Source organism: Ferrovibrio sp. GW821-FHT12F09, assembly GCF_058806775.1.
In genome coordinates this window covers 909,577-1,022,399 of sequence record NZ_JBXAPZ010000002.1, presented here as the reverse complement: position 1 = coordinate 1,022,399, position 112,823 = coordinate 909,577, and the positions used below count along the sequence as shown (strand labels likewise).

The 112,823-nt window shown below is 62.5% G+C and carries 106 protein-coding genes, 2 tRNA genes and 2 pseudogenes (2 of these 110 only partly in view); 80 read left to right on the top strand and 30 right to left on the bottom strand.

The features are described from left to right. A protein-coding gene (locus tag AC1ROB_RS18060) for a CHAT domain-containing protein (protein ID WP_492969728.1) crosses the window boundary here: on the top strand, positions 1-146 show its final stretch. 1,984 nt of this gene lie to the left of the window's left edge; the window shows 146 of its 2,130 coding nt (coding positions 1,985-2,130); its start codon lies beyond the left edge, outside the window; the stop codon is at positions 144-146. A gap of 407 nt (positions 147-553) precedes the next feature. On the opposite strand, the gene AC1ROB_RS18055 is transcribed toward AC1ROB_RS18060, so the two are convergent. Beyond that, a complete protein-coding gene (locus AC1ROB_RS18055; protein WP_492969729.1) occupies positions 554-844 on the bottom strand; it encodes a hypothetical protein in 291 nt (96 codons plus the stop codon). Positions 845-936: 92 nt separating this feature from the next. On the opposite strand from AC1ROB_RS18055, the gene AC1ROB_RS18050 reads away from it, so the two are divergent. The 6 genes and pseudogenes from AC1ROB_RS18050 (at position 937) to AC1ROB_RS18025 (ending at position 6,581) form a co-directional block, all read left to right on the top strand. Beyond that, positions 937-1,680 carry a TnsA endonuclease N-terminal domain-containing protein gene (locus AC1ROB_RS18050; RefSeq protein WP_492969730.1) on the top strand — a complete coding sequence of 248 codons (744 nt, stop codon included), beginning with the start codon at positions 937-939 and terminating at the stop codon, positions 1,678-1,680. Between the two features lie 359 nt (positions 1,681-2,039). Further along, positions 2,040-3,557: a transposase gene (locus tag AC1ROB_RS18045; protein WP_493031534.1), complete on the top strand. Its 1,518-nt coding sequence runs from the start codon at positions 2,040-2,042 to the stop codon at positions 3,555-3,557. Then, positions 3,547-4,446 carry a TniB family NTP-binding protein gene (locus AC1ROB_RS18040; protein WP_492969731.1) on the top strand — a complete coding sequence of 300 codons (900 nt, stop codon included), beginning with the start codon at positions 3,547-3,549 and terminating at the stop codon, positions 4,444-4,446. The genes AC1ROB_RS18045 and AC1ROB_RS18040 overlap by 11 nt, the downstream gene beginning before the upstream one ends. Before the next feature lie 4 nt (positions 4,447-4,450). Then, positions 4,451-4,867: pseudogene (locus AC1ROB_RS18035) on the top strand (TniQ family protein); the annotation flags it as partial. Positions 4,868-5,065: 198 nt separating this feature from the next. Next, on the top strand, positions 5,066-5,539 hold the full coding sequence (locus AC1ROB_RS18030) for a hypothetical protein (protein ID WP_492970772.1): 474 nt from the start codon (positions 5,066-5,068) through the stop codon (positions 5,537-5,539). Further along, complete coding sequence (locus AC1ROB_RS18025; RefSeq protein WP_492969732.1) at positions 5,502-6,581, top strand: TniQ family protein; 1,080 nt, start codon at positions 5,502-5,504, stop codon at positions 6,579-6,581. Before AC1ROB_RS18030 ends, AC1ROB_RS18025 begins: the two co-directional genes overlap by 38 nt. A gap of 17 nt (positions 6,582-6,598) precedes the next feature. On the opposite strand, the gene AC1ROB_RS18020 is transcribed toward AC1ROB_RS18025, so the two are convergent. From AC1ROB_RS18020 to AC1ROB_RS18010, 3 genes are all read right to left on the bottom strand, one after another. Next, positions 6,599-6,766, bottom strand: coding sequence for an ATP-binding protein (locus AC1ROB_RS18020; RefSeq protein ID WP_492969733.1), 168 nt, complete (start codon positions 6,764-6,766; stop codon positions 6,599-6,601). A 61-nt stretch (positions 6,767-6,827) separates the two neighbouring features. Next, positions 6,828-7,592, bottom strand: a complete 765-nt coding sequence (locus AC1ROB_RS18015) for a hypothetical protein (RefSeq protein ID WP_492969734.1) — start codon at positions 7,590-7,592, stop codon at positions 6,828-6,830. A 134-nt stretch (positions 7,593-7,726) separates the two neighbouring features. Then, on the bottom strand, positions 7,727-7,954 hold the full coding sequence (locus AC1ROB_RS18010; protein WP_492969735.1) for a DUF6471 domain-containing protein: 228 nt from the start codon (positions 7,952-7,954) through the stop codon (positions 7,727-7,729). 108 nt (positions 7,955-8,062) lie between these two features. On the opposite strand from AC1ROB_RS18010, the gene AC1ROB_RS18005 reads away from it, so the two are divergent. From AC1ROB_RS18005 to AC1ROB_RS17995, 3 genes are all read left to right on the top strand, one after another. After that, positions 8,063-9,022, top strand: a complete 960-nt coding sequence (locus tag AC1ROB_RS18005) for an IS1595 family transposase (RefSeq protein ID WP_492969736.1) — start codon at positions 8,063-8,065, stop codon at positions 9,020-9,022. 87 nt (positions 9,023-9,109) lie between these two features. Continuing rightward, positions 9,110-9,289: a hypothetical protein gene (locus AC1ROB_RS18000; RefSeq protein WP_492969737.1), complete on the top strand. Its 180-nt coding sequence runs from the start codon at positions 9,110-9,112 to the stop codon at positions 9,287-9,289. A 133-nt stretch (positions 9,290-9,422) separates the two neighbouring features. Then, positions 9,423-9,956 (top strand): Fic family protein, encoded by a 534-nt coding sequence (locus tag AC1ROB_RS17995; protein ID WP_492969738.1) that lies wholly within the window; start codon positions 9,423-9,425, stop codon positions 9,954-9,956. On the opposite strand, the gene AC1ROB_RS17990 is transcribed toward AC1ROB_RS17995, so the two are convergent. From AC1ROB_RS17990 to AC1ROB_RS17980, 3 genes and pseudogenes are all read right to left on the bottom strand, one after another. Beyond that, a complete protein-coding gene (locus AC1ROB_RS17990) occupies positions 9,949-10,389 on the bottom strand; it encodes a hypothetical protein (RefSeq protein ID WP_492969739.1) in 441 nt (146 codons plus the stop codon). The two genes, AC1ROB_RS17995 and AC1ROB_RS17990, sit on opposite strands and share 8 nt — an antisense overlap. A gap of 61 nt (positions 10,390-10,450) precedes the next feature. Beyond that, a pseudogene (locus tag AC1ROB_RS17985) lies at positions 10,451-11,185 on the bottom strand (magnesium chelatase domain-containing protein); the annotation flags it as partial. 140 nt (positions 11,186-11,325) lie between these two features. Next, positions 11,326-12,075: a lipoprotein YafT gene (locus AC1ROB_RS17980; protein ID WP_492969741.1), complete on the bottom strand. Its 750-nt coding sequence runs from the start codon at positions 12,073-12,075 to the stop codon at positions 11,326-11,328. A 365-nt stretch (positions 12,076-12,440) separates the two neighbouring features. On the opposite strand from AC1ROB_RS17980, the gene AC1ROB_RS17975 reads away from it, so the two are divergent. The 3 genes from AC1ROB_RS17975 to AC1ROB_RS17965 all read left to right on the top strand — a co-directional run bounded on the left by AC1ROB_RS17975 (position 12,441) and on the right by AC1ROB_RS17965 (position 14,820). Continuing rightward, entirely contained in the window at positions 12,441-13,007 is a 567-nt protein-coding gene (locus AC1ROB_RS17975; RefSeq protein WP_492969742.1) for a TMEM165/GDT1 family protein, read from the top strand. A 141-nt stretch (positions 13,008-13,148) separates the two neighbouring features. Beyond that, entirely contained in the window at positions 13,149-14,141 is a 993-nt protein-coding gene (locus tag AC1ROB_RS17970) for a Bug family tripartite tricarboxylate transporter substrate binding protein (RefSeq protein WP_492969743.1), read from the top strand. Positions 14,142-14,283: 142 nt separating this feature from the next. Next, positions 14,284-14,820, top strand: coding sequence for a hypothetical protein (locus tag AC1ROB_RS17965; protein ID WP_492969744.1), 537 nt, complete (start codon positions 14,284-14,286; stop codon positions 14,818-14,820). 19 nt (positions 14,821-14,839) lie between these two features. On the opposite strand, the gene AC1ROB_RS17960 is transcribed toward AC1ROB_RS17965, so the two are convergent. Then, positions 14,840-16,798: an LTA synthase family protein gene (locus AC1ROB_RS17960; protein WP_493031525.1), complete on the bottom strand. Its 1,959-nt coding sequence runs from the start codon at positions 16,796-16,798 to the stop codon at positions 14,840-14,842. 188 nt (positions 16,799-16,986) lie between these two features. On the opposite strand from AC1ROB_RS17960, the gene AC1ROB_RS17955 reads away from it, so the two are divergent. The 3 genes from AC1ROB_RS17955 to AC1ROB_RS17945 all read left to right on the top strand — a co-directional run bounded on the left by AC1ROB_RS17955 (position 16,987) and on the right by AC1ROB_RS17945 (position 20,166). After that, positions 16,987-18,159: a phosphoserine transaminase gene (locus AC1ROB_RS17955; protein WP_492969746.1), complete on the top strand. Its 1,173-nt coding sequence runs from the start codon at positions 16,987-16,989 to the stop codon at positions 18,157-18,159. A gap of 73 nt (positions 18,160-18,232) precedes the next feature. After that, positions 18,233-19,807 carry a phosphoglycerate dehydrogenase gene (gene serA, locus AC1ROB_RS17950; protein WP_492969747.1) on the top strand — a complete coding sequence of 525 codons (1,575 nt, stop codon included), beginning with the start codon at positions 18,233-18,235 and terminating at the stop codon, positions 19,805-19,807. A gap of 89 nt (positions 19,808-19,896) precedes the next feature. Next, the gene (locus tag AC1ROB_RS17945; protein WP_492969748.1) at positions 19,897-20,166 is read left to right on the top strand and encodes a hypothetical protein; all 270 of its coding nucleotides are present in this window, start codon (positions 19,897-19,899) and stop codon (positions 20,164-20,166) included. Between the two features lie 6 nt (positions 20,167-20,172). Here AC1ROB_RS17945 and AC1ROB_RS17940 read toward each other — a convergent pair whose 3' ends face one another. Next, positions 20,173-20,874, bottom strand: coding sequence for a YggS family pyridoxal phosphate-dependent enzyme (locus tag AC1ROB_RS17940; RefSeq protein WP_492969749.1), 702 nt, complete (start codon positions 20,872-20,874; stop codon positions 20,173-20,175). A gap of 14 nt (positions 20,875-20,888) precedes the next feature. Between AC1ROB_RS17940 and AC1ROB_RS17935 the strand changes: the two genes are divergently transcribed. Next, positions 20,889-21,494 carry a thiamine phosphate synthase gene (locus AC1ROB_RS17935; RefSeq protein ID WP_492969750.1) on the top strand — a complete coding sequence of 202 codons (606 nt, stop codon included), beginning with the start codon at positions 20,889-20,891 and terminating at the stop codon, positions 21,492-21,494. Positions 21,495-21,565: 71 nt separating this feature from the next. Here AC1ROB_RS17935 and AC1ROB_RS17930 read toward each other — a convergent pair whose 3' ends face one another. Next, entirely contained in the window at positions 21,566-22,336 is a 771-nt protein-coding gene (locus AC1ROB_RS17930) for a TorF family putative porin (protein WP_492969751.1), read from the bottom strand. A 244-nt stretch (positions 22,337-22,580) separates the two neighbouring features. Here AC1ROB_RS17930 and AC1ROB_RS17925 point away from each other — a divergent pair, with 244 nt between their 5' ends. From AC1ROB_RS17925 to AC1ROB_RS17910, 4 genes are all read left to right on the top strand, one after another. Then, positions 22,581-23,366: an enoyl-CoA hydratase/isomerase family protein gene (locus tag AC1ROB_RS17925; protein ID WP_492969752.1), complete on the top strand. Its 786-nt coding sequence runs from the start codon at positions 22,581-22,583 to the stop codon at positions 23,364-23,366. A gap of 99 nt (positions 23,367-23,465) precedes the next feature. After that, positions 23,466-25,115: a 3-(methylthio)propionyl-CoA ligase gene (locus AC1ROB_RS17920; protein WP_492969753.1), complete on the top strand. Its 1,650-nt coding sequence runs from the start codon at positions 23,466-23,468 to the stop codon at positions 25,113-25,115. Between the two features lie 446 nt (positions 25,116-25,561). Beyond that, on the top strand, positions 25,562-26,089 hold the full coding sequence (locus AC1ROB_RS17915) for a DUF3455 domain-containing protein (protein ID WP_492969754.1): 528 nt from the start codon (positions 25,562-25,564) through the stop codon (positions 26,087-26,089). A gap of 80 nt (positions 26,090-26,169) precedes the next feature. Next, a complete protein-coding gene (locus tag AC1ROB_RS17910) occupies positions 26,170-26,757 on the top strand; it encodes a peroxidase-related enzyme (RefSeq protein WP_492969755.1) in 588 nt (195 codons plus the stop codon). Positions 26,758-26,846: 89 nt separating this feature from the next. Here AC1ROB_RS17910 and AC1ROB_RS17905 read toward each other — a convergent pair whose 3' ends face one another. From AC1ROB_RS17905 to AC1ROB_RS17890, 4 genes are all read right to left on the bottom strand, one after another. Next, on the bottom strand, positions 26,847-27,395 hold the full coding sequence (locus AC1ROB_RS17905) for a hypothetical protein (RefSeq protein WP_492969756.1): 549 nt from the start codon (positions 27,393-27,395) through the stop codon (positions 26,847-26,849). After that, the gene (locus tag AC1ROB_RS17900; RefSeq protein WP_492969757.1) at positions 27,392-28,375 is read right to left on the bottom strand and encodes a hypothetical protein; all 984 of its coding nucleotides are present in this window, start codon (positions 28,373-28,375) and stop codon (positions 27,392-27,394) included. The genes AC1ROB_RS17905 and AC1ROB_RS17900 overlap by 4 nt, the downstream gene beginning before the upstream one ends. Before the next feature lie 116 nt (positions 28,376-28,491). Then, positions 28,492-29,115, bottom strand: a complete 624-nt coding sequence (locus AC1ROB_RS17895; protein ID WP_492969758.1) for a class I SAM-dependent methyltransferase — start codon at positions 29,113-29,115, stop codon at positions 28,492-28,494. A gap of 111 nt (positions 29,116-29,226) precedes the next feature. After that, a complete protein-coding gene (locus AC1ROB_RS17890; protein ID WP_492969759.1) occupies positions 29,227-30,144 on the bottom strand; it encodes an MBL fold metallo-hydrolase in 918 nt (305 codons plus the stop codon). Positions 30,145-30,318: 174 nt separating this feature from the next. On the opposite strand from AC1ROB_RS17890, the gene AC1ROB_RS17885 reads away from it, so the two are divergent. From AC1ROB_RS17885 to AC1ROB_RS17850, 8 genes are all read left to right on the top strand, one after another. Beyond that, a complete protein-coding gene (locus AC1ROB_RS17885; protein WP_492969760.1) occupies positions 30,319-31,206 on the top strand; it encodes a branched-chain amino acid ABC transporter permease in 888 nt (295 codons plus the stop codon). A gap of 15 nt (positions 31,207-31,221) precedes the next feature. Continuing rightward, positions 31,222-32,298 (top strand): branched-chain amino acid ABC transporter permease, encoded by a 1,077-nt coding sequence (locus AC1ROB_RS17880; protein WP_492969761.1) that lies wholly within the window; start codon positions 31,222-31,224, stop codon positions 32,296-32,298. Next, a complete protein-coding gene (locus AC1ROB_RS17875; RefSeq protein WP_492969762.1) occupies positions 32,295-33,056 on the top strand; it encodes an ABC transporter ATP-binding protein in 762 nt (253 codons plus the stop codon). The genes AC1ROB_RS17880 and AC1ROB_RS17875 overlap by 4 nt, the downstream gene beginning before the upstream one ends. A gap of 1 nt (position 33,057) precedes the next feature. Continuing rightward, positions 33,058-33,864, top strand: coding sequence for an ABC transporter ATP-binding protein (locus tag AC1ROB_RS17870; RefSeq protein ID WP_492969763.1), 807 nt, complete (start codon positions 33,058-33,060; stop codon positions 33,862-33,864). A gap of 33 nt (positions 33,865-33,897) precedes the next feature. Next, positions 33,898-35,766, top strand: a complete 1,869-nt coding sequence (locus AC1ROB_RS17865; RefSeq protein ID WP_492969764.1) for an AMP-dependent synthetase/ligase — start codon at positions 33,898-33,900, stop codon at positions 35,764-35,766. A 57-nt stretch (positions 35,767-35,823) separates the two neighbouring features. Beyond that, on the top strand, positions 35,824-37,005 hold the full coding sequence (locus tag AC1ROB_RS17860; RefSeq protein WP_492969765.1) for an ABC transporter substrate-binding protein: 1,182 nt from the start codon (positions 35,824-35,826) through the stop codon (positions 37,003-37,005). Positions 37,006-37,205: 200 nt separating this feature from the next. Next, positions 37,206-38,393, top strand: a complete 1,188-nt coding sequence (locus AC1ROB_RS17855) for an ABC transporter substrate-binding protein (protein ID WP_492969766.1) — start codon at positions 37,206-37,208, stop codon at positions 38,391-38,393. Positions 38,394-38,473: 80 nt separating this feature from the next. Next, entirely contained in the window at positions 38,474-39,397 is a 924-nt protein-coding gene (locus AC1ROB_RS17850) for a DMT family transporter (protein WP_492969767.1), read from the top strand. A gap of 50 nt (positions 39,398-39,447) precedes the next feature. Here AC1ROB_RS17850 and AC1ROB_RS17845 read toward each other — a convergent pair. After that, positions 39,448-39,524, bottom strand: a tRNA-Pro gene (locus AC1ROB_RS17845). A 120-nt stretch (positions 39,525-39,644) separates the two neighbouring features. Continuing rightward, complete coding sequence (locus AC1ROB_RS17840) at positions 39,645-40,688, bottom strand: polyprenyl synthetase family protein (protein ID WP_492969768.1); 1,044 nt, start codon at positions 40,686-40,688, stop codon at positions 39,645-39,647. A gap of 86 nt (positions 40,689-40,774) precedes the next feature. Here AC1ROB_RS17840 and AC1ROB_RS17835 point away from each other — a divergent pair, with 86 nt between their 5' ends. The 6 genes from AC1ROB_RS17835 to AC1ROB_RS17810 all read left to right on the top strand — a co-directional run bounded on the left by AC1ROB_RS17835 (position 40,775) and on the right by AC1ROB_RS17810 (position 48,290). Then, a complete protein-coding gene (locus AC1ROB_RS17835) occupies positions 40,775-41,551 on the top strand; it encodes a tRNA1(Val) (adenine(37)-N6)-methyltransferase (RefSeq protein WP_492969769.1) in 777 nt (258 codons plus the stop codon). Positions 41,552-41,652: 101 nt separating this feature from the next. Beyond that, positions 41,653-41,865 carry a hypothetical protein gene (locus AC1ROB_RS17830; protein WP_492969770.1) on the top strand — a complete coding sequence of 71 codons (213 nt, stop codon included), beginning with the start codon at positions 41,653-41,655 and terminating at the stop codon, positions 41,863-41,865. Between the two features lie 122 nt (positions 41,866-41,987). Then, the gene (locus AC1ROB_RS17825; protein ID WP_492969771.1) at positions 41,988-42,878 is read left to right on the top strand and encodes a glycine--tRNA ligase subunit alpha; all 891 of its coding nucleotides are present in this window, start codon (positions 41,988-41,990) and stop codon (positions 42,876-42,878) included. Continuing rightward, on the top strand, positions 42,878-44,950 hold the full coding sequence (gene glyS / locus AC1ROB_RS17820; protein WP_492969772.1) for a glycine--tRNA ligase subunit beta: 2,073 nt from the start codon (positions 42,878-42,880) through the stop codon (positions 44,948-44,950). Before AC1ROB_RS17825 ends, glyS begins: the two co-directional genes overlap by 1 nt. Positions 44,951-44,957: 7 nt before the next feature. Then, a complete protein-coding gene (ppdK, locus tag AC1ROB_RS17815) occupies positions 44,958-47,810 on the top strand; it encodes a pyruvate, phosphate dikinase (RefSeq protein WP_492969773.1) in 2,853 nt (950 codons plus the stop codon). A gap of 99 nt (positions 47,811-47,909) precedes the next feature. Continuing rightward, positions 47,910-48,290: a hypothetical protein gene (locus AC1ROB_RS17810; protein ID WP_492969774.1), complete on the top strand. Its 381-nt coding sequence runs from the start codon at positions 47,910-47,912 to the stop codon at positions 48,288-48,290. A 16-nt stretch (positions 48,291-48,306) separates the two neighbouring features. On the opposite strand, the gene apbC is transcribed toward AC1ROB_RS17810, so the two are convergent. Beyond that, a complete protein-coding gene (gene apbC, locus AC1ROB_RS17805; RefSeq protein WP_492969775.1) occupies positions 48,307-49,500 on the bottom strand; it encodes an iron-sulfur cluster carrier protein ApbC in 1,194 nt (397 codons plus the stop codon). Positions 49,501-49,796: 296 nt separating this feature from the next. On the opposite strand from apbC, the gene hflK reads away from it, so the two are divergent. The 3 genes from hflK to AC1ROB_RS17790 are packed head-to-tail and all read left to right on the top strand — an operon-like array spanning position 49,797 to position 53,401. Continuing rightward, positions 49,797-50,942, top strand: a complete 1,146-nt coding sequence (hflK, locus tag AC1ROB_RS17800) for an FtsH protease activity modulator HflK (RefSeq protein WP_492969776.1) — start codon at positions 49,797-49,799, stop codon at positions 50,940-50,942. 11 nt (positions 50,943-50,953) lie between these two features. Further along, positions 50,954-51,844 carry a protease modulator HflC gene (gene hflC / locus AC1ROB_RS17795; protein WP_492969777.1) on the top strand — a complete coding sequence of 297 codons (891 nt, stop codon included), beginning with the start codon at positions 50,954-50,956 and terminating at the stop codon, positions 51,842-51,844. Between the two features lie 45 nt (positions 51,845-51,889). After that, a complete protein-coding gene (locus AC1ROB_RS17790) occupies positions 51,890-53,401 on the top strand; it encodes a DegQ family serine endoprotease (protein ID WP_492969778.1) in 1,512 nt (503 codons plus the stop codon). 67 nt (positions 53,402-53,468) lie between these two features. Here AC1ROB_RS17790 and AC1ROB_RS17785 read toward each other — a convergent pair whose 3' ends face one another. Then, positions 53,469-54,089, bottom strand: coding sequence for an ATP-dependent Clp protease proteolytic subunit (locus AC1ROB_RS17785; RefSeq protein WP_492969779.1), 621 nt, complete (start codon positions 54,087-54,089; stop codon positions 53,469-53,471). A 180-nt stretch (positions 54,090-54,269) separates the two neighbouring features. Between AC1ROB_RS17785 and AC1ROB_RS17780 the strand changes: the two genes are divergently transcribed. Continuing rightward, a complete protein-coding gene (locus tag AC1ROB_RS17780; protein WP_492969780.1) occupies positions 54,270-55,052 on the top strand; it encodes a 3-hydroxybutyrate dehydrogenase in 783 nt (260 codons plus the stop codon). A 130-nt stretch (positions 55,053-55,182) separates the two neighbouring features. Here AC1ROB_RS17780 and serB read toward each other — a convergent pair whose 3' ends face one another. Continuing rightward, entirely contained in the window at positions 55,183-56,085 is a 903-nt protein-coding gene (gene serB / locus AC1ROB_RS17775; RefSeq protein ID WP_492969781.1) for a phosphoserine phosphatase SerB, read from the bottom strand. A gap of 55 nt (positions 56,086-56,140) precedes the next feature. Here serB and miaA point away from each other — a divergent pair, with 55 nt between their 5' ends. From miaA to ilvC, 4 genes are all read left to right on the top strand, one after another. After that, the gene (miaA, locus tag AC1ROB_RS17770) at positions 56,141-57,136 is read left to right on the top strand and encodes a tRNA (adenosine(37)-N6)-dimethylallyltransferase MiaA (RefSeq protein ID WP_492969782.1); all 996 of its coding nucleotides are present in this window, start codon (positions 56,141-56,143) and stop codon (positions 57,134-57,136) included. Between the two features lie 84 nt (positions 57,137-57,220). After that, complete coding sequence (locus tag AC1ROB_RS17765) at positions 57,221-59,020, top strand: acetolactate synthase 3 large subunit (protein ID WP_492969783.1); 1,800 nt, start codon at positions 57,221-57,223, stop codon at positions 59,018-59,020. A gap of 32 nt (positions 59,021-59,052) precedes the next feature. Continuing rightward, the gene (gene ilvN / locus AC1ROB_RS17760; RefSeq protein ID WP_297688666.1) at positions 59,053-59,568 is read left to right on the top strand and encodes an acetolactate synthase small subunit; all 516 of its coding nucleotides are present in this window, start codon (positions 59,053-59,055) and stop codon (positions 59,566-59,568) included. A gap of 49 nt (positions 59,569-59,617) precedes the next feature. Beyond that, a complete protein-coding gene (ilvC, locus tag AC1ROB_RS17755; protein ID WP_492969784.1) occupies positions 59,618-60,640 on the top strand; it encodes a ketol-acid reductoisomerase in 1,023 nt (340 codons plus the stop codon). Positions 60,641-60,697: 57 nt separating this feature from the next. Here ilvC and AC1ROB_RS17750 read toward each other — a convergent pair whose 3' ends face one another. After that, entirely contained in the window at positions 60,698-61,243 is a 546-nt protein-coding gene (locus AC1ROB_RS17750) for a methylated-DNA--[protein]-cysteine S-methyltransferase (protein ID WP_492969785.1), read from the bottom strand. 329 nt (positions 61,244-61,572) lie between these two features. Between AC1ROB_RS17750 and AC1ROB_RS17745 the strand changes: the two genes are divergently transcribed. The 7 genes from AC1ROB_RS17745 to AC1ROB_RS17715 all read left to right on the top strand — a co-directional run bounded on the left by AC1ROB_RS17745 (position 61,573) and on the right by AC1ROB_RS17715 (position 68,972). Then, the gene (locus tag AC1ROB_RS17745; protein ID WP_492969786.1) at positions 61,573-63,129 is read left to right on the top strand and encodes a 2-isopropylmalate synthase; all 1,557 of its coding nucleotides are present in this window, start codon (positions 61,573-61,575) and stop codon (positions 63,127-63,129) included. Positions 63,130-63,224: 95 nt separating this feature from the next. Then, positions 63,225-64,268, top strand: coding sequence for a rod shape-determining protein (locus AC1ROB_RS17740; RefSeq protein WP_144066920.1), 1,044 nt, complete (start codon positions 63,225-63,227; stop codon positions 64,266-64,268). A gap of 40 nt (positions 64,269-64,308) precedes the next feature. After that, on the top strand, positions 64,309-65,187 hold the full coding sequence (gene mreC, locus AC1ROB_RS17735) for a rod shape-determining protein MreC (RefSeq protein ID WP_492969787.1): 879 nt from the start codon (positions 64,309-64,311) through the stop codon (positions 65,185-65,187). A gap of 9 nt (positions 65,188-65,196) precedes the next feature. Beyond that, positions 65,197-65,718: a rod shape-determining protein MreD gene (mreD, locus tag AC1ROB_RS17730; protein ID WP_492969788.1), complete on the top strand. Its 522-nt coding sequence runs from the start codon at positions 65,197-65,199 to the stop codon at positions 65,716-65,718. A 4-nt stretch (positions 65,719-65,722) separates the two neighbouring features. Beyond that, positions 65,723-67,630 carry a penicillin-binding protein 2 gene (gene mrdA, locus AC1ROB_RS17725; RefSeq protein WP_492969789.1) on the top strand — a complete coding sequence of 636 codons (1,908 nt, stop codon included), beginning with the start codon at positions 65,723-65,725 and terminating at the stop codon, positions 67,628-67,630. Between the two features lies 1 nt (position 67,631). After that, the gene (gene rodA / locus AC1ROB_RS17720) at positions 67,632-68,774 is read left to right on the top strand and encodes a rod shape-determining protein RodA (protein ID WP_492969790.1); all 1,143 of its coding nucleotides are present in this window, start codon (positions 67,632-67,634) and stop codon (positions 68,772-68,774) included. 122 nt (positions 68,775-68,896) lie between these two features. Beyond that, positions 68,897-68,972 (top strand) — tRNA-Lys (locus AC1ROB_RS17715). 91 nt (positions 68,973-69,063) lie between these two features. Here AC1ROB_RS17715 and pgmG read toward each other — a convergent pair. Then, complete coding sequence (gene pgmG, locus AC1ROB_RS17710; RefSeq protein ID WP_492969791.1) at positions 69,064-70,515, bottom strand: phosphoglucomutase/phosphomannomutase PgmG; 1,452 nt, start codon at positions 70,513-70,515, stop codon at positions 69,064-69,066. A 348-nt stretch (positions 70,516-70,863) separates the two neighbouring features. On the opposite strand from pgmG, the gene AC1ROB_RS17705 reads away from it, so the two are divergent. From AC1ROB_RS17705 to AC1ROB_RS17645, 13 genes are all read left to right on the top strand, one after another. After that, positions 70,864-71,544, top strand: coding sequence for a hypothetical protein (locus tag AC1ROB_RS17705; protein ID WP_492969792.1), 681 nt, complete (start codon positions 70,864-70,866; stop codon positions 71,542-71,544). Beyond that, positions 71,477-72,289, top strand: coding sequence for a response regulator transcription factor (locus AC1ROB_RS17700; RefSeq protein WP_492969793.1), 813 nt, complete (start codon positions 71,477-71,479; stop codon positions 72,287-72,289). The genes AC1ROB_RS17705 and AC1ROB_RS17700 overlap by 68 nt, the downstream gene beginning before the upstream one ends. Before the next feature lies 1 nt (position 72,290). Next, complete coding sequence (locus AC1ROB_RS17695) at positions 72,291-73,793, top strand: sensor histidine kinase (protein ID WP_492969794.1); 1,503 nt, start codon at positions 72,291-72,293, stop codon at positions 73,791-73,793. A 118-nt stretch (positions 73,794-73,911) separates the two neighbouring features. Continuing rightward, entirely contained in the window at positions 73,912-75,375 is a 1,464-nt protein-coding gene (locus tag AC1ROB_RS17690) for a mannose-1-phosphate guanylyltransferase/mannose-6-phosphate isomerase (protein WP_492969795.1), read from the top strand. Then, entirely contained in the window at positions 75,362-76,375 is a 1,014-nt protein-coding gene (gene galE, locus AC1ROB_RS17685; RefSeq protein WP_492969796.1) for a UDP-glucose 4-epimerase GalE, read from the top strand. Before AC1ROB_RS17690 ends, galE begins: the two co-directional genes overlap by 14 nt. A gap of 37 nt (positions 76,376-76,412) precedes the next feature. Beyond that, complete coding sequence (locus tag AC1ROB_RS17680; protein ID WP_492969797.1) at positions 76,413-77,702, top strand: outer membrane beta-barrel protein; 1,290 nt, start codon at positions 76,413-76,415, stop codon at positions 77,700-77,702. A gap of 117 nt (positions 77,703-77,819) precedes the next feature. Then, positions 77,820-78,479, top strand: a complete 660-nt coding sequence (locus tag AC1ROB_RS17675) for a polysaccharide biosynthesis/export family protein (RefSeq protein ID WP_492969798.1) — start codon at positions 77,820-77,822, stop codon at positions 78,477-78,479. Next, positions 78,479-80,776 (top strand): GumC family protein, encoded by a 2,298-nt coding sequence (locus AC1ROB_RS17670; protein ID WP_492969799.1) that lies wholly within the window; start codon positions 78,479-78,481, stop codon positions 80,774-80,776. Before AC1ROB_RS17675 ends, AC1ROB_RS17670 begins: the two co-directional genes overlap by 1 nt. 4 nt (positions 80,777-80,780) lie before the next feature. Continuing rightward, positions 80,781-83,240 (top strand): glycosyltransferase, encoded by a 2,460-nt coding sequence (locus tag AC1ROB_RS17665; RefSeq protein WP_492969800.1) that lies wholly within the window; start codon positions 80,781-80,783, stop codon positions 83,238-83,240. A gap of 103 nt (positions 83,241-83,343) precedes the next feature. After that, a complete protein-coding gene (locus AC1ROB_RS17660; protein WP_492969801.1) occupies positions 83,344-84,903 on the top strand; it encodes an undecaprenyl-phosphate glucose phosphotransferase in 1,560 nt (519 codons plus the stop codon). Positions 84,904-84,922: 19 nt separating this feature from the next. Beyond that, the gene (locus AC1ROB_RS17655; RefSeq protein WP_492969802.1) at positions 84,923-86,113 is read left to right on the top strand and encodes a glycosyltransferase; all 1,191 of its coding nucleotides are present in this window, start codon (positions 84,923-84,925) and stop codon (positions 86,111-86,113) included. Further along, on the top strand, positions 86,110-87,480 hold the full coding sequence (locus tag AC1ROB_RS17650) for a hypothetical protein (RefSeq protein ID WP_492969803.1): 1,371 nt from the start codon (positions 86,110-86,112) through the stop codon (positions 87,478-87,480). Before AC1ROB_RS17655 ends, AC1ROB_RS17650 begins: the two co-directional genes overlap by 4 nt. A gap of 2 nt (positions 87,481-87,482) precedes the next feature. Then, entirely contained in the window at positions 87,483-88,730 is a 1,248-nt protein-coding gene (locus AC1ROB_RS17645; RefSeq protein WP_492969804.1) for a glycosyl hydrolase family 28-related protein, read from the top strand. A gap of 22 nt (positions 88,731-88,752) precedes the next feature. Here AC1ROB_RS17645 and AC1ROB_RS17640 read toward each other — a convergent pair whose 3' ends face one another. Genes AC1ROB_RS17640 through AC1ROB_RS17625 form a run of 4 tightly spaced genes read right to left on the bottom strand, consistent with a single transcriptional unit; the run spans position 88,753 to position 93,506 of the window. Then, positions 88,753-90,258: a lipopolysaccharide biosynthesis protein gene (locus tag AC1ROB_RS17640; RefSeq protein ID WP_492969805.1), complete on the bottom strand. Its 1,506-nt coding sequence runs from the start codon at positions 90,256-90,258 to the stop codon at positions 88,753-88,755. Continuing rightward, positions 90,255-91,226, bottom strand: a complete 972-nt coding sequence (gene fcl, locus AC1ROB_RS17635) for a GDP-L-fucose synthase (protein WP_492969806.1) — start codon at positions 91,224-91,226, stop codon at positions 90,255-90,257. The genes AC1ROB_RS17640 and fcl overlap by 4 nt, the downstream gene beginning before the upstream one ends. Further along, a complete protein-coding gene (gmd, locus tag AC1ROB_RS17630; RefSeq protein WP_492969807.1) occupies positions 91,219-92,295 on the bottom strand; it encodes a GDP-mannose 4,6-dehydratase in 1,077 nt (358 codons plus the stop codon). Before gmd ends, fcl begins: the two co-directional genes overlap by 8 nt. 38 nt (positions 92,296-92,333) lie before the next feature. Further along, positions 92,334-93,506 (bottom strand): glycosyltransferase family 4 protein, encoded by a 1,173-nt coding sequence (locus AC1ROB_RS17625; protein WP_492969808.1) that lies wholly within the window; start codon positions 93,504-93,506, stop codon positions 92,334-92,336. Positions 93,507-93,773: 267 nt separating this feature from the next. Here AC1ROB_RS17625 and AC1ROB_RS17620 point away from each other — a divergent pair, with 267 nt between their 5' ends. Beyond that, complete coding sequence (locus tag AC1ROB_RS17620) at positions 93,774-94,982, top strand: glycosyltransferase family protein (protein WP_492969809.1); 1,209 nt, start codon at positions 93,774-93,776, stop codon at positions 94,980-94,982. A gap of 9 nt (positions 94,983-94,991) precedes the next feature. Here AC1ROB_RS17620 and AC1ROB_RS17615 read toward each other — a convergent pair whose 3' ends face one another. Next, entirely contained in the window at positions 94,992-95,771 is a 780-nt protein-coding gene (locus AC1ROB_RS17615) for an FkbM family methyltransferase (protein WP_492969810.1), read from the bottom strand. 221 nt (positions 95,772-95,992) lie between these two features. On the opposite strand from AC1ROB_RS17615, the gene AC1ROB_RS17610 reads away from it, so the two are divergent. The 9 genes from AC1ROB_RS17610 (at position 95,993) to AC1ROB_RS17570 (ending at position 104,524) form a co-directional block, all read left to right on the top strand. Further along, positions 95,993-96,727, top strand: a complete 735-nt coding sequence (locus tag AC1ROB_RS17610) for an IclR family transcriptional regulator (protein WP_492969811.1) — start codon at positions 95,993-95,995, stop codon at positions 96,725-96,727. Beyond that, positions 96,724-98,466 (top strand): hypothetical protein, encoded by a 1,743-nt coding sequence (locus AC1ROB_RS17605; protein WP_492969812.1) that lies wholly within the window; start codon positions 96,724-96,726, stop codon positions 98,464-98,466. The genes AC1ROB_RS17610 and AC1ROB_RS17605 overlap by 4 nt, the downstream gene beginning before the upstream one ends. Further along, a complete protein-coding gene (locus tag AC1ROB_RS17600) occupies positions 98,463-99,206 on the top strand; it encodes a hypothetical protein (protein WP_492969813.1) in 744 nt (247 codons plus the stop codon). The genes AC1ROB_RS17605 and AC1ROB_RS17600 overlap by 4 nt, the downstream gene beginning before the upstream one ends. Positions 99,207-99,215: 9 nt before the next feature. Next, positions 99,216-100,199 (top strand): membrane dipeptidase, encoded by a 984-nt coding sequence (locus AC1ROB_RS17595; RefSeq protein ID WP_492969814.1) that lies wholly within the window; start codon positions 99,216-99,218, stop codon positions 100,197-100,199. Positions 100,200-100,267: 68 nt separating this feature from the next. Continuing rightward, on the top strand, positions 100,268-101,344 hold the full coding sequence (locus tag AC1ROB_RS17590; RefSeq protein WP_492969815.1) for an ABC transporter substrate-binding protein: 1,077 nt from the start codon (positions 100,268-100,270) through the stop codon (positions 101,342-101,344). A 26-nt stretch (positions 101,345-101,370) separates the two neighbouring features. Then, entirely contained in the window at positions 101,371-102,243 is an 873-nt protein-coding gene (locus AC1ROB_RS17585; protein ID WP_492969816.1) for an ABC transporter permease, read from the top strand. Between the two features lie 4 nt (positions 102,244-102,247). After that, entirely contained in the window at positions 102,248-103,021 is a 774-nt protein-coding gene (locus tag AC1ROB_RS17580) for an ABC transporter permease (RefSeq protein WP_492969817.1), read from the top strand. After that, positions 103,018-104,136: an ABC transporter ATP-binding protein gene (locus AC1ROB_RS17575; RefSeq protein WP_492969818.1), complete on the top strand. Its 1,119-nt coding sequence runs from the start codon at positions 103,018-103,020 to the stop codon at positions 104,134-104,136. Before AC1ROB_RS17580 ends, AC1ROB_RS17575 begins: the two co-directional genes overlap by 4 nt. A 4-nt stretch (positions 104,137-104,140) precedes the next feature. Next, complete coding sequence (locus tag AC1ROB_RS17570; RefSeq protein ID WP_492969819.1) at positions 104,141-104,524, top strand: RidA family protein; 384 nt, start codon at positions 104,141-104,143, stop codon at positions 104,522-104,524. A 6-nt stretch (positions 104,525-104,530) separates the two neighbouring features. Here the strand turns inward: AC1ROB_RS17570 and AC1ROB_RS17565 are convergent, their stop codons facing one another. Continuing rightward, entirely contained in the window at positions 104,531-105,205 is a 675-nt protein-coding gene (locus AC1ROB_RS17565) for a GntR family transcriptional regulator (RefSeq protein WP_492969820.1), read from the bottom strand. Positions 105,206-105,406: 201 nt separating this feature from the next. Between AC1ROB_RS17565 and AC1ROB_RS17560 the strand changes: the two genes are divergently transcribed. From AC1ROB_RS17560 to AC1ROB_RS17535, 6 genes are read left to right on the top strand one after another with little or no spacing between them, the layout of a single operon-like run. After that, positions 105,407-106,426 (top strand): TRAP transporter substrate-binding protein, encoded by a 1,020-nt coding sequence (locus tag AC1ROB_RS17560; protein ID WP_492969821.1) that lies wholly within the window; start codon positions 105,407-105,409, stop codon positions 106,424-106,426. A gap of 30 nt (positions 106,427-106,456) precedes the next feature. Next, complete coding sequence (locus AC1ROB_RS17555; RefSeq protein WP_492969822.1) at positions 106,457-106,966, top strand: TRAP transporter small permease; 510 nt, start codon at positions 106,457-106,459, stop codon at positions 106,964-106,966. Between the two features lie 11 nt (positions 106,967-106,977). Next, complete coding sequence (locus AC1ROB_RS17550; RefSeq protein ID WP_492969823.1) at positions 106,978-108,255, top strand: TRAP transporter large permease subunit; 1,278 nt, start codon at positions 106,978-106,980, stop codon at positions 108,253-108,255. A gap of 32 nt (positions 108,256-108,287) precedes the next feature. Continuing rightward, on the top strand, positions 108,288-108,770 hold the full coding sequence (gene aroQ / locus AC1ROB_RS17545; RefSeq protein WP_492969824.1) for a type II 3-dehydroquinate dehydratase: 483 nt from the start codon (positions 108,288-108,290) through the stop codon (positions 108,768-108,770). Between the two features lie 11 nt (positions 108,771-108,781). Continuing rightward, positions 108,782-109,429, top strand: a complete 648-nt coding sequence (locus AC1ROB_RS17540; protein ID WP_492969825.1) for a hypothetical protein — start codon at positions 108,782-108,784, stop codon at positions 109,427-109,429. After that, on the top strand, positions 109,426-110,445 hold the full coding sequence (locus tag AC1ROB_RS17535; protein ID WP_492969826.1) for a Gfo/Idh/MocA family protein: 1,020 nt from the start codon (positions 109,426-109,428) through the stop codon (positions 110,443-110,445). Before AC1ROB_RS17540 ends, AC1ROB_RS17535 begins: the two co-directional genes overlap by 4 nt. 13 nt (positions 110,446-110,458) lie before the next feature. Here AC1ROB_RS17535 and AC1ROB_RS17530 read toward each other — a convergent pair whose 3' ends face one another. The 3 genes from AC1ROB_RS17530 to AC1ROB_RS17520 all read right to left on the bottom strand — a co-directional run bounded on the left by AC1ROB_RS17530 (position 110,459) and on the right by AC1ROB_RS17520 (position 112,513). Beyond that, entirely contained in the window at positions 110,459-110,956 is a 498-nt protein-coding gene (locus AC1ROB_RS17530) for a helix-turn-helix domain-containing protein (protein WP_492969827.1), read from the bottom strand. A 10-nt stretch (positions 110,957-110,966) separates the two neighbouring features. Then, positions 110,967-111,668: a hypothetical protein gene (locus AC1ROB_RS17525; protein ID WP_492969828.1), complete on the bottom strand. Its 702-nt coding sequence runs from the start codon at positions 111,666-111,668 to the stop codon at positions 110,967-110,969. Between the two features lie 83 nt (positions 111,669-111,751). Next, complete coding sequence (locus AC1ROB_RS17520) at positions 111,752-112,513, bottom strand: hypothetical protein (protein ID WP_492969829.1); 762 nt, start codon at positions 112,511-112,513, stop codon at positions 111,752-111,754. Positions 112,514-112,810: 297 nt separating this feature from the next. Between AC1ROB_RS17520 and AC1ROB_RS17515 the strand changes: the two genes are divergently transcribed. Further along, on the top strand, positions 112,811-112,823 hold the 5' portion of the coding sequence (locus tag AC1ROB_RS17515; protein ID WP_492969830.1) for a magnesium and cobalt transport protein CorA. It continues 959 nt past the right edge of the window; the window shows 13 of its 972 coding nt (coding positions 1-13); it begins with the start codon at positions 112,811-112,813; the stop codon falls past the right edge of the window.

Genomic DNA, 112,823 nt, shown 5'->3' with positions numbered 1-112,823 from the left:
TCGAGGCCTTGGCTCGTCCCGAAAGATTGGCGGCAGACTTGCGGGATATCTACGCGGATCAGGACCAAGCGATCGATCAGATCGAGCGGCAACAAGAAGAATTTGCGAACATACTGCACTGGGGTGCTCCAGCATTTTTTACCTAAGAAGCACCGAGCCGGGCAGTCATCGTCCGGCTCTTATATTTGCTTCCACATCGCGGAAGGGTTGCGGGTCTGAGATCTTGTCGTCATTCAGTTATTCCGGAGAGGAACCAGACTTAGGGTCAAATTTTCCGTCTTCAGCAGTACCGCCAACATCGAGCAAAGCTCGCGTACTGTCGGTTCTCGGCTTAGATTAAGAATCTGGCCCAATCGTCGCTCGGATATGCCGGAGTTAGCGGCGAGGGTTCTTCGAGTACTTGTCGAATCAACATAATTGCGCAGCATTTCCATTGATACCTCAAGCTCGTTCGACTGAAGGGCTAATATCGCATTCTTCAAAAGACCTTTGCGAAAGGCACCGTCGCGTCGTGCACGTTCTATTACGGTGGTCCGGTATTGCTTCACCGCTTTCATAGGATTTCCGAAATTGCAGTCAAAACGGGCATTGGAACTTTCCAACCCTCAGAAGAAATCTGACGAAGAATGCTGGTTAAGGCCGATACCGGTACTCCGTGTTCTTTGCAGAAATCGACCATCAGCTCCGCCTCAACACTCATAAACAATTCATACACCTGAGGACATTTGGCGTCAGCGCACGATAAGCGATCAGCGAGATCCTTGGCGGTGATCTTCTGCCGATAAGGCGCATTCACGGTTCCAAGAACCAGTTTATCTGTCCAAGCCTTGTTCCAGATAACCAAACCCTTCTCCTAATATATGATGCACCCCGTGTGACGATGCGAACAGAAGTTTGTAGACTAAGCAAGGTGGACTCGCGGGCATGAGGTGAATAATGACCGACATCATCGGCATTGATGACACCAAACGGCGCATTGGTCGGACGTATAGAAGTGCATCTGGAGTTTTTGCGACCGAGTTCGGCTTCGATCGTGGCGCACCTCAACCCTTACTTCACTACGAAAGTGCGCTTGAGCGTAAAGTGCTGTTGATCCTGGATATTTGGCCGACGCTCCAAGAGCTTGAAACGCAGCCGGTGACGATAAAATACAGGCATAAAGATAGAATTAGATCCTACACACCGGATATACGCGCGCGATTTTCAGCCCATCCTATCCCTTCGTTCGTGCCATCTTTGCACTGCCTTTTCGAAGTTAAGTATCAGGCGGATTTAGACGGAAGAAACATTCAGCAAAAAGAAAAGCACGGCGTTGGCGGAGAGTGGGCAGCGGCGAATGGGATGGGATTTGCAACCATAACCGAAGAGGAAATACCGCAAAATCTTCTGCTGAATGCCCAGAAAATACGACATATCGGTAGAGAGCATTGGATGCGAAAAGAAAATACCCACGTACCCGGTTGTAATGAGGACACTGCCATTACCGCAGCAATAAGGTCGGTGATGTCTGATGTGCGGAAGAATCATGGTTCAACGATTGCAGATATTGTAAAATCATCAGCAATCGAGTCTTGGCTTGTGCGTCGGGCTGTACTCACGTTGCTGTACCGACGTCTTATCGCTGTCGATCTAATGCAGCCGATAAGCGACGAGGCAAGAATACTCGCGGGCCCTATCTAGAATCATTGAGGTTCTGGGTGACTCTAAAGCGACTAACCCCAGGTTCGCGGCTGTACCTCAAGGGCGACACTGTCGAAGTTGTCCGCGCACTCGACACATCGAATATTTTAATTCGACATCTGGGTCGTAAAGAACTTTTGCAGGTCGGGATTGAACAAGTTTCATCTCTACCGCCGAAAAAGGCTTCCGAACGTGGGTCAGGAGTGGCGGATACGACATTCGAGACTGACGAACAGCGGATCGAAGCTGAACGCCTTTACGGTATTCTTGGGCCAATCCTCAACGGAGAGAAAACAACTCTCTTGGACAAGAAGTCCGCTGCGCAGCAACTAGGTGTAAGCCTAACGACTATTTATAGAATGGCGCGGAGGTATTCTGTCACTGGGAGTGTGATATCGCTCTTGTCGCCGACAAGGAAAGGCAAGCGTCGTCGAGTGCGGCTTAGCCCGGAAGTAAACGCAATAATAAATTACCAAATCGAGAATACCTATCTTACGAATCAACAAGTGCCAGTTACAAGGCTTCACCTGGAAATATGGAAATCCTGCCTAAAAGCCGGATTGAAAGCCCCTACATATTTCACCATCAGAAACAGAGTAAGTCGGCTAGACCCGTTCAGTGTTCTTCTAAGACGAAAAGGTGCCCGGGCGGCGCGTCAGGCGTTTAAGGTGATGCCCGGAAAGCACCCTCGCCCCGTCGCCCCGTTGGCGGACGTAGAGATAGATCACACGCTGATGGATGTATTCGCCGTCGATGATGTGGACCGTAAGCCGATCGGGAGGCCTTGGATCACTATCGCGATAGACCTCTATTCGCGTTGTATCGCGGGGTATTACCTATCGTTAGATCCAGTCGGCAGCCTAAGCACAGGCCTGTGCCTTCATGACATGTTCATAGATAAAGCGCGGCGACTAAAGAGTTTGGGAGTTCCGGGTGTGTGGCCGGTAAGGGGGCGCCCAGGTCTTTTGAGGACCGATAGTGCCATGGAGTTCCGCGGTGCGGCCCTTAGATCACTCGCAACGATGTTCGGATTCGAGATTGCATGGCGGCCAGGTGAGAAGCCTGAGTATGGCGGCCACATTGAGAGGATGATGGGCACTATCGCCAACGAAATGCATATTCTCCCGGGCACAACAAGATCGAACTATAGAGAGCTTGGCGAATATGATCCGGCAAAACACGCGGCCTACACCTTGAAGGAATTGGACGCGTACATCGCAGATTTTCTGACCAATGTTTATCACGCGAAGCCGCATTCAATGCTTGATGGTAAGGCGCCTGCACAAGTTGCGTGGGATGGATACTTTGGAAAAGATGGCTGCGGAATGCCCGACGATTTTGAAGACACAGAGGAGTTCAAGATCAACTTCATGCCGTATGAAACGCGGCAAATCGAGACCTATGGAATAAAGCTGAATAAGCTTTCGTATTGGGCGCCCGAGCTTGATCTAATATTCCGACGCGAGCGTCAGTCGAATGAAAGAGTAATAGTCCGACACGATCCGCGAAATATAGAGACGATCTGGGTGCAGGATCGAACTAACAAAAGATACCTAGAGGTCGGCTTGGCCAACAAGCAAATCCGGCCAATGAGCCTCTGGGAATTGAAGGCAATGCAGCGAGAGATGGCTACGGCTGGTAATGAGTTCGACGAACAGGCGTTGTTGCAGGCCCAGGACCGTCTTGAGGAACGGAAGAATACAGCCAAGGCTGCCACTTTAAGTCAGAAAGAGCAAAAGGCAGTCCGCCGCCAGGGGCAACGTAGGCGGACTCATGTTGAGCAGAAGATCAGCGCCGTGAACAACAAGAAGATATCCATCGAGGAATTGCCCCAGGAGGACGTTGTGGCACCTTACTCGATACGTCATGTCAGATAATCTAGGTCATCTTGATGAGCTATGCGCGGGTTGGTTGGATTTGCCCGCCAAGAACAGGATTGAATCCATTTGGCCGAGGATTTGGATCGGCTACCCTGCGGCAGACCGCCTTCATGCTGCGCTTAGCGACTATCTGACGCGGCCAAAGCAAACACGGCCGCCGTGTTTACTGATATGGGGTAAAACAAATAATGGAAAGACGATGATCGTTGACGAGTTTGCTCGCCGCAATCCGCGCAGGGCAAACCCCCAAGAGGAAATTGATGTAATTCCTGTGCTACTGGTCAACGCTCCACTCAAAGGGAGTGAGCGTCGTTTCTGGAATGCTGTGCTGGAGGCCTTAGGAACTCCATTCTTTAGGCCTACCGAGTCAGTAGCATCGCTGGAAGCAAAAGCGTTGCATCTGCTTCTGCTTTGCTCAGTCAGAGTGATTATTATAGACGAAATCCACAACATTCTTACTGGGACAAAAGCTCAGCAGAATGAGTTTCTGACTCTCCTAAAAGAGTTGGGTAATCGACTTAAAATTCCGATCATCACCGTCGGTACGGAGGCTGCGCTGAATGCCATTAGTGCAGAGCCCCAGCTCTATACAAGGTTTCGGGCAATCCAGCTTCGTGAATGGGATTACTCGGACGAGTATCGGCAGATGTTGGCTACATTTGAGCGCATGATACCACTGCGCGAGCCGTCTAACCTGTCGTCCTCACGGATGTCGCGTCTAATATTTGAGCGTGCCGGAGGTTTGTTCGGCGAGGTCTCTGCGTTGTTGTTCGATTGTGCGCGATATGCGACGCGTGAAGGGGTGTCCGCCATTACGGTTGACGTGATTGAACAGGTGGAATTTGTTTCGATCGCCGAGCGCCGCAAGGCGCTCAACCCATATTAGTTCTATGTGGCCAGTTCGATTAAAGCCGCTGGATGGCGAATCGTTTTCATCCTGGGTGGTCCGGACGGCAGCAGCGCAGCAAATCAATCCACAAACCTTAGTATTTAAACTAACGAATAATCCTCAGGCACTTGCCAGAGATTTGGATGTACATCCGAACGAGAAATTATGCGATGAGCTGGAGAAAGGTGCCGGCGTTAAGCGCCAAGACATCGAGGCAACTACTGCGCTTAGCTACGTTGGGGTCCTATTTGAGGGCTTCAAACAAGGTACGGCAGCGCCGTTCATTCTTCACGCGGGTGTATTCCATCGGGACAGGATGAAGGGTGGACAGCAGTATTGCCCGCGGTGCCTAGCGGAAGGAAAGGCATATTTTCGGTTAGCGTGGCGACTGTCTTTCAATGTGGCTTGTCTGAAGCATCGGAACGAACTTGTCGAACGGTGTTTAACGTGCGAGCGACCTGTGGCCCTATTCCGGGTCAAGTCAAAGAATGCGAGTCTAGTAGAGTGTTGGAATTGCGGCGCTGACCTTTCTGCGCAGAGGGTCGAAGCCGCATGCGGCGCCAATCTTGAAATTCAGAGACAAATATTAGACGCGATTTCTGAAGGCGGCGTTCTGATGGGCGCAGACCATCTGCAGTGTTTGCAATACGTTGGAGTGCTGAGGGCGTTGCAAAGCCTGGTGATCGGAAGAAATGGACATAGATTTTCAGAAATCGGCGGTGTTTCAGTTGCGCGTCGCTGGTCTCGTAGAGAGTTCGATAAGTTGGAATTGAATGAACGTGCGATCGTCATGAGGGTGGTGCATCACCTGGTTGAGCAATGGCCGAATCGCCTGATTGAGGCCTGCGAGCGAGCGGGGCTAAAGTCGTCGGCGTTCGGCGAAGTTAAGAGACTACCTTACGCGCTGGCCCGGCCAGTGCGAGAGCACTTGTATGCGCCGACATATCGCTTGTCGCTTAAGGAGTTCTCGGCAGCGCGCACGCTCTTGTATAAGCGCGGCATAAAGCCGACCGCCGTTGAACTAAGTTGCCTGATGGGAATCCATCGAGGGCATGAAGGTCTTAGAAGGTTTATTACGCGCGGGCGCTAAAAAACACGTCTGCTATAATTTGGGCTGCGACTCGTCTGAGGTATTCTGCATGTATCAGAATCCGCGCAGCTTTGGCGACGAAGTACGGTTGGCAAATGCTCATCCGTCTGTACGGGCAGCCGACTTCTTTAGTGGCGGTCCAATAAAAACTCAGCGCTTGATCGGGGAAACCTGCGAGTCTTGGCTCGCTCGACATTCGGTCCGTTGTCGCCTTCCATTTTCCGAAGTGTTCCAAGGCATTTTTGGCTTGGATGCATTGAGAAAGTATGCGCCGCATCGAATGGATCGAGACCTGCCATATTGCGAGCGGGGTCGCGCTGAAAAATTCTTTGACTGGGTGTTAGATGATCGCCAGTTTTCGGCGTGGGCACTGAGAAAGTATGATCAAAGTCTCGGCGAACGCTTCTGTGTCCAATGTTTAGCAAATGACGAAGTGCCCTACTTTCGGGAGCAATGGAAATTTGCATTTCTGGAGGGATGTGGTGAGCACTCATTGCGTTTCGCATACAAATGCGGGCAATGCTCAACTCCACTGAGGGCACTATATTTATTCAATGCCGGCACGACTCCATTTGAGTGCGGCCGAAATCTCGGGGCACGCTGTCCGAGGTGCGGCGTCTCAATGAAGGAAATGGGCGGTACCGAGCTGCTCCCTCATGAGGCAGACATCGCCAGAAAGTTTACGGTGGCATACTGGGATGAAGTAGCAGGACCGGGTGCTGTGACGGGCTTCACCTTGTCCGCATTGCTCAGAGCGGTTCTGGATGACTTTCGACCGCTTGGAGATCACCCAGTTAGCAACGTCCAAGTTGTACTTGGCCTATCCGGGCGCATCCCTTTGCAGCGGTACTGGATCTTTGCGAGCGCCTTGAAGGCTGCGACGGCACATCCCGAGATATTAGCTTCACGAGAGCGCGACCAAGCGGCGGCGGATGAATGGAGCAGGCAATACCTGAAAATCCTAGATCAGACCATAAGTGCCGCTTACGACTCGGGGCTTATTCAAAACACCGGTCTACTTAGGAAGAAAAAACACCATTAGTTCTAAGGTGTTACCAGTTAAGCCATCATTTGCCTTCGCAAACCTTCATTCTCACCGCCGCCGATCAGCGCCGCCATCGACGCAGAATGATGCGGCGATCTGTAGGGCCGTTTGCGGGTGAGCCGGCCATCGGCGATCTGGCCGGCCAGCGAGGCGATCATGCTGACTTCCAGGATCTCCGGCATTAGGTAGCAAACGCACCTGCGTTAAGCCGCCTTCTGCCCGAGGAGACTCGGAATGAAGTGGTTATGTGCTGCGATTGTAATGCTTGTGGTCGTAGGGCTGGTAAACGGGGAGTGTGTTGGTGGACAAAAGAACCCTTCTGAAGAAGCGGTGCGTTTGCCACTGCGCTTTGTCTCCGACGCTAAAAACGTCGCTGTAAACAAGTTTTCCGTAAATCCAGATATATTCTTCTTTTCTAATTATCTTCTGAACATCCCCTATTGTAATCGCCCCTCTATCTACGGTGTGGGTCATCGCTACAGTTTCCTCACCTCCGCCGTAGGTATCTCCAATCTGTGGCAACAACAGATTCTTAAAAAGTGGATAGTCGGGCGGCTCACGCGAGACACTGCAACCAAGTTCTATTTCGATCAAAGTACCGGGCGTTTTTCCGTAATTCTTGAATCTGAAATAGATTGTCGTTTTACCGCTGACCCCACCATTAGGGGTGTTCTCATGCATTTGAGCGGTTTGGATGGCGTTATGAGTGTCAATGGTGAGATTCTTCACAAAGAATCTGGCGCGCTCCGCAGCAACGGTGGCGCTGGCCGTATCAACGGCGGCTTTAACAGCGGTTTCGTTTTGTCTGAGAGTCTTGCGTATATACCAGATACCGATAGCCGCTATGATCGTCTGCAGCATAACGGCCCAGAACATCGCCCGCGCCCACCAAGCCATGTCTTGCTGGGCGGCAAGATCGTCCTTCTCGCGCTGTGTTTTGTCGGCGGAATCGTCCTTAGCGGCCTCGGTTTCCAGCGCTCCAGTGACGCGGCGGATAAAATGCAGCAAGAGGGCCGGCGATATTCGGTCCCAGGTTTCCTCTGGTTCTGTTGTTATATGGGCGGTGCCGGTCTGGCCGCTCTGGCTTTCACTTGCGGATTGAGCGTGTACTACGGCTATCGGTGACAGCCACAGAGATGCAATTAGGTATCCTCTAACCGCAACGTTGTGCAGCCAATCGCGCTTAGACATTGAATAAAGAATGCAGCTGTGAATCCCCCACGGCTGATCTTATTGGCGATGTTCCGCTCTGTCTCCGGGATTCCCATGGCCGAAAGTTTCTCGGCCAATTCCCGATAGCCCAGCCCCCGGCGCTTCAATTCGGCTTTCAGCAGGCCTTTAACCCGTTCCGTCCACTCTGCATCCGGCATATTAACCTCCGTTAATGACAAATATCATCATATCCGATGTATTTACCATTGACAATGGGGTGTATCATCACCATATTCGATGCATAAACATCGAAAACGGTGATGAAAATGACACAGCACTTCCTTCTTTCCAAAGCCGCCCGGACCCTGAGCCTGTCTCAGGTCATGCGCCTGTCGGATGACGAGGCGTACAAGACGTTCAAGGCCATTCGCTGGGCCGAGAACGATGGGGAAGCCATTTGCCCGCGCTGTGGCTGCGTCACGGTCTATGAGTACCAGTCGCGCCGCATCTTCAAGTGCAAGGGCTGTGACGCCCAGTTCTCGGTCACTACGGGCACCATCTTTGCCAGCCGCAAGCTGCCGATCCGTGACTTGCTCGCTGCCATCGCAATCTTTGTGAATGGCGCGAAGGGTGTCTCGGCGTTGCAGATGAGCCGCGACCTGAATGTGCAGTACAAGACCGCTTTCGTGCTGACCCACAAGCTGCGCGAAGCCATGGCTGCGGACGTTAAAAACCGCATGGTCAGCGGCGACGTTGAAATCGACGGCGCTTACTTCGGCGGCTATGTGAAGCCCGAAAACCGCAAAGAAGACCGCAAGGACCGCCGTCTGTCAGAGAACCGCTCGGGCAAGCGCCGCGTTGTGGTTGTCATGCGCGAGCGTGACGGCCGCACGGTGCCTGCCGTGTTTAAGGCCGAGGCTGACGCACTGGACATGATCCAGAGCCGCGTAGAAGCCGGTAGCACCGTCTATGCCGACGAAGCCTCTTGCTGGGATGGTCTGCACGCCCGGTTCAATACCAAGCGGATCAACCACAGCATCGCCTTCCGGGACGAAGACGCCTGCACCAATCAGGCCGAAAGCTACTTCTCCCGCCTGCGCCGCGCGGAAATCGGCACGCACCACTGCATCAGCGGCAAGTACCTAGCCGCGTATGCAGTAGAAATGGCTTGGCGCGAGGATTATCGCCGTGTGGCGAATGGTGGCCTTTATCATCTTGCCGCTAAGGCTGCTCTCGCTCATCCTGTGAGCCGCCAGTGGAAGGGATATTGGCAGCGCAACAAATAAGTGTTTGAAAACGCTTGGCCTACAAGTCATTGAATCTTAACTAAAAAGCCCTATATTACCGAGTGTCGAGTTCAAGGAGGAATCCATATGGATGGTGAACTGAGGGAGCTAATTGAGCGTGCTCGTCACCACACCATGTCACAAGAAGAATTAGAGGCTCAGCGTATCAGTTTCGCTTACGGGAATGCCCCGGGCAGCGATACAAACACTAAGGAAACTGTACGCCAAGCTATCGAAAACTCTCGCATGGTTGAAACGGGCGAATAACCAGCAATAAAAGTTGTGGAAATAGGGGCTCATTTGCCCCTATTTTTTTGTCCGAATGGTACCAACAATCGACGATAAGTCCGATCTCGGACGTTTCATAATCGCCCGTAATTTGGCGAGACAATATGATTTCTTGAATACCGCATTCATAGTTTGGTCGCAAAAAGTTGGCTTTGTAGTTTCGCCTAGATTTGCATGTGAGCTAAATCTGTACGGTGTGCAATTCGTTTCTGATTATCCGGGCGGATACCGCTCTCACATACAGCAAGATGTCCATATTACTAACTCCACCCACCAGCCTCCTGTGTGGCAAGAAGTGGACGGTTATATGGAGAAGTTTTTCGAGCAGTATCCCAAATGCTTTGAGACGTTAAATCCCATTCGCCTTGCTGCTTGGGTGCTGTGGCGCATTAATTGGATTCATCCGTTTATTCAAGGCAACGGGCGAACAGCCCGAGCATTATCTTATTTTGCAATGTGTCAGAAGATTAATATGTGGCTACCCGGCAGCCCCATTATTCCAGAATTAATTAGAGCTACGAGGGCAGAGTACGTACAGCTTCTGCAACAGGCAGACGCCGATATTGACGAGAATCAGGATACAAACCTTGATGCGCTAGAAGAATACCTAGGGCGGCTCCTGAAGCAGCAACTTGGTTCTATCTAGACTTACGGTCTATTTCCCAAATCATGTACTGCCCGGGGCCTTGCTCAGCCCGGACTACGCCCTTCTCCTTCTGGAGCCGCAGGGCCACGCCTACGCGCTTGGTCATCAGCTTTAGGAGCCGCTGGTCTGACTTGTCCAAGGCCCTCTCTATAAGCATCTGGAGGGCTATATCCCGGGTAGTCAGGGGTTCCGCAGCCTGCCTAAGAACGGACAGGACTATGCGGGTCATCTCGCCCCGGTTGGCCCAGTCCTTGGGCGGACGGAACGCCTTGGGCTTTATCGCCTCTACCTGAAAGTCAGGCTGAAACTGGACGATGGTGGCGTCTAGGTTCTCTAGGTCTAGAACCATACGGCGGAGCGCTTCATGCGTCCGCTCTATGTCTCCAGCCAACTCAGCCCGCTTCTTTACCAGTGCATTGATGATGTTTGTCATGCCGGCAGCATAGCCGGGAAGCATCGGATTTCAGACAGAACGGCAGGTGCGTTTGCTACCTAATGCCGAGGATCTCGGATGAGTCCAGCGGCGGCAGGATGCCGGGCAGGCGCTGGGCCAGCATCGACTTGCCCGATCCCGGCGGGCCGATGAACAGCAGGTTGTGCGCGCCGGCGGCGGCGATTTCGAGCGCGCGCTTGGCGCCCTCCTGGCCCTTGATGTCGCGCAGGTCGGGCGTGGCGGCGGTGTCCTCGGCGATGCGCGCCACCGGCGGGCTCAGCACCTGCGCGCCCTTGAAGTGGTTGATCAGCGCCAGCAGCGAGGGCGCCGCCAGCACGCGGGCGGCATCGCCGGCCCAGGCCGCTTCGCCGCCCTGGGCCTGCGGGCAGATCACGCCGCGATCCTCGGCATGGGCGGCCAGCGCCGCCGGCAGGATGCCGGTGACCGGGCCCACGGCACCGTCGAGGCCGAGTTCGCCGAGTGCGACAAAGCCATCGAGCGCATCGCCGGGCAGCACGCCCATGGCGGCAAGCAGGGCCAGGGCGATCGGCAGGTCGTAATGGCTGCCTTCCTTGGGCAGGTCGGCGGGCGCGAGGTTGACGGTGATGCGGCGCGGCGGCAGCGCCAGGCCGATGGCGCCGAGCGCGCCGCGCACGCGCTCGCGGCTTTCGCCCACGGCTTTATCGGCGAGGCCGACGACGGCGAAGGCGGGCAGGCCGTTGGCCAGTTGCACCTGCACATCCACCGGCATCACCTCGATGCCCTGGAAGGCAACGGTGCGGCAGCGGGCGACCATGCGAACTCCCCCGTTTATTCTTTGTTCGCTGTCACTCAAGCATGTCCGGTTGTGGCCGGCAACTGATGTTCGTCCGCTGAGAATATGGGTGTATGCGCCACGCCGGCAGCCGCCGCATAAGGCTGCCGGCGTTGACGGAATCAGCGGCTGTAGCGCTGCACCAGGGTTTCGGTCGCGGCCTTGTAGGCCTTGGTTTTCAGCAGCGCGACCTGCTGCTGGTCGGAGACAGCGCGGCGGCGTTCGGCGCTGCTGGCCTCGTCGACGAAGGGCTCGGGTGTGAAGGTGTCCCACTGGCCGCTGGCAACGTCGATGACGGCGACCATCAGGCGGATGCGCATGAGCTGCGACTGGTCGGGGATCGAACCGCCGATGATCGGCAGCCAGGACACGACTTTGCCGCCCGAGCCTTCGGTGGCCGATTCCAGCACGCCCCAGTAGACGACGATGGTCTGGTAGCCGCCCTTGGCGGCGGCGAGCCGGAAGACCTGCGCGTATTTCGCCGCTTCCGCATTGGCGCTGCCCTGCATCGGCACGCCGGTGAAGGCGGCGACGGTATAATAGCGCTCCAGCGCCGCCACCATATCGTGGTCGGGGAAGGCGGCGCCCGACTGCACCACCATCACGGCAGAGCCCTTGCGCGCGGCGATCGGCTGCTTGGCGGCCAGCGCCTTGCGGATATCGTCATCCGAAATCGGTTTGTCGGTCTCGATACCGAGCACGTCATAGGCGGTCAGTTCACCGCGGTAGAAGGGGTTGGATTGGGCGCGGCGGCCGCCCTCGGCACGGTAGCCGGAATCGGAGATCGAGCGGGTTTCGCAACCGGTCAGAGCTAGCAGCACCAGCGCAAGGGCGAACAGGGCGCTGCGCGGCAGCGTCCGGAGCGTGAACATGGGGTGGTCCTTTCCTGTCAGTGCGTTTATGGGTCGCATCGCGGCGACAGGTGCACTCTAGGGTGGCAGTTATGGCGGAAATGCGGCTGTGACACCTTGCCGCTTGGCAGAGCCCGCCGGTCGCGCTACACATCGGCCACACCCTTTGGGGAGTAGTCGTCCGCCGGTCTTTGCGAAGACCTGAGCGGGGGCAGCGTCAACAGACTAGGCGAGCGGAGACCAGCCCTCTCGCCTTGGCGCTGCCGGACCGGAATCAGCATCTGGTATGGCGAGACCTTAGGCTTGACCTGTCGACACCCGGACCGGGCGGCGACGGGACAGCCTATGGCCTCATCTGTCGCCCGGTCCCCTGTGTGCACGCCCTCATGCTCACCGCCTTCTTCACCACCACCGGCCTCGTCGCCATTGCCGAGATCGGCGACAAGACCCAGCTGCTGTCGCTGCTGCTGGCGGCGCGCTTCCGCCGGCCGCTGCCGATCCTCGCCGGCATTCTTGTCGCCACTGTGGCCAACCATCTGCTGGCCGCCGCGCTCGGCGTCTGGATCCAGGACCAGTTCGATGCTCGCGTGATGCGCTGGATCCTGGCGGCGTCCTTCGCCGCCATGGCAGTGTGGACCCTGATCCCCGACAAGCTGGATGACGCGGATGCGCCAAAGCCTAGCCGCTGGGGCGCTTTTGCGACGACCCTGGTGGCCTTCTTCGTGGCCGAGATCGGCGACAAGACCCAGCTCGCCACCACGGCATTGGCGGCGCGTTACGATGCGGTGCTGCTGGTCACGGTCGGCAGCACGCTGGGCCTGCTGCTGGCCAATGTGCCCGTCGTGCTGCTGGGCGAGCGGCTGATGCGGCGGCTGCCGCTGCGGCCGGTGCGCTTCGTGGCGGCGGCGGCCTTTGCCCTGCTGGCGCTGGCGGTGCTCCTGGCGGCTGACTGAAACATAGGCATGCGGCAGTGCAAAACGGTTGCGGCTCCAACGAAATTGTTGGTCTGAGACCGTTTTGCCGTTAAGACTCCTGGTCCTGAGGAAACGCGCGACAGCCGGAGCAAACCGGCTCGCTTAGAAGGGAGAGACACGATGCGGCGCATTCTGGCCCATACAACGCCGGTTCTGGCAACGGCAGTTCTGGCCGCCCTGACCTTCACCATCCATGGCGCGCAGGCCCAGGCCTGGCCCGACAAACCCATCACCTTGGTCGTGCCCTTCCCGGCCGGTGGCGGCACCGATGCCTTCGCCCGCCCGCTCGCCGCCCATCTGGGCAACAAGCTCGGCAAGCAGGTGATTATAGATAACCGCGGCGGCGCCGGCGGCACGGTCGGTGCCGGCGTGGCGGCGCGCGCGACGCCCGATGGCTATACCTACTTCGTCGGCGGCGCGCATCATGCCATCGCGCCTTCGGTCTATCCGAAGCTGGACTACGACATCGAGAAGGATTTCGTGCCGGTTGCCGTGATCGCGCAGCCGCCGCAGGTGGTGGTGATCAACACGAGCCGCACTTCGGCCACCACGCTGAAGCAGCTGGTTGACGAAGCCAAGGCCAAGCCGGGCAAGCTCTCCTACGGTTCGGCCGGCAATGGCACTTCGCATCATCTGGCCGGCGAGCTGTTCAAGATCCTGACCAAGACCGACATCACCCATGTGCCGTATCGCGGCGCCGGTCCGGCCATGCAGGATCTGGTCGGCGGCCAGGGCATCGAGATGATCTTCGACGGTCTCGGTTCGTCGGCCGGCCAGATCAAGGCCGGTCGCATCAAGGCGCTGGCGGTGGCGGCGGCCCAGCGTTCGCCGGCTTTCCCCGATGTGCCGACGGCGGCTGAAGCCGGCGTGCCCGGCTATGAGGTCTCGACCTGGTATGGCATCTGGGCCCCCAAGGGTACGCCGGCGCCGATCGTCGAACGCATGACCAAGGAAGTGCAGGCCGCGATGGCCACGCCAGAACTCGTGGAAATCTGGAAGAACAACGGCTCGGCCGTGCCGAATATCGCCGGTGCGGCCTTCGCTACTTTCCTCACCGCCGAGATCAAGCGCTGGGGCGAGGTGGCCAAGGCGTCCGGCGCCCGCATCGACTGATCCGATCCTCGCGGATTCCCGCGACCTAACACAACCGGTCGCCCTCGGGCGGCCGGTTTTTTTATGACGGTTCGGTATCGGCCTGTGGCCGGACGGGGGCCGGATTGGTTACACTTCGTCTTCTTCGCAGGTCGCAGCATCCATGACCAAGATCAACGGCAAACGCTACAAGAAAGCAGAGATCGAAACGCTGCTCGATGCGCTCAAGCGCCAGACCCGGCGTGCGCACAAGATTGCCGAGGATGCGATCGCCCGCATCGGCAAGGCCTCTTACGAACCCTATTATGAATATCGCACGGCGCTGATGGAGATCGAGGGCGTCCTGGTGCTGATCGAGGACCGCATGGAGAATGCGGAAGCCGATGCGCTGGCGCAGCTCAAGGACTACCACGGCTCGCTGATCGTCGACCTGCTGCGCATGAAGATCGATGTGGTGCTGCGGGTTTTCCCGGCGCTGGAGAATGCAGAGGTGCTGCCGGTCGGCACCCAGAAGGTGTTCCTGTCCACCATCTGGGAACTGCGCGAGACGGTAGAGCGCATCGACCGCGAAAAGATCCAGGGCATCCTGGATGACGATGCGCGCAAGCGCCTGCTGGTGGCCGAAACCATCCTGCGCGAGGTGTCAGACCGCGCGCCGGCCCTGATGGAACTGGCCGAGAAGGAAGCGAAGACCGCCTGACACCGGTCCGGCCGGGCCGTCAGGGCGCCGACAGTTCGTGATACTGCCGGGCGTAGAACATGCGATGCGCCGTCTGGGTCTGCGCGATCGCCTGCTTGCGCAGCAGTTCGGGCAGGGTGTCCTCGCCCATGCCCTCCAGCTGATAGGGTCCGGTCTTCATCTTGTAGGGCACTAGGCCGCCCTTGGGCGTCAGCACCACGGCGTTGCTGCCGTCGCCCACCGCCACATCGAAATTATGCGCCATGGCGATGCGGCCGCTGCCGTCGCGCGGCGCGCGGCGCAGGTCGATGCCGAAGAACGGGTTGTCGTAGCTCAGTCCCAAGATACCCATCAGCGTCGGGCCGACATCCATGCTGGAGCCCAGCACCGGATTGCGTTCCGGTTTGATGTATTTCGGCGCCAGCACGACCATCGGCACGCGGAAGGCCTGCACCGGAATCTGCGCCGCGCCCCAGACCTTTGGGCCGTGATCGCCCAGCATGACGAAGACGGTATCCTCGAACCATGGCTTCTTGCGCGCCGCATCGATGAACTGGCCCAGCGCCCAGTCGGCATAGGCCGCCGCATGATCGCGCGCATTCGGCGCCGGCTTGAAGGGCACGCGGCCTTCCGGGAACATGAAGGGGCGGTGATTGGTGACGGTGAGCGCCGCGAAGAAGAAGGGGCCCGGCTCAGCGGCCATCTTGTCGATGCGGGTCAATGCTTCCTTGAACATATACTCATCGGCCACGCCCCAGATGGTTTTGAAGCTCTGGTCGGCGATATCGCTCTGTCCCAGCACCTGGTCGAAGCCGATGGTTTTCCAGAAATAGCCCATATTGTCGAAGCTGGTCGGGCCGCCATAAAGGAACGCGGTGCGATAGCCGAATTTCTCCAGCAGGAAGGGCAGAGAATTCATGCCTTCCGAGCCGGCGCGGCGCGCCGTCGAAATGCCCGGGATCGGCGGGAAGGAGGTGAACACCGCTTCCAGGGCGCGCACGGTGCGGTCGCCGGTGGCGTAGATGTTGGTGAACAGCAGGCCGTCTTCGGCGATGCGATGCCAGTTCGGCGACTTCGTCTTCCAGTAGTCCTTCTGCTTCGGATCGAAGACATCCTCGAAATAGATCGAGCCGTAGGACTCTTCCAGGATCAGCACCACATTCAGTTTCTTCGCCGGCGGCGGGCCATTGTCGACGTGGCGGCGCAGACTGCGCTCACCAGGCGCGGCTAGGTTGGTGGTGTTGTCCTGTTTCACCATGTCGCGCAACAGCGGAATGGCTTCGTCCTCCGCGATGCCGGCATAGACGCCATCGTATTTGCTGTCGTTGGTGAAATAGGCGTCAAGGATGCTGTGCATCCCGTTGATCGCCAACTCGTTGACCGTGCGCGTCGCCACCGGCTCGTAAGGACCGAAGATGACGAAGGGAAGCGCCAGCGCGGCCGAGAGCGCGCCGAGGCCAAGTGCGCGCCGGCGTTCGCGCGGCAGGAACGGCGCCTTCAGCGCAGCAGTCATGCGGCGCCACAGGAAGGCATAAATGATCAGCACCACGGCGAAGATCGGCGGCAGGTAATAGCGCAGGTCGAAAGACTCGCGGATGTTGCCGATCACTTCCTTGGGGAAGATCAGGTAGTAGACGGCAATGCCGTTGAAGCGGCTGTTGTATTCTTCCCAGAAGAACAGCTCGGACACGGCGCTGAACACCACGACGCCGAGCAACAGCAGCAGAAGAAGATGCGCCGGCACAAGGCCCCAGCGTTTGCGCAGCGGCCAGGCGAAAACGTAAAGGCCCAGCAGGAAGGGCAGGCCGAGCAGCAGGGCGGTGGCCAGGTCGTCGGCCAGGCCGACGATCCAGGCCGCAGCAAAGGCGCCGAAGGAATCGGGCGTCTCGAGTGCGACCCATATGGTCAGGACCAGTCTGACCAGGGCAGCGATACCGATAAAGACGGCGAGGCAAAGAAGCCAGAAGCGCTGGCGCGGATACGGCACGGCAGGCAGCATATTTTTAAACACCGGATGAGACGGGCGGGTGAACCATGCCTGCCTTGGCAGCGGCTTGCATCCCTCAAAAGCATTAAATCGGGTTAACTGTGACGGTTATGGCCATTGCGCCGATAGCCGACTTTGGCTAGAAGGGCCGTGGGACACGCCCCCCCAACGGGGCGCTTACTATCTGGAAGGATAGACAGATGACCAAGCCTGCCCTGCGCCCCAAATCCGCGCATTTCTCCTCCGGCCCCTGCGCCAAGCGCCCCGGCTGGACCCCCGAAGTCCTCAAAAATGCTCTGGTCGGCCGTTCGCACCGCTCGAAAGAGGGTAAGGCGCGTCTGGTCGAAGCCATTGAGCTGCATCGCAAAATCCTTGGCATTCCGGCCGATTACAAGATCGGCATCGTGCCCGCGTCCGATACCGGCGCCGTCGAAATGGCGCTGTGGTCGCTGCTGGGCGAACGCGGCGTCGATGTGCTAGCCTGGGAAAGCTTCGGCGCCGGCTGGGGCTCGGATATCGCCAAGGAGCTCAAGCTCAAGGATGTCCGCACGCTCAAGGCTGGCTACGGCGCGCTTCCCGATCTGAAGCAGGTCGACTGGAGCCGTGACGTTGTTTTCACCTGGAACGGCACCACCTCCGGTGTGAAGGTCCCGAACGGCGACTGGATCGCCGATGACCGTCAGGGCCTCGCCATCTGCGACGCCACCTCGGCTGTCTTCGCCATGGACCTGCCCTGGTCGAAGCTGGATGTCACCACCTGGTCCTGGCAGAAGGCCACCGGCGGCGAAGCCGCCCATGGCATGATCGTGCTGAGCCCGAAGGCCGTGAAGCGGCTGGAGACCTACACGCCGGCCTGGCCGCTGCCGAAGATTTTCCGCATGGCCAAGGACGGCAAGCTGATCGACGGCATCTTCAAGGGCGAAACCATCAACACGCCCTCCATGCTCTGCGTTGAAGACATTCTCGATGCCCTGAAATGGGGCGAGAGTGTCGGCGGCCTCAAGGGCATGATCGGCCGTTCGGAAGCCAATCTGAAGACCATTGCCGACTGGAAGGCCAAGACCCCCTGGGTCGATTTCCTGGCCGGCGATCCGGCCGTGCGTTCCAATACCTCGATCTGCCTCAAGGTGGTCGATCCCTGGTTCACCGCCCTCGGCGAGAAGGACCAGGAAGCCGCTGCCAAGCAGATCGCTGCCGTGCTGGAGAAGGAGGGCGTTGCCCTCGACATCGCGGCCTATCGCGACGCACCGCCGGGCCTGCGCATCTGGGGCGGCGCCACGGTGGAGACCGCCGATGTGGCTGCGCTCTGTCCCTGGTTGGACTGGGCTTTCGCGGAAGTGAAGGCCACCTACAAGCCGGCCCCAGCCGCCTGATCCGATCCACGGGCGCAGTCACAGGCTGCGCCCGTTTTTCTTTCCCCATTCCGACAATCCTGAGGACTATCCCATGGTCAAGGTTCTGATTTCCGACGAACTGAGCCCCGCCGCCGTCGACATCTTCAAGTCGCGCGGCGTCGAGGTCGACATCAAGACCGGCCTGAAGCCGGAAGAGTTGCTCGCCATCATCGGCGACTATGACGGCCTGGCGATCCGCTCGGCGACCAAGGTCACCGCCAAGGTGCTGGAAGCCGCCACGAAACTGAAGGTCGTCGGCCGCGCCGGTATTGGCGTCGACAATGTCGACATTCCGGCCGCCACCGCCCGCGGTGTCTGCGTGATGAACACCCCGTTCGGCAATTCGATCACCACCGCCGAACATGCCATTGCCATGATGATGGCGCTGGCCCGTGAGATCCCGCTGGCCGACCGCTCCACCCAGGCTGGCAAGTGGGAAAAGAACCGCTTCATGGGCGTCGAGCTCTACGGCAAGACGCTCGGCCTGATCGGCTGCGGCAATATCGGCTCCATCGTGGCCGATCGCGCGCAAGGCCTGAAGATGCGCGTCATCGGCTATGACCCCTTCCTGACGCCGGAGCGCGCCACCTCGCTGGGCATCGAGAAGGTCGAACTGGACGAGCTGCTGGCGCGGGCCGATTTCATCAGCCTGCATACGCCGCTGACCGACCAGACCCGCAATATCCTCGACGCCAAGGCCCTGGCCAAGGCCAAGAAGGGCCTGCGCATCGTCAATTGCGCCCGCGGCGGCCTGGTGGATGAGGGAGCGCTCAAAGAAGCGTTAGACAATGGCCAGGTGGCTGGTGCCGCCTTCGATGTGTTCGTCACCGAACCGGCCAAGGAAAACGTGCTGTTCGGGCATGAACGCTTTGTCGCCACCCCGCATCTGGGCGCATCGACCAACGAGGCACAGGAAAACGTCGCCCTGCAGGTAGCCGAACAGATCTCCGACTACCTGATCTCGGGCGCCGTCACCAATGCGCTGAACATGCCCTCGGTCTCGGCCGAGGATGCACCCAAGCTGCGCCCCTATATGAAGCTGGCCGAACAGCTCGGCAGCTTCGTTGGCCAGCTGGCCGAAGCCAACCTGACCAAGGTGATGATCGAATACGAAGGCCATGCGGCGACGCTGAACACCCGTCCGCTCACCGCCATCGTGCTGGAAGGCTTGCTGCGCCGTCAGCTCAGCAGCGTCAACATGGTCAACGCGCCACTGGTGGCCAAGGAGCGCAATATCGAGGTCTCCGAGGTCAAGCATGACCGCGAGGGCGATTACCAGACCCTGATGCGTGTCACCATCCATGCCGACAAGGTGCGGCATCTCTCGGGCACGCTGTTCGCCAACAAGAACCCGCGCGTGGTCGAGATCAAGGGCATCGATATCGATGCCGAGCTCGGCCCGAACATGCTCTATATCACCAACGAGGATAAGCCGGGTTTCATCGGCCGCCTTGGCACCGTGCTGGGCGATGCCGGCATCAACATCGCCACCTTCCATCTCGGCCGCGCCGAGCGTGGCCAGGAAGCGATCTGCCTCGTGGAAGTCGATGGCCCGATCCCTCAGGCGGTTGCCGACAAGGTGAAGGCGATCCCCGGCGTGCGCCAGGCGACCCCGCTGCAGTTCTGAGTCAAGCGTTAAGACAGCTCATTCAAGCTTTACGTGGGCCGGGTTGGCCGCTTAACTGACCCGGCCCTTTTTATTCATGGAGTACCATCATGGCTCGCCTGGCCCGCCTTGCATTCACGCTTGCCCTGCCGCTGGCCCTGATCGCCTGCGGCCCGCCGAGCACCGAAGAAGCCCTGAAGAAAGCCGAACCGGTGAAGACCAAGGCGGAGCTGGAGAGGGTGCTGGGCAAGCCGTCCGAGTTGCAGAAGCTCGGGCCGCTGGAGCAGTGGACCTACAAGACCAGCGACGGTTCGGTGACCTTTGTGATTACCGGCGACAGCGTCACACTCGCCTCGGGTGGCACGACGAAGAAGAACTGATCCCGTTTAGGTCGGGGGCGGATATGTCCGCCCGCCGAAGATGGCGCTGCCGACGCGCAGATGGGTCGCGCCCAGCATTGCCGCCGTTTCGAAATCGCTGCTCATGCCCATGCTGAGCTGATCGAGTCCGTTGCGCTTCGCGATCTTGTGCAGAAGCGCGAAATGCGGCGACGGCTCTTCCTCGGCCGGCGGGATGCACATCAGGCCGACGACCGGCAGATCGAGCGCCCGGCAGATCGCGATGAAGGCATCGGCTTCCTGCGGCGCGCAGCCGGCCTTCTGCGGCTCCTCGCCGGTATTGATCTGCACGAAGCAGGGCAGGCGACGGCCGCCCTTGCTGAATTCCTTGGCCAGTTCCTCGGCCAGGCTCTGGCGATCCAGCGTGTGGATCACGTCGAAATGCGCCACCGCCTGCTTCACCTTGTTGGTCTGCAGCGGTCCGATCAGGTGCAGCACCAGATCCGGATGTATCTCGCGCAAGGCCGGATACTTCGCCATGCCTTCCTGCACACGGTTTTCGCCGAAATGACGCTGGCCGGCAGCAAGCGCCTCGACCACCGCTTCGGCTGGAAAGGTTTTTGCCACCGCAATCAGCGTGACGGCGTCGGCCTTGCGACCGGCTTCCGCCGCCGCTTCGGCAATACGCGCCTGCACGCCGGCAAGGCGGCTTGCGAGGCTGTCGGATGCTTCCGGCGAAGGCTGGGTCATGGCAGGCTGCACTGATGCGAGGAACAAAAACAGGAACCGGCGGCACGCTACCAATCCGCAGGCACGGGCGAAAGCCCTGCGGCCTCCCGGTACGCCTGCTGGTCACCGATGCAACGCGGCTGAGCAACCCGCTGCCGGCCGTTGCCAGATTGCAGCCCGGCGATGGCGTGCTGTTCCGCCATTACGAGCTGGTGCCGGCGCGGCGCCGCGCACTGGGACTGCAGGTGGCTGTGCTGTGCCGCCGGCTGGGTCTGGTGCTGCTGGTGGCCGGCGATGCGCGGCTGGCGCGGCAGCTCGGTGCCGACGGGCTGCATCTGCCGCAGGACCTGGTGCGGCGGCAGGACTGGCCGGGCCTGCTGACGGCGGCGGCGCATGATGCCGGTGCGGTGGCGCGGGCGACGCGGGCCGGGGCGGATGCGGTGCTGGTCTCGCCGGTGTTCATGACGGCGAGCCATCCGGGTGCGACGGGTCTAGGACCCGTGCGCTTTGCGGCCCTGGCGATGGCGGCCCGGCGGCGTGGCCTCGCGGTCTATGCGCTGGGCGGAATGTCGGAAGCCAGACTCCGGCGCCTGAGGGGCCTGCCGGTGCAGGGCTTCGCTGCTATTGGAAGTTTGGTGTAGCCCTCAAAACAAAACCGCCGCCATCTTGCGATGGCGGCGGCTGTTCAGGCCGTCCGGAGACGGGAGACTGATTAGAAGGTGAAGGCGCGGCTGATCGAGAGGACGCCGGCCGGGCCGCAATTGGCGCTGGTGCCGCAGACGCGCTTCTCGATGTTGGTGTCGACATACTGCAGGCCGACGGTGATGCCCCAGTAGACGGTGGCGAACACGCCGACATTCCAGTCAACATAGCTCTTGTCGGTGGTGGTGACGCCGAAGAAGTTCTGCGGGCGGTCGATATGCTGACGGCCGATATTGGCAATGATCTTCGGTTCCATGTCGGTCACCGGAACCGGCACGGTCAGGCCGGCGGTCAGGTAGTAGGCCTTGCCCGAGTCGAGCTGGAAGTTCGGGCTGTAGTAGCCGCCGACGCTCGGAATGGCGAAGCCGAAGTCATAAGCCGCGGTCAGCTTGCCCTCGGTGAAGTCGTAGGTGTTGGCAACACCCTGCGGCTGGTCGAGGTAGGTGTAGCGGATCAGGCCCGCATCCAGGCTCAGCTTGTCGAAGGTGGCGCGGAAGCCGCCCATGACGTCGATTTCAGCGCTGACCTGGTTGTTGAAGTCGACATTGCTGCCGAAGAAGCCGAGGTAGCCCGAGAAGGTGTCGTTGATCTTGAACAGACCTTCGCCGGTCAGCTGGTAGGCCGGGTGGCCGTCCGTCTGGCTGATGCCGCGGAAGTAGTATTCCGAGGCCACGGCCGGGGTCAGGGTCAGGCTGAGACGGTCATCGTCTGCGGCCATCGCCGGCAGAGCAGCCACGAGGCCCAGGCCAACCAGGGCGGCGCGGAAAGCAAACTTGATCATAGGGCAAACCTCCGAGAGAAAATTCGAGGGTGAGATAACCAGACAAGTTCCTGTCTCTCAAACGTTTCTCCGGTATTATGACCACCGACACCAGAAAGTGTGGCCTTACGGTTACACTCGTGTCGATAAACAGTCACTGTGAATAAATTCTGTGCAGAGATGAATGTAATAAAATTACCCGGCGGCTGTCGTGCATACAAGTTTACGGGGAAAATCGCCCCCGATTCCCGAGGAGTAGCGAATCATGGTTGAGTCCCAGCCCCTGGTCCTGGCTGAAACCCCGACCGCCGGCATCCGGGTGATCCGGCTGAATTACCCGGCCAAGCGCAACGCCCTGTCGCTGAACCTGCGCGCCGCGCTGCATGACGCCGTGGCGGCCGCCATGGACGACCCGGCGGTGCGCGTGCTGGTGCTGACCGGATCGGGCGGCGCCTTCTGCGCCGGCGGCGATATCTCCTCCATGCAGAATGTCGCCGGTGTCGGCGGCCGCCAGCGGCTGGCCAACCTGCATCGCCTGGTGCGCCTGATCGCGGCCGGGCCGAAACCGGTGATTGCGGCCGTGGAAGGTTTCGCCTATGGCGCCGGCATGTCACTGGCGCTGCTCTGCGACCAGGTGGTGGCGGCCAGCGACGCCAAATTCTGCTGCTCGTTTTCCAAGGTCGGCCTGATGCCCGACATGGCGGCGCTGTGGACGGTGCCGCAGCGGGTCAATGCCGGCTGGGTGAAACGCCTGCTGATGCTGGCCGAGGAGATCGACGGCGCCACCGCCGTGCAGATCGGCCTGGCCGACCAGGGGACTGCGCCCGGCGCGGCGCTGGACGAAGCGCTCAAGCTGGCGGCCAGGTTCGCGGCCATGGCGCCGCTGCCGATCGGCTTCACCAAGGCCGCCCTGGCGCGCGGACCCCAATCCCTTGAGGCGGTGCTGGCGCAGGAGGCCGACGGCCAGGCGCTGCTGTTCAACTCGGCCGATTTCGCCGAAGGCCGCGACGCCTTCCTGGCCAAGCGCAAGCCGGTGTTTACCGGCAATTGATCCTGCCCTTGCGGAAATCCGGTCGCCTGCTTGCAGGTGTATGAGGCTGCGTCCTAGACTGACCCCGCTAAAACAAAAGGGTTACACAGGAGGAAGCCCATGCTGGGCCTGATTCAGGACCGTCCGCTGCTGATCTCGCAGCTGATCGAGTATGCCGCGCTCTATCACAGCAACACCGAGATCGTGACCCGCACGGTCGAAGGTCCGATCCACCGCTATACCTACAAGGACCTGCGCAGCCGCTCGAAGAAGCTGGCCAATGCGCTGACCCGGCTGGGCGTGAAGCTGGGCGATCGCGTCGGCACGCTCGCCTGGAACACTTACCGGCATTTCGAACTCTATTACGGCGTCTCGGGGATGGGGGCGGTGCTGCACACCGTGAACCCGCGCCTGTTCCCCGAGCAGATCGACTACATCGTCAACCATGCCGAGGACAGCTACCTCTTCGTCGACCTGACCTTCCTGCCGATCATCGAGAAGCTGGCCGGCAGCCTGAAGACCGTGAAGGCCTTCGTGGTGCTGACCGATGCGGCCCATATGCCAAAGGACAGCAAGATCCCGAATCTGCTGTGCTACGAGGACCTGATCGGCAAAGAGAGCGACGACTTCGCCTGGCCGGAATTCGACGAACGCACGGCGTCGTCGCTCTGCTATACCTCCGGCACCACGGGCAACCCCAAGGGCGTGCTGTTCTCGCATCGCTCCAGCGTGCTGCACTCCTATGCGGTCTGCCAGCGCGACGGCCTCAATCTCGGCTCGGGCGACAGCGCCCTGGTGATCGTGCCGCTGTTCCATGCCAATGCCTGGGGTGTGCCCTATGGCGCGGCGATGTGCGGCGCCAAGCTGGTCTTCCCCGGCCCGGCGCTGGACGGCAAGAGCGTCTACGAGCTGCTGCGTGACGAGAAATGCAACTTCTCGCTCGGCGTGCCCACCGTCTGGCTCGCCTTCTTCCAGTATATCGACGCCAACCCGGGCCTCGATCTGAAGAAGGATATCCTGATCGAGCGCTGCGTGATCGGCGGCAGTGCCGCGCCGCGCGCCATGATCGAGCGCTTCGCCAAGCAGCTCAATTGCTTCGTCATCCATGCCTGGGGCATGACCGAGATGTCGCCGCTGGGCACCACCGGCAACCTGCTGAAGAAGCATGCCGATCTGCCGCTGGAAAAGCGCCTGGATGTGCAGAGCAAGCAGGGCCGCACGGTCTACGGCGTCGAGATCAAGATCACCGACGACGACGGCAACGAGCTGCCGCGCGACGGCAAGGCCTTTGGCGATGTGAAGGTGCGCGGGCCCTGGATCACCAAGGGCTATTTCAAGGGCGATGGCGGCAGCGTGCTGGACAAGGATGGCTGGTTCACCACCGGCGACGTGGCGACGCTGGATGCCGACGGCTACATGCAGATCACGGATCGTTCGAAGGACGTGATCAAGTCGGGCGGCGAATGGATCTCCTCGATCGACCTGGAGAATGCCGCCGTCGGCCATCCGGCCGTGCAGGAGGCCGCCGTGATCGGCGTCCATCACGAGAAGTGGCAGGAGCGTCCGCTGCTGCTGGTGATCAAGAAGCAGGGCCAGGAGGTCGGCCGCGACGAGCTGTTGACCTATCTCGAGGACAAGGTGGCCAAATGGTGGCTGCCCGACGATGTGGTCTTCGTGACCGAGCTGCCGCATACCGCCACCGGCAAGCTGCTGAAGACCAAGCTGCGCGAGCAGTTCAAGGGCCACAAGCTGCCGACCCCCGGCGCGTAAGCGCCGAAAAAGAATGCCCGGCGCGTCAGTGCCGGTTCATACGCTGTTATGACGATGGCCGGGTCCGGACTGTTTCCGGGCCCGGCCATCCGCATTTTCCGGGCTGCTCCCATCCGCTCCTGCTGCTTCCCATTGCGTCCTATTGCTTCCGGACGCTTCCCGATCATTCCGGTTGCTTCCGGAGCGTTCCCAATGCTTCCGGATCATTCCCGACGGTTCATTCCGCACGGCCGGCGCCGTCATGCAGGCAGCGAAAAAGCTCTCGCCACGGGCAAGATGCATACAAAAGTATTCACGACTTTCAAAAACAAGAACATTAATAGAACATAACTCCGGCTTTCCGTCAAGCCAGACCCCGCAGGTTCGAAAACCGGACTAGCAGACAGGCCACCCGGTGCCGCAGGTCTCACCCCCGTCAAAACACACACATCATGGGAGTGATGAGCATGCGTAAGTCCGTTCTGGTTTTCCCGATCCTGCTGGCCGCCTGCGCCGGCGAACCGCAGGCCGTTGCCGTGCCCGATCCGCTGAAGCCGGCCGCCGGCGAGCAGTTGGCGATGATCGTGCCGGCCAAGGGCGTGCAGATCTACGAATGCCGCGCCAAAGCCAACCAGGTCGGCCCCGGCGCCTATGACTGGGCCTTCACCGGCCCCGAGGCCGAGCTGTTCGACACGCGCGGCGCCAAGATCGGCAAGCATTACGGCGGCCCGAGCTGGGAAGCGGCTGATGGCAGCAAGATCACCGGCAGCGTGAAGGCGCGCGCCGATGCGCCGCAACCGAAAGACATTCCCTGGCTGCTGCTCACCGCCACCCAAGCCGGCGCCAAAGCCGGCGCCTTCAGTGCGATCACCAGCGTGCAGCGCGTGAATACCGTGGGTGGCATCGCGCCGGCCGGCGGCTGCACAGCGGGCAGTGCCGGCGCGGTGGCGCGCGTGCCCTACACGGCGGACTATTACCTGCTCAGCCAGCGCTGAGCCAGGCGTTATCCGGTCTGGATGCCCGCGCGATTCAAACGGGCATCCGGACCGGTCCGTCATCACCAGGAGGAAAAGAGATGTACCTGCAGACCATAGCGGATGACGCCGCCACCGGACGGGTGGCCGAGATCTACCAGGCCCAGAAGGCGCAGCTCGGCTTTGTCATGGCGGCGATGCGCTGTCTGACCACCCGGGCTGATCTGCTGCCGGCCTATACCGCTTTCGTCGATACGATGCGGGGCGGCTTTTCGCTCGGGCAACGCGGCTGGAAGCTGATCACGCTGATCGCCGCGAAAGAAGTCCGCTCCAGCTATTGTTCCCATGTCTATGGCAAGCAACTGATCGCCGATCTGGGCTCGAAGGCGGCCGTGCTGGCGGTGCAGCGCGATTTCCGCAATGCCGGCCTGCCCGAAAAGGATGTCGCGATGCTCAGCTATGCGCAGCAGGTGGCGCGCGATGCCTCGCAGGTGACCGAGGCCGATATCCAGCGGCTGCGCGCGGCGGGCTTCACCGATGTGGAGATCGGCGACATTGCGCTCTGCGCCGCCTTTCGCTGTTTCATCGCCCGCTATTTCGACGCCATCGGGGCGGGGCCGGAAGCGGCTTTCATCGACGCGGACGAGGATTTTCGTGCGGCGATGACGGTGGGCAAGGCGGTGGCCTGACCGGCACGTCGCCATGTCATGCCACGGCTTCGACATGGCATGACGGAGGGATTAACGCCGCAGTCGCGCGCACTCTCCGTGCCGCCGGATCAGCCGGCGTCGGTCTTCAGGGTGTCGGGCTCGATGGTCTTGAAGAAGCCGGTCACCGTCAGGCCGTCGACGGACAGCGGCATGATCAGCCGCACATAACCGAACTGCTTTCCGTCCAACGTCACATAGCTGCGCCGCGCCAGGCTCGGCTGCCGCGCCTGCGCCACCTGCTCCATGCTGGCATAGACGATGGCGGCATCCCGGGCGGCAAAGAAATTGCCCAGCCGGCGACCGCCATCATCGCCGGTGGTGCGCTCGCCCACGTAATTGCCGGCCAGCCGGACGCGCACGTCGCGCTGTGCCGGCAGATAGTCGAGCAGCATGGTATAGGGCAGCACGGCGGCCGGCAGGGCCGCGGTATCGATGACGGCGGGCAGGGTGCTTCCCTTATGCGCGGCAAGCCAGGCGGCATGACAGGCCGCCAGCATCGGATAGTGCGCGATCTCGGCGAAGGCGAGTTCCTCATAGCCTTCGAGCTGCAGGCTGTCGAGTGCAGGATTGGCGGTGTCGCGGGTGTCGGCGGCGCGGGTGTCGGTGTTGTCGCTCATGGGGTGGGTCCGCCGGTTGGAGGCACAGGATAGCATGGAGTCTGGATGGGCGTCGCCGGCCGCATAAACATGGCGGGATCGAAACTGCCATAGCGCTGGCTGATCAGTCGCAGAATCTGTTCGAGATCGCGCGGACGCGGGCCATCGCTCTGCGCTGTGGCCTGGGACCAGTGCAGCATCACCGGTTCGACATCCAGGATCAGGGCGCGCAGGGCGCGGACCAGCGGCCAGGCGCGGTCGCAGAGCCGATCGGGCTCGGTCAGCAGGGCCATGATGTCGCCCACGGCTGTATCGGCGGCCATGGCTTTCTCGGTGCTCCAGATCGCCACGTCGCGCAGCAGCAGTGCACTGCGCCGCGCCATGTCGCCGGCCGGATCGGTGGTGCGGCGGGCGGCAAACTGCGCCAGTTCGCCCACCGTGCGCTGCAGGGTGCCGGTGGCGCGCCGCAGCCAATCGACGCGCGCCACCTCCAGGATCGCATTCTGCAAGCGCGCTTCCAGTTCTTCGGTGGTGGTGCCGGGCAGGCGGTCAAGCAGGGCGCTGGCGATCTGGCGCATCTCGGTGCCGGTCGGTCCTGCCACACGGACGCCATCCCGGGCCGGATTGTCGCCATCCTGCGGTAGCGCCAGCGGCTGCTGCAGCGCCTGACGGACGGTGGCGATGGCGCGCTGCATGACATGCGGACGCGGAATCCAGGATGGCTGGCCGTCGACCAGTTCGCTGGGCACCGGATCGTCGGCGCGCACCTGCCGCATATACAGCAAGGCCTCGGGCACCAGCGCGATCAGCGCGCGGTCGGAATCGTCGGGCGACAATTGCAGGCTGCCGGCCACGCGGTCGAGCGGCAGGCTGCCGCGCAGCTCGCCGAACTGCATGGTCAGGATGGTCTGGCGGCCGTCATCGCGCAGGAATGCCGCCCCCGGCCGGCGCAGGTCGGGATGCTGGAAGGTGAAGCGCGCGGGGCGCGGATGGGCCGTCATGCAACTCATGGAACAAGGACGCCAAAGGGATACCGTCCTGTCTTACGAGGCCTCTGGCCGGGTGGATGCCCCCTGCGTCAAAACGCCCAGGCATCATAGCCTGCGGTCTTCTGCGCTCAGCGCCGGCGGAAGCGGCCGAACTGGAATTTCTGGATGCTGCCACCCGGTGTGGCGTGGTCATGGAACAATGCCTCGGCCAGCTCGAAGTCCGGCTCGAGCAAGGCTGCGACTTCGCCGGTGGCATAGCGCTGCACCGGCAGCCCGCTGCAGCGCTGCGGGCCGTCACTGGCAAAGGTTCCGATCACCACCTGACTGCCGCGCCGTGTGCCCCGGCGCAGGGCCGCGAGATAACCGTCGCGGGTGGCCGGATCGGTGAGGAAATGAAACACCGCCCGGTCATGCCACAGATCATAGATGCGCGCGGGCTGCCACGTTGCGATGTCGGCAACAATCCAGTGCACGCGGGCGGCCTGGTCCGGGGGCAGCCGTGCGCGGGTTTTGCTCAGCGCGGCTTCCGCTACATCCAGCACGCTGACATCGCGATGGCCGGCCGCGAGCAGGTGATCGGGCAGGGCCGAGGCGCCGGCGCCGATATCAATGATGGCGGCATCCGATGCGACGCCGGCGCGGCCGATCAGGTCAAGCGAGACCTGCGGGACGGACTGGTACCAGCTGACGGAATCTGCAGCCTTCGTCGTGTAGACGGTGTTCCAGTGGCTGCTCCGTGCACCCGTGTCCATTCCACCCTCCATGCCGTGCAGCCCAGATAGGGTGCATCTGCGTGGGCTGCAAGCGGGTTATATGAAGACTGCGTGACGATGCCGGTTGCACAGCGGCCCGGCAGGCAGGATTCAGGTCTTGCGATACACCGCCGCCTCATCCGCCGCGCCGCCGCCGTCCACCGTCACACGGCCATCGCCGACCATATGGATCAGATGGGCCAGCACCGAGCGCGCCGCCGCCGGATGCAGATAAGACGGCACATCCGCATACATGCTCTTCACCATCTGCGGAATCTGCTGCGGGCCGGCTTGGGTCAGGCACTCGATAATCTGTGCCTCGCGCGCCTCGCGGTGCCTGATCAGCTCGGTGACGAAATGCTGCGGACTGTGGCCGGTGGCCATCGCGTCGATCGGCGCGCCATGGGTGGGGTAGTAGCGCACGTCGTCGCGGAACAGCAACTTGCGCAAGCTCGCATAGTAATCGGTCATGCTGCCATCGGGCGGCGAGATCACCGTGGTGGACCAGCCCATCACATGGTCGCCGCTGAACAGCGCCTTTTCCTCATGCAGCGCGAAACACAGATGATTGGAGATATGGCCCGGCGTGTGCAGTGCGCTCACGGTCCAGCCCGCGCCCTTGATCTCGGCGCCATCCTTCAGCAGGTGATCGGGCTGAAAGTCGTGGTCGCCGCCTTCCTCCACCATCACGCCGCCCGGGGGCTGCGGATGCGGGCCGAAGGCATAGGTTTCCGCGCCGGTTATCGCTTTCAGCAGGGCCGCGCCCGGCGAATGGTCGCGATGGGTATGAGTGATCAGGATGTGACTGACGGTCTCATCGGGCAGGGCCGAGAGGATGGCGTCGATATGATCCGCCTCGTCGGGGCCGGGATCGACCACGGCCACGCGGCCCTTGCCGATGATATAGGTGCCGGTGCCATGGAAGGTGAACGGCGAGGGATTCGGCGCAATGACGCGGCGCACCAAAGGGCTCAGGCCGCTGACCGTTCCGTAGGCAAAGGCGAGGTCTTTGATGAACGGGATCGACATGCTGGTTTTTTCCTGGGCAATTTCTGGCGGACGGCTCCGTCAGGGTGCGAAAAATTGACGTAGCGTCAAGTGATTAGCGTTCATCCGAGCGCGAAAGCGATTGACCTTAACACCGTCGTCTTCATAATCTGCCACCACAAGACGGCGACACCAAGAATCGCCTGAATATGACCTGTGGGAGGGTGGACGCTGTCTGACATTGTCCAGTTGCTGCTGAACGGATTGGCGGCAGGCTGTATTTACGGCCTGATCGCACTCGGTTTCGTGCTCATCTATAAAGCCACCGAAATGGTGAATTTCGCCCAGGGCGACCTGCTGATGCTGGGCGCCTTCATGGCTTATGCCCTGATCGAGGGGTTCGGCCTGAATTACTGGGTCGCCTTCGGCGGCGCGGTGCTGTTCATGGCGGTGTTCGGCTATCTGCTCGACACCGTGATCCTGCGCCAGGTGATCGGCCAGCCGCAGTTCTCGGTCGTCATGCTCACCATCGGTCTCGGCTTCATCTTCCGCTCCGGCGCCTCGATGATCTGGGGCACCGAGACGCGGGCCTTCAACACGCCCTTCACCGATGGCGTCATGCGCGTCGGCGGGCTGGTGATCGCCGATGTGAATGCCTCCATTGTGTTCGGCACGGCGCTGCTCTGCGCCGTCCTCTACGGTTTCTTCCGTTTCACCCGCATCGGCGTGGCCATGCAGGCCGCCTCGCAGAACCAGCTGGCGGCCTATTACATGGGCATTCCGGTGAAGATGATCTTCTCGCTGGTCTGGGCGATTTCGGCCGCTGTCGCCGCCGTCGCCGGCATCCTGCTGGCGCCGGTGTCGCTGATCGACACGACGATTGGCCTGCTCGGCCTCAAGGCCTTTGCCGCCGCCGTGCTGGGCGGCTTCGGCTCGATCCCCGGCGCGGTGATCGGCGGCCTGGTGATCGGCGTGATCGAGCAGTTCTCCGGCATTTATATGGCCGAAGGCTTCAAGGATGTGGCCGCCTATGTGGTGATCCTGGTCGTGCTGTTCATCCGGCCGCAGGGCCTGTTCGGCAATATCGGCCGCAAGCGCGTGTAAGGGCGGAAACAGATCATGCGCTTCTTCTTCAAGACCCATTACAACCAGGACATCAACCTGTTCCGCGACAAGGTCGACCGCTTCTGGTACGGCCTGATGATCCTGCTGCTGCTGGCGGCGCCGTTTGTGCTGGAAGATTTCTGGCTGGGTGAATTCTCCTATGTCTTCATCCTCTCCATCGTCGGCATCGGCCTGATGATCCTGACCGGCTATACCGGCCAGGTCTCGCTCGGCCATGCCGCCTTCCTCGGCATCGGCGCCTATACCCATTCGATCCTGCTCAGCCTCGGCGTGCCCTTCGTGATCTCGGTGACGGTGGCGACGCTGCTGTCGGCGGCGATCGGCGCGGTGATCGGCCGGCCGGCGCTGAAGCTCACCGGCGTCTACCTCGCCATCGCCACATTGGCATTCGCGTTCATCATCGAGCAGATCCTGATCCGCTGGGAGCATGTCACCGGCGGCTTCAAGGGCTTTGCCGTCGAGCGGCCGGAGATGTTCGGCCATTCCATGGTGGAAGACGTGTTCTTCTACTATCTCTGCTTCGGTGCGCTGATCCTGGCCGTGCTGGCGGCGCTCAACCTGCTGCGCTCACCCACCGGCCGCGCCTTCATCGCCATCCGCGATTCCGAAATCGCCGCCCAGTCGATGGGCGTCAACCTCGCCGCCTACAAGACGATGGCGTTTTCGATTTCGGCCGGATTCACCGGCTTCGGCGGCACGCTGTTCGCCCACAAGATCGGCTACCTGGCGCCCGATGCCTTCAACATCCTGCTGTCGATCCAGCTGCTGCTGATGGTCGTGGTCGGCGGGCTGGGTTCGATCCACGGCGCCATCTTCGGCGCCATTTTCGTCGGCTGGCTGCCGCAGCTGATCGCCATCCTGCGCGATTTCCTGCCGGAAACCATCGCGCGCCAGCCGGGCCTGGAACCGGGCATATTCGGCCTGATCCTGGTCTTCTTCATCCTGTTCGAGCCGCTCGGCATCTATGGCCGCTGGATGAAGGTGAAGCTCTATTTCTCGCTCTTCCCGCTTTACAAGAAGGCCACCTTCAAGCGGCAGAAGACCTATACCAAGTCGGAGCGCAACCGGTGACCGCCCTGTTCCAGGCCGACAATCTCGCCATCAACTTCGGCGGCATCAAAGCCGTCGACGGCGTCACCTTCGACGTCGAGAAGGGCCAAGTCTTCACCATCATCGGCCCGAACGGCGCCGGCAAGACCACGGTGTTCAACCTGATCAGCCGCATCTACGACCCGACCAGCGGCGTGCTGCGCTTCGAGGACGAGGAGATCACCGGCGTGCCGCCGCACAAGATCGCCGCCATGGGGATCGCGCGCACCTTCCAGAATATCGAGTTGTTCGAGCATGCCACCGTGCTGCACAACCTGCTGCTCGGCCGCCATGCCCATCGTGGCGGCAACCTGGTGCAGGAGCTGCTGTTCACGCCGGCGGTGCGCAGGATGGAGCTGGCGCATCGCGAGAAGGTCGAGCATGTGATCGACTTCCTCGACCTGCAGCATTACCGCGACACCTATATCATCAATCTGCCCTATGGCGCCCGCAAGGTGGTCGAGCTGGCGCGCGCGCTCTGCACCGAGCCCAAGCTTCTGCTGCTGGACGAGCCCTCGTCGGGTCTCAATACCGAAGAGACCGAGGACATGGCCTTCTGGATCCATGACATCCGCAATGAACTCGGCATCACCGTGCTGATGGTGGAACACGATATGGGCCTGGTGAACGAGGTGTCGGATCGCGTGCTGGCGCTGAATTACGGCCGCGTGCTAGCTCTGGGCACGCCGCAGGAGGTGCAGAGCCATCCCGAAGTCATCAAAGCCTATCTGGGAGGCTGAGATGAGCGCTGCCCTTTCCATCGAACAGAAACTCGCCAATCCGCCAGTGCTCAAGCTCTCGAATATCGAGACCTTCTACGGTCCGATCATGGCGATCCGCGGCGTCAGCCTGGAAGTGCCCGAAGGCAGCATCGTGACCGTGCTGGGCGCCAACGGCGCCGGCAAGACCACGATCCTGAAGACCATTTCCGGCGTCATGGACCCGCAGAAGGGCAGCGTCGCCTTCGAGGGCCGCGACATCCAGAAGATGGATCCCGACAAGGTGATGCGGCTGGGCATCGGCCATGTGCCCGAGGGCCGCGAGACCTTCCCGTTCCTGACGGTGAAGGAAAACCTGATGATGGGCGCCTTCACCCGCAAGGATGCCGATGGCGTCGCCAAAGACATGGAGATGGTCTACGGCTATTTCCCGCGCCTGAAGGAGCGCGAGAACCAGGCGGCCGGCTCGATGTCGGGCGGCGAGCAGCAGATGCTGGCGATTGGCCGCGCGCTGATGGGCCGGCCGAAGCTGCTGCTGCTGGACGAGCCTTCGCTCGGCCTGTCGCCCAAGCTGGTGAAGGAAATCTTCGAGATCATCGTGCGCATCAATGCCGAGCAGGGCACCACCATCCTGCTCGTGGAGCAGAACGCCAATGTGGCGCTCCACGCCGCGCATTACGGCTATGTGCTGGAAGTTGGCCGCATCGTGATGGCCGATACCTGTGCCCGTCTTCTGGAAAAGGAAGACATCAAGGAATTCTATCTCGGCATGAAAGAACAGGGCGTGCGCGGCAAGCGGCGCTGGAAAAAGCGTAAAACCTGGCGGTAACGCTATCGCCACGCGACCCAGGGAGGGTGCACCATGAGTGCCAAGGCGGTCGACACAAAAACGGGCATCCAAATCGATGCCGACATTCTCGCCATCATTGATCGCGACACCATGCCGCGTTACTTCTGGCGCAAGGTGGGCGAGCGCGGCGCCAAGGTGGCGATGCGCGAGAAGCATCTCGGCATCTGGAATTCGATCACCTGGGCCCAGTATGGCGAGAATGCCAAGCATGCCGGACTGGGCTTTGCGGCGCTGGGCCTGAAGCGCGGCGAGGTGGTTTCGATCATCTCGGAAGGCAATCCGCAGTGGCTCTATGCCGATCTGGGCTGCCAGGGCGTCGGCGGCGTCACCAACGGCGTCTACACCACCGATTCCGCCAAGCAGGTGGAATACATCATCAACGACAGCAAGACGACGATCTATGTTGCCGAGAATGACGAGCAGCTCGACAAGATTCTGGAAGTGCGCGAGCGCTGCCCCAGTTTGCGCAAGATCGTCATCATCGACATGGAAGGCCTGGCCGATTTCCACGATCCGATGGTGATCAGCTTCGACCAGTTGCTGCAGCTCGGCCGCGACTTCGAGACGAGCAATCCGAAATTCTGGGACGCGCAGCTCGCCCTGGGTAAGCCGGAAGACCTGGCGATCCTGATCTATACCTCGGGCACCACTGGCGCGCCCAAGGGCGCCATGATCAGCCACCGCAATCTGATCTTCCAGATGGAGAATGCCGGCCGCCTGCTGGAGCAGGACGGCACCGACGAGCAGCTCAGCTTCCTGCCGCTCTGCCATATCGCCGAGCGCGGCTTCAGCCTGCTGTGGCCGATCCGCTCGGGTTCGACGGTGAATTTCGCCGAAAGCCCCGAAACCGTGCCGCAGAACCTGCAGGAGGTGCAGCCCACCGTGTTCTTCGCGGTGCCCCGGCTCTGGGAAAAGTTCTATTCCGGAATCGCCATCCGCATGAAGGATGCCACCGGCCTGGGCAAGCTGGCCTACAAGATCGCCATCGGCATCGGCTACCAGGTCGCCGCCGCGCGGCTGGAGCGGCGCGAGCCCTCGGCCAGCCTCAAGATGGCCTTCTGGTTCGCCGACCAGCTGGTGCTGCGCAACATCAAGCGCATTATCGGCATCGACCGCTGCAAGTGGCTGGTCACCGGCGCCGCGCCGATCTCACCCGACCTGATCAAATGGTATCTGGCGCTGGGCAAGGACATGCGCGAGGTCTATGGCCAGACCGAGAATGTCGGTCTCGCCAGCTCGCCGATGATGAACGAGGTCAAGCTCGGCAGTATCGGCCAGGCGGTGCCCAACACCGAGATGAAGATCAGCCCCGAGGGCGAAATCCTGCTCAAGGGTCCCCATGTCTTCATGGGCTACCTGAACAACCCGACCAGGACGGCAGAGACCATCGTCGATGGCTGGCTGCATACCGGCGATGTCGGCACCGTCGACAACGAGGGCTGGTTTAAGATCACCGACCGGATGAAGGACATCATCATCACGGCGGGTGGCAAGAACATCACGCCGTCGGAGATCGAGAACCAGCTGAAATTCAGCCCCTATGTTTCGGATGCGGTGGTGATCGGCGACCGCCGCGCCTATCTGACCTGCCTGATCATGATCGACCACGACAACGTGGTGAAATTCGCCCAGGACCTGAACGTGCCCTTCACCAACTTCACCTCGCTGTGCAAGGCCAAGGAAGTGCAGGAGCTGATCTGGACCGAGATCGAGAAGGTCAACAAGAACTTCGCCCGCGTCGAGACGATCAAGAAATTCCGCCTGATCGACCGGCAGCTGACCGCCGAGGATGACGAGCTGACGCCGACCATGAAGCTGAAGCGCAAGTTCGTGAACGAGAAATACAAGCCTCTGATCGAGGAAATGTATGCCGGCGCCTGAACGGCGGCCGGTGAACGCGTGAACTGAACCAACGGTTTACTGAAAGGGAGAATGAGGATGCGTACGAGAATTCTGGCCGCGACAGCGGCTTTTGCGGCGGTGGCCGGTCTGGCCGGCGCGGCGGACGCCCAGTCGGTGCGTGGCGTCACCAAGACGGAAGTGGTGATCGGCCAGCATACCGATCTGAGCGGCCCGGCGGCGTCCTATGGCGTCCATGTGTCGAACGCCATGCGGCTGTATTTCGACAAGATCAATGCGGAAGGCGGCATCCATGGCCGCAAGATCCGCCTAATCGTCGAGGATCACCAGTATCAGGTGCCGCGCGCCGTGCAGGCCGCGAACAAGCTGATCAATCGCGACAAGATCTTCCTGATGGCCGGCGCGCTCGGCACGCCACATAACAACGCGGTCTTCGCCGACCAGTTCAAGGCCGGCGTGCCCAATCTGGCGCCGCTGACTGCCGCGCGCTCGATGGCCGAGCCGTTCCATGAGCTGAAGTTCCAGACCTTCTCCAGCTACTACGATCACACCCGCGCGGGCATCAAGTATCTGGTCGAGAAGAATGGCCGCAAGAAGCTCTGCACGCTGTATCAGGACACCGACTTCGGCAAGGAAATCCTGGAAGCCGTGCAGGACCAGGCCAAGGCGATGAACATGCCGGTGGTGGATACGGCGACCAACACGCCGATCGCCACCGACTTCACCGCCCAGATCACCAAGCTGCGGGCCTCGGGTTGCGACCTGGTGGCGATGGGCGCCATCGTGCGTGACGCCATCGTGCCCTATGCCACCGCCCGCAAGATGGGCTGGACCGATGTCGACTTCGTGTCGCAGTCGGCCAGCTTCGACCAGATCGTGGCTTCCGCCCCCGGCGGCGCCACTGAAGGTCTGTATGTCGGCGCCGGCACCGTGATGCCGTACCGCGACACCGCCTCGCCTCAGGTCGGCGCCTGGTGGGATGCTTACAAGGCGAAGTATGGCAGCGATCCGAATATCGGCTCGGTCTATGGTCATAACATCGCCGACCTGATCGTCACCTCGCTGGATCGCGCTGGTAAGGACCTGACCACCGAGAAGTTCCTGAAGGCGCTGGAAAGCATCAACGGCTACCGCGATGTCTTCGGCGGCCCGGTGATCAGCTTCGGTCCGCAGAAGCATCAGGGCACAACCGATGTGCTGTTCTATCAGATCCAGAAGGGCCGCTTCGTGCAGCTCGCCGGCGGTCCGATCAAGTACTAGGTTTCAAAGGTCCGGATACGGACGACAAGAAAAGTCTCGCATTTCCTGTGACGCCCGCGGCATCCGCCGCGGGCGTTTTCTTTTGTGCAACGCAAACAGCGCGCGACACGCAGCTTGTGTTGCAGAATCCCGTAGGTGCGCCCGCGCGGGAGGACTAAGATTTTCCGTGTAAAAACCATAAAACCTTCAGGGAGGTCCGCATGCGTAGGGTAGCTGTACTCGCGGTCGCAGCCGTGGCCGTTTCAACGCTGACTGCCGGCATCGCTGCCGCACAGTCGGACAAGGTGCGTGGCGTAACCAAAACCGAAATCGTCCTCGGCATGCATACGGACCTTAGCGGTCCGGCAGCCAGCTATGGCGTGCATTCCTCGCAGGCCATGCGACTCAAGATCGACGAGATCAACGAGCAAGGCGGCATTCATGGCCGCAAGATCCGCCTGATCGTCGAGGACAACCAGTATCAGGTGCCGCGCGCCGTGCAGGCCGCGAACAAGCTGATCAACCGCGACAACATCTTCCTGATGGCCGGCGCGCTCGGCACGCCGATGAACAACGCGGTGCTGCCAGACCAACTGAAAGCCGGCGTGATCAACTTCTCGCCGATCACCGCGGCGCGGCAGATGTCGGAACCCTTCCACAAGCTGAAATTCGCCGGCCTGTCGTCCTATTACGACCAGGTGCGCGCCGGCATGAAGTGGATGGTGGCCAACAAGGGCAAGCAGCGCTTCTGCACGCTCTACCAGGACACCGATTTCGGCAAGGAAATCCTGGAAGCCGTGCAGGACCAGGCCAAGGCGATGAACCTGCCGGTGATCGAGACCGCTACCAACACTCCGATCGCCACCGACTTCACCGCCCAGATGGCCAAACTGCGGGCGGCCAACTGCGACATCGTGGTGATGGGCACCATCGTGCGCGATGCTATCGTGCCCTATGGCACGGCGCGCAAGATGGGCTGGGATGTCGACTTCCTCGGACAGTCGGCCAATTACGACCAGATCGTTGCCGGCGCACCCGGCGGCGCGACGGAAGGCCTGTATGTCATGGCAGGCACCGTGATGCCGTATCGCGACACGGCCTCGCCGCAGGTGGCGGCCTTCATGGACAAGTACAAGGCCAAGTTCAATGCCGATGCCAATATCGGCGCCGTCTACGGCTATGGCCTGATGGACCAGCTGGCCTTTGCCTTCCAACGGGCTGGCAAGGACCTGACCACCGACAAGATGGTGACGGCGATTGAAGGCATCCAGGGCTTCCGCGATATCTTCGGCGGCCCGCTGGTCAGCTACGGCCCGACCAAGCATCTGGGCGCCGAGGAAAGCTTCCTGTTCCAGGTGCAGAAGGGCCGCTTCGTGCAGATCGCCGGCCCGGTCCGTTACGGGAGCTGATGTAACAGCCTGACGCGTGCATTCCACGGCCCGGCATGGCACAACCATCCGGGCCGTTTCTTTTTCTCCCCGTCCAGCCGATGTCTGTCTTCCCCAAATATACGCAGGTTTCCAATACGCCCCTCGGCATCGGCTACATGCTGATGGCGGTGTCGTTGTTCGGCATCATGGATGCGCTGGTGAAATGGCTCGGCGCCAGCTATCCCACCGTGCAGATCATGTTCTTCCGCAGCTTCTGCGCCTTTCCGCCGATCCTGCTGATGGTACTGCGCACGGCCGGCGGACCGAGAAATTTCTGGGCCGTGCTGCGCCCCACCAGTTTCGCCGGCCTCAGCCTGCGCTCGGTGTTCGGCTGCATTTCCATGGCGCTGTTTTTTTATGCCTACCAGTTCCTGTCGCTGGCCGATGTGACGGCGATTTCCTTTGCCGCGCCGATCTTCATCGCCTGCATGTCGGTCTGGCTGCTACAGGAAAAGGTCGGGCTGCATCGCTGGTCGGCGATCATCGTCGGTTTCATCGGCATGCTGGTGATCCTGCGGCCAGGCGAGGGGATGCTGACCAGCGGCGCGCTGATCGTGGTGGCGGCCACGCTGTTCTACGCGCTCGCCATCATCCAGATCCGCAAGCTCAGCCGCACCGAACCCTCCACCAGCATCGCCTTCTGGTATGCGGCCTTCTGCAGTGCGGTCACCGGCCTGCTGCTGCCGTTTTTCTGGGTGACGCCGGATCTGGAGGGCTTGGTGCTGCTGGTCACCACCGGGCTGATCGGCGGCGGCGCGCAGCTGTTCATGACGCGTGCCTACAGTCTGGCGCCGGCCTCGGTGGCCGCACCCTTCGATTACACGCACCTGATCTGGTCGGTGGCGATCGGCTGGTATATCTGGGGCGATTTCCCCGACATTCATACTTGGCTCGGCTGCGCCATTGTCATCGCCAGCGGGCTCTACATCCTGTGGCGCGAGACGGTGAAGCGCGCGCCGGTACCGCCCATCGTTACCGAGTAACTTGGGTGACGGAATAGAATAAGAGGTAAATTTTCGGGAGAGCCGCGCGCTGGTCGGAGCGAGAGGATTCGAACCTCCGGCCCCTAGCTCCCGAAGCTAGTGCTCTACCAGGCTGAGCTACGCTCCGACCGGCGCGGGCCGACTGTATAGCGCCTGCGCTACGCCCCCGCAAGGCGCACAAGGCGCATTCCGGGCGGAAAAGCAGGCATGGGGAAAGTCGTGGCCGGCCAGAGGCTTACAGTAAGCGCTACTGGGCCCGTTCGACAGCGAAATCGACCGCTTCCGACAGCGCATCGCGCATCGGTCCGGGGCTGAAGACCTGCAGCGCCTGGCGCGCCTTCTGTGCATAGGCGCGGGCGCGGGCCATGGTTTCCTCGATTGCGCTGTGGCGGTCGAGGTAGCGCAGCGCCTGGGCGAAATCCTCGGGCGTCTGCGCCTCGGGCGTCTCGATGACGCGACGCCAGAAGCCGCGCTCGGTCTCGCTGCCCTTGGCGATGGCCAGCAGAATTGGCAGCGTCACCTTGCCTTCGCGGAAATCGTCGCCGGTATTCTTGCCCAGCGTCACCCCGTCGGAGGCATAGTCTAGCGCATCGTCCACCAGCTGGAAGGCGATGCCGAGATTGTGGCCGTAATCGTCCATCGCCTGGGTCTCGGCCGGTGCGCGGCCGGCAATCACGGCGCCGACGCGGCAGGCGGCGGCGAACAGCGCGGCCGTCTTGGCCTTGATGACCTTCAGGTAATCGGCCTCGCTGGAGGTCGTGTCGTTGGCGATCACCAGCTGCAGGACTTCGCCCTCGGCGATTTCGGCCGAGGCGCCGCAGAGGATGCGCAGCACTTCCAGCGAGCCGGTCTCGACCATCAGCTGGAAAGAGCGCGTGAACAGAAAATCGCCGACCAGCACCGAAGCCTGATTGCCCCACAGCACATTGGCGGTGGCGTTGCCACGGCGGCGGTCGCTTTCGTCCACGACGTCATCGTGGAGGAGCGTCGCGGTATGGATGAATTCGACGCAGGCCGCCAGCAGCACGTCCTTGTCCCCGGCATAGCCGCAGAGCCGGGCCGAGCCCAGCGTCAGCAGCGGGCGGATGCGCTTGCCGCCGGCGGCGATCAGATGGCTGGCCAGTTCCGGAATCAGGGTGACATCGCTGGCCATGCGGTCGATGATCTCGCGATTCACCGCATCCATCTCGGCTGCCACCAGAGCGCGCAACGGCTCGATGCTGGGCTTGCGGCCCGGCTCCGTCGCGCCCTGAATCTGTTTGGAGGCAGTCTGCACTGTCGCGTAACCCATATTGTGTCCGGTCGTCTGGCTGGAGCATAGTGGGCTGGCATACCCGGTCAAGCGCCGCTCCCTTTCAAGTTTCCGTTTCAGATCAAATGCCTGACAGCCATCACACACACGACGCCCTGCTTGGCGGCCAGGTCCGGCTGATCCAGCCGCAAAAGGGCCAGCGCGCCAGCGCCGATGCCGTCATGCTGGCTGCCGCGGTGCCGGCGCGCAGCAAGGCTGGCGGCACGCAGCATGCGCTCGATCTGGGCTGCGGCTCCGGCGTCGGCATGCTCTGTCTGGCCGCGCGCCTGAAATCTGTGCAGATCACCGGCGTGGAATTGCAGCCCGATCTGGTGGCCCTGTGTGAGCGCAACATCGCGGCGAACGGCATGGCGGAGCGGTTGCGTGTCCTGCAGGGCGATATCCGGGGCCGGATCGCCGGACTGGCGGCCGGCAGCTTCGATCAGGTGTTTGCCAACCCGCCGTATTTCGACAGCACGCGGCATCGCGTCTCCCCTCATGCCGGCCGCGCCACCGCGCGCAGCGAGGGCGATGAGGCCGACCTGGGCCACTGGATCGCCGCGCTGCTGCGCTATGCGAAGCCCGGCGGTGGCGTCACCCTGATCCACAAGGCCGACCGCCTGGCCGATATCCTGGCGGCGCTCAGCCCGCCATCCGGCAAGCAGCCGGCCGGGGCGATTCGGGTGATTCCGCTGGTCTCGCGGGCCGGCCAACCGGCGAAACGGGTGATCGTGCGGGCGGTGAAGGGCAGCAAGGCGCCACTGGTGCTGGAGGCCGGCTTGGTGCTGCACGCGGCCGAGGGCGGCGCCTACCAGCCAGCCATCGACGCGGTGCTGCGTGACGGCGCCGCCCTGCCGGTCTGATCGGTGGCGGTCTGATCGGCGGTCCGGAGGGCTTGCGGCCGGCCTGGCAAAAGCCGCAGACTCGGGCTCCGTTGTCCGAGAGCCGGTAAAGCCCTGCGCCCATGCTGAAATACCTGCTGCTGATCCTGGTGATTGCCGCCGTTTGGTATGGCTGGCGCACCTTCAACCGCAAGCCCGTGGCCAAGCCGCCGGCCCCCCCGCCGGCAGAGCCGGTCAAGCCCAAGGCGGTGGCCGAGGACCTGAAACCCTGCCCGGTCTGCGGCACCTACACCACGGGCCAGACCTGCGGCCGTCCGGAGTGCCGCCCGGCCTAGCCTTTCGGGCGTAAGTCTAACGCCCGCAATGGCTTGATTCTCGGGCTTCCGCTGGCTATGGTCCGCGCGATTTCGGGCACCCCCCAAAGGCACGCAAAGGCGAGAGAACAGAGGACTTAACGATGGCGCCCACCGGAAACGCCGCGGCTTCGTCGTTCCAGGATCTGATCCTCACGTTGCAGACCTATTGGGCACGTCAGGGCTGCGTCCTGCTGCAGCCCTATGACATGGAAGTGGGCGCCGGCACCTCCCATCCCGCCACCACCCTGCGTGCGCTTGGCCCGGAACCGTGGAGCGTCGCATATGTGCAGCCTTCGCGCCGGCCAAAAGACGGCCGCTATGGCGAGAACCCCAACCGCCTGCAGCATTACTACCAGTTCCAGGTGGTCCTGAAGCCGAGCCCGGCCAATGTGCTGGAGCTGTATCTCGGCTCGCTGGAAGCGCTGGGCATTTCGTCGAAGCGCCATGACATCCGCTTTGTCGAGGATGACTGGGAAAACCCGACGCTGGGCGCCTGGGGCCTGGGCTGGGAAGTCTGGTGCGACGGCATGGAGGTGACGCAGTTCACCTATTTCCAGCAGGTCGGCGGTTTCGACTGCGCGCCGGTTTCGGCCGAGATCACCTACGGCCTCGAGCGCCTCGCCATGTATGTGCAGGGCAAGGACAACGTTTACGATCTCGACTTCAATGGCCGCGGCGTGAAATACGGCGAGGTGTTCCACCAGGCCGAACGCGAATTCTCGGCTTATAATTTCGAGCATGCCGACACCGAGCAGCTGTTCCGCCGCTTCGCCGATGTCGAGAAGGAATGCATGGCGCTGGTCGAGAAGGGCCTGGCGCTGCCAGCCTATGACCAGTGCCTGAAGGCCAGCCATGCCTTCAACCTGCTGGATGCGCGCGGCGTCATAAGCGTCACCGAGCGCGCCGCCTATATCGGCCGTGTGCGCACGCTGGCCAAGGCCTGCTGCACCCAGTGGCTGCGCTCGCGCGGCCATCTGCAGGAGACGGTCTGATGCTCGGCGAACTCCTGCTTGAGGTCCATTCGGAAGAAATTCCCGCGCGCATGCAGCAGCGTGCCGCCGAGGACCTTCTGCGCCTGGTCACCGAGGGCCTGAAGAAGGCCGGCCTGAGCTTCGAGGCAGCGGAATCCTATGTCACGCCGCGCCGCCTGGCGCTGGTGGTGAAAGGTCTGCCACGCCTGCAGGCCGATATCCGGGAAGAAAAGAAAGGCCCGCGCGTCGGCTCGCCCGATGCGGCCGTGCAGGGTTTTCTGCGCGGCGCCGGCCTGACCTCGCTCGATCAGTGCGAGAAGCGCGATACCGGTAAGGGCGAATTCTGGTTCGCTATCGTCGAGAAGAAGGGCGAGGCGACCAAGGATGCCCTGCTGCGTATCCTGCCCGAAGCGTTGGCGCAGCTGCCCTGGCCGAAATCCATGCGCTGGGGCGCGCATGAGCTGCGCTGGGTGCGGCCGCTGCATTCGATGATCGCGCTGTTCGAGGGCGAGACGGTGCCCTTTGTCTTCGGTCATCTCACGGCTGGCGACACCACCTGCGGCCATCGCTTCCAGGCGCCGGAAAAGTTTTCCGTGCGCAATGCCGGCGACTATCTGGCTCGCCTGCGCGCCGCCTATGTCGAGCCGGATTTTGCCATCCGTCGTGCCGCCGTGCTGAAGGATGCCGCCTTCGCGGCCTCCGCCGAAGGCCTGGTGCTGGTGGACGATCCCGGCCTGGCCGACGAAGTGACCGGCCTGGTCGAGCAGCCGGTCGTGCTGCTGGGCCGGATTCCGCAGCAGTTCATGGATGTGCCGCGCGAGGTGCTGACCACCACGATGCGGACGCACCAGAAGTATTTCGCTCTCAACACGGCCGACGGCGCGCTGGCGCCGCGCTTTGTCATCATCGCCAACACCCTGACTGATGACGGCGGCAGGCAGGTGGTGGCCGGCAACGAGCGGGTGCTGAATGCGCGCTTGTCGGATGCCAAGTTCTTCTGGGACCAGGATCGCAAGACCCGCCTGGAAGACCGCCTGCCGGCGCTGAAGGATATCGTCTTCCACGCCAAACTCGGCACCGTGGCGCAGAAGGTCGAGCGCGTCGAGCGTTTGGCCTACGAGATCGCCGGCGCGGTGAATGCCGATGCCAAGCTGGCCCGTCGCGCCGCCCGGCTGGCGCGCGCCGATCTGGTCAGTGGCGTGGTCGGTGAATTCCCCGAGCTGCAGGGTATCATGGGGCGCTATTACGCGCTGAACGATGGCGAGGCGCCCGAGGTGGCCGAGGCCATCGCGCTGCATTACGCGCCGCAGGGTCCGAATGACCGCTGCCCCAATACGCCGGTGGCCATTGCCGTGGCGCTGGCCGACAAGATCGACACGCTGGCCGGTTTCTTCGCCATCGACGAGAAGCCGACCGGCTCGAAGGATCCGTTTGCGCTGCGCCGCGCTGCACTCGGCGTGATCCGCATCATCCTGGAAAACCGGCTGGCCCTGCCACTGAAGACGCTGTTCCGCTCGGCGCTGTCGCTGCAGATCGTGCAGGCCGAGGGCACGCGCAATCCGACCGAGGAACTGATGCAGTTCTTCGTCGATCGCCTCAAGGTGCACCTGCGCGAGCAGGGCGTGCGGCACGACCTGATCGCCGCCATCTTCGCCAAGAGCGCCGATGACGACCTGGTGCGCGTGCTGGACAAGGTGGATGCGCTGCGCGGCTTCCTGGCCACCGAAGACGGCGGCAACCTGCTGGCCGGCTATCGCCGGGCGAACAACATCGTGCGCGCCGAGCTGAAAAAGACCCCGGACCTGACGCTGGGCGAGGTGGATGGCCACCTGATCGCCCAGGACGAGGAGCGCGCGCTGGTCGGCGCTTTGGGCGATCTCGGCCGCGAAGTCGCGGCAAAGACACAGGATGAAGCGGAATTCCGCCATTATCTTGCCACACTTGCGCGGCTACGTGCGCCGATCGATGCGTTCTTCGAGCGCGTCACCGTCAATGCCGATGACAGCGCCGTGCGCCGTAACCGTTTGAGTTTGCTTTCCGCCGTTGCCGGAAGCATGGACCGTATCGCCGACTTCTCGCAGATCGAAGGGTAACAGACCGATGGCCAAGCCCAAGCCGAAGAAGAAAACCGCCCCCAAGGCCAAGAAGGCTGCCAAGCCGGCTACGAAATCCAAGGTGAAGGCCAAGAAAGCCGCAGCCTCAAAGAAGGTCGTGAAAAAGGCTGTGAAGGCGTCGGCGCCGAAGAAGGCTGTCGCCCCCAAGAGCGCTCTGGCCAGGGGCAAGCTGGTTTACTCGTTCGGCGACGGCAAGGCCGAAGGCCGCGCCGATATGAAGAACCTGCTGGGGGGCAAGGGCGCCAACCTGGCCGAGATGTCGAATATCGGCCTGCCGGTGCCGCCGGGCCTGACCATCACCACCGAGGTCTGCACCGCCTATTACAAGAACGGCAAGCAGTATCCCAAGGAGCTGAAGGCCCAGGTCGATGCGGCGCTGATCAAGGTGGAGAAGCTGGTCGGCGCCAAGTTCGGCGACGCCAAGAAGCCGCTGCTGGTCTCGGTGCGCTCGGGCGCCCGCGCTTCGATGCCCGGCATGATGGATACCGTGCTGAATCTCGGCCTGAACGACGTGACTGTCGAGGCGCTGGCCAAGCAGTCGGGCAACGAGCGGTTCGCCTGGGACAGCTATCGCCGTTTCATCCAGATGTATTCCAACGTCGTGCTCGATATCGGGCATGAGCATTTCGAGGAACTGCTCGAAATGCACAAGGAAGAACATGGCCTCAACCTGGACACCGAGCTGAAGGCTGCCGACTGGAAGGAACTGGTTGGCGCCTACAAGAAGAAGGTGGAGCAGGAACTGGGCCGGCCCTTCCCGCAGGATGTGCGCGACCAGCTCTGGGGTGCCATCGGCGCCGTGTTCTCCAGCTGGATGAACCAGCGCGCCATCACTTATCGCAGCCTGAACAACATCCCGGCCTCATGGGGTACGGCGGTGAATGTGCAGGCGATGGTGTTCGGCAACATGGGCGAGACGTCGTGTACTGGCGTCGCTTTCACCCGCGATCCGTCTACCGGCGAGAAGATTTATTACGGCGAATACCTGATCAATGCGCAGGGCGAGGACGTCGTCGCCGGTATCCGCACCCCGCAGCAGCTGACCAAGGAATCACGCCTGAAGGTCGGCAACGAAATGCCCTCCATGCAGGAGGCCATGCCTGATACCTTCAAGCAGCTGGTCGCGGTGTTCGTCCGGCTGGAAAAGCATTATCGCGACATGCAGGACATCGAATTCACGGTCCAGCAGGGCAAGCTGTGGATGCTGCAGACCCGTTCGGGTAAGCGTACCGCCAAGGCGGCGATCAAGATCGCCGTCGACATGGTGAAGGAAAAGCTGATCAGCCAGGGTGAAGCCATCGAGCGCGTCGATCCTGCCTCGCTGGACCAACTGCTGCATCCGACGCCGGACCCGAAGGCCGAGCGCAAGGTGATCGCCAAGGGTTTGGCTGCCTCGCCGGGCGCTGCTTCGGGCAAGGCGGTGTTCCTGGCCGATGAGGCCGAGCAGTGGGCCGCCAAGGGCGAAGCCGTGATCCTCTGCCGCGTCGAGACCTCGCCGGAAGACATCCATGGCATGCATGCCGCCAAGGGCATCCTGACCGCACGCGGCGGCACCACCAGCCATGCGGCCGTCGTGGCCCGCGGCATGGGCCGTCCCTGCGTTTCGGGCGCTGGCGGCATCCGCATCGATTACGGCGCCGGCAAGATGACAGTCGGCGATATCACGGTGAACAAGGGCGATGTCATCACCATTGACGGTTCCACCGGCGAAGTGATCCTGGGCGTCATGCCGATGATCGAGCCGCAACTGTCGGGTGATTTCGGCCTGCTGATGACCTGGGCGGACAAGCTGCGCAAGCTGAAGGTCCGCACCAATGCGGAAACCCCCGCTGACGCCGAGACCGCCGTGCGCTTCGGCTGCGAGGGCATCGGCCTTTGCCGCACCGAGCATATGTTCTTCGATGCCGACCGCATCACCGCGGTGCGCGAGATGATCCTGTCGCCGGCCGTCGAAGGCCGCAAGAAGGCGCTGGCCAAGATCTTGCCGATGCAGCGCGATGACTTTGTGAAGCTGTTCAAGATCATGGCCGGTCGTCCGGTGACGATCCGCCTGCTCGATCCGCCGCTGCATGAATTCCTGCCCAAGACCGATGCCGATTTCGACGCGGTTGCCCGTGGCACCGGCCTGAGCGTCGCGGCGCTGAAGGAGCGCAAGAAGGCGCTGGAAGAGACCAACCCGATGCTGGGCCATCGTGGCTGCCGTCTGGGCATCAGTTATCCGGAAATCTACGAGATGCAGGCCCGCGCCATCTTCGAGGCGGCTGTTGCCGTGACCAAGGGTGGTGGCAAGGCCGTCGAGCCGGAAGTGATGATCCCGCTGGTCGCCACCAAGGCCGAGATGGATATTCTGAAGACCCGCGTCGATGCCATCGCCGCCGAAGTCTTCAAGGAGCAGGGCAAGAAGGTGAAATACCTGGTCGGCACCATGATCGAGCTGCCGCGCGCCGCGCTGCGTGCCGGCGACATTGCCGAGACGGCCGAGTTCTTCTCCTTCGGCACCAACGACCTGACCCAAACCACCCTGGGCATCAGCCGCGATGACTCGGCGTTGTTCATGGACGACTATCTGAAGGCCGGTATTTTCGAGCGCGACCCGTTCGTCACCATCGACCAGAACGGCGTGGGCGAGTTGGTGAAGATCGCCGCCGAACGCGGCCGCGCCACCCGCAAGGATATCAAGCTGGGCATCTGCGGTGAACATGGCGGCGACCCGTCCTCGGTGCGCTTCTGCCACAATGCCGGCCTCGATTATGTGTCCTGCTCGCCCTATCGCGTGCCGATCGCCCGCCTGGCTGCGGCCCAGGCGGCGATCTCGGAAGAGAAGGCCAGCGAAGCCTAACCGAGAAGTAACCTTACTGCCCTCAGGGCAGATCGCTAGAACAGACGGCACCGGCCAAAACCGGTGCCGTTTTTCTTTGCGGACGACCACAGGGCAATAATGATGATAGGCATTTCGGCGGATACCGGCGGCAGCGCCGCAGCAAGTTTCGAAACCCTGCTGCAGGGAGAAGTCGAGAAGGCGGTCTGGGCCCTGGAAGCGGCCCACAGCAATCCGGCCCATGCCGAGGTGTGCATAGGGCAGATCGCCCGTATCGTCTGCGCCCTGCAGGGCAGCGCCAGCCGTGCCGGCTATCCGCTGGTTGCCGCGTTATGCGACTCCGCCTGCAGCCTTGCCACGACGGACCCCACCGCCGGGCGCGCCCAGCAGCGCGGCCTGCTCGAGCATCTGAATGCCCTGCGTAACATCGTCATTGCCGGCATGCAGGACCGCGGCTACGGCGGCGGCGTCGATCCGTTGATGCGCCCGGCCTGTATCTGAGCCGGGCGGCCCCGATCTACTGGATGGTGATGCGGGGCATCCGGCTGGCCGCCACATCGCGGTCGATTTTCTCGGCCACCTTCGCGGCAATCGCGCGATAGGCCTTCGCTTCCTCACTCTCCGGCATGGACGCCACGATCGGCGTGCCGCCGTCGGAGGTCTCGCGGATCTCGATTTTCAGCGGCAGCTCGCCCAGGAAGTCGCAGCCCAGTTCCTCGGCCGTCTTGCGCGCGCCGCCATGGGCGAAGATGTCGCTGCGGTGGCCGCAATTGGGGCAGCAGAAATAGCTCATATTCTCGACGATACCGAAGACCGGCACATCGACGCGGCGGAACATGTTCAGGCCCTTGCGGGCATCCAGCAGGGCAATGTCCTGCGGGGTCGAAACGATCACCGCGCCGGCCAGCGGTACGCGCTGGGCCATGGTCAGCTGGGCGTCGCCGGTGCCTGGCGGCATGTCGACCACCAGCACGTCCAGCTCGCCCCATTCCACGTCGCGCAGCATCTGTTCCAGCGCGCTCATCACCATCGGCCCGCGCCAGATCATCGGCGTGTCTTCCGGCACCAGGAAACCCATCGACATGCAGGGGATGCCCCAGCCCTGCATCGGGTGCAGACGTTTGCCGTCGGGCGAATAGGGTTTGCCGGTGATGCCCATCATGCGCGGCAGCGAGGGGCCGTAGATATCGGCATCCAGCAAGCCGACCTTCTTGCCGCCCTGCGCCAAGGCCAGAGCCAGGTTGACGGCGGTGGTGGACTTGCCCACGCCGCCCTTGCCGGACGCCACGGCGATGATCGATTTGATGCCGGGAATGGCGGGGCGGGCGGCCACTTCAGGGGCCGCGCCGGGGCGACCGGCGGCCGAAGCTGCACCCTGGGCCGGGCCATGGGAATGACCCGGTCCGTGAGAATGCCCGGCATGGCTGTGGGCCGCCGGCTGGGCGGCAGCGCTTTTGCCCTGGGTTTCGGCGGTCAGGACCACGGTGGCGGAGGTGACGCCGGGCAGGGCGGCGACCGCCTGTTCGGCGGCCCGGCGCAGTGGTTCCTTGCGGGCGGCACCCTGGGCGGGCACTTCCAGGACGAAACCGACATTTCCACCCTTGATCACAAGTCCGGCAACCATGCCGAGCTCGACCACATTCTTGCCATGATCGGTGTCTACCACACCGCCCAGCGCGGCCATGATCTGCGCTTCTGTCACCCCGGTCATGCTTGAAATCCCTGTAAACGTTCCAATATTCTCGATAATCGGCCGCGAAGGCCCAGCTTACGCCACGCGAGTGATATATCGCGGGGGCGGGAGCGGGGCAATTCACCGGCCGGGACGGCAGGCAGGCAAAAGCAGGCAGGCAAAAGCAGGCAGGCAAAAGCAGGCAGGCAAAAGCAGGCAGGCAAAGCAGTCGGACAGCGTTCGCACGCAGTCTGATACAATCACGGGCAGTTAAGCCCGGCAACAACAGCCCCCAATCGCTTTGCGAGACGGTTTCGGCTGAGAAGGACAGTGGGATGCCCTGGAGCAATCAAGGTGGCGGCGGTTGGCAAGGTGGCGGCGGCGGTGGCGGTCGCGGACCTTGGGGACAGGGACCGCGCGGCAATGGCTCGGGCTCCAGTGGCGGCGGCGTGCCGCCCAGCCTGGAAGACATCCTGCGTAAGGGTCAGGACCGCTTCCGCGGCATGCTGCCCGGCGGCGATGTATCGGGTCGTGGCATCCTGCTGCTGATCCTGGTGGCGATTGCCATCTGGCTTGGCACCGGCTTCTACCGCGTCGATACCGACGAGCAGGGTGTGGTGCTGCGCTTCGGCAAGGTCCATGCCGTGACTGAACCCGGCCTGCGCTATCGTCTGCCCTGGCCCATCGATTCCGTCCTGACGCCCAAGGTCACCTCGGTCAACCGCGAAGAAATCGGTTTCCGCTCGCTGGGCGAGTCGCCCACCCGCGGCGCCCAGCAGCGCGATGTGCCGGAAGAAAGCCTGATGCTGACCGGCGACGAGAATATCGTCGACATCGATTTCACCGTGCTGTGGCAGGTGAAGGATGCCGGCCAGTATCTATTCAGCGTGGTCGATCCCGCGCGCACCATCAAGCAGGTGGCGGAAAGCGCCATTCGCGAAGTGGTCGGCAAGAACAATATCCAGTTCATCCTGACCGAAGGCCGCACCAAGATTGCCGACGACACCCGACGGGTCATGCAGGCGATCCTGGATGGCTATGGCGCCGGCGTGGTGGTTACCCAGGTGGCTTTGCAGCGCACCGAGCCGCCGGCTTCGGTGCTGGATGCCTTCCGCGATGTGCAGTCGGCCCAGGCCGATCGCGAGCGCACGCAGAACGAGGCAGAAGCCTACCGTAACGACATCGTGCCGCGTGCCCGCGGCGAGGTGCAGCGCCTGCTGCAGCAGGCCGAGGCCTACAAGCAGGAAACCATCGCCAATGCCCAGGGCGATGCCAGCCGCTTCACACAGGTCTACAACGAATACCGTCTGGCCAAGGACGTCACCACCCGGCGCATGTATCTCGAAACTATGGAAACCATCATGCGCGGCACCAACAAGGTGATCGTCGATGGCAATGGCGCCGGCAGCGGCGTCGTGCCTTACCTGCCGCTACCGGAACTGCAGAAGCGGGCGGCGCCCGCGGCGCAGCCGCAGCGCTGAGGAGAATCCAGATGAACCGCTCTCTCCTCACCATTATCGTCATCGTCGTCGTCGCGGCCGGCTTCCTGCTGCGCGGCGCCCTGTTCACCGTGCATCAGGCCCAGCAGGCCCTGGTGGTGCAGTTCGGCGATCCGCGCCGCGTCATCACCGAACCTGGCCTGCATGCCAAGATTCCGCTGATCCAGGATGTGGTCTATTTCGACAAGCGCATCCTCGGCCTCGATGCGCAGCCGGAAGAAATCCTGACGTCTGACCAGCGCCGCCTGGTGGTCGACAGCTTCGTGCGCTACCGCATCACCAACCCGCTGCTGTTCTATCAGACCGTCCGCAACGAACTGGGCCTGCGTGGCCGTCTGGCGCCGTCTGTCGCCAATGCCTTCCGGGGCGCCTTCGGCCGTCTGGACGCCGCCTCGGTGATCTCGGGCGACCGTCCGTCGGCGATGCAGCAGGTGACCAACACCCTGCAGGAAGACTCCCGGCGCTTAGGCATCGAACTGGTCGATGTGCGCATCAAGCGCGCCGACTTCCCTGATACCATCAGCCAGGCGATCTTCCGCCGTATGCAGACCGAGCGTCAGCGTGAAGCCAACGAGCAGCGCGCAACTGGCTTCGAACTGGCCGAGCGTATCCGCTCGGAAGCGGAACGCCAGCGCACCGTGCTGATCGCCGACGCCCGCCGGCGTTCGGAAATCCTGCGCGGCGAAGGCGATGCCGAACGCACCAAGATCTTTGCCGAAGCCGCCAACAAGGATCCGGAGTTCTACAACTTCTACCGGTCGCTGCAGGCCTATACCAAGGTTCTGCAACCGAGCGACACCACGATGGTGCTGTCGCCTGACTCCGACTTCTTCCGTTATTTCGAGAACCCGACCGGCGTGCCGCGCCGGGCGCCCCAGCGATAGTCCAGCATGATCGCCGCGCCCGACAGGGCGGCGAGGAGGTTGCCCATGAATGCCATTCTGCCGCGTCGCCTGGTCTCCGCCGGATTGCTGCGCCGTTGCACGGCAGCCGCCGCCGGTCTGGTTGTCACTTTCGCTGTGGGGGCCACGCAGGCGCGCGCACCGGATGGCGATTTCGCCGATCTGGCCGAGAAACTGCTGCCCGCCGTGGTCAATATCTCGACCACGCAGACGGTGCAGAACCGTGGCGCCATGCCGGAAGGCTTGCCGCAATTCCCGCCGGGCTCGCCGTTTGAGGATTTCTTCAAGGAATTCTTCGACCGCCAGCAGCGCGGCGAGGGCAACCGGCCGCCGCGTCAGGTGTCGTCGCTGGGCTCGGGTTTCATCGTCGATGCCCGCGGCTATGTGGTGACCAACAATCACGTGATCGCCGATGCCGACCAGGTGCGCGTCATCCTGCATGACAACACCGAACTGGAAGCCAAGATCGTCGGCCGCGATCCGGAAGTGGATATCGCGGTGCTGAAGGTCGAGCCCAAGGGCCGCACGCTCACGGCTGTCCCGTGGGGCGACTCGGAGAAAATCCGCGTCGGCCAGTGGACGCTCGCCATCGGCAATCCCTTCGGCTTGGGCGGCACCGTCACCGCCGGTATCATCTCGGCGCGCGGCCGTGACATCAATGCCGGTCGCTACGACGATTTCATCCAGACCGATGCCTCGATCAACAAGGGCAACTCCGGTGGTCCGCTGTTCGACAAGGAAGGCAATGTCATCGGCATCAACACCGCGATCTTCTCGCAGTCGGGCGGCTCGATCGGCATCGGCTTTGCCGTGCCGGCCAATCTCGCCCGTCCGGTGGTACAGCAGCTGATCGAGTTCGGCCGCACCAAGCGCGGCTGGCTCGGCGTGCAGATCCAGTCGGTCACCGACGAGATGGTGGAAGCGCTGGGCCTGCAGCAGGCGCGCGGCGCCCTGGTCGCCAAGGTGGTGCCCGGCGGCCCGGCCCAGAAGGCCGGCATCGATTCAGGCGATGTGATCGTCAGCTTCGACGGCAAGGCGATTGCCAGCACCAATGCGCTGACCCGCAGCGTCGCCGAGACGCCGGTGGGCAAGGCGGTGAATGTCGAGTTCATCCGCAAGGGCAAGAAGCAGACGGTGAAGGCGACGCTAGGCGAGCTGGAAGCCGCCATGGCCTCGGCCAAGCAGGAGAGCAGCCAGAAGACCGATGGCGCCCGACCCAAGGCCGGCCGCAACGAGACCGAGCTGGCCGATCTGGGCGTGCGCGTTGCGCCGCTGTCGAAGGAACTGCGCCAGAAGCACGACATCAAGGATGACGTGAAGGGCGTGGTGATCACCGATGTGGAGCCCGATGGCCCGGCCGCCAAGCGTGACGTGCGCGTTGGCGACGTCATCATCGAGATGGCGCAGTCGGAAATCCGCAATACCGACGATGCGGTGGAAATGCTCAAGGCGCTGAAGGATGCCAAGCGCAAGGTGGCGCTGCTGCAGATCCAGCGTTCGGGCGAGCCGCGCTTCGTGCCGGTGCCGCTCAAATCGTAAGCGGCGGTTCAAGCCAATAAAAAAGGCCGGCTTAAAGCCGGCCTTTTTCGTGTCCGGTGCGAACCGGTTATTCGATCTCGCGGGCGTTCTGCACGACCTTGCCGACCAGGCCATATTCCACCGCCTGTTCTGCGCTCATCCAGTAATCGCGATCGGTGTCCTTCTCCACGCGCTCCAGCGTCTGGCCGGTCTCGCGGGCGAAGATCTCGTTCAGCCGCTTGCGCATGCGGATGATTTCCTTGGCCTGGATGGCGACATCCGAGGCCGTGCCGCCGGCGCCGCCGGACGGCTGATGCAGCAGGAAGCGGGTGTTGGGCAGGCTGAAGCGGTTCTCGCGCTTGGCGGCGGCATAGATCAGCGCGCCGGCCGAAGCGACCCAGCCGGTGCCGACCACGCGCACATCGGGCTTCACGAACTTGATCATGTCATAGATCGTGTCGCCGGATTCGACGTGGCCGCCCTGGCTGTTGATGAAGATGGTGATCGGTTCATCGCCGGCCGACTGCAGGGCCAGCAGGCGGGCCGAGACTTCCTTGGCGATCTTCTGGTCGATGCCGCCGTAGATCAGGATGGTGCGCGCCTTGAACAGCCGCTCCTCGATGCCCGGCGTCTTGTCCTTGGCCTTTTCCTTCTCGTCGTCGCCGTTCTTTTCCGGCTCGTCGTCCAGATGGGTAATGCGGTTCAGCATGTGGGAAATGCTCCTGAAACGGCCTTGAAAACGTCTGTCTCTGGTATCCCACGGGGCCGGGGGAGGGTGCAAGGCTCAGGGCCCCGCCAGCCCTGCCGGGTGGGCTGCCGCTAGGCAGAAGCCGGCGTTTTCCGCTAGGCTTCTGCCATACCGAACAGAGGCTTTAAGAAAGGTCGCCCCATGCTGAAAGGCAAGTCCGCCGTCGTCACCGGTTCCACCAGCGGCATCGGACTGGGTATCGCCCGGGCCCTGGCGGCCCAGGGCGCCAACATCATGCTGAACGGCTTTGGCGACGCCGCCGAGATCGAAAGGCTGCGCGCCGGTCTGGCATCGGAATTCGGCGTCAAGGTGGTCTATGACGGCGCCGACATGAGCAAGGGCGAGGCAATCGCCGCCTTCATCAAGAAGGCCGAAGCCGAGTTGGGCGGCATCGATATCCTGGTCAACAATGCCGGCATCCAGTTCGTGTCGCCGGTGGATGAATTCCCCGATGCGAAATGGGATGCGATCCAGAGCATCAATCTCAGTTCCAGCTATCACTGCATCAAGGCGGCGCTGCCCGGCATGAAGAAAAAGGGCTGGGGCCGTATCGTCAATATCGCCTCGGCCCATGGCCTGGTGGCCTCGCCGTTCAAGTCGGCCTATGTGGCGGCCAAGCATGGCCAGGTCGGCCTGACCAAGGCGGTGGCGCTGGAAGTGGCCGAGGCCGGCATCACGGTGAATGCGATCTGTCCGGGCTATGTGCGCACGCCGCTGGTGGAAAACCAGATCGACGACCAAGCCAAGGCCCATAACATGCCGCGCGACAAGGTGATCCGCGAGGTGATCCTGGCGGTACAGCCGACCAAGCGGTTCGTCGAGATCGAGGAAGTGGCGGCTACCGCCATCTTCCTGTGCAGCGACGGCGCCAAGTCGATCACCGGCACGTCCATCGCGATTGATGGTGGCTGGACGGCGCGGTGAAGATCGCACGTACTACCAGACAAGTGTCATGGCCAGGCTTGTCCTGGCCATCCACGTTTCTGGGCATTGCAAATATTGGAAAGTAAGGCGTGGATGGCCGGATCAAGTCCGGCCATGACACACGGGGGCGTCAGCCGCGCCCGAAAATCTCGTCGGCGCGATAGCCCTGCAGATACAGCAGTGCCGTCAGATCGCCATGGCGGATGTTGATCTTCGACGCCTGCTGCACCGCCGGCTTGGCGTGATAGGCGACGCCCATGCCCGAGGCTCCCAGCATGGCGAGGTCGTTGGCGCCATCGCCCACCGTGATGCAGTCGGCCGGCGTGATGCCGCGCGCCTTGGCCACACGCTGCAGGGCCTCCAGTTTGGCTTCCTTGCCCAGGATCGGCTCGGCCACACCGGCGATCTTCTCGTCTTCGATGAGCAGGCGGTTGGCCTGCTGTTCGTCGAAGCCGAGCTGTTCGGCGATCCGCTGGGTGTAATGATCAAATCCGCCTGAGACCAGCGCAGTATGCACGCCATGCTGCTTCAGCGTGTTGAGCAGCACCTGTGCGCCCGGCATCAGTTTGATGCGGCCGGCGGCCTCGTCCAGCAGGGTCGCGGGCTGGCCTTTCAGCAGGGCAACGCGCTCGCGCAGGGCAGCGAAGAAATCCAGCTCGCCGTTCATGGCGCGGCGGGTGATATCGGCGACCTTCTCGCCGATATCGGCAAGATAGGCGATCTCGTCCAGCATCTCGTTGCGGATGATGGTCGACTCCATATCGGCCACCAGCGCCTTCTTGCGGCGGGTGTCGGCCGTCTGCAGCACCACCACATCGACCGGCGCATTGCGCAGGGCCACCTTGGCGACCTTTTCCGCTTCGGCGGCATCGACGCCATCGAAGGGAATGTCGCAGGCAATGCCCTGATCGAGCCAGTCGACCGGACCGACCTTGCCGCGGGCCAGCGCCAGCGCATCGCGCACGGCATTGGTAGCGCGCGGCGTCAGCACGGCATTGTGGGGGGCGGCGATCAGGGTGAGAATGTTTTGCATCCACCTGTTCTAGGACTGTAGAAGAGGCGGCGCAACTCGGATGCCGCCAGTAACCATGCCCGCGACAGAACCTGAGACAAACCTTAACACTGCCCCGATCCTGGTGCTGGCCGGTCCGACCGCCAGCGGCAAGTCGGCGCTGGGCATTGCCCTGGCGCAGCGGTTCAACGGCACCGTCATCAATGCCGACAGCATGCAGGTCTATCGCGATCTGCGCATCCTGACCGCGCGCCCAACCGACGATGAAATGGCGCAGGCGCCACATCGCCTGTATGGCGTGCTGGATGGTGCCGAGCATGGCACGGCGGCGCGCTGGGTTGAACTGGCGAAGGCCGCCATCGCCGAGACCATTCACGCGGGTCGCCTGCCGATCCTGCTGGGCGGCACTGGCATGTATCTGCGCAGCCTCTTCGAGGGCCTGGCCGAGATTCCCGCGATTCCGGCCGATGTGCGCGCGGCAGCGCGGCTGCGGCTGGAGCGCCATGGTGCGGACGCCCTGCATGCGGTTCTGCGCGGCGAAGATCCGGTCACGGCGGCGCAGGTGAAGCCGGGCGACAGCCAGCGCCTGGTGCGAGCCTGGGAGGTGCTGCAGACCACCGGCCGCGGCCTGGCTGCCTGGCAGGCCGAAAGCGTTGCTCCGCCCCTGTCCAATCCGGTCTTCCGCCTGCTGCTGCAGCCACCGCGACCGGCGCTGTATGCCCGGATCGACCGGCGTTTTGACGGCATGCTCAAGGCGGGTGCTCTTGAGGAGGTGCGGGCGGTGCTGGCGCGGGCGGATATCCCCATCGATGCCCCGATGCGCAAGGCCCATGGACTTCCCGAATTGTTCCAATATCTTAAGGGGCAGATCGGGCTGGATGAGGCGGCCCGTATCGGCCAGCTCAACACCCGCCACTACGCCAAGCGGCAGACCACCTGGTTCCGACACCAGTTCGTTCCGGACCTGGTTGTGGAAAACGATCTCAGCCAGCAAGAAAATTTCAACCCAGAGGCGGAAATCTTTCCATTCATTGTGAGATACCTATTGACCGTGCGCGGAGCGGCCGTTTAGGTTGGCGCCGATTTTGACGGCCGGGGCGGCGTGTTCCGGCCGATTTTCGTCTAAAAGGGCTGATCGCCCAAAGGATTGAGTGTCATGTCTACCGCAGCGCAGGCTGCGCCGACCCTGCCAAACCAGCAGATGAGCGGCGCCGAAATGCTGATCAAGGCCCTGATCGACCAGGGTGTTGAGGTCGTCTTCGGGTATCCGGGCGGCGCGGTACTCCCGATTTATGACGCGCTGTTCAAGCAGAATGCCATCCGCCACATCCTGGTGCGCCACGAGCAGGGGGCCGTCCATGCCGCCGAAGGCTATGCCCGCTCGACCGGCAAGCCCGGCGTGGTGCTTGTCACCTCCGGTCCCGGCGCCACCAATGCCGTCACCGGCCTGACCGATGCCCTGCTGGATTCCATCCCCGTCATCTGCCTGACCGGCCAGGTCGCCACCCATCTGGTGGGCACCGACGCCTTCCAGGAATGCGACACCACCGGCATTACCCGGCCCTGCACCAAGCACAACTATCTCGTCAAAAACGTGGATGATCTCTCCCGCGTCGTCCATGAGGCCTTCTATGTCGCCACCAACGGCCGTCCGGGCCCAGTGGTGATCGATCTGCCCAAGGACGTGCAGGTGGCCCAGGGCACCTACACCGCCAAGGACAATATACGCCACAAGACCTACCGCCCGCGCGTGGAAGGCGAGGCCTCGCTGATCAAGGATGCCGTGGCGCTGATGGCCGCGGCCGAGCGTCCGGTCTTCTATACCGGTGGCGGCATCATCAATGCCGGCCCGAAGGCGTCGGAACTGCTGCACGAGCTGGTGAAGCTGACCGGCTTCCCCATCACCAATACGCTGATGGGGCTTGGCGGCTACCCGGCCACCGACAAGCAGTTCCTCGGCATGCTGGGCATGCATGGCACCTGGGAAGCCAATCATGCGATGCATGATTGCGACGTGATGATCAATATCGGCGCGCGTTTCGACGACCGCATCACCGGCCGGCTGAATGCTTTCTCGCCGGGCTCGAAGAAGATCCATGTCGATATCGATCCGTCGTCGCACAACAAGACCGTGCGCTGCGACCTCAATATCGTCGGCGATGCCTGCAAGGTGCTGGAACAGCTGATCGCCGCCTGGAAACAGGGCGGCCACAAGCCGAACCAGAAGGCACTGGACAAATGGTGGGCGCAGATCGACCAGTGGCGCGCCCGCGACAGCCTGAGCTACAAGAAGGACCCCAAGATCATCAAGCCGCAGCTCGCCATCGAGCGGCTGTATGAGCTGACCAAGGATCAGGACACCTTCATCACCACCGAAGTGGGCCAGCACCAGATGTGGGCGGCCCAGCATTACAAGTTCAACAAGCCGAACCGCTGGATGACCTCGGGCGGCCTGGGCACCATGGGCTACGGCCTGCCGGCCGCCATCGGCGTGCAGCTCGGTCATCCGGGCAAGCTGGTGGTGGATATTGCCGGCGAGGCCTCGATCCTGATGAACATCCAGGAGCTGGGCACCGCGGCGCAGTTCCGCCTGCCGGTGAAGGTGTTCATTCTCAATAACGAATACATGGGCATGGTGCGCCAGTGGCAGCAGCTGCTGCATGGCGGGCGTTACTCGCAGAGCTATTCGGAATCGCTGCCCGATTTCGTCAAGCTGGCGGAAGCCTTCCATTGCCGCGGCCTGCGGGTTACCGATCCGGCCGATCTCGACGGTGTCATCAAGGAAATGATTGCCATCGATGGTCCGGTGGTGGTGGATGTCGCTGTCGACAAGGCGGAGAACTGCTTCCCCATGGTGCCCTCGGGCGCGGCCCATAACGAGATGATCCTGGCCGACGACAAGCCGAAGGATCCGAAGAATGCCAGCGTCAGTGAAGAAGGCATGGCCCTCGTCTGAGGCCGGCCATACAGCACAGAAGAAATCCGATCATGTCCGCGCCGCAGCAGCCGATCCAGTCCCATATCCTGTCCGTCCTCGTCGATAACGAGCCCGGCATCCTGGCTCGCGTGGTCGGGCTGTTCTCGGGCCGAGGCTACAATATCGAAAGCCTGACCGTGGCTGAGGTCTCGGATGCCGCGCATCTCTCGCGCATCACAGTGGTCACCTCTGGCCCGGCCAATGTGATCGAGCAGATCAAGGCTCAGCTCGGCCGTCTGGTGCCGGTGCATAATGTGCATGACCTGACCGTCGAAGGCCCGCATATTGCGCGCGAACTGGCGCTGATCAAGGTTGCCGGCACCGGCGAGAAGCGCGTGGAAAGCCTGCGTATTGCCGATATCTTCCGCGCCCGCGCCGTCGACAGCACGATCGAATCCTTCGTCTTCGAGCTGACCGGCGCGCCGGAAAAGATCACCGCTTTCGTCGAGTTGATGAAGCCGCTCGGTCTGGTCGATGTGTCGCGCACTGGTGTCGTGGCGATCAGCCGCGGCCCGAAGCCGCTTTAATTCTGAACCCGAACACGAAAACAACGACGCTTTTTGAGGAGAGACTGAGATGCGCGTTTACTACGACCGCGATGCGGACCTGAACCTGATCAAGGGCAAGAAGGTTGTCATCGTCGGCTATGGCAGCCAGGGCCATGCCCATGCGATGAACCTGAAGGACAGCGGCGTGAAGAACATCGCCGTCGCGCTCCGCAAGGGTTCGGCCGGCACCAAGAAGGCCGAAGAGGCCGGTTTCAAGGTGATGACCCCGGCCGAGGCCGCCAAGTGGGCCGATGTCGTCATGGTGCTGACCCCCGATGAGGGCCAGTCTGACCTGTGGACCAACGACCTGCGCGACAACATGAAGGAAGGCGCCGCCCTTGCCTTCGCGCATGGCCTGAACATCCACTTCAACCTGATCGAGCCGCGCAAGGATCTCGATGTCTTCATGATCGCACCGAAGGGCCCGGGCCACACCGTGCGTTCGGAATACCTGAAGGGCGGCGGCGTGCCGTCGCTGGTTGCCGTGCACCAGAATGCCTCGGGCAACGCCCTGGAAATCGCGCTCTCGTACGCTTCGGCCAATGGCGGCGGCAAGGCCGGCATCATCGAGACCACCTTCCAGGAAGAATGCGAAACCGATCTGTTCGGCGAGCAGGTCGTGCTTTGCGGCGGCCTGGTCGAGCTGATCAAGGCCGGTTACGAGACCCTGGTGGAAGCCGGTTACGCCCCGGAAATGGCCTATTTCGAGTGCCTGCATGAAGTGAAGCTGATCGTGGACCTGATCTACGAAGGCGGCATCGCCAACATGAACTACTCGATCTCGAACACCGCCGAATACGGTGAATACGTCACCGGTCCACGCATCGTTACCGCCGAGACCAAGGCTGAGATGAAGCGTGTGCTGGAAGACATCCAGTCCGGCCGCTTCACCCGCAACTGGATGCTGGAAAACAAGGTCAACCAGACTTCGTTCAAGGCGACCCGTGCGGCGCTGGCCAAGCACCCGATCGAGGAAGTGGGCGCCAAGCTGCGCGCCATGATGCCCTGGATCGCCAAAAACAAGCTGGTCGACAAGGCTCGCAGCAACTAAGCGATTCCATATCGCAGACGATGCGGCCGGCGGTTCATCACCGTCGGCCGTTTTTGTTTATGCCATTTTCAGCACCACGACGCCTTCATGGGCCAGCAGCCAGCGTTTGCGCTCCAGGCCGCCGCCATACTTGATGAGCGATCCGTTGGCGCCGACCAGGCGATGGCAGGGCACGACCACGCTCAGCGGATTGGCGCCATTGGCCGCTCCGACCGCGCGTATAGCCTTGGGCATGCCGAGCTTCGCCGCCAATGCGCCATAGGTCAGCGTCCTGCCCGCCGGAATCTTGCGCAGCGCCGCCCAGACCCGGCGCTGGAAATCCGTGCCGGCCGTGCGACAGGCGATATCATTGATCCGAGTCAGTTCGCCGGCGAAATAGCCGTCCACAGACTGCCGCAGGGTTTTGGGCGACCGGGCAGTGTCGATGCTCGTCCCAGTGTCGTAATGCAGCCGCAGCAGCTTCAGCAGGCGCGCCTCGTGATCGCTCCAGTCCAGCGCACGCAGAAAGCCCGCCGCATCGGTGACCAGCAGCGCGGTGCCGATGGGGGTGGCCAGCCGGTCGATCAGTAGGCGGTCGGGTGGGGGCGAGGAGGGCTTTGCCATGGCGGGATTATCGGCCGGCGAGCGGCATCTGTCGGGTGTCTGGCGGCCGCTTTTTAAGATTTCTGGGGCGGACACAATTTCACCGTGTTTTCAGTCTATTAACCTGTTTGGTCGGTATTTCCGTCAAATTCATCCCTTTTTAAGCCTGGTATCGGAGAGTAGCCGCGCAAGTCCATGAAGGCCTTTGACTTTTCGGCCTTTGCCCGGACCCCGCCGGAGCGTGTAGACTATGGTTAAAGCACGGAAACCACGGCAAGAATCGCGTCGCGCCGGCCTTTTGGGGTCTGGTCGGCGTGAGACCGCCGTCTATGGGCGAGAAGGGGTCTGACATGGCGGCGACCGGCAGCGCGCGCGAGCGCGTCATCATCTTCGACACCACGCTCCGCGATGGCGAGCAGTCGCCCGGCGCGTCCATGAATCTGGAAGAGAAGCTCAAGATCGCCTCCGTGCTGGAAGGCATGGGCGTCGATGTCATCGAGGCCGGCTTCCCGATCGCTTCCAACGGCGACTTCGAAGCCGTGAATGAAATCGCCAAGCGCGTCGTCAACTCCACCATCTGCGGTCTCTCCCGCGCCGGCAAGAAAGATATCGACCGCGCCTGGGAGGCGCTGCGTCCGGCCAAGCGCGCGCGCATCCATACCTTCATCTCCACCTCGCCGCTGCATATGAAGTTCAAGCTGCAGATGGAGCCCCAGGCGGTGCATCAGGCCGTGATCGACAGCGTTTCTCATGCGCGCAACCTCTGCGACGACGTGGAGTGGAGCTGCGAGGACGGCACGCGGTCGGATCGCGATTTCCTGTGCCGCGTGATCGAGAGCGCCATCAAGGCTGGCGCCACCACCATCAACGTGCCCGACACCGTAGGCTACACCGTGCCGGAAGAGTACACGGCGCTGATGCGCTTCCTGATTGAAAACATCCCGAACAGCGATAAAGCCAGGTTTTCCGCGCATTGCCACAACGATCTCGGTCTGGCGGTTGCCAACTCGCTGGCTGCCGTCATGGGCGGCGCGCGTCAGGTGGAATGCACGATCAACGGCCTGGGCGAACGCGCCGGCAATGCCGCGCTGGAAGAAATTGTCATGGCGCTACGCACGCGGCCCGATGCCATGCAATTCGAAACCAACATCAAGACCACCGATATCATGAAGGCCTCGCGGCTTGTTTCTGCCGTGACGGGCTTCGTCGTGCAACCGAACAAGGCCATCGTCGGCGCCAATGCTTTCGCGCATGAGAGCGGGATCCATCAGGACGGCATGCTGAAGCATGCCGGCACCTACGAGATCATGACGCCGGAATCGGTTGGCCTGAACCGCTCGACCCTGGTAATGGGCAAGCATTCTGGCCGCCATGCCTTCCGCAAGAAACTGGAAGAGCTCGGCTTCAATCTGGCAGAGAACCAGCTCAACGACGCCTTTGGCCGCTTCAAGGATCTGGCCGACCGCAAGAAAGAGGTCTTCGACGAGGACCTTGTCGCTCTGGTCGACGATACCGTGGCTCATGACAGTCATCGCATCCGCTTCGTCTCGCTGCAGGTGATTGCCGGCTCCAAAGAGCCGCAGAGTGCCCAACTGGAGCTGGAGATCGATGGTGCGGTCAAATCGGTCAAAGCGACGGGTAACGGACCGGTTGATTCGATTTTCAATGCAATCAAGGCCCTGTTCCCCCATCAGGTCAATCTGCAGCTGTACCAGGTCCATGCCGTGACCCAGGGCACCGATGCCCAGGCCGAGGTGACCGTGCGGCTGGAAGAGGGCGGTAAGACCGTGAACGGGCAGGCTTCTGACGCCGATACGCTGGTCGCCAGCTGCCGGGCTTATATTCATGCGCTCAACAAGCTGCTGGTGAAGCGGGAGAAGACCGCCCCGGCTGCCATGAGTGCCTGATTTTCGTGGGGTAAAAATAGGGGGGCTGGGGGTTGCGCTGTTCCGGTCCCAAAGGCGATAACGGCGCGATATTCCGCTGGTGAGGGTGCTTCTCGATGTTCTCGCGTTTGATGGGTTTCATGTCGGCCGATATGGCCATTGATCTGGGCACGGCCAATACGCTGGTCTACGTCAAGGGTCGAGGGATCGTGCTGAATGAACCCTCCGTGGTGGCAATCGCCAATAATCGTGGCAAAAAGCAGGTTCTGGCTGTCGGTGACGAGGCCAAGCAGATGCTGGGCCGTACGCCGGGCAATATCGAAGCCATTCGTCCGCTACGCGATGGCGTGATCGCCGATTTCGAAGTGGCGGAGGAAATGATCAAGCATTTCATCCGCAAGGTTCACAACCGCCGCAGCTTCGCCTCGCCGCAGGTCATTATCTGCGTGCCGTCGGGGTCCACCGCGGTCGAACGTCGCGCCATCATGGACTCGGCCGAGTCCGCCGGTTCGCGCCGCGTCTTCCTGATTGAAGAGCCTATGGCCGCCGCGATTGGCGCCGGCCTGCCGGTCACCGAGCCGACCGGCTCGATGGTGGTTGATATCGGCGGCGGCACCACTGAGGTGGCCGTGCTCTCGCTCGGCGGCATCGTCTATTCGCGCAGCGTGCGCGTCGGCGGCGACAAGATGGACGAGGCGATCATCGCCTATATCCGGCGCAATCATAACCTGCTGGTGGGCGAGGCCTCGGCCGAGCGCATCAAGAAGCAGATCGGCTCGGCCGCGCCGCCGGAAGACGGCAACGGTCTCTCGATGGAGATCAAGGGCCGCGATCTGATGAACGGCGTGCCGAAGGAACTGGTGATCAACCAGCGCCAGATCGCCGAAAGCCTGGCCGAACCGGTCGGTGCCATCGTCGAGGCCGTCAAGGTCGCGCTGGAACACACCGCGCCGGAACTGGCTGCCGATATCGTCGACAAGGGCATCGTGCTCACCGGCGGCGGCGCGCTGCTCGGCAATCTGGACCTCGTGCTGCGCCATGCTACCGGCCTGCCGGTGTCGATCGCTGACGAGCCGCTCAGCTGCGTGGCGCTGGGCACCGGCCGCGCGCTGGAAGAAATGAAGACGCTGAAGCACGTTCTGTACAACCCGCCGTACTGAACGGCGGGCGGGCAACGTCTAACGGGGTAGACGGAGGCACATGGCAAGACGGTCTGGACGCAGTGCTTGGGTTGCAGCGCCGTTCCGCGCGCTGCTGCAGCGCTTTGCGTTTCTGCTCCTGCTCGCCACGGCTGTCGGCCTTATCCTGTTGAGCCGCGTCGACCGTCCGGTGGTCGAGCGCCTGCGCACCGTCGGCGCGGATATCGTGGAGCCGGTGCTGAGCGCCGTGGCGCAGCCGGTCAGCGCCGTCAACGCCGTGATCGGCTGGGCCGACGACATCCTCTTCGTCCATGACGAGAATTTCCGCCTGCGCACCGAAAATGCCCGCCTGCTGCAATGGCAGGAAGTGGCGCGCCGGCTGGAACAGGACAATGCCGCGCTGCGCCGTCTGCTGTCGGCGGGACCGGATCTCAGCCACACCTATGTCAGCGGCCGGGTCATCGCCGATGGCGGCGGTTCCTTCGTGCGGACCGCCCTGCTCAATGTCGGCACCAAGGATGGCATCAAGAAGGGCCAGGCCGTGATTGGCGAGGGCGGCTATGTCGGCCGCGTTGCCGAAGTCGGTGTGCGTGCCGCCCGCATCCTGCTGGTCACCGACCTGAATTCGCGCCTGCCGGTCATGTTGCAGGATGGCGGCCATCGCGCCGTGCTGACGGGCGACAACTCGCCACAGCCGCGTCTGGAATACCTCTCCGGCGCAGCCAAGCCGGCCATCGGCATGCATATCGTCACCTCGGGCGATGGCGGCCAGTTCCCGGCCGGCATTCCGGTGGGCGAGATCGTCGCCATCGACGGCGTCATCCGCGTGCGGCCCGTCGTCGATCTCGGGCGTCTGGACTTCCTGCGCGTGATGCAGTTCGACGAGACCCGTGTCGAGGCGGAAGATCCGTCGGCGCCATCTCCGCCGCTGAAGCGATAGGCCGCGGCCATGTCTGCGCTGCTTCGCCAGACCAGCCGCCGCCTCCGCGCGCTGCTGCCGATCCTGAGCAGCATTGCGCTGGTGCTGATCGGCCTGCTGCCGCTCGGCTTGCCGCATTTCGATACCGTGGCACCATCCTTTGCCCTGATGGCGGTCTTCTACTGGAGCATTTTCCGCTCCGATCTCATGACCATGGTCGGCGCCTTCCTGATCGGATTGCTGCTTGATCTCCTCAGTGCCGGCCCGCTTGGCCTGAATGCCCTGACCCTGGTCATCATCCATGAACTTGGCGTGTCGCAGCGTCGGGTATTCCTGGGCTCGTCCTTTTTCGTCAACTGGACGGCTTTCGCCCTGGTGGTGGGTGCCGTGGTGCCCCTGAGCTGGGCACTGGTGTCGCTGTTGCATTGGCGGCTGCTGCCCACCGCGCCGGTGCTGGCCCAGGTGGTGCTGTCGCTGGGTCTGTATCCGGGCATCTACTGGGCGCTGAGCCGCTTGGAGCGCCGCTGGCTCCGCAGCTCCGTGACGGTTTAACGGGATGAACCGGCGCGATAACGATCTGCAGCGGGTGTTTACCCGGCGCGCCCTGCTGCTGGGCACGGCGCAGCTGGCATTGTTCGGGACGCTGGCGGCGCGGCTGTATTACCTGCAGGTGCTGGAATCCGACAAATATGCCCTGCTGGCCGATGAAAATCGCATCAATATGCGTTTGCTGTCGCCGCGACGCGGCCGCGTGGTGGACCGCAATGGCCATGAGCTGGCGTCCAACCGCCGCAACTATCGCGTCCTCATCGTCGCCGAGCAGACACGGAATGTGGATGGCACGCTGGAGGCCCTGTCGAAGCTGATTCAGGTCGACGACAACCAGCGTGCGCGGGTGAAGCGCGAGATCGAGCGGCGTCGCAAATTCGTGCCCGTTGTGGTGGCCGAGAATCTGTCCTGGGACGACTTTGCCAAGGTGAACCTGCATTCACCCGACCTGCCCGGTGTGCAGCTCGACGTGGGCGAGACGCGCGATTACCCCTATGGCCCGTTGTTCAGCCATGTGGTCGGTTATGTCGGTGCTGTGGCGGAGAATGAACTGGGTGACGATCCGCTGCTGGAACTGCCGGGTTTCCGCATCGGCAAGAGCGGCGTGGAGAAGATCTACGACGAACGCCTGCGCGGGCGTGCCGGGCACAGCCAGATCGAGGTCAATGCCTATGGCCGCGGCATCCGCGAGCTGCAGCGTTATAACGGCCAGCCCGGCGACGATATCGTTCTGACCATCGATGCCGACCTGCAGCGGTTTGCGCAGGAGCGCTTCGGCGAGGAGAGCGGCGCCGGCGCGGTGATCGATATCCATACCGGCGAAATCCTCAGCCTGGTGTCTAATCCGGGCTACGACCCGAACTGGTTCAATGTCGGCATCACGCCGTCGCAATGGCGCCAGCTCAACGGCGACAAATACAAGCCGCTGATCAACAAGGCGATCCAGGGTACATATCCGCCGGGCTCGACATTCAAGATGCTGGTCGGTTTGGCGGCCCTGGAAACCGGGAATATCACACCGGATACCCGGGTCTTTTGCCAGGGCCATATGGAATTCGGCAATAACGTCTTCCATTGCTGGAAGAAGGGCGGCCATGGCAGCATGAACTTCGTCGCCGCCCTGGAAGAAAGCTGCGACGTCTTCTTCTATGAAGCGGCGCGCCGCACCGGCGTGGACAAAATCGCCGAGATGGCCAAGCGGCTGGGCCTGGGTGAATTTACCGGCATCGACCTGACCGGCGAACGGCGCGGCCTGATCCCGACCAAATCCTGGAAGCAGGCGGTGCTAGGGCAGCCATGGCACCAGGGCGAAAACCTCAATACCGGTATCGGCCAGGGCTATGTCACCACCACGCCGTTGCAGTTGGCCGTGATGGCCGCGCGGCTGGCCAATGGCGGTTATGCGGTGCAGCCGCGCATCGTGCGGCAGGACGAGGCTTACGGGCCGGCCACCGACAAGCGACCGGCCTCGCAGCGCTGGCCCCATACCGGCATCAAGCGCGAGCAGCTGGACCTGGCGCTGGAAGGCATGATTCGCGTGACTACGCCACCCCGCGGCACGGCGCATCGCGCCCGCATCACCATTCCGGAATTTGCCATGGCCGGCAAGACCGGCTCCAGTCAGGTGCGCCGCATCAGTCGTCTGGAGCGTGAGACGCGCGTACGCAAGAACGAGGAAAAGCCGTGGGAGGAGCGCGATCACGCGCTGTTCGTTGCCTTCGCACCGGTCAGCGCGCCGCGCTATGCCTGCGCCGTGGTGGTGGAGCATGGCGGTTCCGGTTCGGGCGCTGCAGCGCCGATCGCCCGCGACATCATGCTGGAGGTGCAAAAGCTGGACCCGTCACGCAAGGGTCGACCTGCCCCTGGTCCCAATACGGCTGCGACGCCGTCCGCAGCGCCCAGGGAAGGCGGCTGACATGGCTCATTGGTCCAGTCGCGGCAATGATCTGAGCTTCGGGCGCAAGCTGCGCGATGTGAACTGGGGCCTGGTGCTGCTGATCACCCTGATCGCCAGCGTCGGCTTTGCGACGCTCTATTCCGCCGGCGGTGGCGATATCGATCCCTGGGCGGACCGGCAGATGGCCCGTTTTGCCGTCGGCCTGGTCATCATGGTGGCGATCGCCACCACCGACATCCGGATCTGGATGCGGTTTTCCTACCTGATTTTTGCTGTTGGCCTGGTGCTGCTGATCGCGGTTGAGCTGTTCGGCCGCATCGGCATGGGTGCGCAGCGCTGGCTCGACCTCGGGGTCATCCATATCCAGCCCTCGGAAATCATGAAGATCTCGCTGGTGCTGACCCTGGCGCGCTATTTCCACGGCCTGTCGTATGAAGAGGTCGGGCAGATTCGCTGGCTGGTGCTACCGCTGGCCGTCGTTCTGGTGCCGGTGATTCTGGTGATCAAGCAGCCTGATCTCGGTACGGCCATGCTCTTGCTGGCATCGTCGGGGGCGGTGTTCTTCTTTGCCGGTGTACGGGCATGGAAATTCATCCTGGTGATCGTGGGCGGCGGCAGTGCGCTGCCGGTGCTGTGGAATTTCCTGCACGATTATCAGAAGAAGCGTGTGTTCACCTTCATGAACCCCGAACAGGACCCCCTCGGCGCCGGCTATCACATCCTGCAGTCGAAGATTGCACTGGGCTCGGGCGGGTTTGCCGGCAAAGGCTTCCTGCAGGGAACCCAGAGTCATCTGAGTTTCCTGCCCGAGAAGCAGACCGACTTCATCTTCACCATGCTGGCGGAAGAACATGGCCTGATTGGCGCGCTGGTATTGATTGTGCTTTATATCCTGCTGATCGCCTATGGCTATGCGATTGCGCTGCGGGCGCGCAGCCAGTTCGGCCGCCTGCTGGCCGGCGGCATCACCACCATGCTGTTCCTTTATGTCTTCATCAATATCGCCATGGTCTCGGGCCTGGTGCCGGTGGTCGGTGTTCCGCTGCCTCTGGTTTCCTATGGCGGGACAGCGATGATGACGCTGCTGGTCGGTATCGGGCTGTTGATCAATTGCTATGTTCACCGCGACGTGGAAATCCCACGTCATATGAGCGGGCTGTAGGCGTCGGGCGAGTCCGAATCGGGCCGATTTAAGTCTTTGTCCGAACTGGTAAAAATCGCCGGGACGAAGGCCTTGCAATTCCGGCGAATCCGGGTATTTTCCCCCAGCTTTTGACGACCACTGGGCGCATAGCTCAGTTGGTAGAGCAGCTGACTCTTAATCAGCGGGTCCCAGGTTCGAGCCCTGGTGCGCCCACCATTCTCCGGAATGGCTTCTCGGTGGTTCTTGAAGGCAAACTGAAAAGGCCCGGAGTGATCCGGGCCTTTTTCGTTTCGGGCTGTCCTGCGGTCTATGCCGCCGGACGATGGCCTTCGTGTTGCGTCTTGTGAGATTGCGGACGATGGCTGTTCCCCAAGGCACCCGCAATGACACCGTCATCGACGCCGCCAGCCGTCAGTTGCTCGCCGAGCGCCTGTTTCAGGCGATCAAGACCTGCCGTATCGCCAGATTCGCAGCGACCGACCAGTACATTCTGGGTGTTGGAAGCGCGTAGCAGCCACCAGCCATCATCGGTCTGCACCCGCACGCCATCAATGTCGTTGACCTTGGCGCCGGCCCTGGCCAGACGCTCCTTGACCCGGTCGATGATGGCGAATTTCTCTTCCTCACGAACTTCGATGCGCAGTTCCGGCGTATTCACTGTCTTGGGCAGGCGGTCATGCATCTCGGCCAGGCTGCGCGGGCTGCGCGATACGATATTCAGCAGGCGGATCGCGGCATACAGGGCATCGTCATAGCCGAAATAGCGGTCGGCAAAGAAGATATGACCGCTCATCTCGCCGGCCAGCAGGGCGCCGGTCTCGCGCATCTTGGCCTTGATCAGCGAGTGGCCGGTCTTCCACATCAGTGGCTTGCCGCCCAGCCGTTCGATGGTATCGAACAGCGTCTGGCTGGTTTTTACATCGGCAATGATGGTGGCGCCGGGATTCTTGCGTAGCACCTCTTCCGACCAGAGCATCATAAGCTGGTCGCCCCAAAGAACATGACCGGCATTGTCGATCACGCCCAGGCGGTCGCCATCGCCATCGAAAGCAATCCCGAGGTCGCAATTGTTGTCTTTCACGGCTATGCGCAGCTGTTCCAGCGTTTCGGGCAAAGTGGGGTCCGGGTGATGATTGGGGAATGTGCCATCGACATCGCCGTTCAGCACGACATGACGGCCGGGCAGGGCGCGCACGATCCGCTCGACGATCGGGCAAGCAGCCCCATTGCCGGGATCCCAGGCGATCGACAGCGGTTTCGCCAGCTCGGCATCGCGCAGCAGCCGCATGGCATAGGCGCCAGCTACCGTACGACGCAGGGTATGGCCATTGCCTTCCGCGAAACTACCCTTGGCGATGATGTCGCCGATGGCCTGAATTTCCTCTCCGTAGATGGTCTTGCCGCCAATAGAGAGTTTGAAGCCGTTATAGTCAGGAGGGTTGTGCGATCCGGTGATCATCGCGCCGGCATCGGCCTGCAGGTGACGTTCGGCAAAATACAGCATCGGAGTCGGCCCGAGGCCAACACGCAGGACATCGATACCGGCCTGTTTCAGGCCTTTGCCAAAGGCGCGCATGATCTGCGGCGAACTGAGCCGGCCATCGCGGCACAGCGCGACGCTGCGCCCGTTGCGACGGCGCACCAGGGTGCCAAAAGCGCGGCCCAGCAATTGCGCCGTCGGCAGGGTCAGGGTCGAGCCAACGATGCCGCGGATATCGTATTCGCGCAGGATGCCGCGGTGGAATTCAGTCTTGCTCATCGTGATCTCCTCTATCGTACTGTCACCGTTGCCGGCTGATTTGATGGAATGATGGAGATTGCGACGCCTTGCGTGTGTGGCAATGGCGTGGTCAACAGCGGATCAGGATGCAATGTCACATGCGGTGTGACTTTTCTGTGGCCCGGCCACAGAAGCGCCTCTGTTTGCTTGAAGAGAGGGCAACGCTCCATATTATTGCCCCATTGATCGCCATCGATAGGGGTGTTCACTCCCGCCGCAATTATTGTGTGGCTTCGGTGCGATCTTTTTGCTGTTCGAGCGTTTGGCTCTGGCTGACGGGCTGCAAGCCCGGCGGCAACAGTCCCTGGGGGAAACACGAGAAGGCCGGTGACCCGGGGTTTCCCCGCGTTCCCGGAACGATTTTTTGCGCGCCGGACCGGGCATGACGCCTGTTCGACGTCAAAGGTTGCTGTTTCCGGTGATGTTCTTGTGCAGGGGCCGATGATGAAGGGGATGATCCCATGGTGTCTTGCCAGTGCCTGTCTGGTGTTGCTGGGCGGCTGCGAGGCGCGCCAGTGGCCGGCAGACAGCAGCGGCGCGCGCCCGGATTTTTCCTGGTCCGCCCCCCGTCCTGCGCAGCAGCCTCTCCGCAATGTCTCTCCGCCGCCGAAGCCGTCCGTGGCAAGCCAGCCTCCTGTCCCCGCAGTCCCGCAGGCGCGGCCCACGCCGGTTTCTGCCCCGGCGACCGCTGTACCGCCTTCCACGGCGATCCCTGCGGTGGCGCCTGCCGGCACCACACTCGATGGCAAGGCCGGCCTCAATCTAGTGGGCCTGGATACGACACAGGCTCGCCAGATGCTGGGCGCGCCGGCCGAGGAAGAGCAACGCCCGCCGGCTCGTGTCTGGCGCTACCGCTACCCCCAATGCACCCTCGACGTCTCTTTCTATCCCGACGTTCAGACCCGGGTGTTTCGTGTTCTCAGCTATGAGGTGAATGGCCATGACGGCACTGAACAGGGAAGACGCAATTGCAGCGCCGATCTGCGATCCCGCACCGGCAGCAAATGAGCTCGCCCAGCAGGGTGATGGCGCACGCATCGTTCTGGTCGACGACGATGACGACTTTCGAGAGGCCATCGGCGGTGAGCTGAGGGATCTTGGCTTCAACGTCGTGGATTTCCGCGACGGTGCCGGCATGTTCGAATACTTCGCCAGTGGCAAGACCAGCGATGTTCTGGTGCTGGACTGGCGTATGCCGGGCGTCACCGGGCTGGAACTGCTCGGGCAGGCGCGGCGACGCGGTATCAATGTACCGGTGATCTTCCTCACCGGCATGCTGGCAGCGACCTATGAAAATGCCGCGCTGGAAAACGGAGCGATGGACTTTGTCAACAAATCGCGTGGCGCAGCAATCCTGGCCAAGCGCGTGAACCTGATCGTTCGTGCCGGCAAGATTCCGGCCGAACAGCGGCAGGAGGAAAATATCGAATGCGGCGCGCTCACTTTGCGTCCGCAGATCAGTCGGGCCTGGTGGCGCGGCACCGATGTCAACCTTACTGTGGTGGAGTTCAATATCGTCCACATGCTGGTCAGAAATGCCGGCGAATATGCAACCTATCGTGCGATTTATGATTGCGTGCACCATGCCGGATTCATCGCCGGCGCGGGGGAAGATGGCTATCGCACCAATGTGCGTTCGTCGATTAAGCGTATTCGCAACAAATTCCGGTCCATCGATGTCGACTTTGCTGAAATCGAGAACTTTCTCGCCTTCGGATACCGCTGGCGCACCATCCCGGCCGAGTCAGCCTGATATGCTGCAGCGGGTGCGCCGGCTTGGCGCCTCGCTGACGCTCAAGCTTGTTCTGCTGATTGCGGTGTTTGTCGCCCTGCCGATCGTGCTCTACGGCCAGTTCGAGGGTGCCGACAAGCAGCGGCGCGAGCTGGTGAGCCGTGGCATCCAGCAACGCAGCTGGCTGATCGCACAGGCCCTGGTGCCGATCCTGAACCGGCCCGAGGGCGTGCCGCATAAGACGCTGAATGCCGAGCTGCAACGGTTCAACGACGGCCGCACGCTGCTGAAACTGATGTTCCGCCCGGCCAGTGGTGGCGACAGCGGCAATTTCTATTTCATTGCCTCGACCCCGGAAGTGCGGCCGGACCGGATCGGCACCGAGCTGGAAAGCCTGGCCGAACGGGGGATTCTGCGCCAGCTCTCGGATCGTTGCGCCTGGGACGAACCCATCGATATCCGCTACCGCCAGCCCGACGGCCATGAGGAAATCATGACATCGCTGCTGCCGATCCAGTCGCGCTGGGGCTGCTGGATTCTGATCTCGGCCCATCCAACCACTGAATTCCTCAACATTTCGATTGGCCGTTCTTACTGGCAGACGCGCGAAGTGCGCATCGCCGCGGCGATTTATTTCGCCTTTGCTCTTCTGGCGATCCTGATTGCCCTCAGTGTCTGGCGCAGCCTGCATCATTTTCGCAAGGTGGCGCGCGAGGTGCGGCAGGGACGCACGGCAGATTACTCCTTCACCGACCGCAATGTGGTACCTGAGCTGACCAGTGTGGCGATGGATTTCGATCATCTGGTGCATGACCTGCGCAATATCGCCCAGGATATCCGCCAGACCGCCGAAGATAATGCGCATTCTTTCAAGGGGCCGCTCAGTACGATCCAGGCCTCCCTCGATCCCATCCGTCGCGTACTGCCTGCTGATAATGTTCGTGCCGGCCGGGCCGTCAGCCTGATTGAGTCCTCGCTGGGGCGCCTCAACGCCCTGGTCAATGCCACCCAGCGGCTGGATCACAATACTGCCGATCTGATCGACGCACCGCGACCACGGGTCGATCTTACCCGCATAGTGGCCGATATCCTGCTGCGGTATCGCGATGTCATGGGAGAGCGCCACATCCGCCTGATCCGCACCCTGGAAGAGGACATGATCGTGCGTGCCGGTCTCGGCGTGATCGATATCGCATTCGAGAATGTACTGGACAACGCCATCAGCTTCTCTTCCTCCGGGGGGACCGTGGCGGTCTATCTGTTCCGCGAGAACAGCACGATACATCTGCATGTTGACGATGAGGGACCTGGCATCGATCCGCGCAAGGTGGAGCATATTTTCGATCGCTACTTCTCCTTGCGTCCGAAAACCGCTGTTCTGACGGCCGAGAATGGCGGCGCTGGACATGCTGGACTCGGCCTGTGGATCGTTCGCCGCAACATCGAGGCGGTGGGCGGCAGCATCAGTGCAGTCAACCGCATCGGCGGTGGCCTGAGCGTGCGTATCGCTTTGCCGGCTGCGTAAAGAATTCTGTCATTTCTGTGTCTGCTGTCTGCGCCGCAGAACCACAGTTTGATCACTGGTCGCTTCACGGGTGCATCGACATAGTCGCAGCATCCTAGTCATCCCCGTGAGGTCGACCATGAATGCCGCGATTGAAGCCAGCGCTACGCTGGACCAGGCCGCTTTCCGGATTCACCCTGTTGTGCTTGCGGGCGGTTCGGGCACCCGGTTGTGGCCGATGTCACGTGCCGCTTACCCCAAGCAACTGCTGCCGCTCATGTCGCAGCGCAGCCTGCTGCAGGAAACGGTGTTGCGAAATTCGTCGGATCTGGGCTTTGCGGCGCCGATCCTGATCTGCAATGACGAGCACCGTTTTCTGATCGACGATCATCTGCGCGAACTCGGGATTGAGGCGCGAAAAATTCTGCTGGAACCGAAGGCGCGTAATACGGCTCCGGCTCTTGCTGCCGTCGCGCTCTGGCTAACTCGCGAAGATCCCAATGCGATCATGCTGGTGCAGCCCGCGGACCATGCCATTGGCATGCCGGAAGAATTGCATCGTGCTGTGCAAGCCGGCCTTGGTGCGGCTGTCGATGGCCGCATGGTGACCTTTGGCATCCGTCCGACGCGGCCGGAACCGGGCTATGGCTATATCAAAACCGGCCCGCTGCTGGAGGGTTCGGACCATGTCCGCGGTGTCGACCGCTTTGTCGAAAAGCCCGATGTCGCCACCGCCGAGCGCTATCTGCAGAGCGGCAGCTATGTTTGGAATAGCGGTATCTTCCTTCTGTCGGCGCGGCATTTCCTTGACGAGGTGCGGCGTCTCCATCCGGAAATGTACACGGCCTGCGAACGTGCAGTGGCTGATGGCCGTGAGGACCTCGGTTTCTTCCGCCTGGATGAGGACGCCTTTGGCGCCGCGCCGGCCCTTTCCATCGATCATGCGGTGATGGAGCATGCCAGACAGGTGGCGGTGGTGCCGGTTGACATGGCCTGGAGCGATCTGGGCTCGTGGCAGGCGCTGCGCGAAAGCGGTGCGGCCGATCAGGAGGGCAATGTCACCATCGGCGATGTGGTCAGTCGCGATGTGCATAATTCCTATCTGCGCACCGAGGACAAACTGGTCGTGGTGATTGGCCTGGATGACGTGGTGGTGGTCTCCACCGACGACGCCGTGCTGGTCGCAGCGGCGAACCGCGTCGACGAAGTCAGCCGTGTGGTCGATCAGCTCAAGAAGGGTAACCGATCCGAACCGCAGTCGCACAGCACCTGCTATCGGCCCTGGGGTTCGTATCGTTCGGTCGACACCGGCGAGCGGTTCCAGGTCAAACGCCTGACAGTGAAGCCGGGTGCCAAGCTGAGCCTGCAGAAGCATTACCATCGCGCCGAACACTGGGTGGTGGTACATGGCACGGCGCTGGTGCAGCGTGACGAGGAAAGCATCCTGCTGCGCGAGAACGAGTCGGTCTATATCCCGATCGGTGCGGCGCATCGGCTGGAGAATCCCGGCAAGCTGCCGCTGCATTTGATCGAGGTGCAGTCGGGCTCCTATCTGGGCGAAGACGATATCGTGCGCCTGGTGGACTCCTATGGCCGCTGCTGATCCCAGGCCGGCACTTTTGATTACCGGAGGCGCCGGCTATATCGGCAGCCATGTCTGCAAGGCGGTGGCCGAAGCCGGTTACTTGCCGGTCGCCTATGACAGCCTGGTTTCCGGCCATGCCTGGGCGGTGCAGTGGGGGCCGCTGGAAGGCGGTGATCTAATCGACAGCGTGCGGCTGGACGAGGTGATCCGCAAATACAATCCCGTTGCCGTGATCCATCTAGCCGGCCTGATCGTGGTTGGCGAATCGGTCACCGATCCGGCGCAGTATTACGCCAGCAATGTCTGCGGCAGCATCGCGTTGCTGGATGCCATGCGGCGCAATGGCATCGAACGCATCGTCTTTTCCTCCAGTGCTGCAGTTTATGGCGAGCCGGAAACCACGCCGATGCCGGAAAGCCATCCCACCCAGCCGCTCAATCCCTATGGTACCAGCAAGCTGATTATCGAGCGTGCCCTGCAGGATTATGCCCGGGCCTATGGTCTCCATTCAGTGTCTTTACGGTATTTCAATGCCGCCGGGGCCGATGCGGATGCGGGGATCGGCGAGGCCCATCCGGTGGAGACTCATCTGATCCCGCTGGTGCTGGAGGTGGCTGCAGGTCGTCGCCACCAGATAGCGATCTATGGCGATGACTACCCAACTCGTGATGGTACGTGCATCCGCGATTATATCCATGTCTCTGACCTGGCAGATGCCCATGTCCTGGCCTTGCGGTATCTCACCAGCGCCGTTGGCGCCCATGCCTTCAATCTTGGCAACGGGGCCGGTACGACTGTGCGGGAGGTGATCGCCGTAGCCCGTCAGATCACCGGTCACAGTATCCCGGTCCGTATCGAACCGCGGCGGCCCGGCGATCCAGCGATTCTGCTGGCTGATGCTGGCCGCGCCATACGACAACTCGGATGGCAGCCGGGCCTGTCCGGCCTGGAAAGCATGGTGACAACCGCCTGGGACTGGCATCGCCGGGTTCCATCCGCGCGTCAGGTTGTGTTATAAGCGTCGGGATTCCATAGCTTTAGTGGGGGCCCGGCCTATGCGACGGTTTTCTGGTTCGGTCAGCGCGCTGACGCTCTATGCTTTTGTTGTCGGGGTAGTGCCGGCATCAGCCATCGCCCAGCAGCCGGTACGCGCATCGCAGGATGTGCAAAGCCCGGCCGAGCCACAGCGCGGTGAAACAGTCATGAACCGGCCGCGGCCGGACTACGATCCGGTCGGTGTGCGGCTGGGCGGCTTTATGCTGTTCCCCGATCTGGCGCTGCAGGAAAGCTACAACAGCAATATCTTCGCCACGGCGACGAACGAGAAGAGCGACTTCATCACCAGCATCGAGCCGACGCTCGACCTGCGCTCGAACTGGAACAATCACGCCCTGAACCTGCATGCCGATTCCCGTGTCGTGCGGTATGCCGATAACAACGACGAGGATTACACCGACTATACGCTTTCGACCGATGGCCGCATCGATGTGCTACGCGATTTCCGCCTGTTCGCCGGTGCGGGCTATCAGGTGCGCCATGAACCGCGTTCTTCACCGGACAATCAGGGCGGTACCGAACCGACCGAATATTCTGTCTATGGCGGCAATGCCGGCGCCGAGAAGGAGTTCAACCGCTTCTCGCTGCGTGCCGACGGCAAGGCCGAGCGCTATCGCTATGACAATGTGCGCAATGCTGCCGGCGCCGTGCTGGACCAGAGCGGTCGTGATCGCGATCAGTATGAGGCAGGCCTGAAGGCGGGTTACGAGATTGCACCATTGCGCAAGGTCTATCTGCTCAGCACTTACAACACCCGCGAATATGAGCGCCTGACTGGCGGTTTTAACCGTGACTCGGATGGCTACCTGATCGGCGCCGGGACACAATACGATTTGACCGGCCTGATCTTCCTCGATGCCTATGCCGGCTATCGCCGCCAGGAATACAGCGATGCCCGGCTCGGATCGATCGACGGTTGGGCCAGCGGAATCAAACTCACCTGGAACGTGACGCGCCTGACCACCATCACCGGTACGCTCGACCGCGACATCCAGGAAACCACACTTGCGAACTCGCCAGGCTATTTCCAGACCCGGGGCGAAGTGCGGGCCGATCACGAGTTGCTCCGCAATCTGGTCCTCAATGCCTCGCTGGGCTATCAGAATGACAGCTTCGAACGTATCACCCGTGACGACGATTATTATCTGGCCGGCGTTGGCGCCAAGTATCTCATCAACCGCAATTTCTCACTGTCGGGCGGCTATACCTACCGTACCCGCGAGTCCAATGTGGCCGGTAGTGATTTCGACGAAAATGTGGTGATGCTGCGGCTCAGCAGCCATCTTTGAGCCCTGGATAAAACCCCGTTTGGTCACACCGGCACTGGGCCTTTGTTGCTAGCGTGATGTGAATGGTTGCCCTCAGGCGGCCATGTCTGATCCCGCCACCAGCAGAGGTGCCCGGCCATGTGGACCGTCTCTGGCATCACAGCCATTCGTTCGTCTGTCTCGCCTGCGCCTGCCCTTGCGGTCGTGGCGCTTGGTTTCATTCTTGTTGCCTTGCCAGCCATGGCGCAGAGCCAGCAAACGGCTGCCCAGCCGGTGCGGCAGATGCAGCCCGATGCGCAAACCGCGTCGCGCGGTCCCGGCCCCCTGCCGGCTACTGATGGCTATCGTCTCGGTTCGGGCGACCGTGTGCGCATCACCGTCTTCGGCCAGCAGGAGTTGACAGGCGAATACGCCGTTGACGGCGGCGGCCAGCTGTCTTTCCCGCTGATCGGGCAGGTGAAGGCTGGCGGCATGAGCGCCTCCGACCTGGAGCGCGAGCTGGTCTCGAAGCTGTCTCCTGACTACCTGAAAAATCCGAGCGTCAGCGTCGAAGTGCTCACTTACCGACCCTTCTACATCGTTGGCGAGGTCCGCACCCCTGGCAGTTATCCCTTTGTCAGCGGCATGACCGTTCTCAATGCCATCGCGTTGGCTGGCGGTTTCACCTATCGCGCCCGCGAAAGCTCGTTTTATGTCACGCGCCCGGCGGAGGGGGGCGGCAAGTCCAAGCTCGATGCAAACGCCGATACCCAGATTCTGCCCGGTGACATCATCACTGTCCGAGAGCGGTATTTCTGATGGCTTTGCCCGATCGCTATAATCCCGCCACCCGCCTGCAGCCTGCCGCGCCGATGGCGCCGGTTTATGCGGCGCCGCCGATCTACGCGCCGGCGCCGCAGGATGGCGGCGATTTCATCGAAACGCTGCGCAAGCTGTGGCGCAATCGCGGTCTGATCGCGCTGTGCACACTTGTCTGCGCGGTTATCGCCCTGCTGGTCGCCAGGCAGATTCCGGCCCACTATGTGGCCGATACGCGCGTGCTGGTCGGTGTGCCGGCCACCCGCGCCCTGAATATCGAAGCGATCATTGCCGATATCAGCCCCGACGCCGAGCGCATCCAGAACGAGGCCTATATCGTGCAGTCGCGCGAAGTGGCACAACAGGTCGTGGACAGGCTGAAGCTTGCGCAGAATCCGGAATTCAATCCGGCGCTGCGTCCCGAATCGGGCTGGACAGGCTATCTCAATCCGCTGCGCTACCTCCCCGAAACCGCACGAGCCTATATTCCCGGTTTGGGTAATCCGACACCGGCCGAAGATCTGCCGCCGCAGGTCAAGGCCGAGCGCGAAATGAATGCGGTGATCGACACCGTTCTGGCCAAGATCGAGACGACGACCCTTGGCCGCTCGCATGTTCTCAATATCCAGGCTCGTGCCCTGACCCCGGATATGGCGGCTGGCCTCGCCAACGGCTTTGCCGATGCCTATCTGGCGCGGCAGCGCAGCGACAAGATGGAGGCGAGTGCCGAGGTTGAGAAATTCCTCTCTGACCGCATCGCCGTCTTGCGCGACCAAGTGGAGAAATCCGACCAGGCGGTGGAAACCTATCGCCGACAGAATAACCTGTATCGAGGCACTAGTGCAGGCATCAATGCCCAGCAGCTGACCGAACTGAACACCCAGCTGATCACCGCGCAGACCGCCAAGGCCGAAGCCGATTCCCGTCTGGGCGAAGCGCAAACCCTGCGTCGCACCGGGGTGGATAACCAGAGCGTGCCCGAAGTGCTGCGCTCCCCGCTGATCCAGTCTCTGAAGACCCAGCAGGCCGAAGCCGACCGGCGCCTGGCCGAACTGTCCGGCAGCTTTGGTCCTCAGCATCCGCGCGTGCTGGCGGCGCGGGCCGAGGTGAATGATATCCGCAACAAGGTGAATGCCGAGGTTGGCCGCACCATCGAAAGCCTGCGCCACGAGGCGCGCACCGCCGCCGCGCGTTATGAAGCGCTGCGGCAGAATTTCGACCGTCTGCAGACCCAGACCGGCAATGTGAATGACAAGTCGATCCGGCTGGATGCGCTGGAGCGCGAGGCGACGGTCAATCGCAACCTGCTGGAACAGATGATGAGCCGCTCGAAGGAGACCATCGGACAGGACCAGTTGCAGAAGCCGAATGCCAAGCTGATTTCCTCGGCAGCTCCGCCCAGCAAGCCGAGCTTCCCGCCGAAGACTCTGTTGGTTTTCCTGGGCGCGGTTGGCGGCATCCTGCTGGGTATCGTTGTGGCGCTGCTGCGCGACAGCGCGGATCGCACCTTCCGTCGCGCCGACCAACTGGAGACGCTCACCGGTCTGCCGGTGCTCTCCCTGGTGCCGGTTCTGCGCGGTGGCATGACGCCACTGGCTCATGTCCTGCGCAAACCGGTTTCGCCATACAGCGAAGCGCTGCGCAAACTGCATATCGGCCTTGAGCTTTCCGAAGCGGCCCAGTCTCCGAAGACCGTGCTGTTCGGCTCGGCCGTGCCGGGGGAGGGCAAGTCGGTTCTGGTCGGCTCGCTCGGGCGTCTGCTGGCCAGCCATGGCCGGCGCGTGTTGCTGATCGACTGCGACTGGCGCAATCCACGCCTGCACAAGCTGTTCCAGTGCCAGAACCGTAACGGCCTGGCCGAACTGCTTTGCGATGAACCCGAGACCATAGATCAATGCATCTATACCGATACCCTGTCGGGAGTTGACATCATTCCGGCCGGGGTCTTCACGCCGCAGGCGATGCGACATCTGACATCCGATCGCATGCGACTGATCCTGCAGGCGCTGGCCCCGCGCTACGACATGATTCTGCTCGACAGCGCCCCGGTCCTGGTTGGCGCGGAGGTGCTCACATTGTCGCGTATGGTCGAAAAGGTGGCCTTCCTGGTGCGCTGGGGCGATACCAAGCGCGACGCCGTGATGGAAGCCTTGAAGGATCTGCTCGAAGTGCAGGCTGACATCGCCGGTCTGGTGATGACCCGCGTCGATCCGAAGGGCTATCGTAATTACGGCTATGGCCAGATGAGCTACGGATACGACCGCGCAGTCCTGGCCAAACCCGCCGAATGGAACTGATCGCATGGCCAGGATCGACGACCGCGATGCGGTTTTGCGCGAATCCGTGCTCTTCGTTACCCAGAATTATGCGCCCGAGGTCATCGGCTCGGCGCCCTATTGCGTCGATCTGGCCGAAGGTCTGGTGCGACACGGACGCAATGTCACCGTCCTGACCGGCCTGCCGCATTACCCGGACCCGGCGGATTTCGCAGCGTTCAACCATGCTGCGCCCCGTCATGGCCTTGCAAACGGCGTAACAGTCGAGCGTCTGCATAGCTGGTTGCCGAAGCGACGCTCGGCCATGATGCGGATTGCCAGTGAGCTGATGTTCTTGCTGGCCGGACTCCGGGCCTTGCTGACCCAGCGGATCGTCCGCCATGAGCTGGTGATCTCGCTCTGTCCCTCGATCTTCTGCGTGCTGCTGGGGGTGTTTGCGACACGACGCGGCGGGCGCCATGTCGCTCTGGTGCATGATATCCAGTCCGGCCTGGCCCGCGGACTTGGCATGGTGAAGTCCGGCCTGCTGATCCACCTGATGCGGCTGTGTGAACGGATCACCCTCAACCGGCTCGATACGATATTTGTCCTGTCAGATGAGATGGCGGCGGAGTTGCGCGCCATCGGTATATCGGCTCCGATCGAGCTATTGCCGATCTGGGTGGATATCGCAGCCATCATGCCACGTCCGGCACCTCCGGGACGGCCGCCGACCTTGCTCTACAGCGGCAATTTCGGACGCAAGCAGGGGTTGGAGCAGATCATCGCCCTGGCGGCCGAACTGCAGAATCTGCGGCCTGAGGTGCGTATCCTGCTGCGCGGTGCCGGTGGCGAGGCTGCCGGACTGGCGACCGAAATCGCCAGCCGTGGCCTGAGTAATCTACAGATGGAGGCGCTACTGCCGCGCGAGCGGCTGGCCGAAGGCTTGGCCGCCGGCGATGTCCATTTGGTGCCGCAGAAGCCCGATGGGGCCAATTTCGCGGTTCCGTCGAAAATCTACAGCATCATGGCGGCAGGACGCAGTTTTGTTACCACGGCTCTGCCCGGCGGCGCTTTGTGGAATCTGCAGGCCGAAACCGGAGCGTTTCTCTGCGTGCCGCCAAACGATGCACCGGCCTTGGCTGCTGCCGCCTTGCGGCTTCTGGACGATGAGACATTGCGCAATCAGATGGCCGAGCAGGGCCGCCGCCATGTCGAGCGGCATCATGCCCGGGACCGGTTGATCGACCGCGTGGATGCGACGCTCACGATGTTGTGCCGCGAAGGCCAGCCCCAGGCGCGACGGCAGGATATTCTGGTCTTCGAACCGGACCCGCATGGCCATGCGGAGGAATGGCTCGGCCATCTTCTGGCCTGCGTCGACCGCCAGACCGCTGTTGATCGCATCTGGCTTGCAGTGGCGCCGGAATTGCAGGTGGCTCTGGATGTGGCCTTGCCGGCAGCCCTGCGCGGCCGTGTGCGGTTGCTCGCACTGACGCCCTCCGAGCAGAAATACTGCACGCACCGCATTCTGGTGGTCAGTGGCTTTGCCCGCTGGTGGGTGATGCGGCGCTACCTGCGTCGCACCGGTGCGGGCATCGGCCATTTCCTTGCGCTCGACCATCTGACCCTGCCGTTGGCCTGCGGGCTTGGGGCAGGCAAGGCGGTGCTGGGCGGCATCCTGTTCCGGCCCTCGGTGCATTACCATGCCATCGGCCCTTACAAGCCCGACTGGAAGGAAAAGCTGCGCGACCTGCGCAAGGATCTGCTCTATCGCCTGATGTTGCGCAATCCAGCCGTCGGCGCGGTGCTGACGCTGGATCCGTTCTTCCCTGAATATGCCGTGCAGCGCTATGACCGCGGCGACAAGGTCAGTGCCGTACCGGATCCGGCCTTTCCGCCACCACCGGCCAATGATGCGGGACTACCCGTGGCCCTGCCGCCAGGCCGCATCATGCTGCTGCTGTTCGGGATGCTGACCGAACGCAAGGGCGTCCTGCAGCTGGTCGATGCCCTGCATCTGCTGCGGCCCGAAACGGCGGCGCAGATTGCCGTGGTGGTGGCCGGGCAGGTGGCACCCGACATCCTGTGCGAGGTCATCCTGCGGCGGCAGCGTCTGGCGAAAGATCAGCCAGCGCTATGGATGCATATCGAGAACCGCCGGCTCACCAGTGCCGAGATCGCTGCCCTGGTGCAACAGGCTGGTGTGGTACTGGCGCCGTATCAGCGGTTTGTTGGCTCCAGCGGCGTGTTGTTGTGGGCGGCGCGCGCGGGCAAGCCGTTGCTGACCCAGGATTACGGCCTGCTTGGCCGCCTGGTGCGGGACAATCGTCTCGGTCTGGTTGCCGATGTGACAGATCCGCGGCAACTGGCGAAGGCGATCGCACGGATGGTGGAGATCGATCCGCAGCGCTTTCGCGATCCAGTTGCATCGGCGGCTTTCATTGCCGGCCGTACGCCAGAAGCCTTCGCCGATCAGGTCTTCGGTAGTCTGCGTCAATCCTAGGCACGGCGGCGGCGATATTGCGCCGCAGCAACCCCGGCATGGTCACAAGCGCCTGCACAGGTCGCATGCCATATCAGAGGTCCCCAGAATTGGAGCTGCTAGCATGTCACTCGACGTCCTCCCAGGCTCTCGCTCATCTCGTTCTTCTGCTGCCGTGCAGTCGGCTGTTGCCTATGCGCCGACGCGGCCCGAGATTCGCCACCGCGGCCGGCCGGCCGAGCCGGTTGCGCATCTGCGTCATATCGAAAAAGGCGTGACGCCGCCGGTTTCGCTGGAAATCGTCAGCGGTGTTCTACGTGGCTTCGATGCCATCGTTGCCCTGGCTTCAGGGCTGGTGGCGCTGCTGCTGGCGGCGCCCGACCTGCCGATGTCGGCTTCCTACTATGTGGCGATGTCGCTGTTCGGTGCCCTGGTTGCCGTCAATGCGCTGCATCTGGCCGGCGCCTATGACATCGGCCGTCTGCGCCACGGCCATGTGCATCTGCTGCGCATGCTGATGGCCTGGTGTGCCACCGGCGTGGCCATGGCGCTGGCCATGGCCGTCAGCGGTGCGGATCTGCTGCAGAACTGGAGCTGGCTGGGCCTGTGGTTCACCATTGGCCTGTTTCTACCTTCGGTGGCTCGGGTCGGCTTGACCCTGCGCATCGATCACTGGCGTCAGAATGGGCGTCTGCGCCGCCGGGTCGCCATTCTCGGGGCCGGGCCGGATGCCCAGACGCTGCTGCGGCATTTCCGCGATCGTGCCGATGCGGATGCGGTGGTGGTTGGCCTCTATGACGAGCGGGCCGGCGACCGCCCCAGCGGCTGGCGTGGCCATAGCGTGCGCGGCAACTGCGACGACCTGGTGGAGGATGTGCGCCGCCAGCGTGTGGATGCTGTGATTGTGGCGTTGCCCTATGCGGCCCAGGGCCAGCTGGATGGCATCCTGGCCAAACTGCGCTGTGTGGCGGTTGATATCTGCCTCTGTCCCGATCCTTATGGCCTGCGGCTGGGCGAGGGCGTGGCCGACCGCATCGGCGATGTGCCGCTTCTGATGGTCGACCGGCGGCCCTATCGCGACTGGAACGGTGTGGCGAAGATGCTGGAAGACCGGCTATTCGCCGCCGCCATCCTGTTGCTGATCTCGCCGGTTCTGGCTGTGATCGCCCTGGCCATTCGGCTCGATTCGCCGGGACCGGTGATGTTCAAGCAGAAACGCTATGGCCGGAACAACCAGCTGATCGAGGTGCTGAAATTCCGCACCATGTATCACCATGCCCGTGACCCGAATGCCGAGACGCTGACCAAGCGCAACGACCCGCGCGTCACCCGCGTGGGGGCTTTCCTGCGCCGCACCAGCATGGATGAGCTGCCGCAGTTCATCAACGTGCTGCGTGGCGAGATGTCGGTCGTGGGTCCGCGGCCTCATGCCCTGCTGTGCAAGGCTGGCGGCGTGCTCTACCACGACGCGGTGGAAAACTATCACTGGCGCCATCGGGTCAAGCCGGGAATCACCGGATGGGCCCAGGTAAACGGGTGGCGTGGCGAGACCGAAACCGTCGAGCAGATCCAGAAACGCGTCGAGCACGATATTTATTACATACAGAACTGGTCGCTGCTGCTGGACGTTCAGATTATAGCCCGCACGATTTTCGGCGGGTTCACCGGACGGAATGCATTTTGATCAGTAGGCGAAACCCCTGATGCGCTGCCTCTGGCTCACGCTTGCCGACCCCGACCCGCGCCATAACGGCCAGTTCATCTATTCCGGTGGACTGATTGATGCGATGGTGGGGGGTGGTGCAGACATGCATGTGCTTGGCCTGACCAGGCCGGACTCGCCGTCGCGCCCCCCTGGTCGCGACGGCGAGGTTCACTGGTGGCTCAGCGAGCACCGGCCACGCTCGAATCTGGTCAGCCTGGCCTCGACGTTGCCCCATATCGCCGACCGCAGCCGCACCCCGGCGCTGCAGCGTCTGTTGGAGCAACGACTTGAACAGGAACGCTGGGATGCCATCGTTTTCGACGGTATCTCGGCCGGCTGGGCGCTCGGTCCGGTGCTGCGGCGCCTGCCGCGGGGCAGCAATCGTCCACGGCTGGTCTATGTGTCGCATAATCACGAGGCCAGCCTGCGGCGCGAGATCGCCAGCGGCCATGAGAATTTTCTCAAGCGCCAGGTGCTGCATTATGATGCCCTGAAGGCTGCATGGCTGGAAAATGCTATGGTCGACGCCGTCGACCTAGTCACAGCCATCACGCCAGAAGACGCCGAGCGCTATCAGACGTATCGCCCGGGGTGCCGCATCGAAGTGCTGACGCCGGGTTATGGCGGCGATCATGCCGAGAGCAGCCGCAGGATCACGGCAGCCCTGCCGCGCCGCGCCATCATCGTCGGCAGCTTTGACTGGATTGCCAAGCGGATGAATCTGGAACAGTTTGTCGCCGTCGCCGATCCGCTCTTTGCCGCGCAGGGCGCCGAGCTGCAGGTGGTGGGCAGCGCGGAGGCGTCTTTCCTCGATCATATGCGCAAAAAAGCCGTGGCCACCCAGTTCACCGGGCCGGTCGATGGCATACCGGAATTCATGCGTCAGGCCCGCATTGCCCTGGTGGCCGAACGCCATGGCGGCGGTTTTAAGCTGAAGGTGCTGGACTATATCTTCAATCGCATGCCGATCTTGGCTCTGGACGGTTCTGTGGCGGGCGTGCCCCTGCGTCACGACGACAGTATCCTTCTTTATGCCGATTACGAGAAACTGGCGCGCGGCGTGTTGCAGGTGATTGATGACTGCGACCGTCTCAACGGACTGCAGGATCGCGCCTATGACGTCTGCCGCGACCATTTTCACTGGGCCAGCCGCGGGCAGAGCCTGTTGGCCGCCATGGCAACGCCATGAAGTTGCAGCTGATCGCCGAGCCGAAACTGAACGGCACCGACATGGCGCTGATGGTGGTCTTCTTCATCGGTATCTATCTCGGGGTTTCGATCCAGGTGACGCCTACGGTGCCGTTTCCCGCAGCGCCATCGGGTGTGGTCGGTGTCGTATTGCTTTGGCGTCGCCGGAACGACATACAGCCCCGGCATCTGGCCGGCCTGCTCGGTATTGTGCTGCTTTATCTCTGTGCCAGCCTCTCGGCCGCCAATCTGGATTATCTGGGCAAGCGTTTCACGGGTCTGATCCAGTTGAGCTACTCGCTGGTCATTGCCTATGCGATGTTTCTCACCCTGTTGCAGGCCAGTCGGAATCAGCTAGCAACCCTCTTCCTCGGCTTTACCATGTTTATCCTGATCGGCAGTTTGCTGGAAAGCTATGCCGGACTGAGCAGCATCAGCGACGCGGTACGCAACGCAATCTACGATTCCGGCATCTACGACGCCGATAAACGTGACGAGATTCTGTATGGCAAGGTGCGGCCCAAACTGTTCACCTCCGAGCCTTCGGCGGTGACGTTCGGGTATACGCTGTTCATATTCTCCTGGTTTGTAGTTTCGCAGCATCCTCGCAAGCTGATGATCTACCTTGTTCTGCTCGGACTTGGACTTCTGGTGATGCCGGGGCCAACCCTGCTGCTCGCCCTTCTGCTGATCGTGCCCTATTACTTCTGCGTCCTTCCGGCCACGCCGCCAATCGGGCGGCTCGGCCACAGCTATCGGCTTGCGATCTTCGCAGCCGGTGTGATTGTCGCTGTTATCTTTACTATTCTGGGCACCACCGTTTATGCCGAGCGATTCAGCAATATCAGTGCCGGCAACGATCCCAGCTTCTTCTACCGCGTGATCGGTCCGGCTCTGGTCGCCATCGAGGTGATGCAGCAGCATCCCTGGGCCGGTGCGGGACTGACCGGCGAAAATTATATCGCCGACCTGGTGATCAATGTCTTCGTGCAGTCTTCGCAATTCTCGGCCGGCTGGAAAATCAACAAGATCTCCGAAGTGCTGACCAATTATTTCTGGCTGCACTGGATCTATCTCGGCCTGGTCTGGGGCAGCATCATCCTGGTTGGCCTGTCTTTCTGGTTGCGGACATTGGGCGCATCGAGCGTCCTGTTCTGCTTGGCGGTTTGGCTGGTCTTCGGCCAGGCTTCGGGTGCCTATGTCAGCCCGAAGACCTGGGTCGTGTTGCTGCTGGCCGTCGCCCTGTCGGTGGTACACCAGCGTATCGCCGCGCCCGTCGCCGGCTGGCAGCCGGTAATGCCGGCTATGCCGCAACTGCGCCGCCATCTGCGTGCGCACGCGCCATCCGCCCCCCTGCTGCAGGAATGAGTATGCAGCGTCGCGACCTGCTTGCTCTGGGCGGCGGTCTGGCCGTCGGGGCCGCCTTGGGCATCGACGCCCATGCGGCACCGGCCCAGGAGCCCTCATCGCCTGCCGCGGCTCTTTCCGCTGCCGCTTTTGGTATCCGTGGCGATGGCAAGGCTGATGATACGAATGCCCTGCAGGCGGCATTGGATGCCACCTTCGCCCGGCCGGATGGCGGTCTGCTGACCATTCCGCCCGGGCAATACCGCATCACCCGCAGTCTGCGTATTGCGCCGACGGTCAACATCACGCGGCAGTCTGGCATCTTTGCGCCGGGTGCACGGCTGATATCGGCCATCACCGATGGCAGTCCCGTTCTGGACGTCGTCAGCCGCTCAACCTTCCGCTTCCTGCTGATCCAGGGCCTGGATATCCACGGCAGCGGACAGGATGGCGACGGCATCCGCCTGATCTGCCGCGGCAACGCGCATTTCCTCTATAACTTCTGCCTGCGTGACCTGGTCGTGCAGAATTGCGGCCGCGACGGCGCCCATCTGTTCGGCAATGTCTTTGAAGGCCAGATCGCCAACTGCTTCTTCCGCAACAATCGTGGCAACGGCGCCAGTTTCCATCACGATAAGGCCGGGGGCATCCTGTCGGCCGTGCGTGTCGTGGGCGGCGTGTTCGGCGAGAATGGCGACAATGGCGCGGCGCTTCGCGACGGCTGCTACGATATCAGCTTCCATGGCAGCTATTTCCTGCTCAACAAGCGTCATGGCCTGGTGGCAGAAAATGGCTGCACGCTGCTGTCCAGCTGCGGCTTCGAAAACAATCATGAAGGCGCGCAGGATTTCTCCAAGGGCGGTCCCGGCATCAAGCTGCAGGGATTCGCCACGTTGGTTGGCTGCACGGCGTACTCGATGTTCAAGCAGACTCATCTTCTGGACGCCTATCTGACCGGGCAGCTTGCCATGGTCGGCTGCAGCGGCAGCGGCGATGCCAAGGCTGACAAGGCCGGGTTGGCGCGCCTGGGCGGCAGCGTCAAGGGCCAGGCCAGTGTGATCGGCAGCAGTGGTGCGATCGAATACAGGGATGGCTTCGAGGCCGTAGAGATCGGTGGCGGCCGGGGTGGCCTGCGTCTGGGGTCAGACTGGCAGAGCCGCAATCTGGCGCGGCTCGGGGACTATGCGCTCTGGGTCGATCGCCAGGGCCGGCTGCGCATCAAGAACGGCAATCCACAGCACGATGCGGATGGTGCCCCGGTCGGAGTCTGAAGCTTCTCTGCGTTCAGTTTAATCAGGCTGTCCGGTTGATGAGCTGGCGCGGCAGCAGCCAGAGACGCTCCAGTGCCCGGCGGCTGCGCGGAATAAGGGCAAAGACCGCGAGGGCTATCGCGCCGCCGGCAACCGTCATAACGGCGAGCGCCTGTATCGGTGTCAGCGCCATCACCGCAGGCAGGTGACGCAGGCCCCAGATGCCACCTGCCACAGCGGCCGATACCGCCAGCGACGGCGTTGCGGCGCTCCACAGGTCGGCAAGGCCGACCGGGCCCCGGCGGCTGGCCAGCCAGAAGGCGGCCGGCAGGCGCAGGCACAGGCCGCCGGCGGCATAGCCCACAGCAATGCCGATCGCACCGAAGGGCAGGCCAGCCACAATGGCAATGCCGACCAGCACGGAGTCCGCCAGGGCGGCACGCAGCAATTCGCGTGGCCGGTTCTGGCTCTGATAGAGCAGGCCGACGGCCAGCATGGTGGGCAGCGAAATGGCGGCGAAGGAGAAAGACGCCACGAAAGGCGTGGCCGCCGTCCATTGTGGTCCGAACAGCATGTCCACCACCCAGTCGGCGCAGACGAAGGCCAGGGCTGCCGGCGGCATGGTGATCATGGCGAATTTCTCGAACATCAGCAGGAAAGCGCTGCGGTAACGTTCTGGGCGCGCGTCAAGGCGGCTCAGGGCCGGCATGGCCACGGCATAGAGCGGCGCGTTGATGTTGTTGACCGGCACTAGCACCAGCTTGGCTGCACGTTCATACAGGCCCAGGGTCGCCGGCCCCCAGAGCCAGCCGATCAGCATCTGGTCCAGGCTGCGCGCGGCGGCCGTCGCCAGGTTGTAGCCGGTCACGGATGCGCCGAAGCCGATCAGGCTGCCCAGGCCCGCATCGCGGCGCGGCAGTCCGGGACGCCAGGGGCAGAGCAGCCAGCTACCGACAAAAGCGATAGCCGGTACGGCCAGGCGCTGCGCGACCAGGGCCCAGTAGCCGTCACCGCGCATGGCCATCACGACGGCCAGGATCATGGCGATGAGTTCAGCGCCGGTTTCCAGCAGCGCGATGGCGCCAAAGCGCATCTGCCGGCGCAGCAAAGCCCAATGCTGGATGGTGAGGCCGCTGACGGCAAAGCCGGCCGCCAGCCATTGCGTCACGGCGGTCAGTTCCGGCTCGCCGTAGAAGCGCGCGATCGCCGGTGCCGACACCAGCAGCAGGCCGGCGATCGCGCAGCCGACGGCCGTGTTGATCCAGAACAGGGTGGAAATCTGGTTCTGCGTAATATCGGGCCGCTGGATGGTCGCAGCGGAGAGGCCCAGCTCCTTGACCAGATCGAGCAGCACGGTCAGCGCCGCGATCATGGCGATCAGGCCGAAGGCATGCGGTGGCAGCAGGCGGGCCAGGACGATGGTGGAGCCGAACTGGATAATAACCCGGAGTGCCTGGCTGCCGAAGGCGATTGCGCCGCCGCGGAGGGTGCGGCGGCGCAGATCGTCCTGCAGATGTCCGGTTGCCAGCGGATCCGTCGTGTCGCTCAAGCGCTGGCCCGCAGGTCTGACAACTGGTGTTCGAGAAACCAGCGGTAGGTGCGCTGCAGTCCGTCTTCCAGCCGGGTTTCGGCCTGCCAGCCGAGCGCACGCAGGCGACCGGTATCCACCACCTTGCGCGGCGTGCCATCCGGTTTTCTGGTGTCGAAATCCAGCCGGCCGCGGAAGCCGATGACCCGGCACATCAGTCCGGCGAGGTCGCGGATCGAGATTTCACCACCGGTGCCGAGATTGAGGATGTCTTCGCCAGAGTGGAATTTCAGCGCATGCACGATGCCGTCGGCAGCATCGTCCACGAACAGGAATTCCCGCAGCGCCCGTCCGGTACCCCACACCTTCACGGCGTCCTGACCGGACTCCTTGGCATGGTGGATTTTTGCCATCAGGGCCGGAATGACATGGCCCTGCATCACATCGAAATTGTCACCTGGGCCATAGAGGTTGGTCGGCATGATCGAAATGAAATCGCAGCCATACTGGCGGCGATAAGCTTGGCACAGTTTGATGCCGGCGATCTTGGCGATGGCATACCATTCGTTGGTGGGTTCCAGCGGTCCGGTAAGCAACGCGGTTTCCGGGATCGGCTGCGGGGCCATCTTCGGATAGATGCAGCTGGAGCCAAGGAAAGCCAGTTTTTCGACATGGTGCTGGCGGGCGGCCTCCACGATATTGGCTTCGATCATCAGGTTGTCGTAGAGGAATTCCGCCGGTCGCGTGTCATTGGCATGAATGCCGCCGACTTTCGCAGCCGCCACGATCACAGCCTGCGGCTGGGTCTCGCGCAGCCAGAACTGCACCTGCTCCGGGCTGCGCAAATCCAGTTGCTGGCGCGGTGCGGTGAGAATCTGACAATCCTCGCTTTGCAGCCGCCGCACCAGCGCCGAGCCAACCAGCCCGCGATGGCCGGCGACCCAGACGCGCTTGCCGGCAAGGGAGTAGACTGGGCGTTGCTCAGGCATGGCTGTACACGCTGTGATCGTTGTGGTTCTGCTTCAGGTTGGCGCGATCGGCATCCACCATCTCGGTCACCAGTTGCTCGAAGCTGGTGCGATGCTGCCAGCCGACCTGGCGCCAGGCCTTGTCCGGACTGCCAAGCAGGAACTCTACCTCGGTCGGGCGGTAATATTCCGGATCGACGGCAACCAGGATATCGCCTGACTTGCTGCAAAAGCCTTTTTCATCGGCGCCCTTGCCATCCCATTCGATCGGGCGATTGATGTGACGGAAAGCCAGTTCGACGAATTCGCGCACACTGTGCACCTCGCCGGTGGCCAGGACGTAATCGTCGGGCTTGTCCTGCTGCATGATCATCCACATACCTTCGACATAATCGCGGGCATGGCCCCAGTCGCGCTTGGCATCGATGTTGCCCAGGTAGAGGCATTTCTGCAGGCCATGCTCGATGGCGGCCACGGCGCGGGTGATCTTGCGGGTGACGAAGGTCTCGCCGCGGATCGGGCTTTCGTGGTTGAACAGGATGCCATTCGAGGCGTGCATGTTATATGCCTCGCGGTAATTCACGGTGATCCAGTAGGCATACAGCTTGGCCACGGCATAGGGACTGCGCGGATAGAAGGGCGTGGTTTCCCGCTGGGGGATTTCCTGCACCTTGCCGAAGAGTTCAGAGGTGGAAGCCTGATAGAAGCGGGCCCGGTCTTCCATTTTCAGGATACGGATCGCCTCCAGCAGGCGCAGCGTGCCGAGGGCATCGGTATTGGCGGTATATTCCGGCGTCTCGAAGCTGACCTGCACATGGCTCTGGGCGGCCAGGTTGTAGATTTCGTCCGGCTGGGTTTCCTGGATCAGACGGATCAGGTTCGACGTATCGGTCATGTCGCCGTAATGCAGGAAATAGCGTACGTCTTCTTCGTGCCGGTCGCGATACAGATGGTCGACGCGCCGGGTATTGATCGAAGAGGAGCGGCGCTTGATGCCGTGCACGACATAGCCCTTCTCCAGCAGAAGTTCCGCCAGATAGGCGCCATCCTGCCCGGTGGCTCCGGTGATCAATGCTACCTTGTCGGCCATGGTGGGTTCCTTTGCGTTTGGGGAGGTTTTGTTTCGGGTCAGACCAGGGCGATGCGTTGCGCCACGGCATTCCAGGAGTAGGAGTTCAGAACATGCTGCTGGCCGCTCCAGGCCATATGCGCCAGGCGGTCATGGTCGCTCAGCGCATCGAGAATGGTGGCGGCGAGGACTTCCGGATCGGCCCGCTCGACCAGGAAGCCATGCTGGCCATTTTCCAGAATCTCGGGCAGGCCGTTGCGCTGCAGGCCGATCACCGGGGTGCGCGACAGCATCGCTTCCAAATACACCTGGCCCCAGGGATCGTTCAGCATCGGCTGCACCAGCAGGGTCGACATGCGATACAACCGCTGCAGTTCGCGCCAGGGCAGATGCGCATGGAAATGGATGCCGGGATGTTCGGGCACATGCTTGCGGCTGCGTTCGTCGCCGACGATGGATAGCGTCAGGTCGGGCCGCTGGCGATGGGCCAGCCTGAATGCGTTGACCAACAGATGGCCGCCCTTGGCGGCAAAGATATGCTTGGCGACGAACAGCAGATTCGGCCGGCTGAAATCCTTGGGCTGCTCATAGGGCTCGATCTGGCCCATGCCGGAACCGACGGCGGTGACGCGATCCGGCGCCAGGCCGTAATGCTGGATGATGTGGTCGCGCACATAAGTGCCGAAGGTGAAGACATGCTCCACCGAGCCCAGCGCCTCGCGCTCCTGCTGTTCGAACAGGTCGAGCGCGCGTTTGCTGTAACCGGTCAGGTCGGTGCGGTGGCGCAGCGACAGCGCCCAGTCATGGTCGCAATAGAGGTAATGCTTCACGCCATCGGACAGGTCGGCCGGCGGCAGATCCAGCGTGCCGAAATGCAGCACATGACGGATATGGCGGCGGCGCGCGATCTCGGCCAGTCTGGCGGCAGCCTGACGGCGGGCGGCTGGCATACGCAGGGCGGCTTCGCTGGTGCGTGGCAGGCCATAGCCCTTCAGCATATAGCGTAGCGCCAGCATGGCCCGTTCGCCCTTGCTGCTGCCGGAATCGATGCCTTCCACCGCGATGCCCAGTTCCTGCAGGTCGCGGCCCACATTATAGGGCGCGCCCGACCAGGTTCGGCGATCGAGCGGATTGCCGAACACACTGCTCAGCGCCACGCGGTCGAAGCGCTTGGGCAGGTCTGTGAGGCTGGCATGGGACGGGCTGGCCTGTCGTGCCGGAGCGGCAATCATGGTCACGGTGATCCTGTCTTGGACTGGGTGGAACAAGTCTCATGGAAACCCAGCACGCGTCGGATCGCCAGTGATTAGACTGTGACCGCAAATGCATGGGGCACATGCTGAAAATACAGGCCCTGCGCGGCTTTAGGCGATTTTGTGGCGAAGGTTTTCAGGCACAGATTAATCACAACGGCCGACAGCCATCGGACCTTAAGTTGCCATTGGAAACGCGCCGAATCCGTAGGCCATGCGCTTGCGGCCGTAACCCAGGAGCGAGAGATGCACAGTCCCGTCCGGCAGAAGAAGACCGCTGTGTTCTTCGCGCCCGATGTCAGTGACGCCACCACGATCAAGCGTGCCGAGTCTTTTCTCAGTCACGGCTATCACCTGCTGATGTTCGGTTTCCGCCGCGATCACTACAACGCCGACTTCCATCCCAGCTGGCCCTGCATCCTGCTCGGCCGTACCCATGACCGTCGTTACGGCCAGCGCGTACTGGCGCTGCTGAAGGCCGTTCCGCGGCTGTTCAGCCAGCGGCGCGCTTTGCGTGAGGCTGGATTTTTCTATGCCCGCAATATCGACCAGTTGCTGCTGGCGCTGATCGCCCGCCTGCTGGCGCGACGGGACACTCGGATCGTCTACGAAGTGCTGGATGTGCAGCCAGCCTTTGTCGGAGCTGGCTGGAAGGCGCGATTGCTGCGGGCTATCGAGCGGTTCGGCCTGCGCCGCGCCGATCTCCTTGTCCTGTCTTCGCCCGGGTTTCTGCGCAATTACTTCGCGCCGATCCAGGGCTACCGTCGCCGCTGGTTCCTGATGGAAAACAAGCTACCGGCGCATTTCCCGCAATCCCTGGCCGCGTCCCGGCCTGCCTCGGATGCGGCGCCGGCCCCACGCGGGGCCTATCGCTGGGTGGTTGGCTATTGCGGCCTGATCCGCGGTCAGGAGACTTTCGACCTGATCGTGCGTCTGGCCGAGCGCCTGCAGGGCCTGGTGCTGTTTAAGTTCCACGGCGTACTGACCACGGTGGATCGCCAGAGCTTTGCGGCGGCGCTGGCTCGGCTGGATAACCTGGTCTATGAGGGCTCGTATGTTAGCCCGCGCGACCTGCCCGAAATTTATCGCGAACTGGATTTCGCCTGGGCCATCGACCTGGAGAATACTGAGCATAATTCACGCTGGCTGCTGCCCTGCCGTTATTACGAAGCCGGCTATTTCGGCGTGCCCTGTCTGGCCGCCAACGGCTTCGAGGTCGGCGCGATGGTGCAAGAGCGCGGCCTGGGCTGGACCTTCGATGCGCCTTATGAAGACGCACTGGTGCGCTTTTTCATCACCCTGACGCAGACAGATTACGATGCCACGCGGGAGCGGCTGCTCAGCCAGCCCAACAGCTGCTTTGTTGGCGGCGAGGACACAGCCGAACTGCTGCATATGATCGACCCGACGGCGACGCCAGCCGTGGGGCAGCCGGTGCTGGACGCCGCACAGTAGCGGCGCGGGTCAGGCAGCGCGCCGGGCGGCCCCGTTGCCCGTGGCGATGGCGCGATTGATCATCACGCAATCAAACTCGATCAGGCGCATGCCGGGATCGCGGCTGATCGGATAGAGCCCGGAAATGTCGAAGCCCCGTTGGTTCAGCACGCGGATGGTTTCCACGTAATCGGGCATACCTTCATAGATTCCGATGATCGAGGCCTCGGTCTGCAGCGCCTTGATGCCGGGCAGGCTGGCCTGCGCGCCCGCCAGCACTTCAAGGTCGAAGCCCTGAGTATCCAGTTTCAGGTAGACATTGCGGAAACCGTAGTGCTGCTGCAGTGCCGGCAGCACGTCATCCAGCCGGTGCACCGCCACGGTTTCTGTATGCGCCGCCTCGTTCAGGCCGTTGAAGTCTGGCACGGCGCTGTTGTCGGGCGTCAGGAAGGAACTGAACTGATCCGACTTCATCACATGGATCGGCAGGGTTGACTCCGCGCGGCCCAGGGCATGGCCCAGAATATGCCAGCGACTGTCGGAGGCGCGGCGGCGCTCCAGAATTTCGATGTTGTGGCGCACCGGTTCGACGGAGACGATCAGACCGCCAAAGCCGACCTTGTCGCGCAGGAAGTCGTGATACTGGCCGGTATTGGCGCCGACATCGATCACGCAGTCGATCTCGAGAAAGCGGAACAGCTGTCCGAGATGGATAGCGAAGTCGCGGTCTTTCATCTCGCGTAGCGGTACGATGTCGTAGCCGAGGCTGCGCGAGGTGTTGCGGATCCAGGATTTCAGCGGTCGAAGCATTACGGCCTCGGTCTGTTGTGAATGGGAGGAGAGCGCTCAGCATCGCGTGCACCGCGGCGGATCGGAAGTGACCATTCGGTGGTCCCCGGCTGCGGACATCCAAGGTGCCAGGCGCAGGGGATAGCGGCTCGCTGATTTAGCGAGACGAAAGAATCCGCTTGACCGGGAGCCGAGTCCGGAGGGAGTATATAAATAACATACAACGTATTTATATAGAAGACATGAGCAAGCCGCAACGGGGCGTCAGGCCCCTCACTTCTGTCCTGAAGACCTTGGCAGTGCTCGACGCCCTGGCCGATGCGCGCAAGAGCGTGCGGCTGGTCGAACTGACCCGGGCCATCGGCGGTGAACGCGGCACCGTCTACCAGCGCCTGGTCACCCTGATCGAGGCCGGTTGGGTCGAGCAGATCGAGGACGGCAGCTTCCGCCTCACCATGCATGCCGCCCGGCTCGCCAATGCCGCACTGGAGCAGGCCAATCTGGGCGACCGCACCGTGCCGATCCTGCAGAAACTGGTGGACGACACCGCTGAAACCGCCTCGCTGGCGGTGCTGGACGGACCCGAAGCCCGCATTGTGCAGCGTGTGGAATCCCAGGGCGTGCTGCGGGCCGAACTGAAAGTCGGCGCCCGCCTGTCGCTGGACAACTCGGCCTCTGGCCGCGTGCTGGCCGCTTTCGTGCCGGCGGAAAAGCTGCAGCGCTGGGTCGATGGCGGCATCACCGTGCCGTCGACCGCCATGCTGGAACAGGTGCGGCGCGAACGCTTCGCCGTCTCGGGTGACCGCATGGAAGGCATCATGGCTTCGGCTGCGCCGGTGTTCGAGGCCAGTGGCCGTATTCTGGCCGCGCTGTCGCTGGTCGGTCCGCAGCAGCGTTTCCAGGCCGAGAAGAGCCGTGCGCGCCTGATAGCGGCCGCCGACCAGATCACCCAACTGCTGCGAGGCCAGAGTTCATGAGCGCCACCAGTCGCAAGATCAGCCCCGCGCTGGAGAACCCGCTGAGCCAGGCGCCGCAGGTGGCGCTGCGCGCGCCCGAACACTTGATGCGCCCAGAAGTGCTGGCGGCATTCCAGCCAAGCCGGATCAGCGTTTCACGCGCCTTTGTCGCCCGTGCCGCGCGCGAGCGCTGGAATATCCAGAAGCTCAGCTTCGAGATTGACGAGCGCGCCAAGGGCCGTGCGCTCTACCGCATCGAGGCGCCGAGCGGCGTTTTCGATTTCCCGGTCTTTTCCAATGAGTTCAATCCGCAGGGCCGCACCGGCCGCATCATCGGTCGCAACTGGGACATGATGGGCGCCCTGGTCGAAGGGCCGATGTCGCAGGCCGATGTCGATTTCACCCAGGCCGAGCTGCCCAAGCTTTATGCCGGCCGTGCCACCGAGCGCACACTGGTCTGGGCCCGCTCGAACCGCTCCTCGCGTGTCTTCGATCATACGGTCGACAGTCTGGCGGCTGGTCGCCAGCCGGAAATCGCCAAGCTGGCGCAGGTCTGCTACCTGATGCGCAACACCGGGCTGGATGGCAACGGCACCTTCGGCACGCGTTCCTTCCGCGCGCTGGAAGACGATCATGCCCTGCGCCAGCCGCTGGCTGCCCAGATGCTCAGCGCCTATATGATGCGCCAGTTCGCCACCGATCTGGTGACCCAGCTGGCGCGTCACCGGTCGGACAAGGCGATCGAACTGGCTCCGGAAATCCGCCGCTTCCTTGGTGTCGGCAACGGCTCGGCGCTTGGCCTGATCCTGTTTGCCAACAACCACCCCAAGCTGATCGACCGTTTCATCACCGCGCGCGAGACCGCTCTGGCGCATGGCAAGTCGCTGCGTGTTGCCGCCGATGCGGCGGAAGTGAAGCGGCTGCAGACGCTGCTGGAACGTGCCGTCCGCTTCCGTCTGGAAGACCGCATGGTCTATGACGCCCTGGTGCCGAGCGAACGGGTGGCGGCCGAGCTGCGTAATGTCCTGGCGCTGGTGGCGGAATTCATGCGCTCGGGCACCGTGTCAGGTGTCGTGCCGGCTTTCCCGTTTGCCGCCATCTGCGATGCTGTGGAAGCCACCGCGCTGCCCGAAACCCTGGAAACCCTGCATTCCCTGCTGATCGAACTGGTGCCCGAGATCGCCGATGCGCTCTGCGAGACCCTGGTGGTCAGCGAGGAGATGACCACACAGCCGCAGATGAGCGTCGACACGCTGCGCCAGATCCTGCATGGCGACTATGCCTGGTGCTTCGCCATGAATCTGAGCACCGAGGCCTCGCAACGGTATATCTGGTACAAGTCGGCGACCGCCGAGGAGCCGCGCCGCGGCCCGCGTGAAGAGGTTGACCAGGCCTACAATCTCGGCCTCGACCTGCCGCGGCTGGTGCAGAAGCTGGATGCGGCCCTGAGTCAGCAGCCGGGCAATCTGTCGACGGCCTGGTTCCTGCTGCGCCATCCGGAATTCCGCAGCATTACAGCACGGGTGCAGACCTTGCGCGGCCTGCAATACCACTCGCCGCATATGAACATCATGGGCGAGGAGTTCATCCCGATCCAGATGGTGCGGCTGCTCAACATCGGTCTGCACGGCATCGACAAGACGCGCGACTTCCTCAATCGCAACCTGCGCGGCGTGATCTACCACGGCGCGCCGCTGCCCGAGGACCTGCGCGCCGGCGCCCATGCCGACTGGATCTATCCCGCGGAGCCTGTCGTATGACTGCCCATGCCACCATGACTGCCGGCCCCGGCGACATCCTGCTGTCGGTGCGCGAGACACGCCTGATTGTTGAACGCATCCTGCTGCTGACCGACCTGCCATCCGGCACCGTCTCGGCAGTGCGCGAACTGGTGATTGCCGCGGAAGCTATCGGCAAACAGGGCCTGAAGCATCTGTTCAGCCATTTCGAGGCCCTGCGCGGCATGTCGCCGACGCGCCTCAAGATCACGCAGGGTGACAGCGGCTGCCTGCTGGCCGATGCCGATGGCGAGCATGCCTGGGCGGTCGGTCCGGTGCTGCTGGAACTGGCCGTGGATCTCTGCCGGCAACGCGACAAGGGCGTTCTCGTGGTCAATAATCTGCGCGAACCCTGCTTGCTCGAGGCCCTGGCGCCGTTGGCGCTGCGCTATCACACGGAGCTGACGGTGACGGCTGGCAGCGAAAGCGGCTCGGTCTCGATCACGGCGATCGACCGCCGCGAACCCGACGCTGTATCGGATAACGACATCGATGTCTTCCTCACCGGCATGCTACGTCGTGGCTTCACCGTGTCGCGCGCCCTGTGGTCAGACATCTACCATCTGTCGAACCAGTCGCTGACACCGGATTCGGTGGTGTCGCGCCGTCACGCCGGTCCGATCATCGTCGACGAGAATGGCCGCATCATCGGCCGCACCGACGATGACGAAACCGACTTCTCGCTTCTGTCCAAACCCGTTGACACCACTGCAGCCGCCTGAGGACATGCCATGACCACCAACGCCCCGATGATCTACGATGGCCTGCAGTGCGGCCATTTCGACCGCGCGGTCTTCGAATCCCTGCTGAAAGGCACCGTGCGCTGCGTCACCGTCACGCTCGGTTTCTGGGAAAACGCCATCGAATCGATGGACTCCATTGCGCGTTGGCGCAACATGGAGCGCGCAAACGCCGATATCATCATGATCGCGCGCACCGCCGCCGATGTGGATCGCGCGGTGAAGGAGGGCAAGCTCGCCATCCTGCTCGGCTTCCAGAATGCCGTGCTGTTCGAGAGCCGTATCGCCTTCGTCGAACTGTTCGCCGATATGGGCGTGCGTGTCGTGCAGCTCACCTATAACAACCAGAACGACCTCGGCGGCAGCTGCTACGAGGACCGCGATTCCGGCCTGGCTCGTTACGGCAAGGAAGTGATCCGCGAGATGAACCGCACCGGCATCCTGGTCGACCTGTCGCATGTCGGCAACCAGACCACGCTGGAAGCCGTGCAGCATTCGCAGAAGCCGGTGGCGATCAGCCATGCCAATGCCGACTCGCTTTATCCGCACAAGCGCAACAAGACCGACGATGTTCTGAAAGCGCTGCGTGACAACGGCGGCGTCATCGGCTGTGCCACCTATCGCAACATCACCGGCACCCATTACTGCGCCTCGGTCGACAACTGGTGCGAGATGGTCGCTCGCACGGTTGATATCGCCGGCATCGACCATGTCGGCATTGGCACCGACCGCAGCCATAACACCACCCAGAAGGATCTCGACTGGATGCGTGCCGGCCGCTGGACCCGCGGCGTCGATTATGGCGCCGGCTCGGCCACCAATGCCGGTAAGGCGCCGCCGGCCGACTGGTTCAGGGATGTGCAGAATATCGGCGAGATCACCGGTGGCTTGCAGCGTCGCGGCTTCAATCCCGAGGAAGTCGCCAAGATCACCCATGGCAACTGGCAGCGCGTCTACGCCGCCTCGCTGGGCTGAGCAGTATTACCTGAGTATTTCAGTGCACTGAACGCCTGGACGCAGGCGCAATGGAGGAGGGGATTACGATGACCAAGAGCATCAAGACCGGTAAAGGGTTACAGATCAATCGTCGTTCGGCGCTGAAGCTGGCCGGCGCGACGGCCGCGCTGACCTTCCCGGGTCCGTTCATCAACCGGGCCTATGCCCGCGATGTGCTGTATGTGAACACCTGGGGCGGCCCCTGGGAGGAATCGGCCAAGGTCAACTGGTTCGAGCCCTTCATGCGCGAGAACAACGTCGAGATCAAAACCGTCTCGCCGGTATCCTTTGCCAAGCTGGCGGCGCAGGTGAAGACCGGCGTCTATGAATTCGACTGCACCACCCTGGGCGATGCCGATATCGTGCGTGCCAACGAAGCCGGTATCATCGAGGATATCAAGCAGTCGCCGATCGATACCTCCAAACTGTGGTCGGATGCGGTGTTCCAGAACGGTGTCGGCTCGCATGCCTTCGCCACGCTGATCTCCTACCGCAAGGACAAGTTCCCCAATGGCGGGCCGACCACCTGGGCCGAATTCTTCGATGTGAAGAAGTATCCTGGCGCCCGCTGTCTGCAGCGTCATGCCGGCCGCGTACTGGCCATCGCCCTGCTTGCCGATGGCGTACCGGCCGACAAGCTGTTCCCGATGGACCTGGATCGCGCTTTCGCTAAGCTGGAGACGATCAAGTCCTCGGTGCGCGTCTGGTGGACGCAGGGCCCGCAGTCGGGCCAGCTGCTGCGCGATGGCGAAGTGGATCTGATCGGCATCTGGCAGACCTATCCGGTGCGCCTGATCCGCGAGAATATCCCGGTCGAGATGGTCTGGAACCAGGCCCTGCTCGACAAGGCCTACTGGGTCGTTTCCAAGGGCTCGCCGCGCAAGGAGCTGGCCTGGAAGTTCATCCAGTCGGCCGTGCAGCCCGAGCGTATCGCTAAGTTCAGCCTGGCCAATGTCTACGGCCCGCTGAACCCCAAGGCCTTCGACCATATCTCCGCCGAAGACGCAAAGCTGACTCCCACCTCGCCGGAAAACATCAAGAAGGTGGTGGTGCAGGATACCAGCAAGGCCGGAGACCAGCTGGCCGAGGCGAACAAGCAGTTCGAACGCTGGATTTCGCGGTAACGGAACGGCGGACCAGGACGATGCCAGTGGGAAAAGTCAGTGCCATGATTCCGTCGGTGCCGGCGGCATTCGCCAAAGGCGGCAGCAATGCCGCCTCCTGGCTGCTGCTGTTGCCGGTGGTGGCTTTTCTCGCCATCTTCTTCCTGGTCCCGCTGGGACAGGTGGTGTTCTTCAGCGTGATGGACCCCGGCTTCACGTTGAAGCACTACATGTCCTTCTTCAATGATGCCTTCTACTGGCGTGTGCTCTGGGGGACGTTCCAGACTGCCGGCATCGTCACCATTTTCGCCCTGCTGATGAGTTATCCGCTCGCCTATATGATCGTGCGGATCGGCGGCAGCTTTGCCACCGTCATGCTGCTGATCGTGGCGATGAGTTTCTGGACCAGCTTCCTGGTCCGCACCTTTGCCTGGATGGTGATCCTGGGCAATAACGGGCCGCTGCGTGCCATCATGGCCTTTCTTGGCTGGGACCCGGCGCCGCAGCTGCTGTTCACCCGTTTCAGTTCGACTCTGGCCATGGTGCACCTGCTGATCCCCTTCATGGTGCTCGCGCTGTATTCGGTGATGAAGAAGATCGACATGAATTTCGTGCGCGCCGCCCGCAGTCTGGGCGCCACGCCGTTCGAAGCCTTCCGCCGCGTCTTTCTCCCCTTGAGCGCGCCCGGCATCGTCAACGGCTGTACACTGGTCTTCATCATGTGCCTGGGTTTCTATGTGACGCCGGTGCTGCTCGGCAGTCCGCGCGAACAGATGATCGCCGGCCTGATCGGCACCCAGATCGAGGAATTCCTCGAATTCGGCGAGGCCTCGGCCACCTCCGTCATCCTCCTGCTCGTGACCCTGGCGATCTTTGCGATCTACAATCGCTTCGTCGGTCTCGACAAGCTCTGGGGCTGATAGCATGCCTTACGTCCTTGCTGCCGCGCTGGTTGTCGCCCTCTTCGTGGTCGGGCCGCTGCTGATTGTCGTGCCAATGTCCTTCAGCACGGCGAATTCCTTCGAATTTCCGCCACCGGGCTACTGGTTCGGCTATTACCGCGCCTTCTTCGCCGATGCGCGCTGGACCCAGCCGGTGATCAACAGCATCGGCATCGGCCTCGCCACCATGCTGCTGACCATGGTGCTGGTGATCCCGGCCTCGTTTGCCATGGTGCGGCAGCGTTTCTTCGGCCGTTCGGCGGTCAACCTGCTGCTGATGATGCCAATGATCGTGCCGCATATCGTCATGGCGCTCGGCTACTACTCCTATTTCAGCCATCTGAAGATCATTCATTCGCCGCTTGGCGTGGTGCTGGCCCATACCTGCCTGTCGGTGCCGGTCAGCTATCTGATCATTGCGGCGGCTTTGAAGGGCTTCGACCGCAACCTGGAACGCGCCGCCATGAATCTCGGCGCCGGACCCTTGCGCACCTTCTGGGAAGTCACCTTCCCGGTGCTGCGGCCCGGCTTCCTGATCGGCGGCCTGTTCGCCTTCATCCATTCCTTCGATGAAGCCGTGGTAGCGATCTTCATTTCCGGCCAGGCGGCGTCCACGCTGCCGCGCAAGATGTTCGACAGCATCCGCATCGAGGCCGACCCGATCATTTCGGTGGTGTCGACGCTGCTGTTCGGCGTGGTGCTTCTCGCAGTTTTGAGTCCGCTGGTCTGGCGGACCGTGGTAAGGAGGCAGGCATGACCATCTTCGATCCGCGCACCAACAGCGCCGCGATGGGCATGCCGGCAGGGGAAAATGCAATGACCGAAACCTATCTCGAGATCCGCGATCTCGTTAAATCCTATGACGGCAAGCAGAACGCCGTGCGCGGTATTTCGCTGGACATCCAGAAGGGCGAGTTCGTCTCGTTCCTGGGGCCGAGTGGCTCAGGCAAGACCACCACGCTGATGATGGTTGCCGGTTTCGAGAAGCCGACCTCGGGCAGCATCCGGCTCGGTGGTCGCGAGATCGGTCCGGTGCCGCCGCACAAGCGCAACATCGGTATGGTGTTCCAGAATTACGCGCTGTTCCCGCATATGACGGCGGCCGAGAATGTCGGTTTCCCGCTGCGCATGCGCAAACGTCCCGCTGCCGAGATCGCGAAGAAAAGCGCCGAGGCATTGGCCATGGTCGGTCTGGCCGATTTTGCCGGCCGCCAGCCGCGCGAGCTGTCGGGCGGCCAGCAGCAGCGCGTGGCGCTGGCCCGCGCGTTGGTCTTCGAACCCGATGTGCTGCTGCTGGATGAGCCGCTCGGCGCGCTCGACAAGAACCTGCGCGAGCATATGCAGGTCGAGATCAAGCGCATTCACCGCGATCTGGGCATCACCACCATCTACGTCACCCATGACCAGACCGAGGCGATGACCATGTCGGATCGCATCGCCGTGTTCAGTCAGGGCGATGTGGAGCAGTTCGCGCCGCCGCTGGATGTCTACCTGCGTCCGGCCACGCGCTTCGTCGGCGGCTTCGTCGGCGACAGCAATTTCCTCGATGTCACCCGCGACGGCTCCGGCGCGCTCACGGCCGCCGCCATCGGCCGGCTCGACCTGCCTGCGCCGGCCGGCGACCGCTTCCATGGCCTGATCCGGCCGGAAGCCATCGGTGTCTGGCAGGGCGCAGCCTCGATCGAGCATTGCATTGTGCCCTTCACGGTGGAGGCGCTGGTCAATTACGGCGACAGCGTGCTGCTGATTGGCGGCAGCGACGGGCTGGCGCTTCGCGCCCGCATTCCCTTCGTGCAGGCCACCGGCATCCGCGAGGGCGATGCCCTGCAGCTCGCCTGGCGTCGCAGCGACATGCACCTGATCCCGGCCTGATCCGATGGCCGATATTGCAGACCTGATCCAGAGGCTGAACCCCACCGCCCGCTCCAGCCTGGCCGTCACCCATAACGGCACCACCTATTTCGCGGTGACGCCGAAAGCCCCCTATGACGGCGGCCTGAGTGCTGCCGAACAGATGGCCCAGGCGCTGGAGAAGGCGGAAGAGCGGCTGCAGCTCAGCGGCAGCAGCAAGGCACGTCTGCTGTTCACCGCCATCATCCTGGCCGATATGGCCGACTATGCGGCGGTGAATGCGGTTTGGGACGGCTGGCTGGCGCCCGGTGCGCCGCCGGCACGTGCCTGCTGGCAGGCAGTGCTGGCCAATCCGGCGCTGAAAGTCGAAATGATCATGGTGGCGGCCTCGGAACCGGCCGCCGGCTGATCCGGCCTAGCGGAGCTTGCCGGACGTGATGGCATGCTCGACGCAGTTGGTGACGTGTTCCATCAGCGTCTGCTTGGCCATGGCGACGTCATGCTTGAGCGCGCAGCGCAGCAGCGTCTCGTGCTGGTGCACCGGTTCGTCGCCGCGATAGTCCAGCACGATCATCTGGTAACGGAAATACTTGTCGAAAGCGGCCGCATGGGCCTCCATCAGCGTACGTGAGCCGCAGTTGGAGATCAGGGCCCGGTGGAATTCGCTGTCATAGCGCTTCCATTTCTCGGCATCGCCGTTGCGGTCGGTCAGGCTGCGCTCGGTCTGCGCCAGCTTGTGATGGGCGGCGACGACCCGGCCCTCCCATTCCACATCGGCCTGGGCAAACGACTGCTCGATGGCATGGGCTTCCAGCAGGATGCGCAGGTCGGCCAGTTCGCGCAGGTTGTCGATCGAGGCGGGCGCCACCTCGAAGCCGCGGCGGCCCTCGGCGACCACGAGGCCTTCGGCCGACAGGCGGCACAGGATTTCGCGTAGCGTGCTGACACTGATGCCATAGGCCTCCTTCAGGGCCTCCAGCTTCAGCTTCTGCTCCGGCTTGAACCGGTTCAGCACGATATCGGTGCGGATGCGGCGATAGCCGTCCTCACCGATGGTCTCCATGTCGTCGATGCGTTCAATCAGGCTCATGGCTGGTCTTCATACCTTAAGCAGCGCGAGTCGTACGAGGGGCCTCGTATTGTCGCTCCGTCCCAATAGCATCATTAAATTCTCATATCATCATATAAAATATAAATCATATGTTGACTCAATAAAACTCCTATGGTCTACCGAACGCCGGTATCAAGGGCCAACAAGGCTCGATTCAATATCCTTGGGAGGATAATTCTTATGAAAATTCATGCTCTTACTGTGTCTGCTGTGGCCCTGACGGCGCTTCTGGCCGTGTCCGTGGCACCCGCGCAGGCCCAGATTCAGGACCGCACCATCCGGTGGGGCCATCTGAATAACACCGACCATCCGATCAGCTTCGGCGTGCAGAAAACTGCTGAAGTGCTGGCCGCCAAGAGCGGCGGCAAGATGAAGATCCGCGAATTCGCGGCGTCCCAGCTCGGCAACGAAATGCAGATGCAGTCGGCCGTGCGCGGCGGCACCCAGGAAATGCTGTCGGCCTCCACCACGTCGCTGACCGGCGTGATCAAGGAACTCGGCCTGCTCGACTTCCCGTTCCTGACCAGCACGCCCGAACAGGCCGATGCCCTGGTCGCGGGTCCGTTCGGAAAAGTGCTGCTCGACATGCTGCCCGAGAAGGACATGATCGGCCTCGGCTTCTGGGGCCTGGGCTTCCGCAACGCCACCAACAGCACCCGTCCGATCACCAAGGTCGAGGACTTCCGCGGCCTGAAGCTGCGCGTCATCCCCAATCCGGTCTATCTGGAAACCTTCAAGGCCTTCGGCGCCAACCCAGTGCCGCTGAACTTCGGCGAGCTGTACACCGCGCTGGAAACCAAGACCGTGGACGGTCAGGAAAACCCCTATTCGGTGATCCTGTCGAACAAGTTCTTCGAGGTGCAGAAATTCGTTTCCGCCACCAACCATACCTACACGCAGAACATTATCACGATCAGCAAGAAGGTCTGGGATCGCATGTCGGCGGAGGAGCAGAAGCTGCTGCGCGACTCCTTCACCGAGACCCTGGCCTACCAGCGTGAGGTGACCAAGGTCGCCGCCGACAAGGCGTTGGGCGAGCTGAAAGCCAAGGGCATGCAGTTCAACGAAATCTCGCCGGTTGAATATGCCCGCCTGCAGGATACCGTGAAGCCGGTGACCGAGAAGTTCTCCGCCGATCTCAACCCGGCCGTGGTCAAGCTCTTCAATGAGGAGCTGGAGCGCGTGCGGAAGCTGAAGTAACGGCTGCGCAGGTTCGGTAAAGGCCAGACCATGGCAAAAGCCATCGATCTCTACTGTCACGTCCTCAAATACGTGATTGCGGCATTTCTCGCCGTGATGGTGGTGCTGGTGTTCGGAAACGTAGTGCTGCGCTACGGCTTCAACTCCGGTATCGCCTTCTCGGAAGAACTGTCTCGATGGCTCATGGTCTGGCTTACCTTCCTCGGTGCCGTGGTGGCGCTGCGGGAGCGGGCGCATCTCGGTGTGGATACGCTCGTCATCCTGCTGCCGCCGCTGGGCAAGCGGATATGCTTCATTGTCAGCTACGGGCTGATGCTGTTCGCCGACTGGCTGCTGCTGTCGGGGAGCTGGACGCAGGTGCTGATCACCTTGGGTGACCGTGCCCCGGCGACCAACCTGTCTGTCGGCATCTTCTATGCCTCCGGTCTGGTCTTCGGCATCTCGGCCGGCATTATCCTGATCTACGACATCGTGCGTGTGCTGAGGGGCCGCCTGACCGAGGACGAACTTGTCTCGGTCAAAGAGTCCGAAGAACTTTAAGGCACGCATCCATGACCATTACGGTTTTCACCCTGTCATTGCTGGGCGCCATGGCGCTTGGCATGCCGATTGCCTTCGCGCTCGTGATCTGCGGCGTCGCGCTGATGTATCAGCTCGATATCTTCGATGCCCAGATCGTCGCCCAGAATATCATCAATGGTGCCGACAGCTTCCCGCTGATGGCGGTGCCGTTCTTCATGCTGGCCGGCGAGGTGATGAACAGTGGCGGCCTGTCCAAGCGCATCGTCAATGTCGCCATGGCCTTCGTCGGTCATATCAAGGGCGGTCTCGGTTATGTCGCCATCTTGGCGGCCTGCATCCTGTCGGCGCTGTCCGGCTCGGCGGTGGCCGATGCCGCGGCGCTCTCGGCTTTGCTCATTCCCATGATGACCAGGGCTGGTCATGACAAGGCCACGTCCGGTGGCCTGATCGCGGCCTCGGGCATCATCGGGCCGATCATTCCACCCAGCATCGGTTTCGTTATCTTCGGCGTGGTCGGCGGCGTCTCCATCACCAAGCTGTTCCTGGCTGGCATCTTTCCCGGCCTGATGATCGCCATGGCACTCTGCGTGACCTGGTGGTGGAAGGTGCGCAACGAAGACATCACCATGCCGGCGCGCTTGCCCTGGCGTGAAAAACTGCATGCGGTGGTCGACGGCGTCTGGGCGCTGGGCCTGCCCTTCATCATCATTTTCGGCCTGAAATTCGGCGTCTTCACGCCCACCGAGGCGGCCGTTGTCGTGGCGGTCTATGCCCTGTTCGTGGCGACCTGCATCTATCGTGAGCTGAAATGGAACCAGCTGCTGCCGGTGTTCATCAAGGCGGCTCTCACCACCAGCGTGGTGATGTTCCTGGTGGCGGCGGCGCTGGTGTCGTCCTGGCTGATCACGGTGTCGGAAATCTCCGCCCAGATCGTTGATCTTCTGCGGCCCTTCATGGGCAATCAGACGCTGTTGCTGATCGCCATCATGGTCATCGTGGTGATTGTCGGCACCGCACTCGACATGACGCCGACCATCCTGATCCTGACGCCGATCCTGATGCCCATCATCAAGCAGGCCGGGATCGATCCGGTCTATTTCGGCGTGCTGTTCATCATCAACAACTCCATCGGCCTGATCACGCCACCGGTGGGTGTGGTTCTGAACGTGGTGGCGGGCGTTGCCCGCATTCCGATGGCCGACCTTATCAAGGCCGCATGGCCGTTCATGTGGGCCGAAATCGTCATCCTCTTCCTGCTGGTGCTGTTCCCGTCGCTGGTGATGGTGCCGGCCAAGTGGTTCAGCTGACGATGTACGCGTTTTGACAACTGGGTAATGCCATGACCGCTCGACTCCTGATCCTGAACGGGCCCAACCTCAACATGCTGGGCATCCGCGAGCCGCATATCTATGGCTCCACCACGCTGGCCGAGATCCAGCAGGACTGCGAGGCCTTCGCCGCCAGCGCCGGTGCGCGGCTGACCTTCCTGCAGTCCAACCATGAAGGCGTTCTGGTCGACCATATCCAGCAGGCGCGCGGCGCGGCCGATGCCATCATCATCAATCCCGCCGCCTATTCCTTCACCTCGGTGGCCATGTACGACGCGCTGAAGATTTTCGAAGGACCGATCATCGAGGTGCATATTTCCAACATCCATGCCCGCGACGAGATGCACCGCCATTCCAAGCTGTCGGCGGCGGTCAAAGCCGTCATCTGCGGCCTTGGTCCCTATGGCTATATCGTTGCCATGCAGGCCGCGCTGCAGAGTCTTGGCAAGCTGCCGGCCCGGCTCCAGCCGCCGGTCGGCGCGGCGGCCCAGTAAGCGGGGAAACCATGCAGGGCGAAGGATTTCTGGCGATCTGGAGCGATGTCGAGCCGGTACAGGAGACGGACTACCTGCACTGGCTTACCCGCGAGCACACCACCGAGCGCATGGGCGTCGAGGGCTTCCGGGCTGTTCGTGTTTTTCGTGCGCTGGACGACACCGTCCGCCGCTTTCTCATCGTCTACGAGCTGGAAACGCCGGAGGCCCTGGCCGGACAGTCCTATCTGGACCGCCTGAATGCACCAACGCCCTGGTCGCAGCGGATCATGCCGATCCTGGGCAATTTTGTGCGCGGCGGTGGCCGGCGGACTCTCTCGAAAGGCACCGGTAGCGGCGGCTATATCGCCGCGCTGCCGTTTGCAGAGGCGCTGACGGACAGCGACAAGATTGCTGACAGTCTTGTGGCGCAGGACCGGATCGCCGCCGTCCATCTGCTGGAGACCGACGCGGCCAGGACGTCGATCCAGACCAACGAGAAGAACCTGCGGCCGAAGGATCAGTCGTTTCACAGCCTGCTGCTGCTCGAGGGACTGGACCAGGCTGCGATCCGCAAGGCACTCTCGGCCTGTCCGGCGGTGTTGCCGGCCGGCATGCCGGCACAGGATGTGCCGCTCTATGCCTGGATGTTTTCACTGGATGCCGAGGCGGTCCCATGAGCAGCTCATCACAGAAGCCCCTGCGCATCGGCGTGCTGGGGGCTGCCAATATCGCCCGCGCCTTTACCAATGGCTGTGCACCGTCGCAGACGGTGCAGGTCGTCGCGGTCGCCAGCCGCGGTCAGGCCAAGGCCGAGGCCATGGCGGCGGAGCTGGGCATCGGGCGCGCCATCGGTTCCTATGAAGCCCTGCTGGCTGATCCCGATATCGATGCCATCTATATTCCGTTGCCGAATGCGCTGCATGCTGAATGGGCCATCAGGGCCGTCGATGCCGGGAAGCATGTGCTCTGCGAGAAGCCGCTGGCGATGACGGCGACAGAGGCGAAAGCCATGTTCGCTGCGGCCAATCGCCGGGAGGTTTTCCTGCGCGAGGCTTATCCCTATATGGCGCAGCAGCAGACCATCCAGATGCGCCGCCTGATCGGGGAGGGCGCCATCGGCGCATTGCAGCTGATCCGCTCAAGCTTCAGCGTGCTGTTCCGGGATCCGGCCAATATCCGACTCAGCCCCACGCTCGGTGGCGGTGCCCTGTATGACGCCGGCAGCTATGCCGTCAGCCTGGTCCGCATCGTGGCCGGGCGCCGGCCGCTGCGGGTGCAGGCGACCTCGGTGAACGACCACAACGGCGTTGACATGACCACGCTGGCCAATATCGAATTCTCCGATGGACTGGTGGCGCAGGCATCCTGCAGTTTCGCCGCCGCCTATCACCGCAGCGCCTCAGTCTCCGGCGACAATGGCATCATCGAGACGAATTACCTGAACCATCCGCCGGTCGGCGGCCCAGCCGTGCTGCAGGTCCGCCGCGGCATCCCGATGACGGTGCCCTTCGAGGCGATCCCGGTGCCGGACGGCAACGGCTTCCGTCTGGAGGCGGAATCATTTGCGGATCTGGTGGCCGGCCGCGCGGCCTGGACCGGCGCGACGCCGGAAGAGTCGATCGATATCGCCCTGACCCTGGATGCGATCCGGGCCAGTGCGGCGTCCGGCCGCTGGGAAAACGTCGGGACGTAACGTCGGCGGGGTTTCAGTCAGCAGCGTCGACGGCTGGCAGGGCAAGGGCGGCAAGCCCGGCGACCGGCAGTTCGCTCGCCGGCAGTTCGGCATCGTCGGCCTGGCCGCAGACCTTCACCAGCTTGAACAGCGCTTCCCGCATGTCGTCATCGGGGATCGACGAGAAGTAGCGCACCAGGTCCAGCGACTGGCGGCGGGAGACGGCGGCGGCATCCATGCTCTGGGTGCTGGCCGTGCTGCCGGCCTCGGGCGAATTATGATCGAAGAAATACGACGGCGGGATATTCAGCGCCTGGGCCAGCTGCTGCATGCGGCTGGCGCCGATGCGGTTATGGCCTTTTTCGTATTTCTGGATCTGCTGGAAGCTCAGGCCCACGGTGGCGCCCAGCTTTTCCTGGCTCATGCCTGCGAGCACGCGGGCCGCGCGCAGGCGCTGGCCGACATGGATATCGGTCGGATTGGGTTTGCGCTGCATGACGGTGGTTTCCTGTCGGCCGGGCTGGAAGTTCATGGCATGCGTCTCATTGCAGTGAGAAGGAAGGAGCGATGGCGAGATCGTAGGGAATGGTGACGATGAAATGCGGGCCGACCGGCACGGCAAGGCGGCGGTATTCCACCTGCGGTCCCTGCAGCGAACGGATCAGATGCACGCGCGGCGCCTGCAGCTGGGCGATCTTCATCAGCTGGTCGTGCAGCATCAGGCCGAAATCGCGGTTGGCCAGTTCGCGCAGGTCGCGGCCCAGCACGCTCTGGCTCGGCCGGATCGGAATGGCGTCGCCCATATGGACCGGCCGCACCGCACCGCCATCGACATTGAGGATGTGGCAATGCTCGAACAGGCCGCGCTCGTTCAGGAAGCTGAGCGGCGCCCGGCCGCTCTGCTGCAGGCCGGCGGTCACCTCATGCAGGTTGCCCAGCGCGGGATCGTCGAACTGTGCGGCGGTATAGGATTCTTCGCTGAACTGCCAGTTGCGCGGCATGCCATGCTGGCGCAGCTCGTCCATCAGGCCGGGCAGGCCGCGGGTGGCAAAATAGCCGTCCAGCTGGTCGATATCTTCAAAGCTGAAACGGTTGGCGCCGCGGAACCATGCGCGCAGGGTGGTGACGTCATGGCCCAGCTCGGCACCCAGCTCGGGCAGGGCCACGCGCAGCATGGCCATGCGGCGCCGCACCCCCTGCTCCAGGCGGGTCGCCAGGTCGGTATTGAGCGGGCGCTTCGACATACATCCCCCGGTAGTAGTCTGAAGTCCGAAGCGGGGAAACTTCCCCGGTGATGAGGATTATTCCCCCGCTTGGGCTCAGCTTGTCAACCAACTTTACGCATAGGCACCGTGTCCTCGTGTGAAAGTGGTGCATAAACCACTTTTTCCGGCAGTATGCCGGGCATTTCCCGCACATCTCCGCGCAGGGCATAGACCGGCTCGGCTGCATACCGGCGTAATAGTTGTGCCCGGCTGGCCTGCACAACATGTAGCGGCTCGTCGAATCCGGTGCCGGCGCAATAGGCTTGGAAGGCCTCGCCGGCCTCGGCGAAGGCATAGCCATCGTCACCCAGTGCCAGCGGGATATGGTTGGGCCGCACGAAGCCGAAGTTATGGTCGGTGCGGTATTGCTCGACCATGTAGGCATGCACCAACTGGATCACGATGCCGATCAGGCCGTGGCGGCGCCAGGACGGCTTGATCCAGCCGCCGCCGACATAGCCGAGCCGGCCGGACAGGTCGGTCTCGGGCGGCGTGCCGGCCGACCACAGCGGGGCGGCGCGGTCGATGAACAGCGACTGGCTGGCCATCAGCTTGCGCAGGCCGCCGCGCCAGGCCGGTGCCAGCACCAGCCGGCCGGCGCCGCAGCCGATCGGGTTACGATGGCTGTCGAAGATCTGCAGCCAGAAGAACGAGCGGTCGTCGAGCCGCACGAAGGTGGCGTCCAGCGGGCTGGCCGGTTCGTGACCGGCCATGCGGCAGTAAAAGTCGCGGAACGAGGCGCCGTCGGAATTCAGCCGGATGCCCAGTCCGGCCGAGGTCAGCGCCGCGATCAGGGCGCCGATATGCTGCTTCGTCGAAGACATGGTGGTGTTTCCCCTTGGTTGAACCGCCACAACTGGCGGCAGACTATTGGGGCGGCGAGGGCGGCGCGTCACAAGCGGATTCGGCCGGATGGCCGACGATGCGGCGAAACCGGGTATGATGCCGCGCAGTATGTTCGGCAGGGTTGCGCAATGGACAGGAGTATGCGGTTTGGCTACCTCTTATGCGCATAGCCAACACAGTGGCACGCTGTGTTTAGCGGTCCCTGAAGGCTGGCGGCGGCCGGAAACGCATATCATTCCGGTGCCGGAACGTTGATTCGTCCCATGGAGATCCCAATGAAAGGTCTGG

Bases quoted from the DNA above. Each gene is read 5' to 3' on its own strand.
- AC1ROB_RS18050 (WP_492969730.1), top strand. From the start codon at position 937: ATGACCGACATCATCGGCATTGATGACACCAAACGGCGCATTGGTCGG.
- AC1ROB_RS18045 (WP_493031534.1), top strand. From the start codon at position 2,040: ATGGCGCGGAGGTATTCTGTCACTGGGAGTGTGATATCGCTCTTGTCG.
- AC1ROB_RS18040 (WP_492969731.1), top strand. From the start codon at position 3,547: ATGTCAGATAATCTAGGTCATCTTGATGAGCTATGCGCGGGTTGGTTG.
- AC1ROB_RS18030 (WP_492970772.1), top strand. From the start codon at position 5,066: ATGGGCGCAGACCATCTGCAGTGTTTGCAATACGTTGGAGTGCTGAGG.
- AC1ROB_RS18025 (WP_492969732.1), top strand. From the start codon at position 5,502: ATGAAGGTCTTAGAAGGTTTATTACGCGCGGGCGCTAAAAAACACGTC.
- AC1ROB_RS18020 (WP_492969733.1), bottom strand. From the start codon at position 6,766: ATGCCGGAGATCCTGGAAGTCAGCATGATCGCCTCGCTGGCCGGCCAG.
- AC1ROB_RS18010 (WP_492969735.1), bottom strand. From the start codon at position 7,954: ATGCCGGATGCAGAGTGGACGGAACGGGTTAAAGGCCTGCTGAAAGCC.
- AC1ROB_RS18005 (WP_492969736.1), top strand. From the start codon at position 8,063: ATGACACAGCACTTCCTTCTTTCCAAAGCCGCCCGGACCCTGAGCCTG.
- AC1ROB_RS18000 (WP_492969737.1), top strand. From the start codon at position 9,110: ATGGATGGTGAACTGAGGGAGCTAATTGAGCGTGCTCGTCACCACACC.
- AC1ROB_RS17990 (WP_492969739.1), bottom strand. From the start codon at position 10,389: ATGACAAACATCATCAATGCACTGGTAAAGAAGCGGGCTGAGTTGGCT.
- AC1ROB_RS17980 (WP_492969741.1), bottom strand. From the start codon at position 12,075: ATGTTCACGCTCCGGACGCTGCCGCGCAGCGCCCTGTTCGCCCTTGCG.
- AC1ROB_RS17975 (WP_492969742.1), top strand. From the start codon at position 12,441: ATGCTCACCGCCTTCTTCACCACCACCGGCCTCGTCGCCATTGCCGAG.
- AC1ROB_RS17970 (WP_492969743.1), top strand. From the start codon at position 13,149: ATGCGGCGCATTCTGGCCCATACAACGCCGGTTCTGGCAACGGCAGTT.
- AC1ROB_RS17965 (WP_492969744.1), top strand. From the start codon at position 14,284: ATGACCAAGATCAACGGCAAACGCTACAAGAAAGCAGAGATCGAAACG.
- AC1ROB_RS17960 (WP_493031525.1), bottom strand. From the start codon at position 16,798: ATGCTGCCTGCCGTGCCGTATCCGCGCCAGCGCTTCTGGCTTCTTTGC.
- AC1ROB_RS17955 (WP_492969746.1), top strand. From the start codon at position 16,987: ATGACCAAGCCTGCCCTGCGCCCCAAATCCGCGCATTTCTCCTCCGGC.
- serA (WP_492969747.1), top strand. From the start codon at position 18,233: ATGGTCAAGGTTCTGATTTCCGACGAACTGAGCCCCGCCGCCGTCGAC.
- AC1ROB_RS17945 (WP_492969748.1), top strand. From the start codon at position 19,897: ATGGCTCGCCTGGCCCGCCTTGCATTCACGCTTGCCCTGCCGCTGGCC.
- AC1ROB_RS17940 (WP_492969749.1), bottom strand. From the start codon at position 20,874: ATGACCCAGCCTTCGCCGGAAGCATCCGACAGCCTCGCAAGCCGCCTT.
- AC1ROB_RS17935 (WP_492969750.1), top strand. From the start codon at position 20,889: ATGCGAGGAACAAAAACAGGAACCGGCGGCACGCTACCAATCCGCAGG.
- AC1ROB_RS17930 (WP_492969751.1), bottom strand. From the start codon at position 22,336: ATGATCAAGTTTGCTTTCCGCGCCGCCCTGGTTGGCCTGGGCCTCGTG.
- AC1ROB_RS17925 (WP_492969752.1), top strand. From the start codon at position 22,581: ATGGTTGAGTCCCAGCCCCTGGTCCTGGCTGAAACCCCGACCGCCGGC.
- AC1ROB_RS17920 (WP_492969753.1), top strand. From the start codon at position 23,466: ATGCTGGGCCTGATTCAGGACCGTCCGCTGCTGATCTCGCAGCTGATC.
- AC1ROB_RS17915 (WP_492969754.1), top strand. From the start codon at position 25,562: ATGCGTAAGTCCGTTCTGGTTTTCCCGATCCTGCTGGCCGCCTGCGCC.
- AC1ROB_RS17910 (WP_492969755.1), top strand. From the start codon at position 26,170: ATGTACCTGCAGACCATAGCGGATGACGCCGCCACCGGACGGGTGGCC.
- AC1ROB_RS17905 (WP_492969756.1), bottom strand. From the start codon at position 27,395: ATGAGCGACAACACCGACACCCGCGCCGCCGACACCCGCGACACCGCC.
- AC1ROB_RS17900 (WP_492969757.1), bottom strand. From the start codon at position 28,375: ATGACGGCCCATCCGCGCCCCGCGCGCTTCACCTTCCAGCATCCCGAC.
- AC1ROB_RS17895 (WP_492969758.1), bottom strand. From the start codon at position 29,115: ATGGACACGGGTGCACGGAGCAGCCACTGGAACACCGTCTACACGACG.
- AC1ROB_RS17890 (WP_492969759.1), bottom strand. From the start codon at position 30,144: ATGTCGATCCCGTTCATCAAAGACCTCGCCTTTGCCTACGGAACGGTC.
- AC1ROB_RS17880 (WP_492969761.1), top strand. From the start codon at position 31,222: ATGCGCTTCTTCTTCAAGACCCATTACAACCAGGACATCAACCTGTTC.
- AC1ROB_RS17870 (WP_492969763.1), top strand. From the start codon at position 33,058: ATGAGCGCTGCCCTTTCCATCGAACAGAAACTCGCCAATCCGCCAGTG.
- AC1ROB_RS17865 (WP_492969764.1), top strand. From the start codon at position 33,898: ATGAGTGCCAAGGCGGTCGACACAAAAACGGGCATCCAAATCGATGCC.
- AC1ROB_RS17860 (WP_492969765.1), top strand. From the start codon at position 35,824: ATGCGTACGAGAATTCTGGCCGCGACAGCGGCTTTTGCGGCGGTGGCC.
- AC1ROB_RS17855 (WP_492969766.1), top strand. From the start codon at position 37,206: ATGCGTAGGGTAGCTGTACTCGCGGTCGCAGCCGTGGCCGTTTCAACG.
- AC1ROB_RS17850 (WP_492969767.1), top strand. From the start codon at position 38,474: ATGTCTGTCTTCCCCAAATATACGCAGGTTTCCAATACGCCCCTCGGC.
- AC1ROB_RS17840 (WP_492969768.1), bottom strand. From the start codon at position 40,688: ATGGGTTACGCGACAGTGCAGACTGCCTCCAAACAGATTCAGGGCGCG.
- AC1ROB_RS17835 (WP_492969769.1), top strand. From the start codon at position 40,775: ATGCCTGACAGCCATCACACACACGACGCCCTGCTTGGCGGCCAGGTC.
- AC1ROB_RS17830 (WP_492969770.1), top strand. From the start codon at position 41,653: ATGCTGAAATACCTGCTGCTGATCCTGGTGATTGCCGCCGTTTGGTAT.
- AC1ROB_RS17825 (WP_492969771.1), top strand. From the start codon at position 41,988: ATGGCGCCCACCGGAAACGCCGCGGCTTCGTCGTTCCAGGATCTGATC.
- glyS (WP_492969772.1), top strand. From the start codon at position 42,878: ATGCTCGGCGAACTCCTGCTTGAGGTCCATTCGGAAGAAATTCCCGCG.
- ppdK (WP_492969773.1), top strand. From the start codon at position 44,958: ATGGCCAAGCCCAAGCCGAAGAAGAAAACCGCCCCCAAGGCCAAGAAG.
- AC1ROB_RS17810 (WP_492969774.1), top strand. From the start codon at position 47,910: ATGATGATAGGCATTTCGGCGGATACCGGCGGCAGCGCCGCAGCAAGT.
- apbC (WP_492969775.1), bottom strand. From the start codon at position 49,500: ATGACCGGGGTGACAGAAGCGCAGATCATGGCCGCGCTGGGCGGTGTG.
- hflK (WP_492969776.1), top strand. From the start codon at position 49,797: ATGCCCTGGAGCAATCAAGGTGGCGGCGGTTGGCAAGGTGGCGGCGGC.
- hflC (WP_492969777.1), top strand. From the start codon at position 50,954: ATGAACCGCTCTCTCCTCACCATTATCGTCATCGTCGTCGTCGCGGCC.
- AC1ROB_RS17790 (WP_492969778.1), top strand. From the start codon at position 51,890: ATGAATGCCATTCTGCCGCGTCGCCTGGTCTCCGCCGGATTGCTGCGC.
- AC1ROB_RS17785 (WP_492969779.1), bottom strand. From the start codon at position 54,089: ATGCTGAACCGCATTACCCATCTGGACGACGAGCCGGAAAAGAACGGC.
- AC1ROB_RS17780 (WP_492969780.1), top strand. From the start codon at position 54,270: ATGCTGAAAGGCAAGTCCGCCGTCGTCACCGGTTCCACCAGCGGCATC.
- serB (WP_492969781.1), bottom strand. From the start codon at position 56,085: ATGCAAAACATTCTCACCCTGATCGCCGCCCCCCACAATGCCGTGCTG.
- miaA (WP_492969782.1), top strand. From the start codon at position 56,141: ATGCCCGCGACAGAACCTGAGACAAACCTTAACACTGCCCCGATCCTG.
- AC1ROB_RS17765 (WP_492969783.1), top strand. From the start codon at position 57,221: ATGTCTACCGCAGCGCAGGCTGCGCCGACCCTGCCAAACCAGCAGATG.
- ilvN (WP_297688666.1), top strand. From the start codon at position 59,053: ATGTCCGCGCCGCAGCAGCCGATCCAGTCCCATATCCTGTCCGTCCTC.
- ilvC (WP_492969784.1), top strand. From the start codon at position 59,618: ATGCGCGTTTACTACGACCGCGATGCGGACCTGAACCTGATCAAGGGC.
- AC1ROB_RS17750 (WP_492969785.1), bottom strand. From the start codon at position 61,243: ATGGCAAAGCCCTCCTCGCCCCCACCCGACCGCCTACTGATCGACCGG.
- AC1ROB_RS17745 (WP_492969786.1), top strand. From the start codon at position 61,573: ATGGCGGCGACCGGCAGCGCGCGCGAGCGCGTCATCATCTTCGACACC.
- AC1ROB_RS17740 (WP_144066920.1), top strand. From the start codon at position 63,225: ATGTTCTCGCGTTTGATGGGTTTCATGTCGGCCGATATGGCCATTGAT.
- mreC (WP_492969787.1), top strand. From the start codon at position 64,309: ATGGCAAGACGGTCTGGACGCAGTGCTTGGGTTGCAGCGCCGTTCCGC.
- mreD (WP_492969788.1), top strand. From the start codon at position 65,197: ATGTCTGCGCTGCTTCGCCAGACCAGCCGCCGCCTCCGCGCGCTGCTG.
- mrdA (WP_492969789.1), top strand. From the start codon at position 65,723: ATGAACCGGCGCGATAACGATCTGCAGCGGGTGTTTACCCGGCGCGCC.
- rodA (WP_492969790.1), top strand. From the start codon at position 67,632: ATGGCTCATTGGTCCAGTCGCGGCAATGATCTGAGCTTCGGGCGCAAG.
- pgmG (WP_492969791.1), bottom strand. From the start codon at position 70,515: ATGAGCAAGACTGAATTCCACCGCGGCATCCTGCGCGAATACGATATC.
- AC1ROB_RS17700 (WP_492969793.1), top strand. From the start codon at position 71,477: ATGACGGCACTGAACAGGGAAGACGCAATTGCAGCGCCGATCTGCGAT.
- AC1ROB_RS17695 (WP_492969794.1), top strand. From the start codon at position 72,291: ATGCTGCAGCGGGTGCGCCGGCTTGGCGCCTCGCTGACGCTCAAGCTT.
- AC1ROB_RS17690 (WP_492969795.1), top strand. From the start codon at position 73,912: ATGAATGCCGCGATTGAAGCCAGCGCTACGCTGGACCAGGCCGCTTTC.
- galE (WP_492969796.1), top strand. From the start codon at position 75,362: ATGGCCGCTGCTGATCCCAGGCCGGCACTTTTGATTACCGGAGGCGCC.
- AC1ROB_RS17680 (WP_492969797.1), top strand. From the start codon at position 76,413: ATGCGACGGTTTTCTGGTTCGGTCAGCGCGCTGACGCTCTATGCTTTT.
- AC1ROB_RS17675 (WP_492969798.1), top strand. From the start codon at position 77,820: ATGTGGACCGTCTCTGGCATCACAGCCATTCGTTCGTCTGTCTCGCCT.
- AC1ROB_RS17670 (WP_492969799.1), top strand. From the start codon at position 78,479: ATGGCTTTGCCCGATCGCTATAATCCCGCCACCCGCCTGCAGCCTGCC.
- AC1ROB_RS17665 (WP_492969800.1), top strand. From the start codon at position 80,781: ATGGCCAGGATCGACGACCGCGATGCGGTTTTGCGCGAATCCGTGCTC.
- AC1ROB_RS17660 (WP_492969801.1), top strand. From the start codon at position 83,344: ATGTCACTCGACGTCCTCCCAGGCTCTCGCTCATCTCGTTCTTCTGCT.
- AC1ROB_RS17655 (WP_492969802.1), top strand. From the start codon at position 84,923: ATGCGCTGCCTCTGGCTCACGCTTGCCGACCCCGACCCGCGCCATAAC.
- AC1ROB_RS17650 (WP_492969803.1), top strand. From the start codon at position 86,110: ATGAAGTTGCAGCTGATCGCCGAGCCGAAACTGAACGGCACCGACATG.
- AC1ROB_RS17645 (WP_492969804.1), top strand. From the start codon at position 87,483: ATGCAGCGTCGCGACCTGCTTGCTCTGGGCGGCGGTCTGGCCGTCGGG.
- fcl (WP_492969806.1), bottom strand. From the start codon at position 91,226: ATGCCTGAGCAACGCCCAGTCTACTCCCTTGCCGGCAAGCGCGTCTGG.
- gmd (WP_492969807.1), bottom strand. From the start codon at position 92,295: ATGGCCGACAAGGTAGCATTGATCACCGGAGCCACCGGGCAGGATGGC.
- AC1ROB_RS17625 (WP_492969808.1), bottom strand. From the start codon at position 93,506: ATGATTGCCGCTCCGGCACGACAGGCCAGCCCGTCCCATGCCAGCCTC.
- AC1ROB_RS17620 (WP_492969809.1), top strand. From the start codon at position 93,774: ATGCACAGTCCCGTCCGGCAGAAGAAGACCGCTGTGTTCTTCGCGCCC.
- AC1ROB_RS17615 (WP_492969810.1), bottom strand. From the start codon at position 95,771: ATGCTTCGACCGCTGAAATCCTGGATCCGCAACACCTCGCGCAGCCTC.
- AC1ROB_RS17610 (WP_492969811.1), top strand. From the start codon at position 95,993: ATGAGCAAGCCGCAACGGGGCGTCAGGCCCCTCACTTCTGTCCTGAAG.
- AC1ROB_RS17605 (WP_492969812.1), top strand. From the start codon at position 96,724: ATGAGCGCCACCAGTCGCAAGATCAGCCCCGCGCTGGAGAACCCGCTG.
- AC1ROB_RS17600 (WP_492969813.1), top strand. From the start codon at position 98,463: ATGACTGCCCATGCCACCATGACTGCCGGCCCCGGCGACATCCTGCTG.
- AC1ROB_RS17595 (WP_492969814.1), top strand. From the start codon at position 99,216: ATGACCACCAACGCCCCGATGATCTACGATGGCCTGCAGTGCGGCCAT.
- AC1ROB_RS17590 (WP_492969815.1), top strand. From the start codon at position 100,268: ATGACCAAGAGCATCAAGACCGGTAAAGGGTTACAGATCAATCGTCGT.
- AC1ROB_RS17580 (WP_492969817.1), top strand. From the start codon at position 102,248: ATGCCTTACGTCCTTGCTGCCGCGCTGGTTGTCGCCCTCTTCGTGGTC.
- AC1ROB_RS17575 (WP_492969818.1), top strand. From the start codon at position 103,018: ATGACCATCTTCGATCCGCGCACCAACAGCGCCGCGATGGGCATGCCG.
- AC1ROB_RS17570 (WP_492969819.1), top strand. From the start codon at position 104,141: ATGGCCGATATTGCAGACCTGATCCAGAGGCTGAACCCCACCGCCCGC.
- AC1ROB_RS17565 (WP_492969820.1), bottom strand. From the start codon at position 105,205: ATGAGCCTGATTGAACGCATCGACGACATGGAGACCATCGGTGAGGAC.
- AC1ROB_RS17560 (WP_492969821.1), top strand. From the start codon at position 105,407: ATGAAAATTCATGCTCTTACTGTGTCTGCTGTGGCCCTGACGGCGCTT.
- AC1ROB_RS17555 (WP_492969822.1), top strand. From the start codon at position 106,457: ATGGCAAAAGCCATCGATCTCTACTGTCACGTCCTCAAATACGTGATT.
- AC1ROB_RS17550 (WP_492969823.1), top strand. From the start codon at position 106,978: ATGACCATTACGGTTTTCACCCTGTCATTGCTGGGCGCCATGGCGCTT.
- aroQ (WP_492969824.1), top strand. From the start codon at position 108,288: ATGACCGCTCGACTCCTGATCCTGAACGGGCCCAACCTCAACATGCTG.
- AC1ROB_RS17540 (WP_492969825.1), top strand. From the start codon at position 108,782: ATGCAGGGCGAAGGATTTCTGGCGATCTGGAGCGATGTCGAGCCGGTA.
- AC1ROB_RS17535 (WP_492969826.1), top strand. From the start codon at position 109,426: ATGAGCAGCTCATCACAGAAGCCCCTGCGCATCGGCGTGCTGGGGGCT.
- AC1ROB_RS17530 (WP_492969827.1), bottom strand. From the start codon at position 110,956: ATGAACTTCCAGCCCGGCCGACAGGAAACCACCGTCATGCAGCGCAAA.
- AC1ROB_RS17525 (WP_492969828.1), bottom strand. From the start codon at position 111,668: ATGTCGAAGCGCCCGCTCAATACCGACCTGGCGACCCGCCTGGAGCAG.
- AC1ROB_RS17520 (WP_492969829.1), bottom strand. From the start codon at position 112,513: ATGTCTTCGACGAAGCAGCATATCGGCGCCCTGATCGCGGCGCTGACC.